This is a genomic window from Bacillus sp. JZ105 (assembly GCF_053903125.1).
On sequence record NZ_CP096387.1, the window covers coordinates 2187963 to 2301124 of the forward strand.

The 113162-nt window shown below is 42.0% G+C and carries 127 protein-coding genes, 2 riboswitches and 1 other annotated feature (1 of these 130 only partly in view); of the genes, 24 read left to right on the forward strand and 103 right to left on the reverse strand.

The annotated features are described in order from the left end of the window. Positions 1 to 5: 5 nt before the first annotated feature. The 14 genes from spoIIAB to M1D81_RS11160 form a co-directional block, all read right to left on the reverse strand. Complete coding sequence (gene spoIIAB, locus M1D81_RS11095; protein ID WP_024422865.1) at positions 6 to 446, reverse strand: anti-sigma F factor; 441 nt, start codon at positions 444 to 446, stop codon at positions 6 to 8. Continuing rightward, positions 443 to 796 (reverse strand): anti-sigma F factor antagonist, encoded by a 354-nt coding sequence (spoIIAA, locus tag M1D81_RS11100; RefSeq protein WP_024422866.1) that lies wholly within the window; start codon positions 794 to 796, stop codon positions 443 to 445. The genes spoIIAB and spoIIAA overlap by 4 nt, the downstream gene beginning before the upstream one ends. Before the next feature lie 161 nt (positions 797 to 957). Then, positions 958 to 2112 carry a D-alanyl-D-alanine carboxypeptidase family protein gene (locus M1D81_RS11105; protein WP_456267128.1) on the reverse strand — a complete coding sequence of 385 codons (1155 nt, stop codon included), beginning with the start codon at positions 2110 to 2112 and terminating at the stop codon, positions 958 to 960. Positions 2113 to 2270: 158 nt separating this feature from the next. Further along, positions 2271 to 3083 carry a purine-nucleoside phosphorylase gene (locus M1D81_RS11110; RefSeq protein WP_056767204.1) on the reverse strand — a complete coding sequence of 271 codons (813 nt, stop codon included), beginning with the start codon at positions 3081 to 3083 and terminating at the stop codon, positions 2271 to 2273. Positions 3084 to 3095: 12 nt separating this feature from the next. Next, positions 3096 to 4280 carry a phosphopentomutase gene (gene deoB, locus M1D81_RS11115; protein ID WP_456266890.1) on the reverse strand — a complete coding sequence of 395 codons (1185 nt, stop codon included), beginning with the start codon at positions 4278 to 4280 and terminating at the stop codon, positions 3096 to 3098. Between the two features lie 153 nt (positions 4281 to 4433). Beyond that, complete coding sequence (gene xerD, locus M1D81_RS11120; RefSeq protein ID WP_024422870.1) at positions 4434 to 5324, reverse strand: site-specific tyrosine recombinase XerD; 891 nt, start codon at positions 5322 to 5324, stop codon at positions 4434 to 4436. 6 nt (positions 5325 to 5330) lie between these two features. Next, positions 5331 to 5558, reverse strand: a complete 228-nt coding sequence (locus tag M1D81_RS11125; protein ID WP_024428058.1) for a YqzK family protein — start codon at positions 5556 to 5558, stop codon at positions 5331 to 5333. A 117-nt stretch (positions 5559 to 5675) separates the two neighbouring features. Further along, positions 5676 to 6128 carry a ferric iron uptake transcriptional regulator gene (fur, locus tag M1D81_RS11130; protein WP_024422872.1) on the reverse strand — a complete coding sequence of 151 codons (453 nt, stop codon included), beginning with the start codon at positions 6126 to 6128 and terminating at the stop codon, positions 5676 to 5678. Positions 6129 to 6238: 110 nt separating this feature from the next. Then, entirely contained in the window at positions 6239 to 6883 is a 645-nt protein-coding gene (gene spoIIM, locus M1D81_RS11135) for a stage II sporulation protein M (RefSeq protein WP_024422873.1), read from the reverse strand. Positions 6884 to 6999: 116 nt separating this feature from the next. Beyond that, positions 7000 to 8130, reverse strand: a complete 1131-nt coding sequence (locus M1D81_RS11140; RefSeq protein WP_456266889.1) for a S8 family peptidase — start codon at positions 8128 to 8130, stop codon at positions 7000 to 7002. 111 nt (positions 8131 to 8241) lie between these two features. Next, positions 8242 to 8463 carry a hypothetical protein gene (locus M1D81_RS11145; RefSeq protein ID WP_024428056.1) on the reverse strand — a complete coding sequence of 74 codons (222 nt, stop codon included), beginning with the start codon at positions 8461 to 8463 and terminating at the stop codon, positions 8242 to 8244. A gap of 268 nt (positions 8464 to 8731) precedes the next feature. Continuing rightward, a complete protein-coding gene (locus tag M1D81_RS11150; protein ID WP_456266888.1) occupies positions 8732 to 9184 on the reverse strand; it encodes a GNAT family N-acetyltransferase in 453 nt (150 codons plus the stop codon). Then, positions 9171 to 10352: a TIGR00375 family protein gene (locus tag M1D81_RS11155; protein ID WP_456266887.1), complete on the reverse strand. Its 1182-nt coding sequence runs from the start codon at positions 10350 to 10352 to the stop codon at positions 9171 to 9173. The genes M1D81_RS11150 and M1D81_RS11155 overlap by 14 nt, the downstream gene beginning before the upstream one ends. Next, positions 10349 to 10906 carry an NUDIX hydrolase gene (locus M1D81_RS11160; RefSeq protein WP_456266886.1) on the reverse strand — a complete coding sequence of 186 codons (558 nt, stop codon included), beginning with the start codon at positions 10904 to 10906 and terminating at the stop codon, positions 10349 to 10351. Before M1D81_RS11160 ends, M1D81_RS11155 begins: the two co-directional genes overlap by 4 nt. Before the next feature lie 168 nt (positions 10907 to 11074). On the opposite strand from M1D81_RS11160, the gene M1D81_RS11165 reads away from it, so the two are divergent. Further along, positions 11075 to 11998, forward strand: a complete 924-nt coding sequence (locus M1D81_RS11165) for an aldo/keto reductase (RefSeq protein ID WP_456266885.1) — start codon at positions 11075 to 11077, stop codon at positions 11996 to 11998. Positions 11999 to 12271: 273 nt separating this feature from the next. Here M1D81_RS11165 and M1D81_RS11170 read toward each other — a convergent pair whose 3' ends face one another. Together M1D81_RS11170 and M1D81_RS11175 are read right to left on the reverse strand one after the other, a co-directional pair. Beyond that, positions 12272 to 12676 (reverse strand): antimicrobial peptide LCI, encoded by a 405-nt coding sequence (locus M1D81_RS11170; protein WP_239500388.1) that lies wholly within the window; start codon positions 12674 to 12676, stop codon positions 12272 to 12274. 190 nt (positions 12677 to 12866) lie between these two features. Then, entirely contained in the window at positions 12867 to 13091 is a 225-nt protein-coding gene (locus M1D81_RS11175) for a YqkE family protein (protein WP_456266884.1), read from the reverse strand. A 122-nt stretch (positions 13092 to 13213) separates the two neighbouring features. Here M1D81_RS11175 and M1D81_RS11180 point away from each other — a divergent pair, with 122 nt between their 5' ends. Then, complete coding sequence (locus tag M1D81_RS11180; protein WP_456266883.1) at positions 13214 to 14140, forward strand: alpha/beta hydrolase; 927 nt, start codon at positions 13214 to 13216, stop codon at positions 14138 to 14140. 26 nt (positions 14141 to 14166) lie between these two features. Here the strand turns inward: M1D81_RS11180 and M1D81_RS11185 are convergent, their stop codons facing one another. The 5 genes from M1D81_RS11185 to M1D81_RS11205 all read right to left on the reverse strand — a co-directional run bounded on the left by M1D81_RS11185 (position 14167) and on the right by M1D81_RS11205 (position 17837). Continuing rightward, a complete protein-coding gene (locus M1D81_RS11185) occupies positions 14167 to 15429 on the reverse strand; it encodes a response regulator aspartate phosphatase (protein ID WP_142945931.1) in 1263 nt (420 codons plus the stop codon). 302 nt (positions 15430 to 15731) lie between these two features. Further along, complete coding sequence (locus M1D81_RS11190) at positions 15732 to 15971, reverse strand: DUF2552 family protein (RefSeq protein WP_087977133.1); 240 nt, start codon at positions 15969 to 15971, stop codon at positions 15732 to 15734. Between the two features lie 12 nt (positions 15972 to 15983). Continuing rightward, positions 15984 to 16310 carry an iron-sulfur cluster biosynthesis family protein gene (locus M1D81_RS11195; protein ID WP_456266882.1) on the reverse strand — a complete coding sequence of 109 codons (327 nt, stop codon included), beginning with the start codon at positions 16308 to 16310 and terminating at the stop codon, positions 15984 to 15986. Positions 16311 to 16389: 79 nt separating this feature from the next. Next, the gene (locus tag M1D81_RS11200; protein WP_456266881.1) at positions 16390 to 17361 is read right to left on the reverse strand and encodes a GNAT family N-acetyltransferase; all 972 of its coding nucleotides are present in this window, start codon (positions 17359 to 17361) and stop codon (positions 16390 to 16392) included. After that, positions 17358 to 17837, reverse strand: a complete 480-nt coding sequence (locus M1D81_RS11205; RefSeq protein WP_024428048.1) for a GNAT family N-acetyltransferase — start codon at positions 17835 to 17837, stop codon at positions 17358 to 17360. Before M1D81_RS11205 ends, M1D81_RS11200 begins: the two co-directional genes overlap by 4 nt. Positions 17838 to 18115: 278 nt before the next feature. Between M1D81_RS11205 and M1D81_RS11210 the strand changes: the two genes are divergently transcribed. The 4 genes from M1D81_RS11210 to M1D81_RS11225 all read left to right on the forward strand — a co-directional run bounded on the left by M1D81_RS11210 (position 18116) and on the right by M1D81_RS11225 (position 21732). After that, positions 18116 to 18565: a YfmQ family protein gene (locus M1D81_RS11210; RefSeq protein ID WP_456266880.1), complete on the forward strand. Its 450-nt coding sequence runs from the start codon at positions 18116 to 18118 to the stop codon at positions 18563 to 18565. Positions 18566 to 18718: 153 nt separating this feature from the next. Continuing rightward, positions 18719 to 19951 (forward strand): DNA polymerase IV, encoded by a 1233-nt coding sequence (locus tag M1D81_RS11215; protein WP_456266879.1) that lies wholly within the window; start codon positions 18719 to 18721, stop codon positions 19949 to 19951. Between the two features lie 15 nt (positions 19952 to 19966). Continuing rightward, positions 19967 to 20311 (forward strand): YolD-like family protein, encoded by a 345-nt coding sequence (locus tag M1D81_RS11220; protein WP_034280328.1) that lies wholly within the window; start codon positions 19967 to 19969, stop codon positions 20309 to 20311. 200 nt (positions 20312 to 20511) lie between these two features. Further along, positions 20512 to 21732 carry an MDR family MFS transporter gene (locus M1D81_RS11225; RefSeq protein WP_456266878.1) on the forward strand — a complete coding sequence of 407 codons (1221 nt, stop codon included), beginning with the start codon at positions 20512 to 20514 and terminating at the stop codon, positions 21730 to 21732. A gap of 48 nt (positions 21733 to 21780) precedes the next feature. On the opposite strand, the gene coaA is transcribed toward M1D81_RS11225, so the two are convergent. Further along, a complete protein-coding gene (coaA, locus tag M1D81_RS11230; protein WP_024428044.1) occupies positions 21781 to 22740 on the reverse strand; it encodes a type I pantothenate kinase in 960 nt (319 codons plus the stop codon). 188 nt (positions 22741 to 22928) lie between these two features. Here coaA and M1D81_RS11235 point away from each other — a divergent pair, with 188 nt between their 5' ends. Then, complete coding sequence (locus tag M1D81_RS11235) at positions 22929 to 24257, forward strand: CoA-disulfide reductase (RefSeq protein ID WP_456266877.1); 1329 nt, start codon at positions 22929 to 22931, stop codon at positions 24255 to 24257. Positions 24258 to 24320: 63 nt separating this feature from the next. Here M1D81_RS11235 and M1D81_RS11240 read toward each other — a convergent pair whose 3' ends face one another. Next, positions 24321 to 25097, reverse strand: a complete 777-nt coding sequence (locus tag M1D81_RS11240) for an SDR family NAD(P)-dependent oxidoreductase (RefSeq protein ID WP_456266876.1) — start codon at positions 25095 to 25097, stop codon at positions 24321 to 24323. Positions 25098 to 25109: 12 nt separating this feature from the next. Continuing rightward, positions 25110 to 26060 carry an MBL fold metallo-hydrolase gene (locus tag M1D81_RS11245; RefSeq protein ID WP_456266875.1) on the reverse strand — a complete coding sequence of 317 codons (951 nt, stop codon included), beginning with the start codon at positions 26058 to 26060 and terminating at the stop codon, positions 25110 to 25112. Positions 26061 to 26229: 169 nt separating this feature from the next. Next, positions 26230 to 26441: a binding site (T-box leader), on the forward strand. A 42-nt stretch (positions 26442 to 26483) separates the two neighbouring features. Between M1D81_RS11245 and proC the strand changes: the two genes are divergently transcribed. Beyond that, positions 26484 to 27311, forward strand: a complete 828-nt coding sequence (gene proC / locus M1D81_RS11250) for a pyrroline-5-carboxylate reductase (RefSeq protein ID WP_456266874.1) — start codon at positions 26484 to 26486, stop codon at positions 27309 to 27311. 34 nt (positions 27312 to 27345) lie between these two features. Here the strand turns inward: proC and M1D81_RS11255 are convergent, their stop codons facing one another. Together M1D81_RS11255 and M1D81_RS11260 are read right to left on the reverse strand one after the other, a co-directional pair. Next, positions 27346 to 27825 (reverse strand): DinB family protein, encoded by a 480-nt coding sequence (locus tag M1D81_RS11255; RefSeq protein ID WP_125587264.1) that lies wholly within the window; start codon positions 27823 to 27825, stop codon positions 27346 to 27348. Between the two features lie 107 nt (positions 27826 to 27932). Next, complete coding sequence (locus tag M1D81_RS11260) at positions 27933 to 29546, reverse strand: M20/M25/M40 family metallo-hydrolase (RefSeq protein WP_456266873.1); 1614 nt, start codon at positions 29544 to 29546, stop codon at positions 27933 to 27935. 140 nt (positions 29547 to 29686) lie between these two features. On the opposite strand from M1D81_RS11260, the gene namA reads away from it, so the two are divergent. Then, positions 29687 to 30703: an NADPH dehydrogenase NamA gene (gene namA, locus M1D81_RS11265; protein WP_456266872.1), complete on the forward strand. Its 1017-nt coding sequence runs from the start codon at positions 29687 to 29689 to the stop codon at positions 30701 to 30703. A gap of 120 nt (positions 30704 to 30823) precedes the next feature. After that, positions 30824 to 31588 (forward strand): alpha/beta fold hydrolase, encoded by a 765-nt coding sequence (locus tag M1D81_RS11270; protein ID WP_456266871.1) that lies wholly within the window; start codon positions 30824 to 30826, stop codon positions 31586 to 31588. A 46-nt stretch (positions 31589 to 31634) separates the two neighbouring features. Here the strand turns inward: M1D81_RS11270 and M1D81_RS11275 are convergent, their stop codons facing one another. After that, entirely contained in the window at positions 31635 to 32942 is a 1308-nt protein-coding gene (locus tag M1D81_RS11275; protein ID WP_456266870.1) for an aminotransferase class I/II-fold pyridoxal phosphate-dependent enzyme, read from the reverse strand. 139 nt (positions 32943 to 33081) lie between these two features. Further along, positions 33082 to 34011 carry a ribonuclease Z gene (gene rnz / locus M1D81_RS11280; RefSeq protein WP_456266869.1) on the reverse strand — a complete coding sequence of 310 codons (930 nt, stop codon included), beginning with the start codon at positions 34009 to 34011 and terminating at the stop codon, positions 33082 to 33084. 221 nt (positions 34012 to 34232) lie between these two features. Between rnz and zwf the strand changes: the two genes are divergently transcribed. Next, positions 34233 to 35708 (forward strand): glucose-6-phosphate dehydrogenase, encoded by a 1476-nt coding sequence (gene zwf, locus M1D81_RS11285; RefSeq protein WP_456266868.1) that lies wholly within the window; start codon positions 34233 to 34235, stop codon positions 35706 to 35708. Positions 35709 to 35755: 47 nt separating this feature from the next. On the opposite strand, the gene M1D81_RS11290 is transcribed toward zwf, so the two are convergent. The 10 genes from M1D81_RS11290 to M1D81_RS11335 form a co-directional block, all read right to left on the reverse strand. Next, positions 35756 to 36478, reverse strand: a complete 723-nt coding sequence (locus M1D81_RS11290) for a GntR family transcriptional regulator (RefSeq protein WP_024422902.1) — start codon at positions 36476 to 36478, stop codon at positions 35756 to 35758. Positions 36479 to 36667: 189 nt separating this feature from the next. Continuing rightward, positions 36668 to 38074 (reverse strand): glycoside hydrolase family 1 protein, encoded by a 1407-nt coding sequence (locus tag M1D81_RS11295; RefSeq protein ID WP_041109727.1) that lies wholly within the window; start codon positions 38072 to 38074, stop codon positions 36668 to 36670. Further along, positions 38058 to 39404: a PTS cellobiose transporter subunit IIC gene (celB, locus tag M1D81_RS11300; RefSeq protein ID WP_456266867.1), complete on the reverse strand. Its 1347-nt coding sequence runs from the start codon at positions 39402 to 39404 to the stop codon at positions 38058 to 38060. The genes M1D81_RS11295 and celB overlap by 17 nt, the downstream gene beginning before the upstream one ends. A gap of 25 nt (positions 39405 to 39429) precedes the next feature. Then, complete coding sequence (locus M1D81_RS11305; protein ID WP_456266866.1) at positions 39430 to 39762, reverse strand: PTS lactose/cellobiose transporter subunit IIA; 333 nt, start codon at positions 39760 to 39762, stop codon at positions 39430 to 39432. A 3-nt stretch (positions 39763 to 39765) separates the two neighbouring features. Next, positions 39766 to 40077 carry a PTS sugar transporter subunit IIB gene (locus M1D81_RS11310; protein ID WP_456266865.1) on the reverse strand — a complete coding sequence of 104 codons (312 nt, stop codon included), beginning with the start codon at positions 40075 to 40077 and terminating at the stop codon, positions 39766 to 39768. Between the two features lie 140 nt (positions 40078 to 40217). Next, positions 40218 to 41003, reverse strand: coding sequence for an SDR family oxidoreductase (locus tag M1D81_RS11315; RefSeq protein WP_456266864.1), 786 nt, complete (start codon positions 41001 to 41003; stop codon positions 40218 to 40220). A gap of 12 nt (positions 41004 to 41015) precedes the next feature. Next, positions 41016 to 41864: a GRP family sugar transporter gene (locus tag M1D81_RS11320; RefSeq protein ID WP_024428029.1), complete on the reverse strand. Its 849-nt coding sequence runs from the start codon at positions 41862 to 41864 to the stop codon at positions 41016 to 41018. 177 nt (positions 41865 to 42041) lie between these two features. Continuing rightward, positions 42042 to 43397: an IS1182-like element ISBpu1 family transposase gene (locus M1D81_RS11325; protein WP_456265168.1), complete on the reverse strand. Its 1356-nt coding sequence runs from the start codon at positions 43395 to 43397 to the stop codon at positions 42042 to 42044. A gap of 108 nt (positions 43398 to 43505) precedes the next feature. Next, positions 43506 to 44915, reverse strand: a complete 1410-nt coding sequence (gene gndA, locus M1D81_RS11330; RefSeq protein ID WP_456266863.1) for an NADP-dependent phosphogluconate dehydrogenase — start codon at positions 44913 to 44915, stop codon at positions 43506 to 43508. Between the two features lie 98 nt (positions 44916 to 45013). Then, on the reverse strand, positions 45014 to 46270 hold the full coding sequence (locus tag M1D81_RS11335; protein WP_456266862.1) for a DNA polymerase IV: 1257 nt from the start codon (positions 46268 to 46270) through the stop codon (positions 45014 to 45016). Positions 46271 to 46376: 106 nt separating this feature from the next. Here M1D81_RS11335 and M1D81_RS11340 point away from each other — a divergent pair, with 106 nt between their 5' ends. Next, entirely contained in the window at positions 46377 to 46658 is a 282-nt protein-coding gene (locus tag M1D81_RS11340; protein WP_456266861.1) for a hypothetical protein, read from the forward strand. 28 nt (positions 46659 to 46686) lie between these two features. Then, positions 46687 to 47505: a membrane protein insertase YidC gene (locus tag M1D81_RS11345; RefSeq protein WP_456266860.1), complete on the forward strand. Its 819-nt coding sequence runs from the start codon at positions 46687 to 46689 to the stop codon at positions 47503 to 47505. A 224-nt stretch (positions 47506 to 47729) separates the two neighbouring features. Here M1D81_RS11345 and M1D81_RS11350 read toward each other — a convergent pair whose 3' ends face one another. Genes M1D81_RS11350 through mce form a run of 4 tightly spaced genes read right to left on the reverse strand, consistent with a single transcriptional unit; the run spans position 47730 to position 51225 of the window. Next, positions 47730 to 48194, reverse strand: coding sequence for a chemotaxis protein CheW (locus M1D81_RS11350; RefSeq protein WP_024422912.1), 465 nt, complete (start codon positions 48192 to 48194; stop codon positions 47730 to 47732). Between the two features lie 14 nt (positions 48195 to 48208). Continuing rightward, positions 48209 to 49330, reverse strand: a complete 1122-nt coding sequence (locus tag M1D81_RS11355; protein WP_456266859.1) for a tripeptidase T — start codon at positions 49328 to 49330, stop codon at positions 48209 to 48211. Between the two features lie 16 nt (positions 49331 to 49346). Beyond that, positions 49347 to 50810 carry an acyl-CoA carboxylase subunit beta gene (locus M1D81_RS11360; protein ID WP_456266858.1) on the reverse strand — a complete coding sequence of 488 codons (1464 nt, stop codon included), beginning with the start codon at positions 50808 to 50810 and terminating at the stop codon, positions 49347 to 49349. Next, complete coding sequence (mce, locus tag M1D81_RS11365) at positions 50803 to 51225, reverse strand: methylmalonyl-CoA epimerase (protein WP_456266857.1); 423 nt, start codon at positions 51223 to 51225, stop codon at positions 50803 to 50805. The genes M1D81_RS11360 and mce overlap by 8 nt, the downstream gene beginning before the upstream one ends. 101 nt (positions 51226 to 51326) lie before the next feature. On the opposite strand from mce, the gene prli42 reads away from it, so the two are divergent. Further along, positions 51327 to 51419: a stressosome-associated protein Prli42 gene (prli42, locus tag M1D81_RS11370; RefSeq protein WP_149126490.1), complete on the forward strand. Its 93-nt coding sequence runs from the start codon at positions 51327 to 51329 to the stop codon at positions 51417 to 51419. A gap of 38 nt (positions 51420 to 51457) precedes the next feature. Here the strand turns inward: prli42 and M1D81_RS11375 are convergent, their stop codons facing one another. From M1D81_RS11375 to M1D81_RS11400, 6 genes are all read right to left on the reverse strand, one after another. Beyond that, the gene (locus tag M1D81_RS11375) at positions 51458 to 51967 is read right to left on the reverse strand and encodes a L,D-transpeptidase (protein ID WP_456266856.1); all 510 of its coding nucleotides are present in this window, start codon (positions 51965 to 51967) and stop codon (positions 51458 to 51460) included. A gap of 52 nt (positions 51968 to 52019) precedes the next feature. Next, positions 52020 to 52973, reverse strand: coding sequence for an aromatic acid exporter family protein (locus tag M1D81_RS11380; RefSeq protein WP_456266855.1), 954 nt, complete (start codon positions 52971 to 52973; stop codon positions 52020 to 52022). 105 nt (positions 52974 to 53078) lie between these two features. Beyond that, complete coding sequence (locus M1D81_RS11385) at positions 53079 to 53801, reverse strand: amino acid ABC transporter ATP-binding protein (RefSeq protein ID WP_456266854.1); 723 nt, start codon at positions 53799 to 53801, stop codon at positions 53079 to 53081. Further along, positions 53794 to 54450 (reverse strand): amino acid ABC transporter permease, encoded by a 657-nt coding sequence (locus M1D81_RS11390; protein WP_041086093.1) that lies wholly within the window; start codon positions 54448 to 54450, stop codon positions 53794 to 53796. The genes M1D81_RS11385 and M1D81_RS11390 overlap by 8 nt, the downstream gene beginning before the upstream one ends. A 113-nt stretch (positions 54451 to 54563) precedes the next feature. Further along, on the reverse strand, positions 54564 to 55328 hold the full coding sequence (locus M1D81_RS11395; protein WP_456266853.1) for a transporter substrate-binding domain-containing protein: 765 nt from the start codon (positions 55326 to 55328) through the stop codon (positions 54564 to 54566). Positions 55329 to 55523: 195 nt separating this feature from the next. Further along, positions 55524 to 55961, reverse strand: coding sequence for a BrxA/BrxB family bacilliredoxin (locus M1D81_RS11400; RefSeq protein WP_456266852.1), 438 nt, complete (start codon positions 55959 to 55961; stop codon positions 55524 to 55526). Between the two features lie 169 nt (positions 55962 to 56130). On the opposite strand from M1D81_RS11400, the gene M1D81_RS11405 reads away from it, so the two are divergent. Then, positions 56131 to 57024 (forward strand): YegS/Rv2252/BmrU family lipid kinase, encoded by an 894-nt coding sequence (locus M1D81_RS11405; RefSeq protein WP_456266851.1) that lies wholly within the window; start codon positions 56131 to 56133, stop codon positions 57022 to 57024. Between the two features lie 13 nt (positions 57025 to 57037). Here the strand turns inward: M1D81_RS11405 and M1D81_RS11410 are convergent, their stop codons facing one another. From M1D81_RS11410 to M1D81_RS11450, 9 genes are all read right to left on the reverse strand, one after another. Then, on the reverse strand, positions 57038 to 57331 hold the full coding sequence (locus tag M1D81_RS11410; protein ID WP_456266850.1) for a YesK family protein: 294 nt from the start codon (positions 57329 to 57331) through the stop codon (positions 57038 to 57040). A 66-nt stretch (positions 57332 to 57397) separates the two neighbouring features. Then, positions 57398 to 58654: a dihydrolipoamide acetyltransferase family protein gene (locus M1D81_RS11415; RefSeq protein ID WP_456266849.1), complete on the reverse strand. Its 1257-nt coding sequence runs from the start codon at positions 58652 to 58654 to the stop codon at positions 57398 to 57400. A 19-nt stretch (positions 58655 to 58673) separates the two neighbouring features. Beyond that, positions 58674 to 59657: an alpha-ketoacid dehydrogenase subunit beta gene (locus M1D81_RS11420; protein ID WP_024422925.1), complete on the reverse strand. Its 984-nt coding sequence runs from the start codon at positions 59655 to 59657 to the stop codon at positions 58674 to 58676. 12 nt (positions 59658 to 59669) lie between these two features. Beyond that, complete coding sequence (locus M1D81_RS11425) at positions 59670 to 60662, reverse strand: thiamine pyrophosphate-dependent dehydrogenase E1 component subunit alpha (protein ID WP_456266848.1); 993 nt, start codon at positions 60660 to 60662, stop codon at positions 59670 to 59672. A 17-nt stretch (positions 60663 to 60679) separates the two neighbouring features. Continuing rightward, positions 60680 to 62104 (reverse strand): dihydrolipoyl dehydrogenase, encoded by a 1425-nt coding sequence (lpdA, locus tag M1D81_RS11430; RefSeq protein ID WP_456266847.1) that lies wholly within the window; start codon positions 62102 to 62104, stop codon positions 60680 to 60682. Next, entirely contained in the window at positions 62094 to 63215 is a 1122-nt protein-coding gene (gene buk / locus M1D81_RS11435) for a butyrate kinase (protein WP_024428016.1), read from the reverse strand. Before buk ends, lpdA begins: the two co-directional genes overlap by 11 nt. Before the next feature lie 33 nt (positions 63216 to 63248). Then, entirely contained in the window at positions 63249 to 64343 is a 1095-nt protein-coding gene (bcd, locus tag M1D81_RS11440) for a branched-chain amino acid dehydrogenase (RefSeq protein WP_456266846.1), read from the reverse strand. A 26-nt stretch (positions 64344 to 64369) separates the two neighbouring features. Further along, entirely contained in the window at positions 64370 to 65263 is an 894-nt protein-coding gene (gene yqiS / locus M1D81_RS11445; protein ID WP_456266845.1) for a phosphate butyryltransferase, read from the reverse strand. 124 nt (positions 65264 to 65387) lie between these two features. Then, a complete protein-coding gene (locus M1D81_RS11450) occupies positions 65388 to 67460 on the reverse strand; it encodes a sigma 54-interacting transcriptional regulator (protein WP_456266844.1) in 2073 nt (690 codons plus the stop codon). Between the two features lie 149 nt (positions 67461 to 67609). Here M1D81_RS11450 and M1D81_RS11455 point away from each other — a divergent pair, with 149 nt between their 5' ends. After that, positions 67610 to 67846 (forward strand): DUF2627 domain-containing protein, encoded by a 237-nt coding sequence (locus M1D81_RS11455; protein WP_024422931.1) that lies wholly within the window; start codon positions 67610 to 67612, stop codon positions 67844 to 67846. A 36-nt stretch (positions 67847 to 67882) separates the two neighbouring features. Here M1D81_RS11455 and M1D81_RS11460 read toward each other — a convergent pair whose 3' ends face one another. The 29 genes from M1D81_RS11460 to M1D81_RS11600 form a co-directional block, all read right to left on the reverse strand. Next, positions 67883 to 68620 (reverse strand): glycerophosphodiester phosphodiesterase, encoded by a 738-nt coding sequence (locus M1D81_RS11460; protein WP_456266843.1) that lies wholly within the window; start codon positions 68618 to 68620, stop codon positions 67883 to 67885. Between the two features lie 228 nt (positions 68621 to 68848). Beyond that, positions 68849 to 69949, reverse strand: a complete 1101-nt coding sequence (locus M1D81_RS11465; RefSeq protein WP_456266842.1) for a response regulator aspartate phosphatase — start codon at positions 69947 to 69949, stop codon at positions 68849 to 68851. Positions 69950 to 70404: 455 nt separating this feature from the next. Then, the gene (gene spo0A, locus M1D81_RS11470) at positions 70405 to 71208 is read right to left on the reverse strand and encodes a sporulation transcription factor Spo0A (protein WP_024422935.1); all 804 of its coding nucleotides are present in this window, start codon (positions 71206 to 71208) and stop codon (positions 70405 to 70407) included. A 286-nt stretch (positions 71209 to 71494) separates the two neighbouring features. Continuing rightward, on the reverse strand, positions 71495 to 72772 hold the full coding sequence (spoIVB, locus tag M1D81_RS11475) for a SpoIVB peptidase (RefSeq protein WP_087978346.1): 1278 nt from the start codon (positions 72770 to 72772) through the stop codon (positions 71495 to 71497). Between the two features lie 199 nt (positions 72773 to 72971). Next, positions 72972 to 74705 carry a DNA repair protein RecN gene (gene recN / locus M1D81_RS11480; RefSeq protein ID WP_456266841.1) on the reverse strand — a complete coding sequence of 578 codons (1734 nt, stop codon included), beginning with the start codon at positions 74703 to 74705 and terminating at the stop codon, positions 72972 to 72974. 33 nt (positions 74706 to 74738) lie between these two features. Further along, complete coding sequence (gene ahrC, locus M1D81_RS11485; RefSeq protein WP_024422938.1) at positions 74739 to 75188, reverse strand: transcriptional regulator AhrC/ArgR; 450 nt, start codon at positions 75186 to 75188, stop codon at positions 74739 to 74741. Between the two features lie 163 nt (positions 75189 to 75351). Continuing rightward, positions 75352 to 76206 (reverse strand): TlyA family RNA methyltransferase, encoded by an 855-nt coding sequence (locus tag M1D81_RS11490; protein ID WP_025092991.1) that lies wholly within the window; start codon positions 76204 to 76206, stop codon positions 75352 to 75354. Next, positions 76203 to 78104 (reverse strand): 1-deoxy-D-xylulose-5-phosphate synthase, encoded by a 1902-nt coding sequence (gene dxs, locus M1D81_RS11495; RefSeq protein WP_456266840.1) that lies wholly within the window; start codon positions 78102 to 78104, stop codon positions 76203 to 76205. Before dxs ends, M1D81_RS11490 begins: the two co-directional genes overlap by 4 nt. A gap of 150 nt (positions 78105 to 78254) precedes the next feature. Next, positions 78255 to 79151 carry a polyprenyl synthetase family protein gene (locus M1D81_RS11500; RefSeq protein WP_417894401.1) on the reverse strand — a complete coding sequence of 299 codons (897 nt, stop codon included), beginning with the start codon at positions 79149 to 79151 and terminating at the stop codon, positions 78255 to 78257. Then, on the reverse strand, positions 79135 to 79395 hold the full coding sequence (locus M1D81_RS11505; RefSeq protein WP_003215880.1) for an exodeoxyribonuclease VII small subunit: 261 nt from the start codon (positions 79393 to 79395) through the stop codon (positions 79135 to 79137). Before M1D81_RS11505 ends, M1D81_RS11500 begins: the two co-directional genes overlap by 17 nt. Next, positions 79392 to 80738, reverse strand: a complete 1347-nt coding sequence (gene xseA, locus M1D81_RS11510) for an exodeoxyribonuclease VII large subunit (RefSeq protein WP_456266839.1) — start codon at positions 80736 to 80738, stop codon at positions 79392 to 79394. Before xseA ends, M1D81_RS11505 begins: the two co-directional genes overlap by 4 nt. A gap of 70 nt (positions 80739 to 80808) precedes the next feature. Next, positions 80809 to 81660: a bifunctional methylenetetrahydrofolate dehydrogenase/methenyltetrahydrofolate cyclohydrolase FolD gene (gene folD, locus M1D81_RS11515; RefSeq protein ID WP_456266838.1), complete on the reverse strand. Its 852-nt coding sequence runs from the start codon at positions 81658 to 81660 to the stop codon at positions 80809 to 80811. Between the two features lie 11 nt (positions 81661 to 81671). Then, positions 81672 to 82067, reverse strand: a complete 396-nt coding sequence (nusB, locus tag M1D81_RS11520) for a transcription antitermination factor NusB (protein WP_012010530.1) — start codon at positions 82065 to 82067, stop codon at positions 81672 to 81674. A gap of 210 nt (positions 82068 to 82277) precedes the next feature. Beyond that, the gene (locus tag M1D81_RS11525) at positions 82278 to 82685 is read right to left on the reverse strand and encodes an Asp23/Gls24 family envelope stress response protein (RefSeq protein WP_034280262.1); all 408 of its coding nucleotides are present in this window, start codon (positions 82683 to 82685) and stop codon (positions 82278 to 82280) included. Positions 82686 to 82710: 25 nt separating this feature from the next. Continuing rightward, a complete protein-coding gene (gene accC, locus M1D81_RS11530; RefSeq protein WP_024422945.1) occupies positions 82711 to 84060 on the reverse strand; it encodes an acetyl-CoA carboxylase biotin carboxylase subunit in 1350 nt (449 codons plus the stop codon). Positions 84061 to 84071: 11 nt separating this feature from the next. Then, positions 84072 to 84554 (reverse strand): acetyl-CoA carboxylase biotin carboxyl carrier protein, encoded by a 483-nt coding sequence (gene accB, locus M1D81_RS11535; RefSeq protein WP_456266837.1) that lies wholly within the window; start codon positions 84552 to 84554, stop codon positions 84072 to 84074. A 194-nt stretch (positions 84555 to 84748) separates the two neighbouring features. Then, complete coding sequence (locus tag M1D81_RS11540) at positions 84749 to 85381, reverse strand: SpoIIIAH-like family protein (RefSeq protein ID WP_024428006.1); 633 nt, start codon at positions 85379 to 85381, stop codon at positions 84749 to 84751. After that, on the reverse strand, positions 85381 to 86052 hold the full coding sequence (gene spoIIIAG, locus M1D81_RS11545; protein ID WP_456266836.1) for a stage III sporulation protein AG: 672 nt from the start codon (positions 86050 to 86052) through the stop codon (positions 85381 to 85383). Before spoIIIAG ends, M1D81_RS11540 begins: the two co-directional genes overlap by 1 nt. After that, complete coding sequence (gene spoIIIAF / locus M1D81_RS11550) at positions 86045 to 86677, reverse strand: stage III sporulation protein AF (RefSeq protein ID WP_456266835.1); 633 nt, start codon at positions 86675 to 86677, stop codon at positions 86045 to 86047. The genes spoIIIAG and spoIIIAF overlap by 8 nt, the downstream gene beginning before the upstream one ends. A 14-nt stretch (positions 86678 to 86691) precedes the next feature. Further along, on the reverse strand, positions 86692 to 87882 hold the full coding sequence (spoIIIAE, locus tag M1D81_RS11555) for a stage III sporulation protein AE (protein WP_456270876.1): 1191 nt from the start codon (positions 87880 to 87882) through the stop codon (positions 86692 to 86694). Positions 87883 to 87901: 19 nt separating this feature from the next. Then, complete coding sequence (gene spoIIIAD / locus M1D81_RS11560; RefSeq protein ID WP_087978339.1) at positions 87902 to 88315, reverse strand: stage III sporulation protein AD; 414 nt, start codon at positions 88313 to 88315, stop codon at positions 87902 to 87904. Continuing rightward, the gene (gene spoIIIAC / locus M1D81_RS11565; RefSeq protein ID WP_003153142.1) at positions 88312 to 88518 is read right to left on the reverse strand and encodes a stage III sporulation protein AC; all 207 of its coding nucleotides are present in this window, start codon (positions 88516 to 88518) and stop codon (positions 88312 to 88314) included. Before spoIIIAC ends, spoIIIAD begins: the two co-directional genes overlap by 4 nt. A gap of 19 nt (positions 88519 to 88537) precedes the next feature. Then, a complete protein-coding gene (gene spoIIIAB, locus M1D81_RS11570; protein WP_024428003.1) occupies positions 88538 to 89053 on the reverse strand; it encodes a stage III sporulation protein SpoIIIAB in 516 nt (171 codons plus the stop codon). Beyond that, positions 89047 to 89970: a stage III sporulation protein AA gene (gene spoIIIAA, locus M1D81_RS11575; protein WP_024428002.1), complete on the reverse strand. Its 924-nt coding sequence runs from the start codon at positions 89968 to 89970 to the stop codon at positions 89047 to 89049. Before spoIIIAA ends, spoIIIAB begins: the two co-directional genes overlap by 7 nt. 66 nt (positions 89971 to 90036) lie before the next feature. Then, on the reverse strand, positions 90037 to 90318 hold the full coding sequence (locus M1D81_RS11580) for a YqhV family protein (RefSeq protein ID WP_024422953.1): 282 nt from the start codon (positions 90316 to 90318) through the stop codon (positions 90037 to 90039). Between the two features lie 170 nt (positions 90319 to 90488). After that, a complete protein-coding gene (gene efp, locus M1D81_RS11585; protein ID WP_024422954.1) occupies positions 90489 to 91046 on the reverse strand; it encodes an elongation factor P in 558 nt (185 codons plus the stop codon). 25 nt (positions 91047 to 91071) lie between these two features. After that, entirely contained in the window at positions 91072 to 92133 is a 1062-nt protein-coding gene (locus M1D81_RS11590; protein ID WP_456266834.1) for a M24 family metallopeptidase, read from the reverse strand. After that, positions 92130 to 92573: a type II 3-dehydroquinate dehydratase gene (gene aroQ, locus M1D81_RS11595; protein WP_456266833.1), complete on the reverse strand. Its 444-nt coding sequence runs from the start codon at positions 92571 to 92573 to the stop codon at positions 92130 to 92132. Before aroQ ends, M1D81_RS11590 begins: the two co-directional genes overlap by 4 nt. Before the next feature lie 108 nt (positions 92574 to 92681). Further along, positions 92682 to 93209 carry a YqhR family membrane protein gene (locus M1D81_RS11600; RefSeq protein WP_456266832.1) on the reverse strand — a complete coding sequence of 176 codons (528 nt, stop codon included), beginning with the start codon at positions 93207 to 93209 and terminating at the stop codon, positions 92682 to 92684. A gap of 223 nt (positions 93210 to 93432) precedes the next feature. On the opposite strand from M1D81_RS11600, the gene M1D81_RS11605 reads away from it, so the two are divergent. After that, the gene (locus M1D81_RS11605) at positions 93433 to 94389 is read left to right on the forward strand and encodes a DUF1385 domain-containing protein (protein WP_456266831.1); all 957 of its coding nucleotides are present in this window, start codon (positions 93433 to 93435) and stop codon (positions 94387 to 94389) included. A gap of 38 nt (positions 94390 to 94427) precedes the next feature. Continuing rightward, entirely contained in the window at positions 94428 to 94823 is a 396-nt protein-coding gene (locus tag M1D81_RS11610; protein ID WP_039179905.1) for an SA1362 family protein, read from the forward strand. Here the strand turns inward: M1D81_RS11610 and M1D81_RS11615 are convergent. From M1D81_RS11615 to M1D81_RS11625, 3 genes are all read right to left on the reverse strand, one after another. Beyond that, on the reverse strand, positions 94820 to 95695 hold the full coding sequence (locus tag M1D81_RS11615) for a patatin-like phospholipase family protein (protein WP_024422960.1): 876 nt from the start codon (positions 95693 to 95695) through the stop codon (positions 94820 to 94822). The two genes, M1D81_RS11610 and M1D81_RS11615, sit on opposite strands and share 4 nt — an antisense overlap. 104 nt (positions 95696 to 95799) lie before the next feature. Continuing rightward, the gene (mntR, locus tag M1D81_RS11620; protein WP_024422961.1) at positions 95800 to 96234 is read right to left on the reverse strand and encodes a transcriptional regulator MntR; all 435 of its coding nucleotides are present in this window, start codon (positions 96232 to 96234) and stop codon (positions 95800 to 95802) included. A gap of 85 nt (positions 96235 to 96319) precedes the next feature. Beyond that, on the reverse strand, positions 96320 to 97156 hold the full coding sequence (locus tag M1D81_RS11625; RefSeq protein WP_024422962.1) for a lipoate--protein ligase family protein: 837 nt from the start codon (positions 97154 to 97156) through the stop codon (positions 96320 to 96322). Between the two features lie 219 nt (positions 97157 to 97375). On the opposite strand from M1D81_RS11625, the gene M1D81_RS11630 reads away from it, so the two are divergent. Further along, complete coding sequence (locus M1D81_RS11630; RefSeq protein ID WP_456267126.1) at positions 97376 to 97756, forward strand: rhodanese-like domain-containing protein; 381 nt, start codon at positions 97376 to 97378, stop codon at positions 97754 to 97756. Positions 97757 to 97800: 44 nt separating this feature from the next. On the opposite strand, the gene gcvPB is transcribed toward M1D81_RS11630, so the two are convergent. From gcvPB to gcvT, 3 genes are read right to left on the reverse strand one after another with little or no spacing between them, the layout of a single operon-like run. Then, positions 97801 to 99261, reverse strand: coding sequence for an aminomethyl-transferring glycine dehydrogenase subunit GcvPB (gene gcvPB, locus M1D81_RS11635; RefSeq protein WP_456266830.1), 1461 nt, complete (start codon positions 99259 to 99261; stop codon positions 97801 to 97803). Next, on the reverse strand, positions 99254 to 100600 hold the full coding sequence (gene gcvPA, locus M1D81_RS11640) for an aminomethyl-transferring glycine dehydrogenase subunit GcvPA (RefSeq protein WP_456266829.1): 1347 nt from the start codon (positions 100598 to 100600) through the stop codon (positions 99254 to 99256). Before gcvPA ends, gcvPB begins: the two co-directional genes overlap by 8 nt. A 16-nt stretch (positions 100601 to 100616) precedes the next feature. Further along, positions 100617 to 101714: a glycine cleavage system aminomethyltransferase GcvT gene (gene gcvT, locus M1D81_RS11645; protein ID WP_456266828.1), complete on the reverse strand. Its 1098-nt coding sequence runs from the start codon at positions 101712 to 101714 to the stop codon at positions 100617 to 100619. A 103-nt stretch (positions 101715 to 101817) separates the two neighbouring features. Further along, positions 101818 to 101912: riboswitch (glycine riboswitch) on the reverse strand. A 3-nt stretch (positions 101913 to 101915) separates the two neighbouring features. Next, positions 101916 to 102022: riboswitch (glycine riboswitch) on the reverse strand. 252 nt (positions 102023 to 102274) lie between these two features. On the opposite strand from gcvT, the gene M1D81_RS11650 reads away from it, so the two are divergent. From M1D81_RS11650 to sinR, 4 genes are all read left to right on the forward strand, one after another. Then, entirely contained in the window at positions 102275 to 103945 is a 1671-nt protein-coding gene (locus M1D81_RS11650) for a DEAD/DEAH box helicase (protein ID WP_456266827.1), read from the forward strand. Between the two features lie 14 nt (positions 103946 to 103959). Then, on the forward strand, positions 103960 to 104757 hold the full coding sequence (locus M1D81_RS11655) for a YqhG family protein (protein WP_456266826.1): 798 nt from the start codon (positions 103960 to 103962) through the stop codon (positions 104755 to 104757). Positions 104758 to 104939: 182 nt separating this feature from the next. After that, entirely contained in the window at positions 104940 to 105104 is a 165-nt protein-coding gene (locus tag M1D81_RS11660) for an anti-repressor SinI family protein (RefSeq protein ID WP_073206269.1), read from the forward strand. Positions 105105 to 105137: 33 nt separating this feature from the next. After that, entirely contained in the window at positions 105138 to 105473 is a 336-nt protein-coding gene (sinR, locus tag M1D81_RS11665; RefSeq protein WP_024422969.1) for a transcriptional regulator SinR, read from the forward strand. Positions 105474 to 105540: 67 nt separating this feature from the next. On the opposite strand, the gene tasA is transcribed toward sinR, so the two are convergent. From tasA to tapA, 3 genes are read right to left on the reverse strand one after another with little or no spacing between them, the layout of a single operon-like run. Beyond that, positions 105541 to 106341 (reverse strand): biofilm matrix protein TasA, encoded by an 801-nt coding sequence (tasA, locus tag M1D81_RS11670; protein ID WP_456266825.1) that lies wholly within the window; start codon positions 106339 to 106341, stop codon positions 105541 to 105543. 60 nt (positions 106342 to 106401) lie between these two features. Then, positions 106402 to 106974, reverse strand: a complete 573-nt coding sequence (gene sipW / locus M1D81_RS11675; protein WP_456266824.1) for a signal peptidase I SipW — start codon at positions 106972 to 106974, stop codon at positions 106402 to 106404. A gap of 52 nt (positions 106975 to 107026) precedes the next feature. Further along, positions 107027 to 107566, reverse strand: a complete 540-nt coding sequence (gene tapA, locus M1D81_RS11680) for an amyloid fiber anchoring/assembly protein TapA (protein ID WP_456270877.1) — start codon at positions 107564 to 107566, stop codon at positions 107027 to 107029. 287 nt (positions 107567 to 107853) lie between these two features. Between tapA and M1D81_RS11685 the strand changes: the two genes are divergently transcribed. After that, entirely contained in the window at positions 107854 to 108132 is a 279-nt protein-coding gene (locus M1D81_RS11685; RefSeq protein ID WP_456267125.1) for a DUF3889 domain-containing protein, read from the forward strand. Between the two features lie 33 nt (positions 108133 to 108165). Here M1D81_RS11685 and M1D81_RS11690 read toward each other — a convergent pair whose 3' ends face one another. The 8 genes from M1D81_RS11690 to M1D81_RS11725 form a co-directional block, all read right to left on the reverse strand. Next, positions 108166 to 108360, reverse strand: coding sequence for a YqzE family protein (locus M1D81_RS11690; protein WP_024422974.1), 195 nt, complete (start codon positions 108358 to 108360; stop codon positions 108166 to 108168). 59 nt (positions 108361 to 108419) lie between these two features. After that, positions 108420 to 108803 (reverse strand): competence type IV pilus minor pilin ComGG, encoded by a 384-nt coding sequence (locus M1D81_RS11695; protein ID WP_103131951.1) that lies wholly within the window; start codon positions 108801 to 108803, stop codon positions 108420 to 108422. After that, positions 108800 to 109552 carry a competence type IV pilus minor pilin ComGF gene (gene comGF / locus M1D81_RS11700; protein ID WP_456266822.1) on the reverse strand — a complete coding sequence of 251 codons (753 nt, stop codon included), beginning with the start codon at positions 109550 to 109552 and terminating at the stop codon, positions 108800 to 108802. Before comGF ends, M1D81_RS11695 begins: the two co-directional genes overlap by 4 nt. Next, complete coding sequence (gene comGD, locus M1D81_RS11705) at positions 109536 to 109982, reverse strand: competence type IV pilus minor pilin ComGD (RefSeq protein ID WP_456266821.1); 447 nt, start codon at positions 109980 to 109982, stop codon at positions 109536 to 109538. The genes comGF and comGD overlap by 17 nt, the downstream gene beginning before the upstream one ends. After that, positions 109975 to 110268 carry a competence type IV pilus major pilin ComGC gene (gene comGC / locus M1D81_RS11710; RefSeq protein WP_456266820.1) on the reverse strand — a complete coding sequence of 98 codons (294 nt, stop codon included), beginning with the start codon at positions 110266 to 110268 and terminating at the stop codon, positions 109975 to 109977. The genes comGD and comGC overlap by 8 nt, the downstream gene beginning before the upstream one ends. A 16-nt stretch (positions 110269 to 110284) precedes the next feature. Next, on the reverse strand, positions 110285 to 111325 hold the full coding sequence (gene comGB / locus M1D81_RS11715) for a competence type IV pilus assembly protein ComGB (protein ID WP_456266819.1): 1041 nt from the start codon (positions 111323 to 111325) through the stop codon (positions 110285 to 110287). After that, entirely contained in the window at positions 111306 to 112376 is a 1071-nt protein-coding gene (gene comGA, locus M1D81_RS11720; RefSeq protein ID WP_087975807.1) for a competence type IV pilus ATPase ComGA, read from the reverse strand. The genes comGB and comGA overlap by 20 nt, the downstream gene beginning before the upstream one ends. A 178-nt stretch (positions 112377 to 112554) precedes the next feature. Then, positions 112555 to 113162, reverse strand: partial view of an STAS domain-containing protein gene (locus tag M1D81_RS11725; RefSeq protein WP_456266818.1) — the 3' portion only. The gene runs 268 nt beyond the window's last position; 608 of the gene's 876 nt are visible here — the last part of the coding sequence; the start codon falls outside the window, past its right edge — the gene reads right to left on this strand; the stop codon is at positions 112555 to 112557.

A 113162-nucleotide genomic window follows, 5' to 3' on the forward strand; every position in this document is an offset into this window, starting at 1 on the left:
CTCCTTTAATTACAAAGCGCTTTGCTTTTTGATAGATGCTTTGTTAAACGGATGGTCGTGCCCATTTCTGGAGATGAGTCCACCATGACATCATCCATAAAATTCTCCATGATGGTAAAGCCCATTCCAGAGCGCTCTAAGTCTGGTTTTGTGGTGAAAAGCGGCTGTCTTGCTTCCTCAAGATCGGTAATACCCATACCTTCATCACGGATGGTGAGGTAAACGACGTGATCATCTAATGTGACATGGATATGCACCTTGCCATCTGGATTTCCATCATAGCCATGGATGATGGAGTTTGTCACTGCCTCAGATACGACGGTCTTGATTTCTGTCAGCTCATCTAAAGTCGGATCAAGCTGGGCGATAAATGCCGCAACTGTCACCCTCGCAAACGATTCATTTTGGCTTAATGCCGAAAAAGTCAGGTTCATTTCATTTCTCATGATGCCACCCCCAATGTTTGCAAAGCCGTTTGCTCAGAAGGCTCCATCCGAATGATTTTAAACAAGCCGGACATATCAAATAACCGGTTCACTGCTGGCGAGATGGCACAGACGACCATTTCCCCGCCAAGCTGCTTAATTTCCTTATATCTTCCTAAAATCACTCCGAGTCCAGAGCTGTCCATAAACGATAAATCAGCCAGATTCAGCACAATGTGGCGAATGTCTTCTGTTTCCAAATAATTCGTCACCTTTTGTCTCAATGTTTCTGCGGAGTGATGATCGAGCTCTCCTGTTAATCGAATGCAAAGTACGCTCTCTTTTACTTGAAAATCAATACCAAGGCTCATTTTTTATTCCTCCTTGCTCTAATTTCGGATAATGAGTGTTTCTCTTTTATATGAACTAAATCCTTCACCATGACAAAACTAGTGACCATTCGTCACATTTAGATGTTCTTTTCTTTTTCCTCATAGCAAAAAGACTGCCAATTACAGCAGCCTTTCGCCTTTTATTTCCACTTTACAAAATCAGCCATCGCCCGTTTGAAGAAAGTCCAAATGCCTGCCTTTTCCATTCCTTCTTTTGCTTCTACAGGACTTTCATGCAGCACTTTTCCATCTTTTTTCAAGACGATCGTACCAAGTTCCGTACCTTTTGAAAATGGAGCCTTGACATCATGAGACAATTTGATTTCTTTTTTGATCTGATCCACATTTTCACCTTTTTTCGTTAAAAGGGAGATCGGTTCAGAAGTAACGAGCTGAATGCTTTTCTTTTTCCCTTTGCTCACTTTAACCTCCGCTACATCTTGCCCTCTTTTGTAAAGCGGATGAGTCGTATATTGACTAAATGCGTAGTCTAACATTTTGACTACCTGAGCGTTTCTGTCTTTCGGAGTGCTTGCGCCGAAGACAACCGCAATGACGCGCATGTTGCCTTTTTTAGCAGATGCAGTTAAACAGTATTTCGCTTCACCTGTAAAACCTGTTTTTACCCCATCGACCCCTGGATAAAATTTAATCAGACGGTTTGTGTTGACAAGCCAGAATTTTTTATCTGTGTTTTGCCGTAAATAGTCTTCGTAGACACCTGTGAATTTGGTGATTTGTTCGTATTTCAACAGCTCTTTTGCCATTATTGCCATATCGTGAGCTGTGCTGTAATGGTCTTTTTCAGGAAGTCCTGTTGGGTTTTGAAAGACTGTTGAGGTGAGGCCAAGCTCTTTCGCCCTTTTGTTCATCTGCTCAACGAACTGTTCTTCAGATCCTGCAATATGCTCTGCCATGGCAACTGAAGCATCATTTCCTGACGCAATCGCAATGCCTTTCAGCATTTCTTTCACGGTCATTTCTTCTCCTGGTTCAAGGAAGATTTGTGAGCCTCCCATGGACGCTGCATAGTCGCTCGTTCTGACCTTGTCTGTCATTTTCAGTTTACCCTGATCAATGGCTTCCATGATGAGAAGCATCGTCATGATTTTGGTCATACTTGCGGGTGCAAGCTTTTCATCGCTGTTTTTGTTGTAAAGCACCTTTCCCGTGTCACGTTCTATTAAGATCGCTGATTTGGCTTCGTGTGCCAATTCTGATGTTTGTTTTTCTCCTGGTTTTTCAATCTTTTCTTTTGCTATCGCTGATGGTGAAACCATTGAGATAAGGATCATTAAAATAAACAATGCACATATATGACGTTTCAAGTGGCAGACCTCCATTATCGTAATCCTTTCTATTTTTTCCTCATACAGGCTGTTTTATTCAGAGATCGTATGATTACAAATAAAAAAGCCTTCTGCTTGGGTAGCAGAAGGCTTCTGGACACATGCTATGAAAGTTGTTTGACAATGTCTTTTACTAAATCAAGAAAACTTGCTTTCACTTTTTCCGTTACTTCGATCACTTCATCATGAGACAGCGGCTGATCCAAAATACCAGATGCCGCATTGGAAATGCATGAAATGCCAAGCACTTTCATTCCTGCATGACGCGCAACAATAACTTCTGGAACTGTCGACATGCCAACAGCATCTGCTCCAAGTGTTCTTAAGAAACGAACTTCAGCAGGTGTTTCATATGAAGGGCCTGTCATCCCTGCATAAACCCCTTGCTGTACAGATATGCCTAAACGCTGGGCTGTTTCTTCTGCAAGTGCCAGCAATTCTTTATCGTACGGCGCAGACATATCAGGGAAACGAACGCCTTGACTGTCATTTGGGCCAATTAATGGATTGGTTCCCATCATATTGATATGATCTGTGATCAGCATGAGATCTCCTGGACGGAATGACGTATTCACACCGCCGGCTGCATTTGTGACAATGCATGTGTCAATGCCAATTTCTTTCATCACACGGACAGGAAACGTCACTTGCTTCATATCATATCCTTCATAGAAATGAAAACGTCCTTGCATCGCGCAAACGACAGTGCCTTTCAGCGTTCCGATCACGAGCTGCCCTGCATGTCCCTCTACTGTTGAAACAGGGAATCCGGGAATATCTTCATATTTTATTTTGATTGGATTTTCTATCTCATCTGCTAAAATGCCAAGCCCTGATCCTAAAATCAATCCAACTGTTGGTACATATGTCGATGCTTGTTTAATGTATGCCGCCGCTTCTGAAAACTGTGCTCCCACGAGATTTCCCCCCTATTTGAGTTTAGATAAAAAGCTTGTTCCGTATTTTGGCATCGCTATCTTGAAATTATCTGCAACGGTTGCCCCAAGATCAGCAAACGTTTTTGCCGCCGGCAGTTCATTTGCTTCCTGATGCTTTTTGCTGTAAGCAATGAGCGGAACATATTCTCTTGTATGATCTGTTCCGTGATGAACTGGGTCATTTCCATGATCTGCTGTGATCACAAGAAGATCATCCTCTTTCAACAGGTCAAACACTTCAGGAAGACGTGCGTCAAATTCCTCTAATGCTTTTCCATAACCCTCTGGATCTCTTCTATGTCCGTAAAGAGCGTCAAAATCAACAAGGTTTAAAAAGCTGAGTCCTGTAAAGTCTGTTTTAAGTGTATCGATCAGCTTGTCCATTCCATCCATGTTCGATTTTGTTCTAAGAGATGATGTGATCCCCTCGCCGTCATAAATATCAGAGATTTTTCCGATCGCAATAACATCGAGTCCATCATCTTTCAGTTCATTCATGACTGTACGGTCAAATGGTTTTAACGCATAGTCATGACGGTTTGGCGTTCTAACAAATGCGCCAGGCCCTCCGACAAACGGACGAGCGATAATCCGTCCAACCATATATTTTTCATCTAATGTGAGTTCACGAGCAATTTCACAAATACGATAAAGCTCATCTAGTGGCACAACTTCTTCGTGCGCAGCAATTTGCAGCACAGAATCCGCAGATGTATAAACGATTAAATCACCTGTTTTCATGTGCTCTTCGCCAAGCTCATCTAAAATTTCCGTACCAGACGCAGGTTTATTGCCAATAATACCCCGGCCAGTTTTTTCTTTTAGTTCATTTAATAGTTCATCTGGGAATCCGTCTGGAAAGACTTTGAACGGTGTGTCTATGTAAAGACCCATGATTTCCCAGTGTCCTGTCATTGTGTCTTTACCGTTTGATGCTTCTTGCATTTTTCCATAGTACGCAAGCGGTTTTTCATCCGCTGGAATTCCTTTGATTTCTTTAATATGACTCAGCCCAAGCTTCGCCATATTCGGCATATGAAGCCCGTTCATTTTTTCAGCAATATGTCCAAGTGTATCTGCACCTACATCATTAAATTCAGCAGCATCTGGTGCTTCCCCAATCCCTACTGAATCCATGACGACGAGGAAAATGCGTTTATACTGATAATCAGGCATTAAAAAGCGCCTCCTTCAATATTCTTGTCTTTTGACCTTACAAACAGTGAGAGGTCAGACATCTCAAGTATAAACCGTTTACAAGCCAGTTGACAACCATAAACGGTGTAAACATGAAAAAGCATGACACCCGTTCACTGTGTCATGCTTTACTTATGCCCTTGGATGGAATTTGTGATACACATCTTTCAGTCTTGTTTTCGTCACATGTGTATAAATTTGTGTTGTCGAGATATCGGCATGTCCGAGCATCTCCTGTACAGCTCTTAAGTCCGCACCGTTTTCAAGCAGGTGTGTAGCAAATGAATGTCTGAGCGTATGAGGCGTCAGTTCCTTTTGAATCCCTGCTTCGATGGCTCGTTTTTTCAAGTTCTTCCAGAATCCCTGCCGAGACATTTTTTTCCCGTGATGATTGAGAAATAGGGCATCGGACGGCTGTTTTTTTAACAGCTTGCTTCTTCCCTTTTCGAGATATTCTTCAATCGCGCTTGCAGCAGCTTCACCGATTGGCACAATACGCTCTTTTCTTCCTTTTCCAAAACAACGGACAAAGCCCATTGTGAGGTGTACATCGGCAAGGGTCAGATCCAGCATTTCACTGACGCGAATGCCTGTTGCATATAAGAGCTCAAGCATCGCTTTGTCTCGGTAGTCAAAGGGAGTGTGCTGATTTGGTGTATCAAGCAGCTTTTCGACCTCTCCTAATGATAGAACTTTCGGTAAAGTCCGCTCTGTTTTTTGCGTTTCAATGTTCCATGACGGGTCATCCGTTGTCACTTTTTCCCGAAGCAGAAATTGATGAAAGGAACGAATCGATGATAGATGCCGTACAGACGTTTTACTCGATTTCCCTTCCTCTTTTAGCTGCTTTAAATAATGAATGATATGCAGACGCGTGACATCGCGAATATCCGTCAGCTGTTCATGTGTCATTAAAAAAGACAAGTAGTTTTGTAAATCTCTTTTATAAGAAACAATAGTATTTTCAGAGAGTCCTCTCTCTACGGTCATAAAATGAATAAAGTCGGATAATTGATCGTTCAATGATTTCTACTCCCCGTTTTGATAAAAATAAATCAATCGATCTTGCCAATTGTCTTGATTCGGCTGATCCATTTCCATCACTTTAATTGCTGCACCCTCTGGTTTATCATAACGATGGTAGCTTTCATATTCTGAATTTATCCATATCATAGCATAATAGAACAGGACGGTAAAACCAGTGAACAAGATAAATACTTTGATCACTTCACCTGTTGTTTTGAGCCATTTTCGCATGATCTTCAAGTCCTTTCTCACCTTCTCATTACTTCAGCATATGCCAGGTGGGACAAGGAATATACAGCGAAAATGCAAAAAACCTCTTCATCTTAAATGAAAAGGTTCCAATTCGGATTATTTGCCGGATTCATCATCATGACACCGGTGGCAAATACCATGAAATGTCAATCTATGATCCTTAATTTTAAATTTCCAGTCACGTTCAATAATCTCTTCGACATCTTCTAATAAATCTTCTTCTATCTCATCGACTGTTCCGCATTCCATGCAGACAAGATGATGATGGAAGTGAGCGGCTCCTTCTTTGCGAAGATCATATCGCGAAACGCCGTCTCCAAAGTTAATTTTATCAACAACTTTCAGTTCAGTGAGCAATTCTAACGTCCGATAAACAGTAGCAAGACCAATTTCAGGAGACTTCTCTTTTACGAGGAGGTATACATCTTCTGCACTTAAATGGTCTTCTTCATTCTCAAGCAGTACTCTTACTGTGGCTTCACGCTGTGGCGTGAGCTTGTAGCTGGAAGAATGAAGCTGTTTCTTAATTCGATCAATCCTATTTTCCATTGACTTTCCCTCCTACGCCACATTACTTGATCATTATATCAAATGATGTGCTGAGAGCCAACTATAATCATTTTAAATTGATAAATAAATTGATTATTAATTAATAACAATTATAAAAGAACACCTGCCAGCTTTTTCATCAGCATGAATGATATGTACGATTCAAAAAAAGACGAAAGTGCAGCAAGCGCTAAAATCATCAGCAGAACAGATGCATACCGGCCAAACCACTGGACAGGGGCTTGACTGATGGTTTTTTTCATGAAGAGCTGTCCAATGAGACGGATAGAAAACGCAATCGCACAAGTGCCAATCACTAAATAGGCTGGAATGAGCAAAATGTTTTGCGGAAGCACCGATACGAACGAGAGAAAAAATCCACTCAGCCCCATTTGATTCACGAGAAAACCAACAGTAAACCCCACAACAATTCCTTTTAAAAAGATCATAAGAAAGATAAGCGGCAGACCAACGATGGAGATTCCCAGAATCCACATAAGGCCTAAATATTTCATATGATGCAGGAAGCTTTGTAAAAACATTTCTTTTGATTCTGCTGCTTTCTCATTTGTCAGCTGACCAAAAAATTGATTTAAATAATAGAATAAATCCTCTTTCTGGCTGAATGTCATGCTATTGACAATGATGGCCCCGAAGATCACACCCATTAAAAAGAGTACAGAGACAAATAAATAAATCGAGAGATGATCTTTTACGTGCTGAAGAAGATGCTCCTTCCAAGACTTTTTCCGCATGTGTCTTCCTCCCAAATAGTAAGGTTACTAGATTCTATGAGAGAGATTACGAAACATGACAGTTTTATCGAAAGAAAAAAGAGAAAGCAGCCTGCTCACTGCTTTCTCTTTTTCCTTTATCGTGCGGCTTTTTGTACATTCACAAGCCCGGCACCATAATAAAAAGGTTCTCCAAGCTTTGTCGCCGTTTTTGACAATCTCTCGCGTACTTCATCGTTTGTCAGATTCGGATGTTTTGATAGAATGACAGCCGCAGCGCCCGCTACATGCGGTGATGCCATTGACGTTCCGCTCATGTAGCCGTATTCGTTATGAGGAATGGTGCTCAGCGTTGAAACGCCTGGTGCTGAGACTTCGATTTCCTCGCCAACAGATGAATCAAAGGCTCTTTGCTTTTTTTGGTCAACAGAGGCAACCGCCATCACTGAGCTGTATTTAGCCGGATAGTCAATCGTATTGAGAGAGCCATAGCTTCCTTCATTCCCTGCAGAAGCCACAATGAGAATCCCTTTATCATACGCTCGATCTACCGCTTCTTTCAGCGCCTCAGATTCACTTGCTCCCCCCATACTAATATTGATGACATCCATGTCATTCTCAATGGCCCATTCAATCCCTTTTATGATCCAGCTATAGTAGCCGTCACCATTTTCATCTGCCACCTTGACAGCATAGATAGACGCTTTTGGCGCAACACCAACGACACCTACCTTATTATCTAATGCGGCAATTGTGCCTGCCACATGTGTTCCATGTTCATGCGGATCAACAAGCGGATCAGACTCTGCCGGTACAAAGCTCACCCCGCCGGTGACGTGTAAATCCTCATGTTTACCGTCGATGCCGCTGTCAAGAACGGCTACTTTGACATTCTGTCCTGCGTATCCTTGTTTAGGTACCTTTTGTGCTTTGATGCTTTTGATGCCGTATGGAACAGTTTGACCGCTCGTTTTTGCTTTTTGGTCTTCCTCGATGAAGGTCACTTCTTTTGCTTTATTCAGTTTCTTTTTCGAAGTCTCATTCAACGACACTTTCATCATATCTATTTGCTCTATGGATTCTTTCACATGCCCGCCAGCTTCTTCTACAAGCTGTTTTTGGGTTTTGTCTTGAACGGAAGAAGAAAAGCCGATCATGTACTCTTTTTTTGCTTGCTCCTTTGCAGAAATATCTGACGCGCCAAACATGACCGATGCCACAAGCACACTTGCCATACAAAGCCCTGCTCCAAATGACTTGACGTTCACGATACTCACTCTCCCTTTCATTTCTTTTTGTCATTTAACTACATTTTTAGACAAAAAGAAACGACCGTTTGTCCTATTTTTTAAAATTTTTCCATTTATTTGATCTAGTTGTCACAAAAAAGCAAAATAAAAATGCTTATGATCCTCTTGATAGTGATCATAAGCATTTCGTCCTTTATGTTTCTTCATCATGTGCTGCAAGGCTTCTTGTTTTGTTTTTGTCTTCCTTTCGTGTGTGCTAAAATGCGGCATGTTTCCTCTCGACAGTTCTGGATTTCGGCTGTGCTGCCTTTGGATATGCTCTCGTTTTTTCTTTGCTTTGCTTTTTCCCATTTGGCAAAACCCCTTTCGTTAGACGTTATGATACACGATGTTTCATAAAAAAGATAGACGTAAAAACGTCTATCTCAGATTGTTGACAAAGGGCTAAAATGATCTTGATTTTAGCCCTTTGTCTTCTTTTCAGCGTGATAGAAAACCTTTGAAGTCTAGGAAGGACGAGTACTGGCGCGGAGCGAATTTGACATTCGTGAGCACCAGCACGCAGGACTGACAAAGAATGCGAGGGTTTGTCTACACGCTGAGATAGACGTAAATACGTCTATCTTTCTGTTTTCACCATATCAAGATGCGGAATCCCATCTTCATCATAAACATCTGAGACGGCCTTGAAACCAAATGATTCGTAAAATGACTTCAGGTAGGCTTGCGCCTGTATTTTGACACTTGTTTCACCTAATTCACTAAGCTTTTCCAAAGCCTTGAGGAGCAGCAGCTTTCCATAGCCTTTTTTCCGGCCGGCCTGCGTCACAAGCACGCGGCCGATGGACGCCTCTTTGTACATGATCCCGTTTTGGAAAATTCGGCAATACGCCACAATGACGCCGTTCTCTTTTGCGATGAGATGAAGCGCCTCTTGGTCCCTGTGATCAATTTCAGGGTAAGGGCATATTTGTTCTACAACAAACACGTTGACTCTTTCCATGAGAATCAAGTAAAGATCCTCTTTTGACAATTGTTCAAATGTGTGACATGTCCATTTAATGTGACTCATGATTGATATCCACCTTACCGTACACTCCGCCTCCACCAGCGATGAGTCCGACTTCGCCCTTCCTTGCTTTGATGATGTAGCCCGCTGTCTTTTCTGGCAGAACGGCTTTTAGTTCTTGTTCTGTTGCTTGATGTAAAATATTCATCTCTGTGTGAAACACGGCTTTTAGCTTCTCCAGTGTTTTAGGTCCAACTCCCGGAATAAACTGAAGCGGAAGCTGGTGAACATAAGGAGGTCTCGTTCTTTTTTCACTTTCTTGGTCAGCAAGCTCTTCTAAACGTTCACTTACTCCTTTTGTCATCCGTGTATGTCCGCATACATGGCACTCTTTTTGATCTGGCGTGTGAGGTCTAACGCCGCATTTTTCGCAGGTCGTATGATAATACTTCCCAAGCCGCGGAGCAAGTCCATAATTTCCTGTGACAGCTCTGCCATCTTTTTCTTCAAGGGCAAGCTTGAATTCGGCAAAAGAGGCATGATCCATTTTGATTTTTGTATATTCCCGCGCGATTTTCCCTAAAGAATGAGCATCTGAATTCGTTAAAAAGGGATACCGGTTCAGCTCACTCAACTGGGATGCCATTGACGTATCACAGCTAAGACCAAGCTCAACAGCATCAATAAGGTCAGGATCAAATACTTCCGTTAAAGAAGTGTTGACCCCTTTGCCGTATAGACTTTTATGCGGCGTAAAAATATGAGCAGGAATAAACAAACCTCCCAGCTCCTTAACCTTGCGCTGAAGTGTTTTCCCATCAACATAGAGGCGCTGTGAACTCAAATGCACATTTTTCATATGAAGCGAAAGCCATGCGGAAAACTCAGACATTTTGTGTAGTGTGGGCATAAATGCCAGCACATGAATCGGTCCCTTTGAATGGTCATCATTGATTTCTAATTCACTGCCTAAAAGCAGCACTGTCTCTCCAAATGATAGACCGCCGTCATTTAGTTCAGTGTACCTGCCTTCCTCTACACCTTCTATTAATTCTTCTAGGACTTCTGGAGATTGTGCATCAATCACACCAATCATCCCCATCCCTTTACTTTCTGCTGCTTCAATAAGAATTTGGTCAATTGTCAGTGACCTTGCACCTGTAATTTTGACAGCTCTGCCTGTTCTTGTTCTGCCAATATGGATATGGATGTCTGCAAAAAATTCCTTCATTTTGTTGACTCAAGTACCTCTTGCAGTTGTAAGTACTGAATGGCATAGGCTGTTTTTGCATCATAAATATGCTGCTCTTCAATGAGGTGCAAGGCTTCTTCTAAAGAAACTTCCATTACTTCGACAAATTCATCTTCGTCCAGCTCTCTTTTTTCTTCAAGCGGAACTAGCTGATCTGCTAGATAGATGTGAACAATTTCATCTGCAAAACCAGGTGATGTATAAAAGGCCGTCAGCTTTTGAAGCTGCTGAGTTGTATATCCTGTTTCTTCTTCTAATTCTCTTAATGCTGTATGTGCCGGCTCTTCCCCTTTTTCTAGTTTTCCGGCCGGAATTTCGACGATAACTCTCTCTAGTGCTTTACGGTATTGTTTGACCAAGATGATTTTATTTTCGTCTGTACGTGCAATGACGGCTACTGCACCAGGATGTTTAATGATTTCGCGTTTGCCTTGTTTTCCATTAGGCAATTCTACATCTTCAAGAACCAAATCAATGATTTTTCCGTTGTATAATTCTTTCGACGATAATGTTTTTTCTTCAAAGTCCTTCAATTTTGTCAGCTCCTCGTTCTACTTTCACTTTTTACTTCATTTATTTTAACATAGATGATTTAAGAGAAGCGAAAAGCGAAACGCTTGCTTCAATGCGCCATTTGAAATCACCTAGCTTGAATTCCTGATTTTTTTCACTTAATGTGAAAGGATAGGAGTGTGATGGAATTGAAAAAAAGACGAATTGGCACCTCAGATCTCTTAGTGAGCGAAGCGGCACTAGGATGCATGTCTCTTGGGACGGAAAAAGAAAAAGCGCTCTCTTTATTAGATGAGGCCATTGATCTCGGAATTAACTATTTGGATACAGCCGATTTATATGATTTTGGGTCAAATGAGGAAATTGTCGGGGAAGCCATTAAAAACAGACGGCAGGATTTGATTTTGGCGACAAAAGGCGGCAACCGCTTTGAAAAAGGCAAACCGGGCTGGGACTGGGACCCTTCAAAAGCGTACATAAAGGAAGCAGTAAAACAAAGCCTCAAACGGCTTCAAACAGATTATATTGATTTATATCAATTGCACGGAGGCACGATTGCTGACCCCATTGATGAAACGATTGAGGCTTTTGAAGAATTAGTAGAGGAAGGCGTTATTCGCTATTATGGCATTTCATCTATCCGTCCAAATGTCATTAAAGAATATGCCAAAAAGTCCAATATCGTAAGCGTGATGATGCAATATAGTTTACTCGACCGCCGCCCAGAAGAATGGTTCTCTCTTCTTGAAGAACAAAGCATTAGTGTCGTCGCAAGAGGTCCTTTAGCGAAAGGATTATTAACTGAAAAGCCACTTTCTCAAGCAAGTGCATCGATTCAAAAAAACGGCTATCTTCAATATTCATTTGAAGAGCTTCAGCAGATCATTCCTTCTTTAAAGAAAGTCGCTTATGACCTATCACTCACTGAACTGTCCATTCAGTATATACTGAAACATTCTGCGGTCAGTTCCGTTGTATTTGGCGCGAGCTCGGTGGATCAGTTAAAAGAAAATATAGCAGCAGCAAATGCACGTTCTTTAAGTGACCAAGAAGTCAAAGCAGTCACTTACTATACAAAACCATCTGTGTATGAAACGCACCGGTCCAAATAACAAAAAAAGATCACATGGTGTGATCTCAGATTGTTGACAAAGGGCTAAAATGATCTTTATTTTAGCTCTTTGTCTTCCTTTCAGCGTGATAGAAAACCTTTGCAGTCTAGGAAGGACGGCTACTTTTGCGGAGCGAATTTGACATTCGTGAGCACCAGCGCGCAGGACTGACAAAGAATGCGAGGGTTTGTCTACATTTTTTTTATTTTAGCGTATGTATGATGCTAGTGTTTCTCTATTAAAAATGAGGAGGGGCTAAAAGCCCCGTTGTCCTTATCTTGCACTTTCATAATATGCATAATTTCCAGATTTGCCTTTAAGATAAAATGTAGTACCAAAGCGACTGAAACTATTTGCAAAAGAACCATTATCTGAATACATACATAGTCGATTACTTGCGCCTTTAAAAGGGGTTACAGAACAATCTACAATTGAAGTAGCCTTTGTACTCAAATCAGCATTCGTTAATTCATTTGTAGCAAGAGCTTGTCCAGAAACAGGTAAAAGCAATCCTAAAGATAAAGCGACTCCAGCCATTGTTTTTCTCAATTTCATGTGAATCATCTCCATTCCCAAATTTTGTAATACACCTTCATTATAAGGAGAATGATCCTCTATCAAAAGAGTCTTAATGACCATATTTTCAATAAAAAGGAATTTAAATAATTCAATACTCACCTTTTTACTTCTATCTTAAACATAAGTTACGGGATTTCGTTTGACTGTAAATATCATACTGTCACAATTCTGAAATGAAGTGATGTGAAGGGGGAAGAAGTGCTTTTCTCTTTAAGCACTTCTATGTTTCTGCTGTGGATCTATCTTAAAATGATGGTATGAAAAAAAGAGAGCATCATCGCCCTCTTTTTTAGCTTTTATACTTTCTCCAGTCTAAATGGCTTTCTTCTAGCAGCTCTGAAAAGCTTTTGTTTTTTTCTTTTTCTTTCTGCTGCCGAAGGAGGTCTTGTCGCTTTTGTTCTTCTCTTTTTTCTGTCTCGACGGCAAGGTTCTGTTTCATTTGAAGAAGCTGCTGTTTGACATCATCGTTTATGCCGTCCTTTAATTTCGCTTGATCTTGATTGGTCTTTTTCATTGTGCCTCTCTCCTTTTGACTTAGTGTATCATCCGTTTTATTTTCTGAGCAAGAGGCACGACAATCTCCCAAGATGTGGTATGATCGTCATAGAAAAACCTTGGAAAGGAAGAATCGGCTAGATGAAGAAATGGATCGCTATCTTTGCCTTCATATTATGTCCACTCGCTGCAATCGGCATTTTTTTCACCAATAAAATGATGTATATTCGAAAATTAACGGATGAAGAGCTCATCAAACGAGAATCAGATGGAGGCCATTATCATCACGAGGAATTTCAACAGCTTAAAAAAGAGAAAGTGTGTATTCCTTCGGCATTTGGTTATGATCTCCATGGCTATTTTGTGCCGTATCCACATACAACACGCACAATCGTCCTTTGCCACGGTGTTACAGTCAGTTTGATTAACTCCGTTAAGTATATGAAATTATTCCAAAAGCTTGGATGGAATGTGATGCTTTATGATCATAGAAGACATGGAATGAGCGGCGGGAAAACCACGAGTTATGGATATTATGAAAAAGAAGATCTAGCAGAGATCGTTAAGTGGCTCAGACAAAAACTCGGAGAAAATGCCATCATTGGGATACACGGAGAATCAATGGGTGCAGTCACAACCTTGTTATATGCCGCAAAGCCGGAAGCAAACGCCAATTTTTACATAGCAGACTGCCCTTTTGCTTCTTTTAAGGACCAGCTTCTATATCGATTAAAAACAGATTTTCGCCTTTCAGGAGAGTGGATTCTTCCACTAAGTGATCAAGTGTTAAAGTGGCGGGACGGATACCGCATCCGGCAAGTCTCCCCTCTTGATGTGATCGATCAGGTGAAAGAACCTGTACTTTTTATTCATAGCCGCCATGACGACTATATCCCCTGTGAGCAAAGTCAGCAGTTATATACACGAAAAAAGGGTGACAAACAGTTATTTATTGCGCCACACGGTGCGCATGCAATGTCTTTTAGTGAAAATAAGGAAGCTTATGAGCAAGAAATTCAAGCATTTCTTCAAAGATTTGAATTGAATGAAAATAAAAGAGGAGAATGAACAGCAGTTCGTCCCCTCTTTTTGAGCTAACTTATGCGATAGTCACCACTGTTGTATGGTGTCTGCCCGCAAGCTCCATATGGCTCTCTTCCGATTGCTGCTGACTCATGACCGATAATCCTGCAGTTGCTGCCAATAAAAGAACTATCAAACTCGTTTTCATATAAATGACCCCCATTTTGAATTTTTGATATGGCTTGAATTTTCCTTTCGTAAAACCGGGTAGATACTTCAAACAGTCCAAGCTCATTGTAATAATGAGCCGCATCAAGTGCCAATTCCTCAATATCTGGGTATAAGCGCTTGTCCTCGAGCAGGTCTAATGTATCGTCTATGATTGTTATGTCTGCATCAACGTATAATGCTTTTAAGAACTGAAATTTGCAGATGTAAATTTCATCTTCTAATTCACAGGCCTTTATAATACCTTGTTGATAGAGGGTTAACGACTCTTCTATTTGTTTTTGTTTAAACAGGATTTGTGTCAGCATAAATAGTGGGTCTAGAGAGCGATTAAGATGGGTTAAATTCTCCTTTTCAAACACTTCAATAGAGTCTTTCAGATAACGGCTTGCTTCCGCAAGATCGTTCATTTGATAATAACAGTTACCTAAGTTGAAAAGGGCCGAACCTATGACTCGAGGGTTTCCAATTGAGCGTGCTCGCTTTAGAGCATTTTTAAAGTAGGGCAATGCATGTTCATAGCATTTCAAATCATCATAGTTTGCTCCAATGACAAATTCACAGTGGATGATTCTCAGCGTGTACGTTCTGTAGGCAGAATACGTATCTAACGCTTGCAAGGCATAGTGCATCGAAAAGTGGGTTTGTTTCATGTGGTAGTAAATTTCTGCTAATTTAAAGTAAAATTCTGCTCTTTCTATATCATCTGATATGAGATTGAGCTTTTTTTCTGCTGAGCGGTAATAAGCAATGGCACTTAAATAGTTTCTCTGTTCAAATTCAAACATTCCTGTGAAAAAATGAACATAGTATTCAAGCATATCCGTTAATTTCGTTTGTGAATGTTCAATCGTTTCTAGCAAATTCTTAATCTCTTCATCATTCGAGGCTTTCTTTGCCGGTTCAAAATATTCAAGCATCACCTTGTGGCGAAAATCCATCAGCTGGTAAAACAATAATAAGTTTTGATCCTGCTCCATCTCCAGGATTTCCTGCTCGATCTCCGCCTTCAGCTTCTCTGCTTTCATCACATGAAATCCGCAAATCTGCCTATACCATTCGTTTATTTTGATTCCAACCTGAGGCGATGACAGCTTGAGCTTCAATTCACTTTAGCACCTCCCTTCTCATATACGATACATGTTGTATTCTATCACATTTCCCCGAATGGAAGAAATATGAAATGTCATTTTTCGCAAAGTTTGCGGTATCCCGCAATAAACGCTTTAAATGCCTATTTTTCGGCATTTAAAGCTACTATTTTTTTATTTCCAGCTTGCTCATTTTGTCGAATTGTGTGTTGAAAAACGGCCTTTTTCGTTTCAAAAGATCATTTTCCAGATTAGACAGCCATGCGGTTTGATGAGATGATGTACGCACAAAAAAAACCCTTTCGAAAAAAGGGCTTTTATAATACATCAGTTACTTGATCCATATTCTCTTTGATCCAATTGACAGCTAATTCGAGCGTTGAAAATTCTTCTGTTTCAAATGTGACTTCATCTTGAAGAAGCCATACGTCCTTTTTCACCGAATCCATTCCACCTATTGACCAGTGTAAAAGACTATAGGGATGATTGTTATTTAAAAACGACACCCATGTTTTATTTTGTGCCGTATTTTGTATCACTTTTAGCTTTTGATCCACTACATTTCCACCTTACTTTACAAGTATACCCATTCTCGGGCTGAGTATTTGTTGAGGACTTTTCAACATGAGTGTGTTGGCTTTTCCGTTAAAATCAATCGTCATTTCCTCGTCAAAAAAGACCTTTTGTGATGTGTGTATGTACAACTTAAAGAGCTGATTATGCTTGAGTTCTTCCCATTCGCCTGTTCTTTCACCTGTGAGCCAAATCATTGGGACACCGCTTACCGCACAGCCGCACCCATCTGAATCATATCGAAGGAGCAGTTCTTTTGTTTTATGCCCTGCTTGTTGTTTTGTAAGGAACGCTGCTGCTGGTTCTGTTATATGAATATACATGCCGAACATCCTTTTTTCGTTGATTGTTACATTGTAACATATCAGTCATCAATTAAACATGTTCACGCCCTGTCAGCTCTTATGTCTGATCATTTGTCTTTAGGTCTGACCAATTGTACGCTTCTTGTTCAATTTCTTTAATGAGCTCATCTTTTCCTTTGATATAACTTGCCATATCTTCAGGATAGGCTTTTGCCAATTGACGCTTTTTATCTGCATAGGCTTTGGCACGATCAGGTGCAGCTTTTAAATAATCTCGGAACACCAAATGCCTTTTTACATCATCATGGCCGGCTTCATAGGCGTGAACGTGATGTGTTCGGTTCAAGCCGCCTTTTCTAAAAAAACGTCTTCCCTTAAGTCCATGTTCTCCGAGCGGTTCATATCCAAGCTGGCGAAACAGGTGGTTACACTCATCTAAGGTGCTGATATGCTTCACCTCTAGCAAGATATCAATCATTGGCTTAGCCGCCATTCCTATGACTGACGTACTGCCAATATGGTGGCCATATACCCAGTTGTCGCCAACTATCTTTTTCAGCTTGTCATGCTCATCTTGAAATTGTTTTGGCCAGCTCGATTGGTATTCAATCACTTCCACCTTTCGAAGCATCAAACGTTCCATCTTTGTTAACATCAGCTTGTTTTCCACCTGCAAACGGGCCTTCTGTTTAAATCCTAGTTTTTCATAAAGCTTGATTGCTGGTGTATTTGCCTCTGCTGTTGTGAGCTCGATTGTTTTTTGATGCTGGATAATGGATTGCAGGAGCGCTGTCCCGATTCCTTGATTGACATGATGTGGGTGTACAGCTAACCGGCTGAGGATGATCCGATCGTCATGCATTTCATATGAAGCGATCCCTAACAAATGCCCCTCTTTTTCAAATCCTATGAAAATCTCATCTGTTTCCATTATGTCTTGAATCGTTTCTTTTAAGGGCGGTAAATCTTGATAGCCAATTTGTTCTGCCTCCCGCTGATATGCAGCCAATTGGATATGTAACAGCTCTTTTGCTTGTTCTTTATTTTTTTGATCCAGTCTGATGATCATGCTTTCGCCTCCAGCTTTTTCACAAATAGCACCCGGTCTTCATGAATGCCGTCGTAATCTGAAAAAACTGAAATTCCATCCACTGTTTTATCTCCCTTTTCTATCTGAAAACCGAGCTTTGTATGGTAAGCAATCGAGACTTTATTGACAGGAGCTGTAATGGCCTTAATCGTTGTTCTTCCTTCCTTTTCAGCCGCTTCATAAAACGCTTGATAGAGAATTTTGCCAATCTTCAATTTCCGATGGTCTGGATGTACCCCAACAAAGTGAATATACGCTTCATCTGAATGCGATTGCGATAAAAAACCGACTAAAAAGCCGATCAGTTCACCTTTTTCAACAACGACAAAACTTGTTTGCTGAAAATGTTCGAAAAATAGCTTTGGCAATTTTGCGCGCAAATCTCTGCCTCCCCACCAGCTTTGAATGACGGATGTGACCGCATAAAAATCTGACGGCTTCACTTGACGTATCATGGTGGCCTCGCCCCTTTTCATTTTTAGTTGTACCGCTCTTTTTTCACAAAAAAACAACTATTTCAATAGTCTACCTGTCTGATCAATTGTTTGTAAAGATGATGGATCAGCCTTTTTCCTTTCAGCTTTGTTGGTTCTTCGTTCTTTCGCTGTCATCTCCTTTTAAATCTTCACACTTATTTCAAAAAGTTCACTTTTTGTGCGAAAGTATTATTCTTTTGTTATGTTAAGATGGTTCATATAGGAAATGGAACAAATGTTTATTGGAGATGATGATATTGGTTTGGATGGTTACTTCACTTGTTGTGTTTAGTCTTTTAAAGCTGCTTGTCACTTCGCTGCCTTCGGGTGTTGTTGAACGCCTTTTTAGTCGTTATGCGGTGCATGCAAAAGTAACAAGTGATCAAACAACGATGACGTTTCAAGGACGTCCACTCGATGATCAGCAAACATCCGAAATTATTCAACATTTTAATGATGCGATCTTTATTGAACGCTATTATATTTATCCTGGTGACGAAGAGCGTTTTCTTCATCCGCAGGAAGGGCCGGCACCGCTTACTATGCAAACAAAGCTTGGCAAGCATGATGTAACCCTTTATCTATATCATTACGTTGACCACGTGGATGTGGTGCGGCAGTTTACCCATAAGCCTAAGAAAAAACTAACGGCCTATCGTTTGCGTTCTGAGCCGCTCCAAACATCCAACAACTTGGCACATGCTTAAAATGACTTATTTTACCCAGATGAGACGAAGTGGAGACACTTCGTCTTTTTTTGTATGGCTTTACACTCTTCTCTTTGAATGATTTACCAGTATCAATTTCACCTCCTGACGGTTAAAATGTATACAGAACATACGTTCTAAGAGGTGAAAATCATGAATGAACGAGCCATTCTGCTTGTGGATATGCAGTCGTTTTATGCGTCAGTCGAAAAAGTGGAGGCTCCCCATTTGAAGGATGTGCCGCTCATCGTCTCAGGAGATCCCGAGCGGCGAAGCGGGGTCGTACTTGCAGCCTGCCCGCTCGCTAAAAAACGGGGCGTACAAAATGCATCAAGATTATGGGAAGCACAGGAGAAATGCCCTGAAGCCGTCGTCGTACGTCCACGTATGCAACGCTACCTTGATGTCTCTGTCATGATGACAGAACTGCTTGAACAATACACAGATCTTGTCGAACCCTATTCAATTGATGAACAGTTTCTCGATATTACGGGAAGTGTGACACTACTCGGTTCGCCCCGCGAGATCGCTCAAAATATACAAACGACCATTATGAACCAGACAGGCATTTACGCACGTGTTGGCATTGGTCCTAATAAAGTGCTCGCTAAAATGGCCTGTGACCATTTTGCTAAAAAAAACAAATCTGGCATCTATGAACTTCGTGCAGACCGGGTGGCGGCTGATTTATGGCCGCTTCCGATTGGAAAATTATTTGGTGTCGGCAAACGGATGGAGCACCATTTAAAACGAATGGGTATCAGTACCATCGGGACGCTTGCTGCTTATCCGTTAGACCGGCTAAAAAAACGCTGGGGAATCAACGGGGAGCTTCTGCAGCGAACAGCTTTAGGACACGATCCCTCCCCGGTCACTCTTCACACACATGATCAGCAAAAAGCGGTTGGGCATCATATGACCCTTCCCCATGATTATGCGTCCTTTGAGGACATCAAAGTCGCCCTTCTTGAATTGAGTGAAGAAGTCGCAAGACGTGCGCGCTTTAAGCATTATGTTGGGCAAACGGTGTCTGTTGGCGTAAGAGGCGCTGATTTTTCTCATCCGACTGGATTTCATAGACAAATCAAGCTCCATTCCCCCACACAGTACGGGAGAGATATTGCAGACGCAGCCATTCAGCTATGCCAGCAGCACTGGGACGGCCAGCCCATTCGCAGTGTAGGCATTACTCTCTCGCAGCTGCAGCCTGACAGCCAATATCAGCTGAGTTTATTTGATCACCATTTAAAAAAAGACCGGCTCAGCAAAGTATTTGATGCGCTCCATATGAAGTATGGGCCTGCTGCACTCTTGCACGCCTCGTCACTAACAAGCGCAGGGCAGGCGTATCACCGCGCCGAAAAAATTGGTGGACATTACAAATAACGGAGGCGAACAGCCATGAATCCCAATAAATTAACACCTGGATACAACATCATGTGGGAATCAAGCCGAATGATGCTCCCAGAGCACCGTGAACAGCTGCTTGCTCAAAAACGGAAGAAAAAAGAATACACGCCTCCTCCGCTGAGCACTGATCAGCTAGAGGAAATGAATTTTTTGATCACACAGTCGATTACAGAGGACCAAGCGATTTGCGTAACATATGCTGCAGCAGGTATGAAACAGCAGTTTTGGGGCTGGGTGAAAGCCATTCATTATGAAACCCGGCGCATAAAAATCGTCAATGATGAAGATGTTCTCCATCTGTCCTTGCAGCAAATTGTCGCGATTGATCTTGATTAAATTGTCTTTAAATGACCATACGCATCAGAAGTTTTAAAAGACATAGAAGCATCGGCAGAAAAAAACATGCGCTCCAAATTTGCGAGCTATTCGGGGCGCCTCTGTCATATGGCGGATGTCTCCTCCATCAAATTGTGTATTTAATTTGCACAATTTTTCATGTATGATTGGAACATCTTAACACTCAGGGGAGAAGCATCATGAAAAATAACTTACGTACTTTACATCCACTTAGTTGGACGATCATCATCGGCACCATATTCGGCCGAATGGCGACGTCCATGAGCATTCCTTTTTTGGCCGTTTATTTGACACAAGTCAAAGGGGCTTCAGCTTCTGCAGCTGGGTTAATCATTGCCGTCAGCTCCCTTATTGGGATCGTGGCGAGTTTTTACGGCGGCTATGTCTCTGACCGAATCGGCAGAAAAAAGGTCATGCTTCTATCCATCTTTGGCTGGACACTTGTCTTTGTCGGCTTTGCGTTTGCAGATGCCATTTGGGTCTTCTTTCTCATGAACGCTTTAAATGGACTGTGCCGGGCACTGTTTGAACCGACGTCTAAGGCACTCTTATCTGATGTCACCCCATCAAGTATTCGGTTGTTTGTTTTTAATTTACGGTATACGGCCATTAATATTGGTGTGATTTTCGGCCCGCTGCTTGGCTTATATCTCGGATCATCGAAAACAACATTTCCATTTCTTGTCGCTGCCTTTATTTATTTGTTATATGGATTAACACTGGCCTGGCAATTTCAGAAGCATCCAGTTGCTGCTCCAGAAAGTACGAAACAAATCAGCGTCAAAAAAGCCCTTTCCATTATCCAAAAAGATACGGTCTTTAGCATCATCCTCATCGGCGTTACCTTATGTTCATTCGGGTATTCGCATTTAAGCTCAACACTGCCTCAATACTTATCAGCGTCACCTATGATTGAGGATGGTCCTAAACTGTTTGGATATCTTTTATCTTTAAATGCAGTGGTTGTCATTGTCGTACAATATCCGCTCATCATGATTGCGAAGCGCTACTCCACCATTTTGTCGCTGACCACCGGGAATATTCTTCTTGCCGGCAGTTTGTTTGCCATTGCTTTTTCACAAAGTCTTGGCATGCTTGCTTTCATCATTGTCGTGTTTACGATTGGGGAGGTTCTGCTGTTTGCGATGATGGATCTTTTTGTAGACAATATTGCAAAGCCTGAAGTCAAGGGATCGTACTTTGGGGCGATGGGATTTTCTCAGCTCGGCAGCGTCATCGGACCATTTGTCGGCGGACTTTGCATTGACTATTTTGGCGCAGCCCATCCCCTCTCCATTTTTACAGTCTTGTCAGTGATCACCATCGCAGGCGTTCCCTTCTTACTCATTGGATATTACCGTCTAAAAAAGCGATCGGCAGCAGCCATAGCTGTTAAGTAAGTGGAGATCATTAGAAAAAACCGCTCTCTCGTTTGAGCGGTTTTTTCTTTATACACGGCGGATGGCGATCTCTTCCACCTTGTGCTGATCCCCTTTTTTCAAAATGAGATCAGCTCGATATTTTGTCGGTAAAATATTTTGGTATAAATTTGGGCGGTTCACGGTATTCCAAATGGTGCTTGCCATTTGATCTGCCTCTTCATCCGTCAAATCTTTATATTGATGAAAGAAGGATTCAGGGTCTTGGAAGGCTGTTTCCCTTAGCAAACGAAATCGTTCTTTATACCATGATTGAATTTGCGTTTCAGCGGCGTCTACATAAATCGAAAAATCAAAGAAATCTGATACAAACACACGCGGTTCATCCTTCAGATCATCCAGCGCTGGTGATTGGAGTACATTGATTCCTTCAATAATGACAATATCCGCATCCTCTACTGTTTCATACACCCCTTCAAGCCGGTCATAGGTCAGATGAGAATATACCGGGGCATGCACAGTTTGTTTACCTGATTTTAATTCATTTAAAAAAGACAGCAGGGCTTTGACATCATAGCTTTCCGGAAAGCCTTTCTTTTCCATCAGACCTCGATCCTTTAATTCTTTTTGAGGATATAAAAAGCCATCTGTTGTTACAAGACTTACTTTCAGCCCATCTCCAAGCCTCGATAAAAGCGTTTCAATGATACGAGCGGTTGTGCTTTTCCCGACAGCTACACTTCCAGCAATCCCAATTAAAAAGGGAATTTTGGCATGATGCGGGTAGTTTAAAAAGGCATTCACATGCTGGTTTTTTTGTTTTTCTGCAAAGACATGTAACGTCAGAAAACGAATAAGCGGTATGTAAATATCTCGAACTTCTTCAAGCGATAAATAATCATTTAACCCTTGCAGCGCTCTCGCTTCCTCTTCTGAAACAGATACCGGCATATATTCTCCAAGAGCTGCCCAGGCCTCTCTCGTATGGCGCGTGTATAGCGTATTAAAATCTAGTCGCGTGTCACTCAAAGTCTTTCCCACCAATCTTCACTAAACTCGTAACCCAAAAAGACGATAATCCGATTGTAGCTTAAAATGAAGGCGCTGTCTTTATTTTTCAACGAAAGTTTGCTTCTTTCACGAAAAAAAGCATTAAAAAAAGGAAAATGAGGGTAAATAAGAGTATTCAGTACGATAGATAGAAGGGAGCACACTAAATGAAATATGTGATGATTGGCGGAGATGCAGCTGGAATGAGCTGCGCTATGCAAATATATAGAGAGGATCCAAATGCATACATTGTTGCTTTTGAAAAAGGAGAGATTTTCTCATATGGACAGTGCGGACTCCCCTACTTGATCGGCGGTCTCATTGATGATCACAGAAAGCTGATCGCACGCAGTGCTGAAACCTTTCGTGGGAAATATGGAATTGACGCCAGATGCTTACACGAAGTGACCTCCATTGACCCAGAGCAAAAAACAGTGTCGGGTCATCATACGAAAACAAAAGAACCCTTTACAGAAAGCTACGACCGCCTCTTAATTGCGACAGGAGCAATCCCTGTCACACTGGATTTAGACAGCCAGCCATTAGAAGGCGTACACGTATTAAAAACCATCCCGCATGCGCTGTCCATTTTAGACCATTTAGAAAAGGACATCACACATGTCACGATCATTGGCGGTGGATATATCGGCCTTGAAATGGCTGAAAATTTAAAAGGGCTTGGAAAAAACGTACATATCATTCAGCGGGGAGCAGCACTCGGCCCGGGCTTTGACTCCGATATGGCAAAATACCTTAAAGAAGAGGCTGACGCCAAGGGCATTCACGTATCGCTTGGAGAAACGGTACAGCAATTAGAAGGCAAGTCACATGTCACAGCTGTTATCACAGACAAACAGACCATTCAAACAGATATGGTCATCATGGCCATCGGCGTCACTCCGCAAACCTCCTTTTTACATAATACCGGCATCAAGCGTCTTCAAAATGGCGCTATTGCAGTAAATCAATACATGCAAACCAATATAAAAGACATTTATGCTGCCGGTGATTGCGCGGCGACCTATCACCGCATCAAAAAATCACTGGATTATATTCCGCTTGGCACAACTGCGAATAAACAAGGGAGAATCGCAGGCTTTCATATGACAGGGACAAACCGGGCGTTTCAAGGCGTGACTGGAACAGCCGTCATGAAATTTATGGACGTGACAGCGGGACGAACAGGCTTATCAGAAAAAGAAGCAAAAGAGGCAGACATTCCTTTCTCCGTCATCACCATTGATAGTACAGATCACGCGAAATATTACCCAAAAGCGCAGAAAATGAAAGTGAAACTGATTTACAGAAGCGATGACCATACCTTGCTTGGTGCCCAAATCATCGGCAGAAACGGTGTGGATAAACGGATCGATATCGTGGCGGCTGCCCTTTACCAAGAGCTGACCATCACAGATCTTGAAGATTTAGATATTAGCTATGCACCGCCGTTTAACAGTGTATGGGACCCGCTTCAGCAAGCAGCAAGACGGATATAGAAAGTGTCACAATGAAACCTTACCTCAAAAAAAGAAACCAGTTCAAAACCGGTTTCTTTTTTGTTACTTTTTCATCATCGCTTTTCGTGCTGCTTTTTCAAATAAAAATGGGAATAACTGATACAATTTGCTGCCAGCGTTCATCCAGCCGGGCAGATTAATCTCTCTCTTTTTCGTCATCATGGCAGATACGACCTTCCCTGCCACCTTGTCCGCACTCAGTATCATAAAATCAACGTTCTTCACATATTCACCGCTGCGGTCAGCGATGGTAAAAAAGTCTGTGGCAATCGGTCCTGGGTTGACCGTCGTCACGTGAATGCCTGAGTCTGCCAGCTCCATTCTGAGGCTGTTTGAAAATCCAAGAACGGCATGCTTTGATGCGGAATAAATCGCTGATTTGGGTGTCGCAATCTTTCCTGCCTGGGATGCGATATTGATAATATGTCCCTGCCCTCTTTGCTTCATCTCAGGGATGACCTTTTTCGTGCAGGCGATTAAGCCAAGCACATTCACCTCAAACATCGACACCATTTCCTCTATGGAGGCATCTTCGACGAGATCGAATACGCCAAAGCCGGCATTGTTGACCAAAATATCGACCGGTCCCACTTCTTCATACGCGCGATCAATGTCCTCAAGCTGGCTGACATCAAGCTGAGCGATGTGACACACACCGCCAGCACTCATAATTTTTTCTTTCACACCAGTAAGCTTTTCCACTCGTCTTGCTGAAATAATGACCTCTGCTCCTTCTTCTGCTGCCAAGTACGCCATTTTTTCACCAATGCCTCCAGATGCGCCTGTAATCCAAATTCTTTTTCCTGTCAATCGCCCCATGCGTTTCACTCCTTAGTTTGCCCTATAATAGACGATTCCGTCTTTTTGCACTTCTTCTATTTGCCCAGCCGCTAAGAGCACATCCAGCTGTCCGACTGTCTCTGACATCGTTAAAAACAAGGCCTCTTCATACATTACTGGAAATAGCTTGCGGCAAAGATGAAAGGCCGTCATTTCTTTTTGTTTAAGCAGCTGATATATCGTATTTGCCCGTTTCTCTTGTTTCTTAAATCTTTCTCCAATCAATTCCTGGTGGGACGTGATGAGCTGACCATGTCCTGGATAAATCGTCTTGATTGGCAGACGCAATAACCGATTGAGTGATGCTTTATATTGAAGCAGTGATTTTTGACGTTCCTCGCCCTCATACGGTGCTTCCATTAACGGATTTGAAGAAATGGTCGTCAAAAGCAGGTCGCCGCCAATAAAATTCCCCGTTGTTTCATCTAAAAAGGAAAGATGAGACTGTGCGTGTCCGGGTGTTTCCATCACAAAGAAGTGTTCATGCCCGCTTAAACGATCACCTTCTTTTATGATCTCATCTACATGTGAAGTACAAGAATATGTATAAGATTGCTTCACCATTTTTTCACACTCATTTTGCCGAAGCGGGACACCTAACTGCTGAAAAAAAGGAACCATAAAGTCCACTTGGCGCTGCTTAAACACTGGATCCTGACTAATATACGGTTCATTCAGCTGGTGTCCGATCACACGGACATGAGGTTTCATCAGATTTAAAAGACCGACATGATCTGCATGATGATGGGTCAGCACCACCTGATCAATATCGTCTATCGATAAACGATGTTCCTTTAATTGCGTGACAAAAGCATGCTCTGCCTCTTCTGTCATCGGCCCGCAATCTACTAAGGTTACGGCCTCTCCTTTTAATACATATGCATGCACATCCCCAACGGCAAACGGCGTCGGGATGGATAATTGAATGATGTCTTCTTTCACTTTTATACGTCATCTCCTGCTTTTTGACTCATGATTGTGGGTACTTAAGCCTTCTTACTTCATTGTATCTTGCAAAAGGCAGACTGTCATGCGGTTTAGACGGGCAATTTTTTTAACTGCCCCTATTGACATAAACTTGTCCATCGTTGCATAATGAACAACAAATATATGATGCGCGATGACAAGGATTAGTAAGCAAAATAATGATGCAAGAGAGTGAGGTCCGCCGGCTGAAAGACTTCACCATCCTCTTATTTGCTGAACCTGCCCTTTGAGCTGTTAGGCAAACCTAAACGTTTCCCGCGTTAAGGGACTAGAGCTGAGTATGCATGTTTGCATGCTAATTGAGGGTGGTACCGCGAAAAACCTTTCGTCCTTTTCAGGCGAGAGGTTTTTTTATTTTCTACAAGGAGGAGGCAGCTTATGAGTAAAATTGGATTTATCGGTGCAGGCTCAATGGCAGAGTCTATGATCAAAGGTTTATTAAAAAGCGGCATGATGTCGAATGAAGATATCATTGTCACAAACAAAACGAATGAAAAACGATTAGAGGAATTACAGGCGCGTTATGGGGTCAAAACGGATTTCGCCCGGTCCTTTATTTATAAAGAAGCGGATATTCTCGTTTTTGCCTTAAAACCGAAGGATGCAGAAAGCGGAATTTCTGAAGTCCGCCCTCATTTACATGGACAACTGATCATTTCTATTTTAGCGGGTATTTCTATTGAAACGATTCAACACTATGCTGGCGGAAAGAGTGCAGTCGTTCGTGCGATGCCAAATACATCAGCGGCGATTCAGCAGTCAGCAACAGGTATTGCCGTAAGTCATGAAGTGACAGAGGAGCAAAAGAAAAAGGCCGTCGAGCTGTTTGAAACAATCGGGCATGTCACAGTATTAGATGAATCGCAGCTAAATGCTGTGACAGCCATCGCAGGCAGCGGCCCTGCCTTAATTTATCATTTGATTGAAGGAATGGAGCGAGGTGCTTCGGAACTTGGAATGGACCAAGCAACTGCGAAATTACTCATTTGCCAAATGATTGCGGGCGCCGCTAATATGCTTCAAGACAGCGGAAAAGAGCCGGCCGAACTGCGCAAAGAAATCACAAGTGAAGGCGGAACAACAGAAGCCGGCCTGAACACACTGGCTGCCTATCAATTTGAAGAGGCCGTTGTCGATTGTGTCAAAACAGCCACTAAACGCGCAGCAGAATTAAACGAAATGTTTTCAGCAAGTACGTATAAATGAAATTGAAAAGCACCTGTTTTAATACAGGTGCTTTTCACTGCCTCATTGACATGATGGCTTTGATTTGATCCAGATGATGTTGTTCATGTAAAGCGATGGTTTCAGCTAATACTTGGACGGTCATCACTCCTTCTTCCGGATGCAGACCTGATTGTTCCCATATATCTTTTTCTAATAGCCGAAGCGTGTTGTTTCTTCTCTCTTTCATCCGTTTGATCAATGCTTTGATCTCCTCTGCGTTATACCATTCATACGCTCTTTCTTGCACATACATTTCAGGATCATATGATTGAAAGGGCTTGTGATGATCTGATATCGCCTGCTCTATCCGCTCTGACCAGACTTCTTCTGTGTCATACAAATGCCCGGTGAGCTGCTTAATTGACCATTTATCCTCCCCTAAAGATCGATCCAGTGTATAATCATCACAAGCCTCCACTAGCTTCTCTAGTTCACTCATACTTTCCTGAAGCGATGTGATGATGTCTGTTTTTGTTAATTTCCCAGTTTCCATTTAATTTTCTTACCCCCCTTCAAATAAATGTAAGTCTTCTTTAATATCATTTTCTATTTATTAAATAGAAGCCCTATCATCAAGATAGAGCTCTTCATTACACCTACTTATTTTTTCTCTAATAAAGCATGAATCGTTGATTCTAGCAATTCTGGCAAAATGCCAAAAGAGAACGGGACGTGCAGCCGCTCTGTCCATTTGTGCGGGTCCTTTCCTAGTGGACCTACGTTGATGACTGGAACATAAAGGGCTTCCTTTTCTCCTTGCGGTAAAGAATAGCCTTTTTGGTAAAGCGGCATATTGGTTGTATAATGACCTACTTCCTGCTTTTCGAGCTGTAAGTAGCTTAAATCAGACAATCCTGGGAAATATTTCACTTCCTCTACTTCAAGCCCATACACCTCTTTTGCCTCTTTTTGAATCTTCTTGAATGTCTTCTGAATATGAGGATCTTCTGTTGAGGACACCGAAGGGTAAAATGGCGGACTATAAAATAGCACAATGAGCGGTCCTTCTTCCTTACATAACGCCGTCAGCTCCGAGACAATTTTCGTTGAAAAATCACGATCTCCAAGTTCACCTCGGTTGGCGAATGCATAATTGACAATGCGCTCGACTTCCTGTTCACCAGAGCGTTCTGCGGCTTTTTGATACAGCTCGTGATACGTAAGAACCGTCACCTGAGTGTCAATTGGAGTAAAGTGTTTAAAGCGCTGAAAGTCCGCTGTTTTTTGCTGAAGATTGGCCTCGATTTGGTCTGCTGCTTGTTTCGCAGTTTCATAGAGAAGGCCGTGCAGTTCTTCACTTGAACGTTTCATCATGAGCACATTAAATAAAGATACGGCTGTGTGAGGTGTTTGAACGGAATAGGCTTCTTTCAAGTCCTTTTGCATTAAGTTCGTTGGAGGCGGTGTTACTTCACCATCTACTTCCTCACAATAATCACTATTGAGCTCTAACAGCCTGTTTAGTTCAGATACCATATAATTCGCATTTAAGCCTGAGAAAGGCTCTCCCACATGTGTTTCAATCCCTTTACAGAAAAATCCGGCTAATACCTTTCCTATACTGCCTGTATACATATAATGATGTTCATCCCCTGGATACTTTTCAAACATCGGCTCACTGTTTAAACACGCGGTATAGTCAAGATCATGTTTTTCTCTAAGCTCTTTTAGTTTCGGCACAGCCTCAAGCATTCCTTGTGAATTCACTTCTTCATCAGGAACTGTGACGAGCAGGACATTTCCATCAAATGTTTCTGTCATCGCTCTTTCCAGCATAGAAAGCTGCACGGTGAGACCTGCTTTCATATCCATGGCCCCTCTACCAAACAACCAGTCGCCTGAAGCAAGGTCCTCTCTTGCCCTCTTTGGAAGAAGCGCACTTTTTTGTGAAAAGGAAGCCATTAACTCTTCAGGCTTGCATGCCATGTTTTGAAATTCGCCGTAATCTTCTGTATCGACTACATCAAAGTGACTAAGAAGCAGCACGGTACGCCGCAGCGTACTGCGCTTCACAAGTGCCGTTAAATAATACCGGCCATCTTTCATCGGATGCAAAGCCAAATGATCAGGATTCTCTTCAAAATAAGGCCGCTCTCTCAGCAAATAATATAAATATTCTGCTAACGCGACTTCTCCTGTTGTTCCTGATATGCTTTCATACTGCATAAGAGCTGTCAGGAGCTCCCTTAGTTCACTCTCTGTTTGCCATTTCATCCGTTCTCCCCCTTTGATGTCTCTATCTCTCCATTATACAAAAACGTTTATAAAAGCTATATTCTTTGAGCACCTTTTATGACGAAAGTTTGAATGGCTGTTATAATCGGCTATACAATTCCATGAGGAGGCGAAGGTACTTGGAAACAAAACTCTTTTCACCTTGGACATTAAAAGGTGTTACACTGAAAAACCGCATCGTGATGTCCCCGATGTGTATGTATTCATCCTATGACCGTGATGGGAAATTACAGCCTTTCCACTTCACACATTATATTTCCCGTGCACAAGGTCAGGCTGGTCTCATCATGGTGGAAGCAAGCGCTGTATCTCCTGAGGGAAGAATTAGTGATCAAGACCTCGGTATTTGGAGCGATGAGCACATTGAAGGATTCGCTTCATTAAACGAACAAATCAAAGCATACGGAACGAAGACAGCCATCCAGCTAGCCCATGCAGGACGTAAAGCTGAACTTGATGGAGACATTCTTGCACCATCCAGCATCCCATTTGATGAAACATCTAAAACCCCTGTCGAGATGTCTGTTGATCAAATCAAAGATACCGTTCAGGCGTTTCAGGATGCAGCTGTACGGGCAAAAAAAGCGGGCTTTGACATCATTGAAATTCATGGTGCACATGGCTATTTGATCAATGAATTTCTTTCACCGCTGGCGAACCACCGAACAGACGACTATGGCGGTTCACCAGAGAACCGTTATCGCTTCTTAAGAGAAGTGGTAGACGCAGTCAACGCTGTATGGGACGGACCTTTATTTGTCCGTGTATCGGCTTCTGATTACACAACAAAAGGACTTGATATTGCAGACTATATTGGGATTGCCACTTGGCTCAAAGAGCAAGGTGTCGACTTAATTGATGTCAGCTCAGGTGCTGTCGTACAGGCGAAAATCAATACATTCCCCGGCTATCAAGTAACATTCGCAGAGAAAATAAAAGAAGGTGCCGGCATTCAAACAGCTGCTGTCGGTCTCATCACATCTGGTGTACAGGCAGAGGAGATTTTACAAAATCAGCGTGCGGATTTGATCTTTATTGGCAGAGAATTTTTACGGAATCCATACTTCCCAAAAACAGCTGCTCAAGAGCTCCGTACATCCATCGAAAGCCCGCGTCAATATGATCTCGCTTGGTAAAAGCTCTTAGGAAAAAAGGTGTCTATTTTTCGAAATAGGCATCTTTTTTGTTTTTAAGAGAAACAAATCTGCCTTTTGTGCCGTCTTTTAGCTAAAGAACCACTTAGAGGAGATGGAAGAATGAATTCGGCAATGATTGAAAAAATGTATCATATAGATGGACACCACTTTTATACAAAACATCGTCAAGGCAAAAGGCAAGCCACGATTATCTTTGAAGCAGGCTACGGCATTTCTAGTGATACGTGGTTGAATATGGCACGTGATATTGACCCAGAGCTTGGGGTTTTCTTATACGACCGTTTAGGAAATGGAAAGAGCAGTGAGAGCGGTGAAGGAAGAACTTTGCATGACCTCGCTGATGATTTAGATGCACTGCTGAAAGAAGCCAATATTCAGCCGCCATTTCTTATTGTTGCTCACTCATTTGGCTCACTTGTCAGCCGGCTATGGGCAAGCCGCAGAGGAGATGATGTCATTGGCATGGTGCTGTTAGACCCAGCAAGTGAGGAGCAAGAGCAGGTGATCCTGCCGCTTTTATCAAAGGAAGAACACACTTCATATATGGCGCAGTTTACAGCAGAATGTACGCATGAGGACTTTCAGCAAATGCTAAGCACAATCAAAGAGGAGCAAACCCATTATGGAATGATGCCGCTTCTTGTCATTTCATCAGGTAAGAGCCGATTGTTTCACCCAGCTCATGAAGCTTGGCTCAGACTTCATAAACGCTTACTGTCTTTGTCATCCCAAAGCGGATGGATTCAGGCGCAAAACAGCTCGCACTATATTCATCATGATGAACCGCATATTGTGCAGCTTGCTATCTATGATGTATGGTGCGCAGCCAAACAACCTGTCTCCTATTATCAAACTGCTAATTAAAATAAAAAACTCCTTGACCCATTATGAGTCAAGGAGTTTCTTTTATTTATGCCGTTGGTGCAGATTGACTTTTTTCTGAAAGCAGCTTTTCAATGCTGACAAGCTGAACACATACTGTAAAGATATCAATCGCTTGCTCTAGTTCTTCAAGAGCCGGGAATGTTGGTGCAATGCGAATGTTACGATCAAGCGGATCTTTTCCATATGGGTATGTTGCACCTGCACCTGTCATGGTGACACCTGCTTCTTTTGCTTTTTGCACAACAGCTTTTGCACAATGATCAATTGTATTTAAACTAATGAAATATCCGCCATTTGGTTTGTGCCATTCAGCGATGCCCTTCCCGCCAAGTTTTTCGTCAAGAATGGAAAGAACGAGATCAAATTTTGGCTTAATGATCGCCGCATGCTTTTTCATATGTTCCTTCAAACCTTCTGGATTTTGGAAGAAACGAAGATGTCTTAGTTGATTAATTTTGTCTGGTCCGATCGTTTGAATCGATAATTGCTTTTGAGTGAAGCTTACATTGTCAGGGCTAGACGCCATCAGTGCAACACCTGAGCCTGGGAATGTAATTTTAGACGTAGACGCAAACATAAACACACGGTTCGGGTATCCTGCCTCTTCAATTGCTTGAAAAATATCTTTTAACGTATCAGGTGTATCCGTTAGATGGTGGACTGCATATGCATCATCCCAAAAGATGCGGAAGTCGTCTGCTTTTGTTTTCATTGAAGCTAGGCGGTCAACGACTTCATCTGAATACGTAATGCCGTCTGGATTGCTATATTTCGGTACACACCAAATGCCTTTAATCGCTTCATCTTCTGCGACCAATTTTTCTACCTGATCCATATCAGGTCCATCAGCCTTCATATCGACCGTGATCATCTCTATGTTAAATAGCTCACAAATGGCAAAATGACGGTCATACCCTGGGCTTGGTGCAAGGAATTTGACCTTTGGCAGCTCTCCCCAAGGTGTTTTGCTGTCACATACGCCGTGAGTCATCGCACGTGCAATGGTATCATGCATCATATTCAGGCTTGAATTACCGCCGATGATGATTTGTTCTGGTTTTAAATTGAGTACATCTGCAAAAAATTTCTTCGTTTCAGGAAGGCCTGTCAAGCCGCCATAGTTTCGCACATCTGTGCCATCTTCAGCTGTCATTGCATCCTTTGATGTCACAACATCAAGCATGCCCATAGACAAATCGAGCTGTTTTGGTGAAGGCTTCCCTCTAGACATGTCTAAGTGCAAGTTTTTACTTTTGTAAGTTTCATACTCATTTTGTAGTGCCACATATAGGTCATTCAATTCTGCTTCACTTAATGCTGTAAAACCGCTCATCTTTGATTGTGCCTCCCGTATTCTTCATAGTTTAATTCGTCATTTGTTTTTTCTTCACCATTTTACCACTACCTGAAAAAGAGCGTCATCATAAATATCAAAAAAATCACACAACTTTTTTTGACGATTCATCCAATTTTTACAGGCTGCGTTCAATGGGGAAAGAAGAGAAATCATGTGCAGCTTCTGTCAGCGGGAATATATCGCGGGCTTCTTTCAACAGTTGTTTCAGTGCCTCTTCTCCTTGGTAACGTGCACTTATATGGGTCAAAATGAGCCTTTTTGCGCCTGCTTCCTGTGCTGTTTTCGCTGCTTGTTCTGTTGTACTGTGATAATAATTGTAGGCTAAATCTGCATCTTCTTTACCAAATGTTGCTTCATGGACTAACACATCCGCATTTTTGGCAAGCCTTGTTATATTCTCGCACAAACGGGTATCTCCTGAAAATGCAACGATTCTCCCTTTTTTAGGGGGTTCCAAATAATCGGTTCCATCAATGGTTCTTCCATCTTCGAGTGTCACGGTTTCCCCATTTTTCAACTTCTGATACAAAGGTCCAGGTTTTACACCGATTTCTTTTAGGTCTTCCGCTTTTAATGAACCAGGCATATCTTTTTCCACAACCCGATAGCCGTAAGCTGGAATCCCGTGAGAGACTCTTCTTGCTTCTACTTGAAAGGTATCATCTTCAAACACGATCCCTTCATCTATTTCTATGATATGCAGCGGATATGTCAAATGCGTTTGCGAGGCTGAAAGTGCTGCGTTCACAAAGGCTTTGATGCCCTTTGGTCCATAGATCGTCAATTCATCCTCCCCGCCTTGAAAGGATCTGCTGCCAAGGAGTCCGGGAAGTCCATATACATGATCACCATGCATATGTGTGATAAATATTTTCTCGATCTTTCTCGGTTTAATCGTTGTATGTAAGATTTGGTGCTGCGTCGCTTCTCCGCAATCAAAAAGCCACACTGCATTTCTTTCTTCTAAAAGCTTTAGTGCTGTGCAAGTGACGTTTCTTGTTTTTGCAGGAATGCCTGCACCTGTTCCTAAAAAGAGCAGTTCCATTACTTTTCCTCCTAAAGCCGGTATACAATATCTTCATTCATATAGAATACATGAAGACAAGGTAAATGTGAATTCAGCGGAATTTTTGAAAAAAGTGAAACGAGAGCAGAAAAAGTCGAATCAAATGTTTGCTTTACGAACAATGAACCTTTAAAATAAAGAAAATGTACATACATTCTCGGTTTTTACAACAATGCTACGAATAAAGTGAGGTACTTCTCGTGAATACAGAAACTAACAACCCAAAAGCAGTCATTGTCATTTTTGGCGCAACAGGAGACCTTGCCAAACGCAAGCTCTACCCTTCTATACATAGACTTTATCATAGCGGAAAGCTAGGTGATCAATTCGCTGTTGTCGGAGTTGGACGCCGTCCATGGTCTCATGAGGACCTCAGAGCTGTGGTAAAAGAATCTGTTTCTTCTGATGATGCAGAAGCGAAAACAGAGGAATTCATTTCACATTTCTATTATCACGATTTTGACGTATCAAGCCCTGCTTCCTATCAATCGCTTAACACGCTTTTAACAGGCCTTGAAGATACGTACAGTATCCCAAATAACCGTATGTTCTATTTAGCTATGGCACCGGAATTCTTCGGAACGATTGCGAAGTTCCTAAAGAGTGAGGGCGTATCAGAAACAACCGGCTGGTCACGACTTGTCATTGAAAAGCCATTTGGGCATGATCTGCCAAGTGCCAAAACTTTAAATGAAGAAATTCGTGATGCATTCACAGAAGATCAAATTTATCGTATTGACCACTACCTTGGTAAACAAATGGTTCAAAACATTGAGGTCATCCGCTTTGCGAATGCCATCTTTGAACCGCTTTGGACAAACCGCTATATCTCAAACATTCAAATTACATCCAGTGAATCATTAGGGGTTGAAGACCGGGCTCGATATTACGAAAATTCTGGTGCACTAAGAGATATGGTTCAAAACCATATGCTTCAAATGGTTGCCCTTTTAGCAATGGAGCCGCCAATTAAACTCAATACAGAGGAAATCCGCAGCGAAAAACGGAAAGTATTGCGCGCTCTTCGTCCTTTTTCTAAAGATGAGGTCGATCAATTCTTTGTCCGCGGACAGTATGATACTGGTACGATTGATGGCAGCGAGGTTCCTTCTTATTTGGAAGAGCAAAATGTTGACCCGAACTCAAACACAGAAACATTTGTGGCAGGGAAACTGCTGATTGATAACTTTAGATGGGCCGGGGTGCCATTTTACATTCGGACAGGAAAACGTTTAGAAAAGAAATCTACTCAAATCGTGGTTCAATTTAAAGACATTCCAATGAACCTGTACTATGGTAACGGGAATGCCATGCATCCAAACTTACTCGTCATTCATATTCAGCCAGATGAAGGCATCACCCTTCACCTGAATGCTCGAAAGCTCGATGGCGGCACGTATGCGAAACCGATTAAGCTCGACTACCAAACAAACTATAACGACATCATGAATACACCAGAAGCCTATGAAAAGCTGATTCATGACTGTTTGCTAGGCGATGCAACAAACTTTGCTCACTGGGACGAGGTGGCACTTTCTTGGAACTTCGTTGATCCGATTTCTGAGAAATGGGCAGAAAGCAAAACATTAAAACCAAACTATCCTGCTGGTTCTATGGGACCGAAAGAAGCTGATGAACTTCTAGAAAAAGATGGATACCATTGGTGGAATATATAAAATCATATGAAAAAAGAGCAGTCTCCCTTGGGGGTTCTGCTCTTTTTTTAACGTCCTGTTTTCGTGATTTCAACCGTTGAAAAGTCAAATTTATCATAGCGATGATGACTAAATGAATATTCAAACGGCTGCCCTGCGTTTAAATAAGCAACCTGCTCGACTTCAAGTACAGGATCTGTTGGGTCACACCCTAAATACTGCTGATCCAGCTGATCTGATTTAGCCGCTCTAATTTTCTTGTGCGCTCCTGCTATTTTTAAATGAAGCTGATTTGAAATGTAACCATAGATAGAACCTAGTAGAACTTCTTCATCTATGCCCTTAATGAGATTGACAGGCATAAACGTTTTTTCTAAAACATAAGGCTCTTCATCCACAAGACGAAGCCGGATGATATCATAAACAGGTGTGGTCGAGTCAATAGATAGATGGGCTGCCACCTCTTCGCTTGGAAAATGGACATCAAAATGAATGATTTGAGTCGTGACGTTTTTATCTGCCATGACTTTTGTGAACCCTTTATTTTCATGGCCTGATACATTGATTGCCCCTTGATTGAGCGCTGCCTTTACAATAAATGTACCGTGGCCTCTTTTTCTAAAGAGCAGACCTTCTGCAACGAGAAGATCAAGCGCACGTTTCATTGTCATTCTGCTGCATTGAAATTCGGCGGCAAGCGAGTTTTCATCTGGAATGGGTTGATCTTCTGGATAATAGGCTGTTCCTATTCGTTTTCTGATTTCTTCTGAAATGAGTTCGTACTTCTTCATCTCACACCACCAACTGACTTGTTTTTTCATAGCGCTTTATTCTAGAAGGAAATATGGCGTTTTTTAGCCTTCCTCTCATTTTACACTAAGGGATGTGAGCTTAAAAGGTGCCAGCCATTTTTGTTTCATCCACTTACCGTCACATAAGAAAAATACTTGCTCTTTTCAAGGAAAGAGCAAGTATTTTGATTAAAAACCGTTATTTTTTGAAACGGATTGAAACCAGTATCCGCTTTTCTTAATCGTTCGTTTTCCGTCTTTTTGAAGATCAACTGAGACAAATCCATAACGATTTTTATATGCATTCGACCAGGACCAGTTGTCCATAAAGGTCCACAGATGATAGCCTTTCACATTGCTTCCTTCTTGAATGGCTTGATGCACCCATTTGAGATGCTCAGAAATAAAGTCAATGCGGTAATCATCATGAATCATTCCTTCTTCATCCTTAAACCGCTCTTCTCCTTCGACACCCATGCCATTTTCAGAAATAAAGCATTCAATATTATCATAGTCTGTTTGAACTTTTTTCAATATGTCGTAAATGCCCTTTTCATAGATTTCCCAGCCTCGATACACATTCATTTTTCTTCCCGGCATCTCAAAAGAATCAAAATAATGGTTCGGCATAAATGGTGCTTGAGGATGCGGCATATGCTCTTTCGCTTTCACTCTTCTTGGCTGATAATAGTTGATACCTAGAAGATCAATCGTATTCTCTCGAATGAGCTCAAGGTCCCCTTCTTCCATACTTGGCATAAAGCCTTCTTTCTTTAAAACTTCTACTAGCTTTTCCGGGAAATGCCCCTTCACCGCAGGATCTAAGAAGGAACGGTTAAAGAAAGCATCGGCCATTTCTGCTGCTTCTACATCGCGCGGATGCTGGCTTCGCGGGTACGAAGGAGTCAGGTTTAGGATGATGCCAATCTTACCGCCTTGCTGCAGCTTTTTATAAGCCGCAATCGCCTTCGCATTTGATAAAAGTTCATGAAAACCGACCTGTACAGCCTTTTGGAAATCGACTTCGTTTGGATAATGAAAGCTATACATATATCCGCCTTCTACAGGAACAATCGGTTCGTTATGGGTAAACCATTTTTTCACCCGGTCGCCAAATAATTGGAAGCATAATGTTGCATAGCTCACATAATCGTCGACCACCTGTCTGTTCACCCAGCCGCCTTTCTCCTGCAGCGCCATTGGCATATCGAAATGGTATAGGTTCACAAATGGCTCGATATCATGGGCAATCAGTTCATTGATCACATCATTATAAAAAGACACTGCTTCTTCATTCACAGCACCTGTTCCTTCAGGTAAAAGGCGTGACCATGAAATCGACAGTCGAAATGAATTGTGGCCAATTTCTTTCATGAGACGGATATCCTCTTTATATTTTCGATAAAATTGAGATGTTACGTTGGGCCCTACGCCATCAAAAAAACGAGTCGGTTCTTGTTCAAACCAATGATCCCAAATGTTCGGTCCCTTTCCATCGCCGGGTACGCTGCCTTCTGTTTGCGTCGCAGAAGCAGAAGATCCCCACCAGAAACCTTCTGGGAATGTATATGATTGCTTGTTAGTTTCCATCGACATGTATTGAGTCTCCTTCACCTTTGATATTTGCTGCCTTTGTTTTTTCTGTTGTCGTTATTTTTTCATTTTTCACATTCATACGGTCAATAAATTTCAGGAACGGGAACCAAATGACAAACACAATCATCAAGTTAAACAACTGAAGCAGACCGCCCGCAATTGAATTTGTTGCCATCATTCCGCTTATAAAGATCGGCACTGTCCATGGGATATTCACGCCTGTCGGCGGCGGTACAATGCCTGATGCCATCGCAAAATAAGTAATACAAGTAATGACCATTGGCGCCAAAATCCACGGAATGAGAATAAGCGGATTCATGACAATCGGTAAACCGAAGATAATCGGTTCATTGACGTTAAATAATCCTGGCCCTAAGCCAAGCTTGGCTACTTGTTTTAATTGCTTACTTTTCAGGAAAATTAAAATCGTAAACACAACAGCAAGCGTCATACCGGTTCCACCCATTCCAACCGTATAGATTTCAATAAACTGCTTGCTGATGATATTAGGAACCTCTCCTGTTTTTGTGTAGCTCTCTAGGTTTTGAATGGACAAAGTATTCCAAATCGGATCCATGACAGAGTTGATAATAATTTGGCCATGAAGCCCAAAGAACCACAGAATTTGTATAAAGAAAACAGCGATCAACGTCGGAATAATACCGCTTCCAAGACCAACAAGCGGCGCCTGAATGGCATGATAAATCAAATCATGCATATTTGTTTTAAAACCTTGTGTAATGATGATATTAATGAGCAAAAAGGTTGTAAGTGTCAAAGTAGCCGGGATCAGTGCAGCAAAAGACTTGGAAACAGCTGGCGGAACCCCTTGCGGCATATTGATCACAAATTTCTTTTGGACAAAATAACGATAAATTTCAGCAGACAAAAAGCCTGTGATCATTCCTAGGAACATTCCCTTTGCACCTAAACGATCAACTGGGATAACGCCTGCAATCGTTGCACCGCCTTCTTGTTCTAGTAAAAACGGAGTTAGAAGCAAGAAAGAGGCTAAAGCAATCACGCCGCCAAAGACAGCTTCTACATCATAGCTTTTTGATAAATAGTAGCCAATCCCAAATACAACAAACACACTCATAATGCTGATGGTCGCACTCGGTGCGATATTCAGTGCAGACTGGACGCCTTCCAGTACGGTTTGACTCATGATTTTATCTAAAAATGGCAAATTCATCAGTACAACCATAATGGAACCAAAGATAGTGAGCGGGAACGCAAGCATAAAGGCATCCCGTAATACGCCTAAATAGCGGTTGTTGTTCAATCTCCCAGCAATCGGAACCAAAATGGTGCTTATTTTATCAAACATTGGTTTCCCCCCTTGTTTACACCCTTTATTGTTTAAGTGATTGGAATATCGGCAGGAGCTCTCCCACTAGCTCCTTGATGGTAATGGTCGACATTAAGTGATCTTCAGCGTGCATGAGCAGTAAGGAAAAGGATGTTGTTTCTCCGCCTGCCTCTTTCTGCACGAGTTGAAAATGGATGTCATGTGCAAGCCGTAAATCTTCTTCCGCTTCTTTCATAAGACCAAAAGCCTCTTCTTCTAGACCTTCTCGATATTGTTTCAGAGCCTGAAGCAATTTGCTGCGTGCATTCCCGCTGTGTAAGATCAATTGAAAGCTCACTTGTTCCTCCGTGAGCCCTTCGAGTGTTTTCTTTTCCATCCTTTAAGATTCCCCCATCAATGTAAGTGCCTGTTCATACGCTTTTTGTCCATCGGCAAGCCCGTATGCCTGCATATCAATGACATCTACCTCAATCCCGTATTTTGTTGCTTCTTTTTGAAGGTCTCCTTTTAAAAAGCTCATTTGCGGTCCGATTAACACAACATCCGCATTCGCCATTTCTTTTTTTGCTTGATCTTGCCCCACTGCCCAAATTTCTGCTTTGTCCCCAATTGAATCGGCGTGTGCTTTCATCTTTGTCACTAGTAAACTCGTAGACATTCCCGAACTGCATGCTAATAAAATACGTTTCATTTCTCTCACCCCATTGTTGTAATAAAAGCGCTTCCAATTAATATTATATATTTTTATTTTTAAATGTCTAGACATTTAATTTTATTTGTCTGCATTTAATGTAAAAAAGAGCGTATTGCACGCTCTTTTTCTTCATTGTCTTATCCTTTTCCTGCCTGGAACCCAGGATACTTTGTCATGCCGCCGTCTACATATAACGTCAGGCCTGTGACATAGCTCGCCTCTTTTGATGCCAGCCAGACAGCACATGCTGCCACTTCTTCTGGTTTTCCAATATAGCCGATTGGAATCAGCTCAATCACGCCTTTTTTCAATGCTGGATCATCGAATTTCTCCGCATTAATCGGAGTATCAATAGCGCCTGGTGCAATGCTGTTTACACGGATTTTTTTAGGGGCATATTCAAGCGCCAATGTTTCTGTCAAAAGCTTGGCGCCTCCTTTACTAGCTGCATAATGCACGAAATGAGGCCAAGGAATTTGCTGATGAACCGACGACATATTAATGATCGAGCCTTCTATCCCATGATCTGTCATATACTTCAGTGCATCACGGCATCCTAGAAACATGCCTGTTAAATTGGTAGACATCACTTTGTTCCAATTCTCCAGCGTCATTTCTGTAGAAGGTACTTCATTTTCAATGCCTGCGTTATTGATCATCACATCAAGACTGCCGAATGTATCAACGGCTTTATCAATCATCGCCTGCATATCCTCTTCCTTTGATACGTCTCCCTTGATTTTCACAGCCTGTCCGCCATGTTTTTGAATTTCTGCAATGGTGTCATCCGGATTTTCTTTATCAGAGAAGTAATTGATCACCACATTGGCTTTTTCTTGTCCGAATCGGCGGGCCATCGCTTGACCAATCCCTGTACCTGCGCCTGTAATCAGAACTGTTTTTCCTTCTAAATCTGGATACATTCGTGTAACCTCCTATTTTGTAAAGCCTAGCAGCACACCGCCTGCAATGATCATCAAGCAGCCTGCAATGACAAAGCTTTTTCTAGATGCTTTCTCTTTTAATAAGTAAATGCCGCCTAGTGTTGAGATGACAATCCCTGTTTGTGACATCGAAAAGCTTACAGCTACGCCGATTAATGGAATGGCCAAAAGCAGACCAAGATTTCCTGTTGACCAAACAAGACCGGCAATGATATTTCTAAACGTATATTTACTAAATGGGTCCTGTTTTAAACTAATCGCTAAGGATGAAAGCAGCATACCGACGGATTGCGGGACAAGTGCAGACCAGCCATCAATATCAAACCATCTTAAAATGACGACATATCCGACGTAGCCAACGGTTGAGATGAGCAGAATAATGATCCCTTTTTTAAAATTGCCTCTGCCATTCCCGCCGCCATTCTTTTTTTGACCGAGCGATGTCATCACAACACCTGCAATGATCAGTAAAATGGCGCAAGAACCAATGAGTATGACCGTCATCGTCTGCCATTCTTTGAAGACCATGACGCCAAATAGCGTTGTGCTCACAAGCTGCATGCCCGTTGATAAAGGAACCGCTTTAGACACACCGAGAAAAGCAACACTTGAAAGCTGATTCATTTGTCCAATACTCCAGAAGATGCCTGAAATGACGGAAACCGCAAAAATAAGCGGTGTCAGCTCTGGCATTTTGATAAAAAAAGCGGCAATCGAAAATAAAAATGCGCCGAGCGTAATGCCGAGGGTTTGCTGATACGCATTCCCGCCTAGTTTGACACTGATGAGAACAATACTTCCCCAAAATATCGCTGGGAGAAGTGCATATAAGATGCCCACTTCTATCCCTACTTTCTTGTCTTTTTTACATAGCATCCCTCTTTTTCGCATTTTTAGCCGAAAAGATGCAAACAAAAAAAACCTTACCAAAGGTAAGGTTCAGACCGTAGACAAACCCCACTTTTACTTCAATTAAAAGTGGGGTTTTCACATTTTTTGATAAAAATATCATGTGTTTTACGCTGGACATGGTCCTTTCCATGTCCAGTTTGCTAGCTTTTTAAGGTTCATGGCAGCGAAAGTAAGCATCGCTTGCATTGAAACTTTTTTTAGTCCACGAAGTTTCGTCCAACGCATACCATGCTTTTCTTTGGCATCCGCAAAAACGCGTTCAATTGTTTCTTTCCGTTTTGCATAGATGCTCTTATTTATTTCAGTGAGTCTTAGGTTGTCTGCTTCATCTAGGTAATCCTGCCAAATATGCCGATGAATTTGTTTGGTATGATTTTGACTTTGTGTACAGTTATCTAAAAACGAGCAGGACTTACATACTTCTGAGTCGGACGCATATTGCTTATAGCCTTCTCTAGTTGTTGTACGATAGGAGAGAATTTGCCCGTTGGGGCAAATGTAACAATCAAAATATGCATCATACACGTATTCATTCTTTTTCAAATAACCAGCTTTTGTTTTTGGACGAGTGTAAGGCATGACTGGTCTTATCTCTTGATCCATTAAAAACTTAGCGATGTAAGGTGTTTTATATCCAGCATCTACTGCGACTACATTTGGTTTTCCGATTTTCTCTGTCACCTTTGATACGAGTGAATCTAACATACGACTATCATGAACATTGCCACCTGTGACCAGTGATCCTAGAATAAATCCTTTTGAATCACAAGCTGTATGAAATGAATAAGCAAATGACTTTTCACGTTCATCCTTTACATAGTAGCCACTCTCTGGGTCAGTTGTACTGACCTTGATTTCTTTTATTTCTTCTTTATTCTGAAGGGGTAAAGGCTTTTTTCCATGTTCTTCACGATCAATATTAATTTCCTCATGAAGCTGATTTTGATAACTTCTCGTCTCAACTCGAACGATTTTCTTTTCAAGTTTTTTCTTATTGGCATTCGCTTTGACATGTGTTGAATCAATGAAGGCGACAGAAGGGTCAACGAGGCCTTTTTTCATCGCTTCTCTTAAGATTCGATAAAAAATTTGTTCGAATAAATCTGTATCGTGGAAACGTCTCACGTAGTTTTTACCGAAGGTAGAAAAGTGCGGAATTTTCTCCGAAAATCCATACCCAATAAACCAACGATAAGCCACATTGGTTTCAATTTCTTTAATCGTTTGACGCATGGAGCGAATGCCAAATAGATATTGGATCAAAACCATTTTAATGAGAACAACGGGGTCCACACTTGGTCTGCCATTGTCGGAACTATAATGATCTTTGACAAGATCATAAACGAAGTCAAAATCGATTGCTTGATCTATTTTCCGTACAAGATGATCTTCAGGCACTAATTCATCTAATGCCACTACTTCTAATTGATTTCTTCTTTCTTCTTCACGTTTCGATAACATGTTCATCCCCCACAGAAATGTTAATACCCTTATTATACAAAAAAGCTTGTAGACTTTGTCTACAAGCTGAAACCTTACCAAAGGTAAGGTTTTTCAGTCGTTCTCAGTTTATTTCATCCATTCAGTATGGAATACGCCTTCTTTATCTGTGCGCTCATACGTATGTGCACCGAAATAGTCACGCTGTGCTTGAATTAAATTCGCTGGAAGGACAGCTGTGCGATAGCTATCAAAGTAAGCAAGTGCACTTGAGAATGAAGGAACAGGAACTCCTTGTTCCACTGCAAGTGAAATGACTTTACGAAGTGATGATTGATAGTTTTGAGCAATATCCTTAAAGTATGGATCAAGCAATAGGTTTTTCAGTTCAGGATTACGGTCATATGCTTCTTTAATTTGTTGTAAGAAGGCTGCACGAATGATACATCCGCCGCGGAAGATCATCGCAATTTCACCGTATTTTAAATCCCAGTTATATTCATCAGACGCTGCTTTCATTTGCGCAAAGCCTTGTGCGTAAGAGCAGATTTTACTCATGAATAGGGCTTTTCTAACGGCTTCGATCAGCTCTTGTTTATTCTCAGCTGATTGCGCCGGTTCTGGACCTTTGATTAATTGACTTGCTTCCACACGCTCATCTTTCATTGCAGAAATGTAGCGCGCAAAAACAGACTCAGTAATGATTGGAAGCGGGACACCTAGATCAAGTGAACTTTGGCTTGTCCATTTTCCAGTTCCTTTTTGACCAGCTTTATCTAAGATCACATCCACAAGCGGCTGGTTTGTTTCCTCATCCACTTTTGTGAAAATATCAGCTGTAATTTCGATTAAATAGCTGTCAAGCTCGCCTTTATTCCACTCTGAGAATACTTCATGAAGCTCCCCTGCTGACAATCCAGCAACATGCTTCAAGATAAAGTATGATTCAGAGATCAATTGCATATCTCCGTACTCGATACCGTTATGAACCATTTTGACATAATGTCCTGCTCCATCTGGACCGATATACGTTGTACAAGGCTCGCCATCTACTTTCGCAGAGATCGCTTCTAAAATTGGCTTCACTAGCTCATGCGCCTCTTTTTGACCGCCTGGCATGATGGAAGGACCTTTTAGCGCGCCTTCTTCACCGCCGGAAACACCTGTACCAATGAAGTGAATACCACTTTCTGCAAGCTCTTGGTTACGTCTTTGTGTATCCTTGTAATATGTATTTCCACCATCAATTAAAATGTCACCTTTCTCTAGGTGAGGAAGTAATGATTGAATGGTTGCATCTGTTGCTGCACCAGCTTTTACCATTAAAAGAATTTTACGCGGTGTTTCAAGCGACTGAACAAATTCTTCGATGCTGTATGTGCCAACAACGTTTTTTCCTTCTGCTTCTTGAAGAAACTCTTCTGTTTTGCTGCTAGATCTGTTATAAACGGATACGGAGAAACCGCGGCTTTCAATATTGAGGGCAAGGTTTTTCCCCATAACGGCTAGTCCAACCACACCGATTTGTTGTTTTGACATAATTCTGACGTCCCTTCTAACACACTATATTGATTACTGCTGAAATGATGTACCCTTTGAAATTACCACAACATCACCTCTTTTATCAAGTTTTCAGGCTAGTCATTTCCTCTTTCGTCCTGAAAAAAATCTTTATTAAAACTTGTCCCGCTTGTTTTGCTCTCTTTTTCCTTGATGGTGATCCCTCTTTGCACCAATGACTTTCCATATTTTTCTTTCAGTCCATCTAAAATGGTTTGGAGAGGCTCTTCTTTTGCATCTTCTGTATATGAAAATAAATCAAGCTGTTTAACAGCTGCTTTTCGTTCGACAAGGTCTGTCCCCGTCACACCTAAGAGCCTCACTGGCTGGTCATTCCAATGTTTAAGGAATAACTGCTTTGCCGCTTCAAATATGTCTTCCTTTCGATCCGTTGGATTTGTGAGCATGACACTCCGCGTGATATTTTTCCAGCTTGCATACCGAATCATGATGAGCAGCCGGTTCGCCATCACTTCTTTTCTTCTTAACCTTGCACTCACAGATTGTGACAGCTTATCAATTAACGTGACAAGTTCATCTGAGTCATCCGAATCATGAGGCAGTGTGGATGAATTGCCGACGGATTTAAATTCGTATATTCTTTCGGGGTCTACGATGCCGTCATGTTCACCATTCGCCTTTTGCTTTAATCTCGGTCCATTAATGCCAAGTAATTCTTTTAGCGTATACTCATTCGCTTTCGCTAAGTCTTCAATGGTATGAATGCCGATCTTTTTCAATTTATCTGCCGTTTTTTGTCCAACCCCGTGCATATCACCAGCAGGGAGCGGCCAGAGCATGTTCGGAACATCTCGTTTACGCAATATGGTGATGCCCATTGGCTTTTTCCAATTAGACGCCATTTTTGCTAAAAATTTATTCGGTGCAATGCCGATACTTGAAGGAAGCATCAGCTCCTCTACAAGCCTTGTTTGAATATCATGAGCCGTTTTTACTGCATGCTCGGCATATGGCGTATGCGTTAAATCAATATAGCCCTCATCAATCGATACAGGTTCGACTAAATCACTGTATTCTCTTAGTATTGTAAACATCTCTTGTGAGGAACTGCGGTACCTGTCAAAGTTCGGTGTGCGGACAATGAGTTCCGGACATAGCCGCTTCGCCTCCCACAAGGGCATTGGGGGCTTCACACCTAGTGCTCTTGCCTCATAGCTGCACGTCACGACGATCCCTTTTCGCTCTTTTGCATTTCCGCTGATGGCTAAAGGTTTCCCTCTCAAAGAAGGATCATACGCCATTTCGACCGATGCATAAAAACTATTCATATCAATATGAAAAATAATTCGACCCTTTCTTTGAGAATCAACCATTTGCCTGCCTCCTACATTTATTGACTTTGGTTACTTCATGCTTGTTCCAATAGACATTTCATATCGTGTATAGTACACTGTGAGTAATGAAATGGATGTGATAATCATGATTATTGATACATTCAATGAAGTCTTTTTCCTTGTTGAATTCTTTTCGATTATTCTTCCAGCGCTGACGGCCATCGGCATTGCGTTTTTACTAAAAGACTGCCGTATGAACGAACACCTTGGTGGACATCGTTTGGAAGAGTTGGACGCATCTTGCTTGAATCGAACAGACTTTCTGTTTATCATATATGATCGCATTACAACATGGATTAGTAAAGTCATTCGAATGAAAAGATCATCTAATGATGATGAAGACCATTCGCTTCCTCTCACTAATTAAATTTTTTTAATCATGAGGAGGAAACGAATTGAAACGTTTATTGACTGTTTGTACGACTTTATGTTTGATGATGATTGCGTCACCTGCATTTGCAGCGAGTGCGCAAACGAATACAAGCTCTGATGGGTTTTTCCATCATTATTTTGTTCAGCCTTTTTCTGAGCTGATCATTTGGCTTGCGAACTTTTTCCATGATGATTATGGTTTATCCATTATGTTCGTCACCTTGATTGTCCGCCTGCTGATTTTCCCGCTTTTTGCGAACCAATTTAAAAAACAAAGAATCATGCAGGAAAAAATGGCACTGGTGAAACCTCAGATTGACCAAATACAAAGTAAATTGAAGAAAACGAAAGATCCTGAAAAACAAAAAGAACTGCAAATGGAAATGATGAAAGTATATCAAGAAAACAATGTGAACCCGCTGGCAATGGGCTGTCTGCCTATGCTGATTCAAATTCCAATTGTTCTTGGCTTTTACTCTGCGATCCGCTCAACACCTGAGATCGCAACTCACACGTTCTTATGGTTTAACTTAGGACAAACCGATTTATTGGTGGCGGTCTTTGCAGGAGCTATGTATTTCTTGCAATTTTATGTCACTCAGAAATATGCGAAGCAGTCAGACACCCAGACAGAGGATGCGCTGAAACAGTCGAAAATAATGGGCATGATTTTCCCAATCATGATGCTGTTTCTCTCAATCAATACACCCGCTGCTCTTCCTTTATACTGGATGACAAGCGGATTCTTGCTCACGATTCAAACGATCGTTTTAAATGTCATGTATCAAAAATCAAAAACGAAAGCTGCGGCTAACGAACAAGCCAAACCAGCTGCTGAATAAAAACCCCCCTTATCTCTAGATAAGGGGGTTTCAAATTGTTGACAAATGGCTAAAATGATTTTTATTTTAGCCATTTGTCTTCTTTCAGCTTGATAGAAAACCTTTGCAGTCTAGAAAGGAGCGGAGCGAATGTGACATTCGTAAGCACCGGCACGCAGACCTGACACGAATGCGAGGGTTTGTCTACACGCTGAGCCCCTTATCATTAGATAAGGGGCTTTTCATCATGCCAATTCTTCTTTCAACCGGTCTGGCAATTGATCGAGGTCCTCAATTTTCCCAAGGAACTTATTTGGGTCCACTTGTAAAATCATTTTGTTTTCTCTCTCCACAACGCCGAAGAAATATTCAGAGGCCTTCGTGTTCATATGAAATGGCTTGATCTCGCTTTGCTCGATATCGATGATATCTTTTGCATCTGAGACAAGACAGCCAATCATTTGATCGTTTACTTCAAATAGCAGCACCTTGGACTGCTCGTTCACATCAAGAGGCTTTCCGTGAAGCATCACGCCTGTATCACTGACAGGAATGACCTCTCCTCTTAATGACATCAGCCCTTTAATTTCTTTTGGAAGGTTCGATACTTCTTGTAAGTAAGGGACCTTCTCAATCGAACGAATATGCTCTACACTGATGCCAAACTCCTCTTGCCCCACCTGAAAAATAATAATCTTTTGCGTGCTCACAGAGTCTCCTGCCTTTACGATGGATTTGTCGTTTCTTCGATAATGGCGAGAACCATTTCAGCTGTTTTGACTAATTCTTCAATCGGCATTTTCTCATTTTTCGTATGAATATCTTCATATCCAACAGCTAGGTTGACAGTTGGGACGCCGTTGCCTGCAATGACGTTTGCATCACTGCCTCCGCCGCTCGTCTGCAGTTCTGAAGGACGGCCAATTTTTGCTGCCGCTTTTTTCGCCACTTCTACGACTTGATCGCCGTGTGAGAATTTGAAGCCTGGATACATGATGTCAATTTGTACATCGGCACTTCCGCCCATTTCTTTAGCGGTTTTTTCAAAGGCTTCTTTCATCTTCGCTACTTGAGCTTCCATTTTTGCTGGTTCTAAAGAGCGTGCTTCCGCCAAAATATCGACTTGATCGCACACAATATTCGTTTGTGTTCCGCCTTCAAAACGGCCGATATTCGCCGTTGTTTCTTCATCAATCCGGCCAAGCGGCATGCTGGCAATTGCTTTTGATGCAATGGTAATCGCAGACACACCTTTTTCTGGCGCGACACCTGCGTGAGCGGTTTTTCCATAAATCGTTGCGCGTACTTTTGCCTGTGTTGGTGCAGCTACAATAATCGTACCAACCTTGCCATCTGAATCAAGGGCATAGCCGTATTTCGCTGTCATCAAATTCGGATCTAACGCTTTTGCTCCAACAAGTCCTGATTCCTCGCCTGCTGTGATCACAAATTCAATTGTTCCATGCGGTAAATTTTTCTCTTTCAGCACGCGGATCGCCTCAAACATAGCAGCAAGTCCTGTTTTATCGTCAGCACCAAGAATCGTTGTTCCATCTGTTTTCACATAGCCGTCCTCAATGACTGGTTTTACACCATTCCCTGGTACAACTGTATCCATATGAGAAGTGAAATAAATTGTATCTGCCTCTTGATTCCCTTCTAATGTGCAGACAAGATTGCCTGCACCGTGGCCTGTTGCCGCTTTTGAATCGTCTTCAACCACTTTTAGACCAAGCTGCGAGAATTTTTCTTTTAATACTTTAACAATTTTCTCTTCGTGTTTTGTTTCTGAATCAACCTGAACTAATTCTAAAAATTCGTCTAGTAAGCGTTTTTCATTGATCATGATGATGCTCCTCCTCTTATAGCGGCATGTTGCCATGCTTTTTTAACGGTCTATCTTCTTCCTTACTGCGAAGCACATCAAATGAGCGGATCAATCGCTCTCTCGTTTCTGCTGGCATAAAAATATCATCTATCAGACCTGCCTGAGCCGCTTTTAACACACTTGGCTCTGTCTCAACCTCGCGCGAAGCAGGATGAACGATTTCGTCTGCGAACGTTTTCCCCATGACATCAATTTCGGCTTCTGGCCATGCATAAACAAAGTCAGCTCCTAAGCCCTTACTATTCATCGCGACATATGCACCGCCAAACGCCTTTCTTAAAATCACAGTGATTTTCGGAACGGTTGCTTCAGCGTACGCATATAAAAGCTTTGCCCCATGGCGGATAATGCCCGCATGCTCGGCTTTTTCTCCTGGTAAAAAACCAGGAACGTCCACAAAGGTTAAGATCGGAATATGAAACGCATCGCAAAATCGAATAAACCTGGCCGCTTTATCGGCAGCATCAAGATCAAGGCTGCCTGCCAGCACCTTCGGCTGATTGGCAACAACACCAATGGAGGCTCCTTGTAATCTGGCAAAACCTGTGACAATATTTTTTGAGAAACAAGGCTGCGTTTCAAAGAATGAGTCTGGATCGGTTATCGCTGTCACCACTTGTTTGACATCATAAGTTCGTGAGGGATCCTTTGGCAAGATGCTGCCTGGATCGGCGGTATCATGCTTTCGCGTCCCAGCGCGTGTGACAGCCTGCTGTTTCGTTTGTATGTACGTTAAAAGAGTTCGAACCGCTTCTAACACGTCCTTCTCATCTTTCCCAGTATAGTGCACATTCCCGCTCGTCTGATGCTGAACACTTGCACCGCCAAGACGGTCAGGACAGACCGTTTCTCCTGTTGCCTTTTCTATTACTTTCGGACCAGTTAAAAACATATGAGCTGTTTGCTCTGTCATGAAGACAAAATCAGTCAATGCAGGAGAATAAACTGCACCTCCAGCACATGAACCTAAAATAACTGATATTTGCGGGATTCGACCAGAGTACAGCACATTCCGTTTAAAAATCTGTCCGTATCCTTCTAATGATACCACACCCTCTTGAATTCTCGCACCACCTGAGTCTTTTAGACCGATGACCGGCATCTGATTTTTAGCTGCCAGATCCATCAAAGAGGCAATTTTTTTCGCATGCATTTCGCCTAATGAGCCCCCATATACAGTTGCATCTTGTGCATAAACACAGACAGGCTTACCGTGAATGAGTCCCGTTCCAATGACGACGCCGTCACCAACATGCTCTGACAGACCGCCTGTTGCAAATGACTGAATTTCCATCAAGCTGCCCTCGTCAAGAAGTTCATGCAGCCGCTCTCGAACCGTCAGCTTTCCTTTGTTTCTGTGAGCCGCTGCTCGTTTTTCGCCGCCGCCCATTAACGCTTTATTCCGCCATTCAGACAAGTCATTGAACGATTCATTCATCGCAATATTTCTCTCCTTTCAAGGACCCGCATAATTCAAATAACACACCTGACGTTTCTTTAGGTGAAATAAAGGCAATCTGCTTTCCGCTGGCGCCCATCTGTGCTGTTTTTTGGAGAAGATGCACGCCAAGGTGATCGAGACGGCTAAGATCCGTTTGAATGTCATCTGACTTTAACGCAATATGATGAAGCCCCTCTCCTCTTTTTGTTAAAAAGGTATGTAGTTTACTGCGGGCTGAAATGGGCTCAATTAATTCAATGTGCAGATCATCAAGTGAAGCGAAGGACGCTTTAATCTCCTGCTCAGGAATCTCTTGTATGTCTGAAAAATGCCAGTTAAACAGCTGATGAAGCGTTCGAGATGTTTCTTTAATAGAAAAGACGGCAATGGCAATATGATCGATTTGGTTCATCCGTTCACTTCCTTTGCTGATCACTTGTCGCATATGAGAAAACCAGATAAAATAAAGACAAGTGCGCTTGTCGCAAAAATCTTCGGTTATAGGGGTGCGATATGTCTCAAAAATTCATGAAATTTATGGTATTGCTTATGATTAGTCTGCTGTTAGTTTCTTCACTTTTAGCAGGAGCAGCAGCCTTTTTATAAGGTTTGAATAAAAGCAGACAAGCAGGTGATTCGCGATATCAACGAATGGCCTGTTTGTCTTTGGCAAGCTTTTCAAAGGAATCGCTTGATGTTGTAATCCATACCTTGGTGCCAATTGGAAGCTGATCAAACAATAGCTCTACATCTTGATTATGAAGCCTTACACAGCCTGCCGTGATAAATTTCCCAATCGAAGTTTCGTCACTCGTTCCGTGAATTCCGTAGGTTCTGCCATCTGTTCCTCGTGCATCAAATCCAATCCATCTTCGCCCAAGAGGATTATTCTTGGCACCGCCTTCAATATTCTTTCTTCTGTAATAGGGATCTTTCGCTTTGATCATAATCGTAAATTCACCTTCTGGCGTTAAATCCGCTGTTTTTCCTGTTGAAGCAGGATATACTTTTTGGATTCTTCCTTGATCGATAAAAGCAAGTTCATTCGTTTGTTTATTAATAATGACAAACGGGTCACCTGGAAGCGGGTTTTGTCCGAGCGGCCAGATAGGTGAAAGGGACATGGTCAGTACGGTATACAATAAAAGACGCATAGGCTCCTCCTTTTTCATTAGATTGACCAATGAAGGAGGAACTCATGCGTCTCTATTCTTTCATCCCTTTAAAATAGCTTTTCAGTACTAAATATTGTTCCATTTCACCGAGGAAATGAAAGAGTGCCGCTCTTGCCTCAAATTCTTCTCTTGTTTGCGGGAGCGGAAGTGCATCGAACTCTTCTTTCATTTCAATGAGACGTCTTAAAAACTTATGCGCTGTGTTCCCTGGGTGAATATGTTCGCGTAAGTCTCTAACGTATTCTGCAATGATTTGTCCATGCTCCGTTGTGACGGAAATCGACGTAATTTTGGGCAGCACACGCTCAATGATTTCAAATTGCTTTTGTCTCATGTTGAAATAATGGTAATACAGGTTTTCATGTCTTAATACATGGTTTTCAACATCACGATATGCAAGAGCTTTCGCTTCTTTGATCAATTGATGTGTCTCTGGTATTTCTTTTCCTGTCCAGTCTTGTTTCCCTGTCATTAAGTATTGCTCGATTTCCTCAAAGATTTTAGCAAAGTTGGCTTCAATCTGTTCGCTGTAGCGTTTGAGTTTTTTATCAACACTCGGCATATAGAGGTTCATAATCAGCGCTACCCCAACACCAATGGTAATCAGCAGCAGTTCATTCCAGATGAGATGCAGGGTAATCCCGCCAGACATGTATAAATGGAGGATAATGACTGAACTTGTGACAATCCCTTCTTTAATTCGAAGCAAAACCGTTGTCGGAATAAAGACAAGCAGCATCAAACCGATCACAAAAGGATGATACCCAATCAGATCGAAAAATAAATAAGAAAATAAAACAGCGAGACTGCATGCTGCAAAGCGGGCTCCCGATGCTAAGAGGGATCTTTTCTTTGTCACCTGAATACACAGGATCGTAATAATCCCGGCAGCTGAATAATTTTGCAAGCCAAGCAATTGTGCTATATAAATAGCGATCGCTGTTCCTAATGCTGTTTTCAGCGTTCGGTAGCCGATTTTAAACATGATGTGATTCACTCTTTTCTGTTTTGTTTCCATTCACTTTTGTGAAATGATGAACTTTTTTACTTTCCCCATTATAATCAAAAAGAGTCTCCTTCTCTTATTTCTTTATAATATTTTTTGTAAGAAGTCTTTTGCGCGCTGTGAAGACGGTGATTCAAAAAATTGCACAGGGTTTGCATCCTCTACAATTTTCCCATCATCCATAAAGATCACGCGGTCAGCCACTTCTTTTGCAAAGCCCATTTCATGTGTGACGATGACGAGTGTCATTCCAGATTGAGCCAGCTCTTTCATGACCTCTAATACTTCCTTGACCATTTCTGGATCTAGGGCAGACGTTGGTTCGTCAAACAGCATAATGTCTGGTGTCATCGCAAGCGCACGCGCAATCGCTACACGCTGCTTTTGACCGCCTGACAGACGGTTCGGGAAATCATCTTTTTTCTCTAAAAGCCCTACCTTTTTGAGCATGTCTTCAGCTTGTTTGATGCTGTCTTCCTTCGATTGATTCTTCACATTCATTGGCGCATACGTGATATTTTCCAGCACCGTTTTATGCGGGAAGAGATGGAAATGCTGAAACACCATTCCGATGTTCTCACGCACTTTTAGTGCATTCGTTTTTGGATTGGTGATTTCGGTGTCCTTAATCGTAATGACACCAGAAGTCGGCTTTTCAAGTAAATTCATGCAGCGGAGGAACGTCGATTTTCCTGAACCAGATGGTCCAATAACCGCAACAACTTCCCCTTCTTTAATGGTGGTGTCGATCCCCTTTAAAACTTCGTTTTTACCAAAAGATTTTGTGAGTTTCTCTATTTTAATCATTTGATTTTAACTTCCTTTCCACCGATTTGCCGACAAAGGTGAGAACAAGCACGATGACATAATAGATAAGACCCGCAAAAATAAGCGGTTCAAGATAATTATACGTGACGGCCCCTGCTTGATAGGCTCGTCTCATGACATCACCCAGTCCGATGACTGTTACAATCGCTGATTCTTTTGTCAGTGTAATCGTCTCATTCACAAGTGCAGGTGAAATATTTTTAAACGCCTGCGGAAGCAATAAGTCCTTCATCATTTTAGCATAAGGGATGCCTAAAGCAACGGCTGCTTCTTTTTGACCTTTATCAATCGCATTAATACCCGCACGAATAATTTCAGATACGTATGCCGCCGAGTTGAGTGAAAATGCCGCTACAGCAGCCCAGTATTGATCGATTTGGAACCCAAGAAGCTGGGGCAGACCAAAATAAATAATGAGCAATTGAAGCACAAGCGGTGTGCCCCGGAAAATTGACGTATAAAAGTCTGCAAGCCAAATGAGCGGTTTAAACACACTAATTTTACAAAGCGTTAATAAAATTCCTAAGATAAATCCAAGGAAAAGGGATACCACTACAATAGAAAGCGTGACCTTAAGCCCTTCTAGAATAAAGGGCATCTGAGGTATTACATCTTTAAAATCAAACATGACATTCTCCTTTTTTCTGCCTTCATACAAAACAGGAAAAAAGTTCAACATGAGTTGAACTTTTCAGCGCTTTCTACTTGATTTTCATGTATGACGCTGATCCTTTTCCTGACTTACTTTTCATCAGCAAACCATTTTTTAATTAAATTATCAAGTTCGCCATTATCTTTCATTTCTTTTAATGATTGATTAAATTTCGCTGTTAAGTCGCTGTTTTTCTTGAATGCAATGGCTGAACCTTCGTTTGAGCTGTTCAACCCAAATGCTTGGAAGTCTTTTTCTTTTTCCAAGTAACCAGCAGCTACTTTATCTTCAATAATTGCTGCATCAAAACGGCCTGCTTTGATCTCTTGAATGATATCAGAAATTTTATTACGGTCTTCAACTGTTAGGTTATATTTCTTTTGCAGTCCATTTGCTTCATCCTGTTGAATAGAACCTAATTGAACGCCGACTGTTTTGTCTTTTAAATCTTTCTCTGCCTTAATACCGCTAGATTTCTTTGATACAACCAAGTTTTTAGCATTGTAATAAACATCAGAGAAATCAACTTGCTTTTTACGTTTTTCTGTAGGTGTCATTCCTGCAAGGACAATATCAGCTTTGTTTGTTTTAAGAGCTGATACAAGGCTAGCAAAGTCCATATCTTGAATTTCTAGTTTGTAGCCGTTCTTTTTCGCTAATGCTGTTGCAAGATCTACATCAAAACCGACAATTTTATCTCCGTCTTTTGATTCAAATGGCGGATAATCTGCTGATGTCGCCATAACGAGTGTTTTGTCATCTCCTGATGCGTTTGAATTATTAGAAGAAGTTCCGCATGCTGCGAGTGCAGCTGCAAGACCAGCTGTCATAAGTAATAATAACCACTTTTTCATATGATGATGCCTCCCAGTATTTAAAATCATGTGTTGATTTGAATATTTATTCACTATAATGTATTTTAAACACTTTCTTTTTAAGATGCAATAGTATTTTGCTAAAATTATTTTGATTCTAATGTCTTATAAAACAAAAAGCAGACCGATCTAAAGACCGGACTGCTTTATATTTATTCATTCAAAAGTCACATATTAGATTTCTTCGCAATGCTCATCAAAAGCGGCTTGTAGTTTTGCCACGACTTCCATTGGCTCGTGCCCTTCAATTTCATGACGCTCGACCATTTTAATAATTTTTCCATCTTTTAATAAGGCAAAAGATGGTGAAGATGGCGGGAAGCCTTCAAAGTATTCACGGGCTCTTGCCGTTGCCTCTTTGTCCTGTCCAGCAAACACTGTCAGCAATTGATCTGGACGCTTATCGTAATGAACAGAATAGCCGGCAGCTGGTCTTGCAATACCGCCTGCACAGCCGCATACTGAATTCACCATAACAAGTGCCGTTCCTTTTTTAGTCAGTGCTTCGTCTACTTCTTCAGCTGACGTGAGCTCAGTGTAGCCTGCCTGCTTAATTTCTTCTCTCGCTTGTTTCACAATATCATTCATAAATAAATTAAAATCAATATTCATGTCCGTCCACTCCTTTTGCGTACCAAAACCATTTTAACTCCATCATATCAAGGAAAACGCCTGCGGGCAAATGTGTTGTCTTTTCCGTCGTCTCTTTTTCCGAACATCGTTTATGAGCTGTCAAATTGGGGAAAAGTGATGAGAAAAAGACGAAAGGGAGAACTGCGTGATGGCACAATTCAAAAAAGCGATGCTCATTTATAATGGAAATGCCGGACAAAAAAACATGGAAAAAACACTCGGTCAAACAGTGCCTCTTCTTTCTTTACATATTGATGAACTCATTTTGAAACCAACAAAGCAGCCAAATGATGCTTATGATTTCTGCCGTTATATTGATGAAACGGTGGAATTGCTCATCATATTAGGCGGAGACGGTACTGTGCATGAATGCATGAACGGCATTGGCGGTTTAGAAAAAAGGCCCGCTGTAGCGATATTGCCAGGCGGGACATGCAATGATTTTTCTAGAACATTAGGTATTCCTCAACAAATGCAAAAAGCCGCTCAAATGATTGTAGACGGCAAAGAGAAAAAGGTCGACTTAATCAAAGCAGAAGATCGATACGTGTTAAACTTTTGGGGAATTGGGCTGATCGCAGAGACGTCCAACAATATTAACGACAAGGAAAAAGCTGTACTCGGCAAAATCAGCTACTTCACAAGTGCGCTGCGCACCCTGCAGCAAACAGATCCTTTTCACGTACGTATTGAGACAGAAGAGGAAAGCTGGGAAGAGGAAGCCGTCATCGTTCTTGTCATGAATGGACATTTTATCGGTACAAATAAAATTGATTTGCCTCATGCAGCCATCGATGATGGAAAAGCAGAAATCTTAATTTGCAGAAACACGAGCTTCTCTGCTTTAAAAGAAATCTTCTCAATGAACCGGGAAGAGCTGGAGGACTTCACCGGTGATCTGTCTCTCATTCAAGCGTCCAGTATTCATATCCACACACAAGAGGAAATGGATGCTGATACAGATGGTGAGGTTTATATGACAGCCCCTTCTTCTTTAGAAGTGTTAAAACAGCATTTGACCTTTATTGTTCCAGCAGAATAAAAAATGCCCGATATCATTTTGATTCGGGCGTTTTATTGATATAGCGTCTGTATAAATATTCAAGTGCATATCCGAGAAGTGTCCCGGTGAGAAATGATATTCCTAAAAAGCTATTGGCTGCTCCTTTAAACCCGCCGATAATCAGCAGACAGTACACGATTTGAATGATGGAAACGATTGCTATGATAAGCAGTAAACGTTCAGGATGATTGCGTGATTTAGAAATGTACCGCAGAAAAGCGAACGCAATCGCTGTGAGAAACATGAGACCAATCGTGAGAAAAGCAAAAAAATCTAGTGCAGACATATCATTGCTCCTTTCTCCTAGATGTGGAAATCCCCCTCTCATGCCGGGAGGGGGGAAAATATTGTTTTAATAAACAGATGTCTGCTCATCGATGCCTTCAAGGATTTGTTTAATTCGTTGAAGGAATCTGCCGCATACAAGACCATCTAGTACTCTGTGATCCAATGAGAGACAAAGATTAACCATGTCCCTTGCCGCAATCATTCCGTTTACAATCATTGGACGCTTCACGATCGATTCTACTTGTAAAATCGCCGCTTGCGGATAATTAATGATTCCCATTGATTGTACCGAACCAAATGATCCCGTGTTGTTGACAGTGAAGGTACCGCCTTCCATATCACTTTGCTTGAGCGTTCCTTGTCTCACCTTAGACGCCAGCTCATGAATTTCTTTGGCAATGCCCTTAATGGTCTTTTCATCCGCATCCTTAATGACTGGAACAAATAGAGCGTCATCTGTAGCGACAGCAATCGAAACATTGATTGCTTTCTTTTGCACAATTTTATCTCCGGCCCACATGCTGTTCATTTCAGGGAATTCCTTTAAGGCCTGAGCCACTGCTTTGACAAAGAACGCAAAGAACGTCAAATTAAAGCCTTCTTTTGCTTTAAACTGATCCTTCAGCTGATTTCTTCTTGTCACAAGATTTGTCACATCGACTTCCATCATCGTCCATGCATGCGGAATTTCATGTTTGCTTCTCAGCATATTGGCCGCAATTGCCTGGCGGACCGGCGTGACTGGCAGTTCAACATCACCAGGCATAGAAGGGACGGCTGGTGCCGCTTTTGCTTGTGATGGCTGCGCAGACTCTGGTTGAACGGCACGTTCATCAACCGGTGCTGTTTTCTCTTTGACGCCGCCGTTTTCAATGAGCTGCAGCAAATCTTTTCTAGTGATTCGGCCGCCTGCTCCCGTACCTTGAACAGCTGCTAAATCAATGCCATGCTCATCTGCTAAACGAAGGACGGCTGGAGAGTATCGTTTCTTTTGACTTTGATTCTTATTTGTTTGATCTGCTTCAGGCGCTTCGCTTTGCTCAGGTGCTGCTTCTTCTTTCACGCTCTGCTGCTCGCTTCCTTCGACATCTATTTCACAGAACACTTCTCCTACTTGCAGCGTTTCGCCTTCCTCAGCCGATAGCTTTGTAATCGTTCCTGTAAAAGATGACGGGACTTCTGCGTTCACTTTATCCGTCATGACTTCCGCAACCGGATCGTATTTATTCACATGATCGCCAGGTGAAACGAGCCATTTGCTAATGGTTCCTTCTGTTACACTTTCACCCAGCTGAGGCATTTTCATTTGTTCAATTGCCACTTTGAAACCCTCCTCTTTCTTAAAACGCTGCCAGCTCTCTCATTTCAGCTTCTACCTTATCCGGGTTGACCATGAAGAATTTCTCCATTGTCGGTGCATAAGGCATTGCCGGAATATCTGGTCCAGCCAGGCGTTTGATTGGTGCGTCTAAATCAAATAAGCAATGCTCCGAAATGATCGCCGCAACCTCACTCATGATGCTGCCTTCTTTTGTATCTTCCGTTAATAGAAGCACTTTACCTGTTTTAGAAGCCGCTTCTATTATCGCTTCCTGATCAAGCGGGTACACTGTTCTCAAATCGAGAATATGAGCGGAAATGCCGTCTTTTGCAAGGCGGTCTGCTGCTTGCAGCGCAAAATGGACACAAAGGCCATATGTAATGACCGTGATATCATCGCCTTCACGCTTCACATCTGCTTTTCCAATCGGAAGAGTGTAATCCTCTTCAGGCACTTCTCCTTTAATAAGGCGGTATGCCCGTTTATGTTCAAAGAACAATACAGGATCTGGATCACGCACTGCAGCCTTTAAAAGACCTTTGACATCATAAGGTGTAGAAGGCATCACAATCTTCAAACCAGGCTGGTTAGCAAAAATAGCTTCGACCGATTGTGAATGATAAAGTGCCCCGTGTACTCCGCCCCCGTAAGGTGCGCGGATGACCATTGGACAGCTCCAATCATTATTTGAGCGGTATCTAATTTTTGCAGCCTCTGAAATGATTTGGTTGATTGCAGGCATAATGAAATCCGCAAATTGCATTTCTGCAATTGGGCGCATTCCATACATCGCTGCCCCAATACCTACACCCGCAATGGCTGATTCTGCAAGAGGTGTATCCATGACGCGCGCTTCTCCAAATTGCTCGTAAAGACCCGCTGTCGCTTTAAATACGCCGCCTTTTTTCCCGACATCCTCTCCGAGCACAAACACTTTCGGATCTCGCTCCATTTCTTCTTTCATCGCCAGTGTAATGGCGTCTATATATGACATAACAGGCATTTTTCTTCCCCCTTACTCCGCATACACGTAACGAAGTGCGCTTTCTGCCTCAGCATAAGCTGCGTTTTCCGCTTCATCAGTAGCTTCGTTTACGATTTGCATGATTTCTTTTGTCATCTGTTCTTTCATTTCAGAAGTCATGACGTTTCCTTCGATTAAATACGTTTCATATTGGATGAGCGGATCTTTCTTTCTTGCTTCGAGCACTTCTTCTTTTTCTCGATAGCTTGAATCATCGTCATCACTTGAGTGCGCAGTTAAACGGTAAGAGATTGCTTCAATCAATGTCGGGCCTTCGCCTCTAGCCGCACGGTCTCTCGCTTCTTTGACAGCGGCATATACTTCAAGCGGATCATTTCCATCTACAGTGACCCCAGGCATCCCATATCCAACCGCACGATCTGAAATGCGCTCACAGGCTACTTGTTTGTCATATGGCACGGAAATCGCATACTTATTGTTTTCACACATGAAAATAACAGGCAGTTTATGCACAGCAGCGAAGTTAGCGCCTTCGTGAAAATCACCTTGGTTTGATGAGCCTTCACCGAACGTGACAAAACTGACAAAGTTTTTCTGCTCTAATCGTCCAGCAAGGGCAATCCCCACCGCGTGAGGAACCTGCGTTGTTACAGGTGACGACCCGGTCACAATTCGATTTGCTCTTTGCCCAAAATGCCCCGGCATTTGTCTTCCGCCTGAGTTTGGATCGTCTTGTTTTGCAAAACCAGACATCATTAAATCTTTCGCTGTCATCCCAAAAGCAAGGACAACCCCCATATCACGATAGTAAGGTAAGACGTAATCTTCTTCTCTATTAAGAGCAAATGCAGCGCCGACTTGCTGCGCTTCCTGCCCTTGACAAGAAATGACGAATGGAATTTTCCCGGAACGGTTTAAAAGCCACATCCGTTCATCGATTTTTCTTGCAAGAAGCATTGTTCTGTATATATCAATTGCTTGTTCATCTGATAATCCTAATTCCTGATGACGCATATTACTCATCATGTTTCCCTCCTTGATTAAAAATGGATCGCCTTCCCGTCAACAGCAAGGGCTGCCTCGCCGATCGCCTCTGATAAGGTCGGATGCGGGTGTATCGTCTGCCCCACTTCCCACGGGGTTGCATCAAGTACTTTGGCTAATCCAGCTTCAGATATCATATCTGTTACATGAGGACCAATCATATGAATTCCTAAAATATCATCTGTCTTTTGATCGGCAATGATTTTGACGAATCCATCAGACTCCCCGTACACAAGCGCTTTTCCAATCGCCATAAATGGAAATTTTCCTATTTTGACTTCAAAGCCCTGCTCTTTTGCCGCCTGTTCAGTGAGTCCAACACTAGCGGTTTCTGGGTGAGAGTAAACACATTTAGATACGAGCGTTTCATCGAGCGGCTTTGGATCTTTCCCAGCCATATGTTCTACAGCAATCATCCCTTCATGAGAAGCGACATGTGCCAGCTGAAGCCCGCCAATGACATCTCCTATTGCGTAAATATGCGATTCTTTCGTTTGATAATGTTCATTCACGACAATGCCTTGTTTTTCGGTTTGGATGTCCGTGTTTTCAAGACCTATGCCTTCGATATTAGGTACTCTGCCGACTGAAAGAAGGAGTTTTTCCGCTTCAAACGTCTGAATGTCTCCATCCTTTTCTGCTTGAATTGTCACGAGATTTTCCTGCTTTTCTACGCTGTCTGGCAGTACCTTCGCATTTGTCACAAAAGTGATGCCTTTTTTAGATAATAGCTTTTCCATTTCTTTAGAAATATCATGATCCTCTGTTGGCAAAATGCGGTCTGCGAACTCAATCACAGTGACGTTCACACCAAAATCATTGAGCATGGAAGCCCACTCAATTCCGATCACTCCGCCTCCGACAATCAGCATTGACTGCGGAAGCTCTGGCAGTTCAAGCGCATCATCTGATGTGAGGATATGTGTTCCATCTGCTTCAAGCCCTGGCAACACACGCGGTCTTGATCCTGTCGCGATGATGACCTGCTTTGGAATGAGCATTTCATTTTCTTCTCCATTTGCCATTTCTACGGAGACCGTTCCTGGCATTGGCGAAAAGATAGATGGGCCAAGAATACGGCCAATCCCTTCATATACATCAATTTTTCCTTGTTTCATTAAATGTTTGACGCCGCCTGCTAGTTTTTCGACGATCTCTGTTTTTCTTTTCTGTACATTGGCAAATTGCAAGGCAGCGCCGCCTGCCTCAACACCAAAATCAGCTGCGCGTTTGACGGTTTGATAAACTTCTGCACTTCTGAGCAGCGCTTTAGACGGGATACAGCCTTTATGAAGACATGTTCCGCCAAGCTTTGATTTTTCTACAACTGCTGTTTTCAATCCAAGCTGTGAGGCACGGATGGCTGCTACATAGCCGCCTGTGCCTCCACCAAGAATGACGAGGTCATATTCAGTTGCCATGACTTGTCACTCCTTTCTTTTCCTGTTGATCATTTGGGTATTCTTTCGGTGATTCTTCTTCTTTTAAAATACGAAGCGCACCTTCTGCTAACGATTGCAGTTCATTTTCACCAGGAAACACGACAACATCTGAAATCCAGTCAATATAGCCGCGAATACTTGACGTTATTTGTTTGCTGTACGCAAGTCCGCCTGTTAATACAATGACGTCAACTGCTCCTTTTAAAACAGCGCTAGCCGCACCAATTTCCTTGGCAATCTGATAGCACATTGCTTCATAAATGAGCGCCGCCCGCTCATCACCCGCTTCAATCATGCGTTCCACTTTCACAGCGTCTGTTGTGCCAAGATAGCCCGCAAGTCCGCCTTCACCAATAATGCGTTTGAGCATTTCTTCTTGGGTATACTCACCCGAAAAACAAAGATTCACAAGATCACCTGTCGGCAGGGTTCCCGCACGCTCTGGGCTGAAAGGACCTTCGCCATGCAGACCGTTATTGACATCGATGACTTTTCCTTTTTCATGAACACCAATGGTGATACCGCCGCCCATATGAGTAATAATCATGTTCAAATCTTCGTAACTTTTTCCAAAAGAAGCCGCTGTTTTTCTTGCGACTGCTTTTTGATTTAATGCATGAAAGATGCTTTTTCTTTCGATCGTTGGCAGCCCTGAAATACGAGCAATTGGTTTTAGTTCATCCACCACAACTGGATCGACAATAAAAGCTGGGATATTCAGGCCAAGTGCAATTTCTCTCGCGATGATTCCGCCGAGATTGGATGCGTGCTGGCCGGCATATCCTTCTTTTAAGTCTTCCACCATTTGCTCATTGACTTCATATGTGCCTCCTTCAATCGGACGAAGGAGACCTCCGCGCGCGCAAACTGCATCAAACTTTGAGATATTCATCCCCTGTTCATGCAGTGTTTTCAAAATGGTTTCTTTACGGAATGAGAATTGATCAATAATATGAGGAAACTGCTTTAATTCCTCATCTGTATGTCTAAGTGTCGTTTCAAAAATAGAACGTTCATTGTGAAACACACCAATTTTTGTTGAAGTAGAGCCAGGATTAATCGTGAGAATACGCCATTCTTTTGTCAGCAAAAACAAAACCTCCGTTTCAACTCATTCTTCAAATTAGCGACGGCTTAAAATATGTTGACCATTTTGCAAGAATTGACTTCTTGATTTGCGCATTCTTTCAATTCGCTCTTCAGCCAATCGGTCTGCCGCTTTATAAGTTGGAATGGCATCACGGTTTGAAATTTCAATCACACGTTCAATATTTTGATAAATGCCTTCGACTTTTTTCATCGCACGATCTGCATTATAGCCATAAAGCTCATCAGCAACGTTAATCACACCGCCTGCATTGATCACATAGTCAGGAGCATATACAATCCCCATCTCATGGATAAGGTCTCCGTGATGCGTTTCTCTTAGCTGGTTATTTGCAGCACCTGCAATCACCTTTGCTTTTAACTTAGGAATGGTCACATCGTTAATGGTTGCACCAAGTGCGCACGGTGCATAAATATCACATGCTTGATCATAAATATCGTCAGGGTCGACTGCTTTTGCGCCGAAGTCTTCAACAGCTCGCTTGACAGAGTCTTTGTTGATATCTGTGACAATGAGCTGCGCGCCTTCTTCATGCAGATGTTTACACAGGTTGTAAGCGACATTTCCAACGCCTTGGACGGCAATTGTTTTTCCTTCTAATGAATCAGTCCCAAATGCAGCTTTGGCAGCGGCTATCATCCCTTTGTATACACCGTAAGCAGTGACCGGAGAAGGATTTCCAGAAGAACCAAATGCAGGAGAGATCCCTGTGACAAAATCTGTTTCTTCATGAATGAGATCCATGTCTTCTACCGTTGTACCGACATCTTCTGCTGTAATATAGCGGCCATTCAGCCCTTGAATGTAACGTCCAAATGCACGGAACATTTCTTCATTTTTGTCTTTTCTCGGATCACCGATAATGACCGTTTTTCCGCCGCCAAGATTAAGTCCTGCTGCCGCGTTTTTATAAGTCATTCCTCTTGCTAGACGCAGTGCATCCTCAATGGCTGCTTCTTCGTTTTCATACGTCCACATTCTCGTTCCGCCTAGTGCCGGCCCAAGTGTTGTATCATGAATCGCAATAATGGCTTTTAAGCCAGACTGCTCATCCTGACAAAATACAAGCTGTTCATAATCGTATCGTTCCATATATTTAAAAAGTTCCATTGTGTTATTCCTCCTATTACTTCCGCTTAATTTGATGTACAGATGGCAAGCGCAATTGAATAAAGCTTACTTTCGGCTGAATCAGACCGGCTTGTTAAAGCAATCGGCGCCTTCGCTCCTGCCACCACAGCTCCCACCTTCGCATGTGCAAAGTAGATGAGAGATTTATAAAGAATATTTCCTGCCTCAATTGTTGGCACAAGCAAAATATCTGCATGGCCGGCGACATCACTCGTAATATTTTTATGAGAAGCTGCCGTTTGAGAAATGGCATTATCTAAAGCAAGAGGCCCATCAATCAGGCATCCAGAAATCTGCCCCCGCCGATTCATTTGCGCAAGACTTGCCGCAGTCAAAGTTGAATCCATTGCCGGATTCACGACCTCGACCGCAGAGAGCACTGCAACCTTTGGCATGTCGTTTCCGACAGCTTGTGCTACTTGAACAGAGTTGATCGTAATCTCTTTCAGCATATTTAAATCGGGCGCGATGTTCATCGCAGAATCCGTCACATAAATAAAGCGGTCAAAGCCCGGTACTTCAAATGCCGCGACATGTGATAGGACACTTGCCGTCCTGAGCCCATATTCTTTATTCAGTACCGCTTTTAAAAGAACGGCTGTCGGGACATGCCCCTTCATCAAAATATCTGCATGTTTCTCGCTCACTGCCTGAACGGCAATTTTGGCAGATTCGTCGGGAGAATCTGAATGAATAATATCTATCCAGTCCTCATTGATTTCATGCTGCTTCACTAGCTCCTTCAGGTTGCGTTTGTTCCCAACCAGGAGAAAGCGAGCGACCTTTCGCTTAATTGCCATCTTGACGGCATGAAGCACTTCTTCGTCTTCTGCATGAGCCACAGCCGCCGTTTTATTCTGCAGCTGGGCGGCTTTCATAATCAGATCGTCAAGCTTCATATATGCCCACCTTTCCTTGTGCTCGGTTCATGTTTTATATGCAAGTTCCGTGCCAGTTTGAAATGCAGTGAATATGAGGCAATTCTCATGACATTCGTGCAATCTTTTGCAGGTTACATGCATTTTATTGCATGCTATCTTTTGCAAGTTGATATTTGTCCATTTTATAGTAAAGGTTCCGAATGCTGATCCCTAACGTTTTCGCTGTTTTCGTGCGATTGAATTGATGCTTTTCAAGGGTTTGTTTAATCAGCTGCGCTTCAAATGCCTCAACAGCATCCGAAAGCGTCTCTCCCTCAAATTGACTGACAGCCAGTTCCTGCTGCTCTTTTTCTTCCTGATCTTCTGACTCCATGAAAGAAATATGCCCTTCATCAATCCATTCTTCTTGCGGGTTCAAAAAGATCATGGCTCGTCCAAGTACATTTTCAAGCTCTCTTACGTTTCCAGGCCACTTATATGATCGCAGTCTATTAAGTGCCTGTTCCGTTAACCCGCGCACGTTTCGTCCATAGTCTAAATTGATCTTTTGGATGAGACGTTTGCTTAACGAGTCAATATCCTCAAGGCGCTGCCTGAGCGGCGGGATGGAGATCGGGTATCTGTTCATTCGATAATATAAATCTTCTCTGAACTTTCCTTCCGCCATCGCTTTTTCAATATTGACATTTGTCGCCGTGATCACACGAACATCGACCGGTATGGCCTTTGTTCCGCCTACTCTTACAATTTCTTTCTCCTGCATCACACGAAGCAGCTTTGCCTGTGTACTTGGTGTCATTTCTCCAATTTCATCTAAAAAAATGCTGCCTTGATTCGCCTCTTCAAACAGCCCTTTTTTCCCGCCGCGCCTTGCACCAGAAAACGCTCCTTCTTCATAGCCAAAAAGCTCTGACTCTAAAAGGGTCTCAGATAAGGCTGCACAGTTGACCCGTACAAAGCGATTATATTTCCGGTCACTTTCATTATGAATGGCATGCGCAAACAGCTCTTTTCCAGTACCTGATTCTCCCCGGAGTAAAATGGTGGCTGGTGTTTTTGCGCCAAGCTTTGCCTGCTCTAGCGCCACAAGCATTTGCTCACTCTCTCCAATGATGTCTTCAAATGTATACTTTGCTTCAAGAGTCCGGATAAGCTGCCTTGCTTTATTTAATTCATTCGTGAGTGATTGAATTTCTGATACGTCATGAATAACCCCGACACTGCCTTTTAAAATACCATCAACAATGACTGGCGCTACGTTGACAATCACTTCTTTTTTATTCGGTCCTACTTTCATTCTGACGCCTCGAACGGGTCTCCTTGTTTCAAGTACCTTCAAATGCATGCTTTCTCCTTCAGAAATATCTGCACCTGCTGGTTTCCCCACAACTTCTTTATCTGTTAGTCCAGTCATTTTCGTATAAGCCCGGTTGATTAAAATCCCCTTTCCCTGCTCATCAACAACTGATATGGCTTCATCCGATGATTGAATGATCGCCTCCAGCATCGTTCGTACTTCTTTAAGATTGGTTACTTCCTCCGCAAGCTCAACGGCATCTGTAATATCTTTAAAGATGGATAAAGCACCTAGCATTCTCCCCGCGTCATCAATAATAGGCAAACGCGTTGTAACAATTTGTATTTGCTGATTCAGAAATTGTTTTTGATTAAATTCTGGCTCTCTCGATCTTAAAATGTCGGGAAGCTTTGTATTTGGAATCACTTCTCGTATATGACGGCCAATCGCATCTTTTTGCGAACATCCAACCATTTTGGCCGCTGATCGATTAAACAGGACGACTTCTTCATCCATGTTAATAAAAATCATCCCGTCGTTCGTTGCATTAAAAATGCGGTCATGCTTATAGGTTTGTTCCTTTAATATTTGAATCAACTGTTGTTTTTCTGACATTAATTCTGATATGACATAAGCCATTGAACTCGGAACAATGACTGCGTGCTCTGGCTTTTTTTCAATCAGTTCTTTCAGCACTGCTGAACTGCCTGTTGTTTCAATGATGATATCAATGTCATCTTTTATGTATTCTTTCCAATCCGTTGTCGTATCAATTCCATTCTTTTTCGCTTCTACCATCCCCGGTGCCTCAAGATCAAGGTCGGCGATCGCAATGATTTGAATCATATTTGTTTTCAGCAATGTTTCCAGCAATGCTGATCCACCCTGTCCTGCACCGACAATCAAGACTCTCTGCATCCCGTTACCCCTTTATATGAAAAAATTTGCACACCATATTTTTCCGTTGCAAAAAATTGCACAACTCTTATATTACCACGTTTTCCTTTCTTGACAAAATATTTTTTGAATTAGACAATGGAAGTAAATGACGTTTAAGGGGACATTTGATGGGGAGAATACTTGCACTAGTGATTATTTTAATACCTGGCGCGCTTGCAGCACTTGGGATTAAGCTGCTGCGTGACACTGTTTTCGGCATCATCATTGCACCATTTCCATATTTATGGCTGCAAGGAATTGCAGGGTTGTTATTTTTAGGGGGAGGTCTTTATGTAGTGGCTGGCTTTATTTTATATAGAGACCGAAAACGCAATAAAGTGACTGCTCGCTTTAAGCAGAGATAAAACGTGAAAAAAGACCCGCTGATTTAAAGCAGGTCTTTATTTCATTTCTTCTCTTATTTTCACGGCTCGGTCAGGAAAATCAGTGAAAATGCCATCGACACCTAAGGAAAACATGTTTTTCATTTGCTTTTCACTATTTACTGTAAACGGCCTGATCACTTGCTGAGATGCATGGAGAGCTGACACAACTTCTTTGGTCACGCCGGCACCCTTGATATTCGGATGGTAGCCCCTTGCTGGTACTGTTTTTATATACATCTCCGGCTGATGAATCACATCCATTGTGAGTACAGCTAGTTCAACATCCGGCATCAGTTTGTGAAAAAGAGCTAAACTGCCGTGATGAAACGATGAAACAAGTACACGATCTTCTATTTGAAAATGCTCGATTTGTTTTTTTACTTTCTCTTCGATACCCGGATAACGATAAATGGAGTTTTTCAGTTCAATATTGATGATCAATGATGATTGCTGCGTCACTAGCTCTAATACTTCCTCTAAAAGAGGAATGGACACAGCACCGGTTTCTTCGTAGAAAGAATGACTCGCATCTCCCGCTTTTAATTCTTCATATGTATGGTCTTTCACTAAACCTTTCATATTCGTTGTTCTGTTCAGTTTCTCATCGTGAATGACAGCAAGTCTGCCGTCTTTCGTCAGCTGAACATCCAGCTCAATTCCGTCAGCTCCCGAATGGAGTGCATGCTCGAAGGCTATCATGGTGTTTTCAGGATAAATGCCTTTAAAGCCTCTGTGTGCAAAAATTTTCGTCATAGGTCACCTCTAAATATGATGCTTCCTTTCATTATGACGTGTCTTTTTTCGTTTTTCCAGTTTTGAGCACATAAAAAAAACCTCTTCTGATTCGCATGAAGAGGTTGACAGATAAATTCGATCACGTAATCGCTCTGATGGCTTGCTCTGTCGTCTCTGCGTCAAGAGCAAAAAGGGAAGAAACAACTGCGACTGCTGTAACAATGGTTACACCTAACAACAACTTTTTCATAAAATAACCTCCACTTTCTTTTGAAGTATTTGTGCATCGAATTTCTTTTCAAGAAAACGAATGGCATTTTGATAATCATTTCGTTCCTTGAAGTATTTCGATATTTGTTCAGACAAATCCTCAAGCTCCACATATAATCTATTTTTTTCTATGTAGTCTAATTTTTCAGAGAATACGTCTGCTGCCCCACTATTCTCGCACATCAAATCCAAAATTTCAAATTTTACTATATATTCATTATTTTGGATATCACAACTATACAGAATACCCTCTTTAATATATACCCTCGCCTCTTGATCTCCTAGATGAACCAAGGCATTCGCCAGAACATATAAAGATTGGATGTAATAATGGCTATTGTCACGGTGAATTTGAATGCCCATCCCTTTTTTGGCATAAAGTGCGCTTTTTTCATAATCATGCTTTGCATAATAAAGAACCGCTAAATTGTGATAGCATTTCCCAATCAGCACTTCATTGTTAATGCGCTTACTTTTCTCAAGTGCTTCTTTATACTTTTTCTCTGCTTCATCGAATTGGAACAAATCAATGCAATTACTTGCATGTAAAATTAAGCTGTCAATCGCCTGCGCTGTGTACTCTTCATGCGCTTTGAATGTATCGATGGCTTTTTTAATATGATTAATGGATATGAAATTTTGTTTCAGTTCGTAATAGACCGAAGCAACCTTATGGTGAAAAGTTCCTACTTCCAGGTCTTCATTCACTCGTTTTAGCCGCTGTTCTGCAATTTTGTAAAAGCTAATGGCTTCATCATACTTTTTCACATATGCAGCATATTGGCCTTTGTAAAAGTAAAAATAAAAATTAATAATGTCATCTGCTTTCTCATCGAGCGTTCCGACACTTTTCATAATTTGATTGGCTTTTTCAATATTTCCAAGTAACATTTCATGTCTGCCGTCAACAAGCTGATAATAAAGGAGAACTTCACGGTCTTCATCTGTATTTTTTAGCAAATTCTGAATTTTCTCTTTATAGACAGCAGATTTTTCTAAGTCATTCTGAGAAATGACCCTCGTCCACTTGCTAATTTCGTTCGCTACCTCAGCAGAGTGGATTTTCAGCTTTCCCATAACCTCACCCTCTTCTTTTCATTATTATAGCATAGTAAAAGAATGTGAAAATTATTAAATTCGACAATGGGAATATTCAGTTCAAATGGCACAATCTCTAAGAAGCCAGTGACTTTAAAACGCCAATCAATCAGGTCAATAGAAATAGAACTTTCGATCTCGTTTGCTTTAATTACCAAATCCATGAGACCTTTTCCTCTCATCCTTTTTCTTACGAATGAACGTTTTCTTTTTCTATTTTGAAGACTAATGATCGTTTGGCGCAGCTGATTACCACTACTTTATGTCTTTTTTATTTTTTTCATGCTTTATTTTTCATTTTATTCTGAAAATAAAGCAGCCCGTTTGTCCAATTTAAACATTAAGATGATTTTATCAACCCAACCAATTTTTGACAACATGTTTCAAAATAAAAAAACGTCTCAATGAAGAAACGTTTTTTTATGAACAATAAACTAGCTAGCTCTATGCTCTAATCGCAGACGATCAGCTACCATGGCAATAAATTCTGAATTGGTTGGTTTCGCTTTTGACATGCTGACAGTATAACCAAAGAGTGAGGAAATGGAATCAATGTTTCCTCTGCTCCAAGCGACCTCAATGGCATGACGAATCGCTCGTTCTACCCTGCTGGCAGTCGTGTTAAATTTCTTTGCAATGTCTGGGTACAACACTTTAGTAATGCTTCCGAGAAGCTCAATGTCATTGTACACCATAGAAATCGCTTCTCTTAAGTATAAATAGCCTTTAATATGAGCGGGCACGCCAATCTCATGAATAATGGTCGTAATGCTCGCATCTAAGTTTTTACGTTTCGGTTCAGGTTTGTTACGAAGAACACTGTTTTGGATTGATGAAGAGCGATGGGTAACTTGTGTGCCGTTTCCACTGACTTGACGAATATGACCTACTAGGTTTTCCATATCAAATGGCTTTAAAATGAAATAGGATGCGCCTAAATCAACTGCTTTTTTCGTGACATCTTCTTGTCCAAATGCCGTTAGCATAATCACACTTGGCTGTTTTGTCATTTCATTGTTTTCACGGAGGCGTTCTAGTACAGCAAGACCGTCTAAATGAGGCATAATAATGTCTAAGAGGAGAACGTCGGGCTCTTTATCTTTAAATAATGTCAAGCATTCCTGACCATTATACGCCACGCCAAGTACTTCCATATCTTCCTGTCCCTCAATATACTCTGTCAAAAGGCCAACAAGCTCTCGATTGTCATCAGCTACACACACTTTAATTTTCTCCACGTTCTTTCCTCCCCAATGTCGATTCCTTTAGTCTTTTGCATTTCTCTTCTGAGTGTTCAATTCGACAAAACCATGCTATCCCCTTTAAAAAACTTTAATTTTCCGAATAATAGAGCATTATCTAGCTTTTTCTACGTTTTTCTTAACGAATCGACGATTATTGCAATTTGACAACATGCTTTTTTCCATTTTGTCGAAAAATCTCTTTTTCCTTATTTTATAACATGATGGAAGAGAAAGAAAGGGTAGAAAAAAACTGCCGGAAGATTCGCGGCAGTTTGATTGATCAGCTTGCTTTTTTGTTTTTTTGATAAAGGTCGATTCCTGCTTCTGACAGCATCCATTCAATGTGTACACCGTACCCGCTAGTCGGATCATTGACGAATACGTGTGTGACAGCTCCAATGACTTTGCCATTTTGGATGATAGGGCTTCCGCTCATTCCTTGGACGATTCCGCCCGTTTTGCTTAAGAGCCGCTCATCTGTCACTTTCAATACCATTCCTTTAGTTGCTGGGAATTTCTGCGGTGTTGTGCTCACGATTTTAATATCAAACTTCTCCACTTTATCATGATCCACAACGGTTAAAATTTCTGCTGGGCCTTCTTTTACTTCATTTGATAAAGCGACTGGAAGTGGTTTATCTGCTACATGATTTTCAAGCTTTTCGGTTAACGTACCAAAGATACCAAAAGGGCTGTTGCGGGAGATATCTCCTATTGTTTTTCTTTCGGAAGAGAATCTCGCCAATTTTTCTCCAGGATTACCTCCTGTGCCTTTTTCAATCGATGTCACGGTTGATCTAACAATTTCACCATTGTCGACAACAATTGGTTTTTTTGTATCCATGTCAGAAATCACATGCCCAAGGGCACCATATTTTTTAGATGAAGGTTCAAAAAAGGTCATCGTGCCGATTCCTGCTGCAGAATCACGAATGTAAAGACCAATTCGATAGATGCCTTCACTTGCATCTTTTGCGGGTGTTAATGTTGTTTGAAAGGTTTTATGATCTCTCTTTATGAGCAAACGAAGCGTTTCACCCGTTTTCCCTGCTTTCTGAATAAATGGGGTGAGGTCATTCATTTTCTCCATTTTTTGACCATTGATTTCAATGATCATATCCCCTGATTGAATGCCTGCGGCTTCACCTGGTGATTTTTTGCCGTCTGCTGTTGTGATTTGATGAAAACCTACAACGAGAACTCCTACAGAGTGGAGCTTGACGCCAATGGATTGACCTCCAGGAATGACTTTTAATTCAGGGAGAACGTCAACTTTTGTTTTCTTAATAGGAAATCCTTTAAAATCATAAACAATTTCGGCTTTTCCCGCCTTTTGTCCTGTAATATCCAGCTGATTCTTTTTCTCTGAAAGGCGAAAGGCTGGTGAAGAAGCATTGGCTGACGCTTCAATCGATGTGTCAATTGAGTGCTTCTGTTTTTCAAATACAGCAACATTTGTTGGAATGCTGATGTATTCCTTCACTATGCTCATAAACCCTGTACTTATTAAAGAAACAAGGAGAATCACACCAATGGCTTTTCTCATCTTTTCGGGCATTCATTTTTCACTCTCCTCGCTCCTTACCCACACCAGAACACTCATGTTTTGGCTACATCTTTACTTTTGCCTTCTTCGAGAGGATTTATAACCGGCAGCTTTAGAAAATGATTGGATAAATTGATAAAAGAAAAAGACGATTTTATGGGTATATACGCCGGCTTTTACACAACATAAAAAAAGGCAGCTGATGATTCAGCTACCCTGTTGTTTTGACATCATTTGCTTGGTGCAATAGTTCTTTTGCATGCTGTTTTGTCAGCTCAGTCACTTCCACACCGGCAATCATCCGGCCAATTTCACTCACTTTTTCTTCATGACTTAATGGTTTGACACTCGTCAGTGTTCTGCCCGCTTTCGAGCGTTTCGAAATGAAGAGATGTGTGTCAGCCATTGCGGCTACTTGAGGCAGGTGTGTAATGCAGAGCACTTGTGATCCAGATGCTACTTTGTAAATTTTTTCAGCAATGGCTTGTGCCACTCTGCCGCTGACGCCTGTATCAACTTCATCGAAAATAATGGATGTGACGTCTTGTTTAGCTGAGAAAATACTCTTCACAGCGAGCATGACACGTGAAATTTCTCCACCTGAGGCTACTTTCGATAAAGATTTCATCGGTTCGCCTGTATTTGTAGAAATGACAAATTGTGCTTGGTCGATTCCATTTTTCCCCATCTGGACAGGTTTTCCGTCTAATAGCGGACAATCGGTGCTGCCAAATGGCGCATATCGAACAGAAAAAGCTGTGTCAAATGATGACTTCTCCATATACAAATCCTTGAGCTCTGTTTGAATTTGCTTCGCTAGCTTTTTGGCCCATTTTTTACGCAGCTCCGAAACATTAAGTGCTTCCAGCAGGGCATCACGGCTCATCGCATCTAATTTATTTTTGAGTGTCTGCAGATGGCTGTCTCGATTTTGGATTTGATCTATTTCTTCTTCAATCTTCGCCGCATACTCCAAAATTTCCTCAACAGTTGTGCCGTATTTTCGTTTTAGCTGCTTCATTTCATTCAGCCTGGATTCAATAAAATCAAGACGAGCTGGATCGAATTCTAATTGATCCAGCATGCTTCGCATTTGGAAGGTTGAATCCTCTAATAAGTAGTAGGAGTTTGACACTTGTTCAGATAGCTTTTTCAAATCATCATTGATCTCAGACACCTGCTCAAGCTCGCTTGAGGACATACCAACCCAATCTAGTCCTCCTTGTTCATTACGTAAAGCGTTATACGCGTTTTGGAGTGAGGAATAGATTTTTTCGTAGTTGCTGATTTGATGTCGCTCTTCCTGAAGCCTCTCATCTTCTCCCGGCTCTAATTGTGCCGCCTCAATCTCCTCTAGCTGAAATTGCAGTAAATCTAAGCGGTGCACCATTTCCTGCTCATTCTCGGACAGCTGCTTTAGTTTTTGAGCCGTCTTCATATATTGATCATATGCTTCTTGATACTGCACGAGAGCCGGTGCAATGTCTTCTGCTCCAAATTGATCAAGCAAATGCAGATGATTTTCATCTTCCATGAGCAGCTGGTTATCGTGCTGTCCATGTATATCAAGCAAAAGCCGTCCTACTTCCCGTAAAAGTGAAATGGTGACAAGCTTTCCATTAATCCGGCAAATGCTTTTCCCGCTGCTATTAATATCACGGCGGAGGATCATCATTTCATCTGATGCGTCAATTCCCTGCTCTTCGCATAGAGCAAATACAGGGTGATCGGCTGGTACAAGAAAAAGCCCTTCCAGCTCTGCCTTTTTTTCACCGTAGCGGACAAATTCAGAGGATCCTCTTCCTCCCACGAGAAGTGAGACAGCGTCAATCATGATGGATTTTCCGGCACCTGTTTCCCCCGTTAGAACCGTGAGTCCTTTTTCAAATGAAACCGTTAACTCTTCAATGATTGCAAAGTTTTTAATGGTTAGTTCTGCTAACACTCATTTGACACCTCTTTTAGTAAACCTGATTCTTTATAGAAGCTCTAAAATTTTGCTCGAAACTGTCTCTGTATCATCTGGGGTGCGGCAAATGATTAAAATGGTGTCATCCCCGCAAATCGTTCCCATAATTTCTTCCCAATCTAAATTATCCATTAAAGCACCAATCGCCTGAGCATTACCCGGCATTGTTTTCAGAACAATCAAATGACTGGCAGCATCCATTTTAATAAATGCATCCATTAGGGACCGCTTCAGCTTTGACAGCGGATTAAACCGCTGATCCGCAGGAAGACTGTATTTATATGTTCCATTGTTCGTAGGAACTTTCACTAAATGTAATTCTTTAATATCTCTAGAAACGGTCGCTTGTGTGATGTTATATCCATCGGCTTTCAAAATATCGACCAATTCATCTTGTGTTTCGATTTCTTGGCTTGCAATGATTTCTCTTATTTTAATATGCCTTTGACCTTTATTCATATTTGACCCCCCTAGGCGTTTCATTCTCAGTTTGTCTTTACGTTCTATGTTATATGATGCACACTTTAAAAAACAAGCATTACGTGAGATACGGCCAATTCTTGTCTTTTGACCATGTAAAAAGGAATAATAGCGAGCTATTATTCCTTTTGTATCAATCATCTCATGTGTCAGCCGGCTCAGGGCTGTTTTTCTTTTCTTTCAATACAGAATGGGCTTCCTTGACGACCTTCTCAAGTTCTGAAGCAGGAAGTGCCGCATTTTCTTCTTGATCAGGATGAAGCACTAAATGAAGCAGAAATTCAATATTTCCATCTCCGCCAGTGATAGGCGAAAATGATACATCCTTTACATCATAGCCTTCTTTTGCAGCAAATTGATTCATCTCTTCTAGTACACCAAGGTGGACTGATGGCTCACGTACGATGCCTTTTTTCCCTACAAGCTCTCTGCCTGCTTCAAATTGAGGCTTGACGAGTGCAATACAGTCACCACCCGGAACAAGAATATGCTTTAAAGCCGGCAGAATGAGTTTAAGTGAGATAAAAGATACATCAATCGATGCCACTTCTGGCAATCCTTCAGTAAAATCAGCTGGAACGGAATGACGGAAATTGGTGCGCTCCATGACGATGACTCTGTCATCCTGCCTTAATTTCCACGCAAGCTGATTGTAGCCAACGTCTACAGCATATGATTTGACTGCTCCATTTTGAAGAGCACAATCTGTAAATCCGCCTGTTGATGAGCCAATATCAATCAGCAACTTCCCTTCAACTGTCAGGTCAAATTCTTTGAGCGCTTTTTCGAGCTTTAACCCGCCGCGGCTTACGTATTTGAGAGGGTTCCCCTTCACTGTAAGCGGCGTATCACGAGCAATTTTCTCACCTGGTTTATCCAAACGGGTTTCATTTGAGTAAACGATCCCTGCCATGATGGCACGTTTTGCTTTCTCTCTTGTTTCCATTAGTCCTTGTTCGACTAATAAAACGTCAAGTCGTTCTTTCTTTGATGTCATGATCCGATTCCTTTTCTTGGTGCTGCTGGAAGCAGGTCACGTAAAGTCTCAGCAACCTGTGCTTTCGTCAGTCCAATTTCTTCAAGCAGGGCATCAACACTTCCATGCTCAATAAATTGATCTGGGATACCCATACGTTCTACTTTGATATGTGATGCTTTCTTGTCGTGTAGATATTCTAATACGCTGCTGCCAAACCCGCCTTGGAGCACAGCTTCTTCAATCGTTAAAATCGGAATTCCTTCAGAAAGAATGTCATGCAGCATCGCTTCATCAAGCGGCTTAATAAACCGAGCGTTGACGACACGAATTGATTTCCCTTCTTTTTGAAGCTCCTCAGCTGCTTGCAGCGCCATTTTAATCGTCGTACCGAATGTTAAGATGACGGCATCCTTCCCTGGACGAAGAACCTCCCAAGACCCAATCGGAATGGTTTTGAGCTGTTCATCCATTTTCACGCCAAGACCATTTCCACGCGGGAAACGCATGGCAATAGGACCGTCATCATACTGAATGGCTGTATTGACCATGTGCTGGCCTTCATTTTCATCCTTCGGCATCATGAGCACCATATTCGGCATATGACGCATGAAGGCAATATCAAACACACCTTGATGCGTTTCTCCATCTGCACCGACAAGACCCGCACGGTCAATCCCGATAAATACATTGAGGTTTTGACGGCAAATATCATGCAGCACTTGATCATAAGCTCTTTGCAGGAATGTTGAATAAATCGCTAAAAATGGCTTCATATCCTGCGTCGCAAGCCCAGCTGCCATTGTGGCTGCATGCTGCTCAGCAATTCCTACATCAAACATTCGCTCTGGAAATTCCTTTGCAAAGCCTTCAAGTTTTGAGCCAACAGGCATCGCAGGCGTGATGGCTACAATTCGCTCATCTTTCCGCGCAAGCTTTCTGACTGTTTCACTGACAAGACCACTCCATGACGGTGCAGCAGCTGCTGGTTTGACAAAATCACCTGTATCAATTTTGTATGGACCTGTGCCGTGCCATGTCCCAATTTTATCGGATTCTGCCGGCTGATAGCCTTTTCCTTTTTTCGTGATGACATGCAGCAGGACAGGACCTTTTGTTTTCTTTGCATATTCAAGGTTTTCAAAAAGGTCTTCATAAGAATGTCCATCAACAGGACCTAAGTAAGTGAACCCCATTTCCTCAAAAAACATGCCAGAAACAAGTAAATACTTGAGGCTGTCTTTAATTCGCTCTGCTGTGGCAGCAAGCTTTCCGCCTACAGCTGGGATCCGCTTGAATAAATATTCGAGCTCGTCCTTTACCCATTGGTACTTGCCTGCTGTGCGCAGTCTGCCAAGCATGGTGTGAATCGCACCGACGTTTGGTGCAATACTCATTTCATTATCGTTTAAGATGACGATCATATCTTTCTTTTCATCACCGATATGATTCAGAGCTTCAAGCGCCATACCTCCGGTTAATGCACCATCTCCGATAATCGGCAGAATATATTCATCTGTCCCTTTAATATCCCGCGCCGCCGCCATTCCCATTGCGCCAGATAATGACGTTGAGCTGTGGCCTGTTTCCCAAACATCATGCTCACTTTCATTTCGTTTAGGAAAACCGCAAAGTCCTTTATATTGACGAAGTGTATCAAACTCCGCCCCTCTTCCAGTTAACAGCTTGTGAACATAAGACTGATGTCCAACATCCCAAAGGAATTTGTCTTTCGGGCTGTCAAATACTTTATGAAGGGCAACCGTGAGTTCAACGACACCCAGGTTCGGACCGATATGCCCGCCAGAGTTAGCCAAGGACTCAATTAAAAACATGCGGATGTCAGCACTAAGCTCCTCTAATTCTGCATTTGACATTCCTTTTAGAAACGCTGGATTTTTTATTGATAAAAGATCCAATCAGGATCAACTCGCTTTCAACAAAATTTCTATCTACATATATAATGCCTTATTCCTAAGAAAACCAAGCGGGAATAAGAGTTGTCTTATCATGATAAACTGTTTACAGTTTACCACAATTGCTCGAAGACCCTCAAATCTAGGCTGTTTTTAATGATCTCTTGAGGCGATCAGATCACATAATTCATGCAGCAATTGCTGCTCTAATTCAAGGTTTGAGACAATTTCTTTTGCACGTGTGATGTGTTCATGCAGCTTTTCTTTTGCTCCTGTAAGCGTTAATAAAGAAGGATATGTCGACTTTTCATTCGCTGTATCAGAGCCGACTCGTTTTCCTATTTTTTCTTCGCTTCCTTCGAGGTCTAAAATGTCATCACGGATTTGAAAAGCAATGCCAATATGATAGCTGAATTCTCTTAGTTTTTCGATATCGTCATCTGATGCTCCTGCCAGCATTGCACCTGCTGTGACGCTGAATGTGAGAAGCTTTCCTGTTTTCCGGGCATGAATGGATTCTAGTTCAGCAAGCGGGACTTGTTTTTGCTCTGCTTCCATGTCATCAAATTGACCGCCAACCATTCCTAGTGCACCTGCTGACCGCACCAGCTCATCTACGATTCTGAGCTTTTGGTCAGAAGTGACGCTGCTAGATAGCTGCGATGTAATGAGGCGGAAGCTTTCCGTTAAAAGTGCATCACCAGCGAGAACCGCTGTTGCTTCCCCGTATACTTTATGGTTAGTCGGCTTTCCTCTGCGAAGGTCATCATCGTCCATGCAAGGAAGGTCGTCATGTATCAAAGAATACGTATGAATCATTTCTACAGCACAGCCAACCGGTATGCCATCTTCTTCGTTTTTTCCGTAAGCATGTAATAAAGCAAGAACGAGAACAGGGCGAAGTCTTTTCCCTCCAGCTTCAAGAGAGTAAAGCATCGAAGATTTTAGTTCTTCTGGAATCTTCAATTCCTGAACATATGTAAATAAATAATCTTCAATGGCCTGTTTTCGTGTTGTTAAGAAATCCTGCAAATTACTTGTCACCAGCATCTGCCTCCTTTACCGAGAAAGGAGCCAGTTCACCGTCCTCTTTTAAAATGAAATCCATCTGCTTTTCAACGTGCTGTAATTTTTCATGACAAAGCTTTGAAAGTGTCATGCCTTCTTGGAAATAATGAATGGCTTGCTCAAGTGGTACATCTCCTTCTTCGAGCTTCCCAACGATCTCCTCAAGACCTTTCATCGCTTCTTCAAATGTCATTTGTTCTTCTTTTTGTTTATTTGATTCTGTCATGATGATTGCCCCTCCTTCTCAATAACCTCACAAATCAGACGTCCATCCTTCATGGTGATAGCCAATTGATCCTTCGTATCGACTTGGTTCACACTTTTAATCAGTTCATTGTCTTTATAGGCTAAACTGTAGCCTCTTTCCATCACTTGAAGTGGATTTAATGCATTTAGTTTACCAAGAACAGATTGGAACTGCGAATGAATTGTTTTCATTTGCACATTCATGCTGCGGATGAGCTGTTCTGTTTCATTGGCATGGCGTTTTTTCGCCTGAAGCAGCTGCTCTTTTGGATGAAGCGGCTTCAGCCTGTATGTCTGGCGGTCTAGTTGACTGCGTTTTTGTTCAATTTGTCTCGTCAGCTGTTTTTGAAAACGGTCAAATACCAAATCGAATTGCTGCTCTTTTTGCTCCTGCAATCGTTTTGGAAAACGGAAGGCATAAGAGGATTGCAGCGCCACAAGACGGTCTTTCGCTTGTGATGTTCGGTTCTTCACGGCCCTTGTAAGCCGAATGTCGATGGATTTGATTCGTTCTATTAAATCGGCTGTGCTTGGAACAGCGAGCTCGGCTGCTCCTGTTGGTGTGGGTGCTCTCATGTCTGCAGTGAAATCACTGATCGTAAAGTCCGTTTCGTGCCCCACTGCAGAAATGATTGGAATGTCTGATGCGAAGATCGCTCTTGCGACAGCTTCTTCATTAAAGGCCCAAAGTTCTTCGATCGAACCGCCTCCTCTTCCGACAATCAAGACATCACAGAGCTGTTTTTCATTTGCTTCTTTGATCCGCTCTACGATTGAACGGATGGCGTTTTCACCTTGGACAAGCGCCGGAAGCACAATGATTTTCGCCTGCTGATAGCGCCGGTTAATCGTTGTGATGACATCTCGAACAGCCGCTCCTGTTGGGGATGTAATGACACCAACAACCTCTGGATATTCAGGAATTGGTTTTTTATAGCGCGCATCAAATAAGCCTTCACTTGCCAGCTTTTTCTTCAGCTCTTCATAAGCGAGATGAAGAGCACCAACACCATCAGGCTGCATTTCTTTTGCATATAATTGATAGTTGCCGCTTGGTTCATATACTTGAATCCCGCCGCGTACAAACACTTTCATTCCGCTTTTTGGTGAAAAAGGCAGCTTTGCTGCGGAGCGCTGGAACATGACGGCCTGCATGCGTGCGTTTTCGTCTTTTAAGGTGAAGTACACATGACCTCTTGAATGAATCTTCACATTGGATAACTCACCTTTGATCCAAATATCTTCTAAATGCGGATCAACATCAAATTTTCTTTTTATGTATTTTGTAAGGGCTGTGACCGTCACAAAGGCTTTTTCACTCATGACGTATTCCTCCTCTTCAAAAACGCACATTCATCCACCGGCAGCATGCAGGTGGATGAATGGATAAAGCTTATGCTAATGTACGTTTTGCTGATTTAACCGTATTGTGTGCAAGCATCGTAATCGTCATTGGACCGACTCCGCCAGGAACCGGTGTGATGTAAGAAGCTTTTTCTTTCGCTTCTTCAAAATCAACATCCCCAACAAGCTTCCCAGTTTCCAAACGATTGACTCCTACATCGATGACAATTGCGCCTTCTTTGATTTGGTCAGCTTTTATAAAGTTTGCTCGACCGACGGCAACAACTAAAATGTCCGCTTTTAACGTATGTTCTGAAATATTCGCCGTTCTTGAATGGCAGTAAGTCACCGTTGCGTTTTCGTTTAACAGCAATTGTCCCACTGGTTTACCGACAATATTGCTGCGTCCCACAACAACCACTTCTTTTCCAGAAAGGCTGACACCTGTTTTATTCAGTAATTCAACAATGCCTGCTGGTGTACAAGGAAGGTATGTATCTTCTCCAAGCAGCATTTTCCCGATATTTAATGGATGGAAACCATCTACATCTTTCTCAGGTGAAATACGTTCAATGACGGCTTTTTCAGAAATATGCTTTGGCAGTGGAAGTTGAACAAGAATCCCGTGGAATTGATCGTTCGCATTGTACTGATCAATCAGCTGCAGCAATTCTTCTTCTGTTAAAGAAGCATCTAAATGATCAAGCTGAAAATGCATGCCCATTGCTTCTGCTGCTTTTTTCTTCCCGCGTACGTAAGAAAGTGAAGCCGGATCATCACCGATTAGAATAACGGCAAGACCAGGTGTGACTCCTTTTTGTTTTAGCTCTTCTACTTCTTTTGCTAATTGTTCACGCTTTTCTTTTGCTGTTTCTTTCCCATCGATGATTGTTGCTGTCATGTCGAATCCTCCTATTGCTGCTTTAGGTCGTTTTTAATGTTCGAAAGTACACCATTTACAAATTTCGGTGCTTTATCATCGCCGAATAATTTGGCGAGTTCAATCGCTTCATTCATTGAGACACTAACTGGGATGTCTTCTTGATACACCATCTCGTACACAGACAGCCTTAAAATGGCTCTGTCTACGTTTGCAATACGATCGAGTTTCCAATTCACTAGATGCTGTGAGATCATGTCATCAAGCTTGTCCTTTTGTTCAAGCACACCGAAAACCAGTTCCTCGAAAAAAGGATCTGATTCTTGTTCATCCAGCGCATGTGTAATGGCCTCTTTCGGATCAATATTGCTCACATCAATTTGAAATAATGTTTGTAGCGCCTTTTCTCTTGCAGTTCTTCTTTTCATTATTTACTCCTTTAACCACTTTATCCGCTTGTCGTTAAGCCATACAGAGATCATAACATATTTTGACCGTGGTCGCACCAAGATCCATGCGAGCTGTGACGAAAAACGAATCAATCCACGCGTGACGTTATCAATATTCGGAAATTACTCAAAAATGGGCTTTAAAAAACCAAAGAGGCAATGCCTCCTTGGTTTCACTTGAACCCTTTTTTACATTTCTTGATCTACTTCAGCCTCAGGTGCTTTAGTATCAAATTGAATGCCAACGACATGAATGTTAATTTCATTAATCGTTAAGGCAGTCATGTTCAAAAGAGTTTGACGGATATTTTCTTGTACAGCAGTGGATACCTTTGGAATGGATAGGCCAAATTCAACCACACAATACACATCGATTGTGATGCCTTCATCAGAGACATCTACTTTTACACCTTTACGGTGATTTTTCTTACCAAAGCGTTCTGCTACATCAGCAGCGAAATTGCCGCGCATTTCGGCAATGCCTTCGACTTCTGAAGCGGCGATCCCAGCAATGACTTCAATCACTTCTGGTGCAATTTGCACTTTTCCCAATTGATCTTCATCAAGGTTCATTTCAAGCAAATTGTTTTCTGACACGATCATTCACCTCCGAAAGCTGTGATTATTTCATGATTTGGTATGTTTCTAAAAACTTCGTATTAAAGTTACCGCTCACAAATGTTTCATGCTCGAGCAATCTAAGGTGGAATGGAATCGTTGTATAGACTCCTTCAATGACGAATTCTTGAAGCGCACGTTTCATTTTCGCAATCGCTTCTTCTCTTGTCTTACCATATGTGATCACTTTTGCAATCATGCTGTCATAATATGGCGGAATCACATAGCCCGGATAAGCGGCAGAATCAACACGTACACCTAAACCGCCTGGCGGAAGATACATTTTAATTTCACCGGCTGAAGGCATGAAGTTTTTCTCTGGGTTCTCTGCATTGATGCGGCATTCGATCGCCCAGCCTTCATATACGACATCCTCTTGTGTAAGAGAAAGCTTCTCACCTGATGCAACCTTGATCTGTTCTTTGATCAAGTCTACACCTGTGACCATTTCTGTCACAGGATGCTCTACTTGAATACGAGTATTCATTTCCATGAAGTAAAACTTCTCTTCATTATAATCATAAATGAATTCGACTGTTCCAGCACCTGTGTATTCAACAGCTTCTGCTGCTTTTACAGCTGCTTCACCCATTTGCTCACGGATGTCTGCATTGAGTGCTGGTGATGGCGTTTCTTCAAGCAGCTTTTGCATTCTTCTTTGGATCGAGCAATCACGCTCTCCTAAATGAATCGTATTGCCATGCTGATCTGCAAGCACTTGGATTTCCACATGTCTAAAGTCTTCAATGAACTTTTCTAAATAGACACCAGGGTTCCCAAAGTTTTGCGCCGCTTCCTGCTGCGTGATGGTGACTCCGTTAATAAGCTCTTCTTCTGTACGAGCCACACGGATCCCTTTACCGCCTCCGCCTGCAGTTGCTTTAATAATCACAGGATACCCAATACTAGCTGCTGTTGAAACAGCATCATCAAGATCTTTTACAATTCCTTGAGAACCAGGGACGATCGGAACGCCTGCATTCTTCATTGTTTCTCGCGCGACATCTTTCGTTCCCATTTTGGAAATCGCTGACGCAGTTGGTCCAACAAAGATTACATTACATTCCTCGCAAAGCTCTGCAAAGTCTGCATTTTCTGCTAAAAAGCCGTATCCTGGATGGATGGCATCTGTCCCTGTTAATTTTGCTACGCTGACAATATTCGTGACATTTAAATAACTATCTTTAGAAGCAGTCGGTCCGATGCAATATGCTTCATCAGCCATTTGTACATGCAGCGCATCGCGATCCGCTTCAGAAAATACCGCAACAGTTTCAATTCCAAGCTCTTTACAAGCGCGGATAATTCTAACTGCGATTTCTCCTCTGTTTGCAATTAATAGCTTTTTAATCATGATCGTACTCCTTACTCTGCTTTCACTAGAAAGAGGGGTTGTCCGAATTCTACAAGCTGACCGTTTTCAGCTAATACTTCGACGATTTCACCTTTTACTTCTGCTTCGATTTCATTAAACAGTTTCATCGCTTCCACGATACATACAACAGTGTTTTCCTTCACCTTAGAACCTGTTGTCACGTATGGATCTGCTTCTGGTGAAGAGGAAGCATAAAATGTGCCAACCATTGGGGATGTGATTTTATGCAGATTTTCAGACGCAGCTGCCTCTTGTGCAGGGGCTTCGGTCTGAGCTGGAGCTTGTGCTTTAGGAGCTTGTTGAGCTGGAGCTGCTTGGACAGGAGCCGCTGGTGCTTGTGCCGCAACTTGCTGAACGACTTCTTTATTTTTCTTCAGTTTGATTTTTGCACCTTCGTTTTCGTACGTAAACTCATCGATAGTAGAGTCGTCAATTAATTTAATCAGTTCATGAATTTCTTCGATTTTTAACATGGATTTGCACCCCTATGTATGGATTTATCTTTTTATTATAGGCTAGTACTAAAAGTACATACTATAACCATCTTACAGGAGGATTTCGATGAATTCAACTACTATTGTGGTGAAGCGCCTCGCGTAAGCACCTTGGAGAGGGCGTCAAGCCGCATCAAAAAACGCCCTTTTCCGCAAAGGGCGCCAGTTCATTTTTATTGATTAGTGGGCTCAAAAGTGACAGCTACGTTATCAAGACCTCTCATTTCTTTTGTGACCATATCAATAATATCGGCCGCTTGAGATTTTGATTTTTTATCAGAACGAACCGTGATGCTCACTTTATCCCCTTCAGCACTTACGAGCGCATCTTTATAGCCTTTTGTTTTGATCAATGTCTCAAGCTGACGCTCAGTTCCTTCTGCTTCACTGAGCGCTGTCATTTGATCGTATGCTTCACTTTTTTCTTGTGCTGTTGCATCGTCACTGGAGACAATTTCGTTGTATTCTTCGCGCTGCTTGCTTCGTTTATCTTCAAGCTCTAGTCTGTATGTTGTAAAAAGCTCATCGTCTGTTTGCTCTGACACAGCCTTTCCTTCTTCACCGCTTGTTTCGATATCCTCTTGTTTGCCGTTTGTTTCTTTGTCAGTGGATTTCTTATCAGCGCCTTTTTCCATGCCTTTGTCCGTCCCTTTTTCTGTTTCAACCTTTTTCTCTTCAGTGCCTTTTGATTTCGTATCTTCTACTGTCACTGCATTTTCACCCTGTGGAGACATGATATAGTACACACTTAATACGACAACTAAACTTAGCATCGTTAATAGCCAAACCGTTTGTTTTTTTAACATCATTCCGAATCCTCCTTGATTTTTTTAGGGGCAACAGCCACTCTATGGCTCGGTACATCAAGCACTCGTGTAACCGCTTCAATGATGGTTTTCTTTATTTGAACGTTGTCTACTCCTTGAGCAACAACGAGGACACCTCGGATTTCTGGTTTTTTCGTTTGAACAACGACGGGTGTTTCTTCATTGCCATTTTTGATGATGACGACTTCTTCTTCTTTTGTTTGATCGGTGACACTTCGCACGCCGCCTTCTTTATCTGTTTCCTCGGTCGTTGTACTTTTATTGGATTTGTTTTTTTCAAACACTTTTAAAGACGTTGCATCTACATTGACCACAATGGATACATCCTCAACGCCGATGATGGTTTCTAAAATTTCCTTCAGCTGATTTTCGTATTCTTGCTCCACGTCCTCAATTGAATTTTTTGGTTTACCTGAGGACGCCGGTTTGAATACCTCCTGCTCTTCTGAGGATGTTTTTTTAGAAGCAGGAACCGCAGCTTGTTGTTTGCTTGATGGCGGTGACAAGATCTGACTGACTAACATGAAAGATACGCCGATAATGAATACAAGCAGCAAGTAATGGTGCTTCGTTAATTTGGATTTCCCTTCACCTTTTTCAGGCGGCTGGAAAAATGATTTCAGCTTTTGTTTCCAGTCCTTGTTATTCATGATCTGCTGCGTCACCTCCCTCAATGTTCAGCGCGATGTGCTCAGGACTCGTATTCCAAACATCAGCAAGTGTCTCTTTCACCCTCGTGATCTCTTTGCTAGAAGATCCAGCGCTTTCCTCCTTTTGCTTGGAGAGATCAATGTCCACCTTTGCCACCGTTTCTACAGCATCACCTGTGAGCGGGGAAAGAACTGCTTTGATGCGAAATTGATCCGCCTCCATATTCTGATCCAGATGCTCCTCATCAGCCAGCACTTCTACGTGTTTCATTACATAGCTCTCCTTCTCCAGTGGCTCCTTTGCGCTTTTTTCTAGTTGGACAGCCATTTGCTTTAAAATATATGCACGCTGAGAGGCTTGTATTTCTTTTTTTTCTAAATTCATCTGATTTTTTATTTCTTCTGACTGCACTTCTTCCTTCCCTTTCATCAATTCTGAAAAAATTTGATCAGGATCTGCTCGAAATAAAGCAAAAATCGGATTGAGCATGACCACAATTAGCAGCAGGCTGACGACCATTTTTGCATACTTTTGCATGCTCGAATTGGGAAGCAGAAGATCAATGACAATCGCAAATAAGATAAAAAGAATAATACTTGTGATCCATTCCGTGAGAAAACTCAAAAGGTGCCCCCTCCTTACTTCATCATCATGGTCAGGTTCCCCGCAGTGATGATGACGGTAATGCTTAAAAAGAACATGAGCGACACAACAGCAAGTGCAGCAAATATATACAGCACACTTTTTGAAATGACATCAAGACAGCTGATGATGGGTCCGCCCCCTAACGGCTGAAGGATAGCAGCAGCAAGCTTATAGATAAGGGCTAACGAAAGTACTTTAATCGCCGGGAAAGCGGCAATTGAAATTAAAATGGCGACCCCAACTAGCCCGACTGTGTTTTTGAGTAAAACAGAGGCGCTGATCACGGTATCAGTTGCATCTGTAAACATTCTGCCTAGAACAGGGATGAAGTTTCCGGTAATGAATTTGGCTGTACGAAGAGCGATTCCATCCGTAACGGCCGCAGATGCACCCTGAACGGAAATGACGCCGAGAAAAACGGTTAAAAAAACGGCAAGCCCGCCAATTGCCACATTTCTTAACAGCTGGGCAAGCTGGGTGACCTTGTATTGTTCGGTCAGCGTACTGATAATGCTCAATATTGCTGATAAAAAGATGAGCGGGAGAACGACATACTGAATGAAAACACCGCTCGTGTTCATTAAAAATAAAATAACGGGATGAAAGAATCCGGCTGAAACAAGTCCGCCTGATGAAGCAATAAGCGCTAGTAAAAGAGGAATAAGAGCAAGAATAAAACTGGTCATCGTTTGAATGGCTTCTGTGGCATAGGAAATCGCCACATGAAAGCTGTTAAGTGCAATAATAATCAGCACCATATAAACAAGAGCATATGCGACTTTGCTGACGGTGCTTTGTTCAAAGGCATTTTGCAAAAGCTGCAAAAGCGAACAAAAGATAGTGAGTAAAATCAGAGTACCTAGGAGCTTTCCGTTTGCAATAATTTCGTGAAATAGATAATGTACCAAGGCTTTCAGCCATGTTTGGGGAGACAGCTCTTTATCGCCGTCAATCATTTCCTTCACTGTGCCCTTTTGGCTTTCTGGCAAAAAGCCGCCATACTCGTCCAAAATGGTTTCCCAAAAGTCACTGATGGAATGAAGTTCAAGTGCATCAGCCTGTCCATTCGCCACTTCCTGTGCTGCTGGCTGTTCATTAGAAGGTTCTTTTTCTTCTGCCCATGCATGCGGAGCAATCAGCCAAAAGAAAAGCATCAATCCCATTACAGCGGTCACCCGTTTCATTGTCATCACCTCTTTTCATTTACGTCATGGACGGGATCATTCCTAAGATCGTCTCAATGATGACTGTTAAAATCGGGACTGCCATCACCAAGATGAGAATCTTGCCGCCTAGCTCTATTTTGGATGCAATGGCGCCTTGTCCAGCATCCTTCGTCAGCTGAGCGCCAAATTCCGCAATATAGGCAATGCCAATGATCTTCAATATGGTTTCAACATACTTCATATTGACGCCGGCACTTGCTGCAATTTTTTCAATCATCGAGATAATGGCATAGATTTGATCAATTAAATAAAGAAAAATGACACATCCGGTAAAAACAACAAGCATAAAGGCGAAGGTTGGCTTTTGTTCTTTGACGATTAATGCTAAAAAAGTAGCGATTAAACCAAGTCCAACAATTTGTATGATTTCGATTTGTAAGCCCTCCCCTATCCTTGAAATAGAAATACGGCTTTAATCTTTTTAAACAAATCGTCTACAATGGTTGCCACCATAAACAAAATGTAGATAAACCCAAGCAGCGTCACCCACTGAGCGTACTCTTTCTTCCCCATTTGGTCTAAAATCGTATGGAGAAAGGCCACGACGATGCCTACTCCGGCAATTTGAAAAATGACGTTTACATCAACGCCCATGCTCTCGACTCCCTTCCTCTCACATCAATAAAAGAATCAGTAGTAATCCGCTTAAAAATCCGAGGCTTCTGACCATTTTTTCATTTTTCGCTTGGGCGATTTCAGCTTCTTTCTCCTCTGATTCCAAATGACCTAAAGCAAGCTTGATATACTTTTGCTGAGAAGTGACATCATGCTGACCAAGTGTTTCTCCAAAGTGCTTCAGCGCCTCATATTCGCCTTTTTTCAATACGGTTTTTTTCCAAACATCCTCAAGACTTTCGTTCCATGCATGGCGTGCAGAAAAAGTCCCCACTTTCAGTTTTTCTGCAAATTGTTCAAACAGCTGATTCACAGGAGGACCTACCTGCGCTGCAATTTGCTCTGCCGCCCGCGCTAAAGGGGTTTGACCATACATAATTTCAGCTTCAAGAGACTGGAGAGCAAACCGCAGCTGCCGAATTTGTTTAGGTCTGTCGCTATATCGTTTGGCAAACTCGAATCCTCCCCAAGTCGTGGCCGCGACAATGAAAATAGCACCAATGAGCTTTAACATACGTCCACTCCCCGCCTCCATTTCATCTCTTGGCCGTCCCCGCCGTACATCCGCCCGATCGTGCCAGGCCCATTGTTTCGATTTAATTCAACATATCGTTCAAATACACGAAGCTCCCATAACGGCTTAAATGAAGGACGTTTATATACATCTTCAAGTGAATACCCATGAGCTGAGACGATGATGTTGACTCCGGCATGAATCGCTTCTAAAAGTGCCTCTACATCCTCACTTTTTCCGATTTCATCAACAATCATGACCTCAGGGCTCATAGACCGAATCATCATCATCAATCCTTCAGCCTTTGGACACGCATCGAGTACATCAATCCGGTGGCCAAAATGGTGCTGCGGCACTCCTCTTATACATCCGGCGATTTCAGAACGCTCATCAATAATGCCTGTTTTTCTAGGAGGAATGGTTTTTGTGCCTGTACTAGCAAGACGTGCTATATCCCGGAGCAATGTGGTTTTCCCCGTTTGCGGGGGGCCGATGATGAGTGTATTGTGCCAGTGCTCTTCATATAAATAAGGAAGAAAGGGAAGCGCAATCCCAATTTTTTCTTTGGCAATGCGGATATTAAATGAAGAGATATCTCTTAACCCTTTGACAAATCCGTTTTCAACGATCACCTTTCCAGCAAGTCCTACCCGGTGTCCGCCAGATATGGTGATATAGCCCTGTTTTAGCTCTTCCTCAAGTGTGTACATGCTGTAATTGCTCAGCCTGCCTAATAGCTGAGACGCATCTTCCCATGTTGTGTGATAAGAAAGGAAACGCGGTTTTCCTCCCTGCATCAATTCAATAGGACGATCCGTGCGAATGCGGATTTCTTCTATTTGCGCCCATTCTGCCTCTTTCAGCAGCCTGAGTTCTTGTCCAATCGAGTGCGGGAGAATATCCAGCAAACTCCGCAACGAATTCCCCTCCTTTTTTTCTTCTCTAAAATGTATGATGTGAGCCGTTAATTATGCCAAGCCGTTTCACTTATAGATCCCAACAAGAATAAACACGACACCAATGAAAATGAACACGAGCTTTGCATAGGATAGCTGCCCGGCAATTTGATAGATTCCAATCGTCATCGTGATAATAAAAATGAGCGGTCCAATGATCGCCAATATACTATTGATGACTACCGCTTTCCGTACATCATTTGTGATTAAAATAAGGATGGCTGCCGTCAGTTCAATGGCAGCAGATAAGAACCTCATGCCTGCCATTGCAGCAACTGACGGGTGTAGACCTGGGAGAAATTGTTTCATATAGAACCTCCAGCTTTTTTTACACTATATGCTTGACCAGCTGGAAGTAGTCTTGTTTTTCAGGAAGAAAGAGAGATGAATGAGAGAATTGAGAGAAGGACTGCCTTGAGGAGTCATTTTTCCAATAAAAAAAGACTGTAAACACGAGGTTTACAGTCTTTTTTCGTTCATTACGCTCTTGAAACGTATGAGCCGTCTGATGTATTAATCACTAGTTTATCTCCTTGGTTCACAAAGAAAGGAACGTTGACGATTAAACCAGTTTCAGTTTTTGCAGGTTTTGAGCCGCCTGATGTTGTGTCACCTTTAATACCAGGCTCTGTTTCTACTACTTCTAGTTCTACTGTGTTTGGAAGTTCTACTCCAAGTGTTTCCGCACCGTACATCACGATTTGAACAGACATATTTTCAAGCAAATATTTCAGCTCATCTTTAATTTGTGCTTCACTTAGTTCAAGCTGCTCATAAGAACTTGTATCCATGAAGACATGCTGATCGCCATTTGCATATAAGTATTGCATTGTTTTTGTTTCGATTTGAGCTTTCGCTACTTTTTCGCCTGCGCGGAATGTTTTTTCTTGAATAGCACCTGTACGCAGGTTACGCAGTTTTGAACGAACAAACGCTGCGCCTTTCCCTGGTTTTACGTGCTGAAAATCCACTACTCGCCAAATACCGCCGTCCACTTCAATTGTCAGGCCGGTACGAAAATCGTTTACTGAAATCATTTTGTCATCCTCCTACATTTCACCATCATAATATGATAAGTTCTTTCGGTGAGTGGGTCAATCGTTTATTGCCGTCAGCTGTCAGGACAATATCATCCTCAATTCTCACGCCGCCGACATCTGGCAAGTAAATCCCCGGCTCAACTGTGACGACCATTCCCTCTTCTAAGACGACCTCTGATCGTGAGGAAAGGCCTGGCGCTTCATGTACTTCCATACCTAGCCCGTGCCCGGTTGAATGCCCGAAGTATTGACCATAGCCATACTTTTCAATGATGTCTCGTGTGATGCGATCAGCTTCTTTTCCTGTTAAGCCTGGCTTGATTCTATCCACACCAGCGTTTTCTGCTTCTAATACGATATGATAAATTTCCTTTAGCTTGTCGCTTGGTGTTCCGACAGCAATCGTTCTTGTCATATCAGAACAATAGCCTTTATAGTAAGCACCGAAATCGAGTGTCACTAAATCACCAGATTCAATCACCTTTTCACTCGCTCTTCCGTGAGGCAGGCTTGATCGAACACCTGAGGCAACTATCATATCGAATGAAGATCCTTCAGCACCTTCTTTTCTCATGAAAAATTCAAGCTCGTTCATGACAGCAATTTCCGTCAGGCCCGGCTTGATGTAAGTGAGAATATGATCAAAGGCGTGATCTGCAATCTTCGCAGCTTCCTCTAATATCTTAATCTCTTCACTAGACTTAATCAAGCGCAACTTTTCAACTGATTCAGAGACGGGAACAAGCTCTATACCGCCTGCTTTGGCTGCGTACTGCTGATACGCAGCAAATGTCATATGGTTTTGTTCGAACCCAAGGCGTTTCACTCCAAATTCCTTTGCCGTTTGGGCAGCCGTTTCCACAATGTTTCCTTTATGTTCAATGATGTCATAGCCTTTGACTTGGTCTTTCGCCTGCTCTGTATAGCGGAAGTCCGTGATAAAAGCTGCCCGGTCCTTTGAAACGACAGCAAGACCGGCTGATCCGGTAAAGCTGGTCATATACTGTAAATTAAAACTGCTCGTAATGACAAGGCCATCGATCTCTAATTCACTTAAAAGTGTTCTTAGTTTTTCAAGTTTCATGATGCTGCTCCCCCTTCACTGACTAAATAACGAATCGCCAATTTATACCCTTCTAAGCCAAGCCCAACGATTTGTCCTTGGCATACTGGAGCAAGTACAGAATGATGGCGGAATTCCTCTCTCTTATGAACATTTGTGATATGTACTTCAATAACTGATAAAGAAATACTTGCAATGGCATCTCTCAGCGCATAGCTGTAGTGGGTAAATGCACCCGGATTAAACACGATACCATCGTACTGATCTTCTGCTTCGTGAAGCGCATCAATCAAATCCCCTTCGTGATTTGATTGAAAGAATGTTAATTGGATGTTTGCTCGTTCTGCGAACTGGAACAAATCCGTCTCTAAATCTGTCAGCGTCTTACTTCCATAAACAGCAGGCTCTCTTTTGCCAAGCCTATTTAAATTGGGTCCATTCAGTACAAGAAAATGAGGCATATGACCACTCCTTCACCCTAATTCAATCTATATCGAGATCTGTTTCTTTTTCCTTAGAAACCTTTCGTTTCCAAAAATATTTTATCATATGAATAGGCGATTTACACTTTATTCTGTCTTTTTCCCGAGTGCCCTCGCAAGCTTTTGACTCGTCAATTCATTATATTCAAACGAAATGCTGTACCCGACAAACATGCCATATAAAATATATAGGCAAAATGTCGTGACAATGGTGCTTTGCTGCAACTCTTGTACTTGCTTTACATCTGGGAAAATGGGATTAAATACGTAAAAAACGAGCAGCCATAAAAGCCCGCCATATACTAAACCCATCCAAAAGCCTTTGATCCTTTTTAAAAGCCCAAAATAAATAAAGGCGGCTCCAATCGATAAAATTCCTAACAGCACAATACTGATAAAAGTACCAAGTCCTCCCTTTTTCCATTCTCCAAGCACAAATGGCTGAAGCAGCATATTGGGACTCACCTCTGAAAAATGAAACATATGGGTCAGAAACCCGATAAAGCCCCAAAAAACACCGCCGACAAAGCCTATAGCAGCGGCTCTTGCCACAAGTGATGTCGTTTGCACGGACTGATTTTTTTCTTCTTGGTTTTTCTTTTCATCACGTTTCATTTGTGAACACCTCCAGCAAGTAGTATGTCCAGAATGTCGTGAAAAAAAAGGATTTCCATGCGTGAGTGTAAAAATTTTAAAACAGGGTATACTGGCTAAAAAGAGGTAGATAGAATTCTAGTAGATTATCGACCTGTGAGCTAGTGATTTCCCCTCATTTCCTGTACAATAAAGGTATAAGGAAATGCATGTAAATTACAGGAAACAGGCAGGTTGATGAAATATGTCCAATCAAACAAAACCTCCAGCTTATGGAGGGCAGGCAGTTGTCGAAGGTGTCATGTTCGGAGGTAAGAAGAACTATGTGACCGCGATTCGGCGAAAGGACCAGTCCATTGAGTTTTTGAAGCTTCCCCGGACCTCCAATAAACGAACCGCCTTTCTCAAGAAAATCCCCTTTGTCAGGGGTGTTGCTGCACTTGTTGAAGCAAGCGCAAACGGCAGTAAGCACTTAAACTTCTCCAGTGAGCGATATGACTTAGATCCTTCTGAAGATCATACTCTTGAAAAAGAACAAAAAGGCTCGAAATTATCCATGATCTTCGGCATTGCTGTGATCGGAGTTCTCTCTCTACTCTTTAGTAAATTTGTCTTTACCCTGGTACCTGTCTTTTTAGCAGAGCTTGTGCGTCCCATCTTTTCAGGGAATTTCGCACAAATCGCAGTGGAAACATTCTTCAAATTGGTCCTTTTATTAGGCTATATTTACTTTATTTCCATGACCCCTTTAATTAAAAGAGTATTTCAATATCATGGGGCAGAACATAAAGTCATAAACTGCTATGAACAGAACCTTGACATCACAGTGGAAAATGTCCAAAAGCAATCCCGTCTGCATTATCGATGCGGCAGCAGCTTTATTTTATTCACTGTCATTGTCGGGATGTTCGTCTATTTACTCGTACCGACAGATCCTTTATGGGTGAGAGTTCTGAACCGCTTGGCCCTTATTCCGGTTGTTCTGGGCATTTCATTTGAAGTGCTTCAATTCACGAACAAACTCCGAGAAGTGCCTGTGCTTAAAGTGCTTGGCTATCCTGGCCTTTGGCTGCAATTGCTCACAACAAAAGAGCCCTCTGACGATCAAGTTGAGGTAGCCATTGCAAGTTTTAATGAACTTCTTCGTTTAGAGGAAGCGTCAATGAAACAAGCGTCAGATTCTGCTCATCAAGTGATCTAACTTATAAATCCGGTAAATTCCTTCGGAGGTGGACAGTTATGAATCGCCGAGTACATCCTGCTTTTACCATTATTTTCGCTTTAGGTGTTTTGGGATTTGTGTACTTACTCACAACGAACCCAGGCAGACTTTTTACCATGCTGCTGTCTGTTGTGATCATTGGAGCGGCCCTATTTTTCCTATTTAGATGGCTGATGAACCGAAGAACTGGAACAGAGGGCAATCTTTATCGTAAAGCAGTCAAACAATCAAAACGTCGCTACCAGCAGCCTAAACCAAAAACGAAAAGCCAGATGAAAAATCGGGTCACTCATTTGCGAAGCGTGCCGACTGACCACAAGTCTAAGCCCGTCCTTCTCAAAAAGAAAAGCCAAACACATTTGACTGTGATTGAAGGCAAGAAAAACAAAAAGAAGAATCGCGCCTTATTTTAAAATGTCCAGCTTTTTAAAAATTGCTCGGCCTTCTGTCTGCCTAGATCGACGAGCGCCTTTTTCTTTTCTGTCATGAGTTGAAAATCAGTGGCAATGACGTGTTCTACAGGAATAAAAATAATATGACGTTCGTGTTTTGTGGCGATATGTCTTTCGTCATGAGCACCACGCATCGTTTCAAAAAGAGCGCCAAACAGTTCAAACGCATTGCGGATGGAGTGTTGAGGGCGTTCTTTTTCGTTTGGCGTTAATGTGACACCGACGAACGGTCTTTTTTTCTCTTCAGCAAACAGCCAAATTGGAAAATTGCTCAGCACTCCTCCATCTACAATGGTACATATGCCTTTTGATGACTTCAGTTTGACAGGTTCGAAAAAATACGGCAGGCTGCAGCTCATTCGAATGGCCCTCGCCACGGAAAACCGCTCTGGATTTAAGCCATATGAAGGAAGGTCGTCTGGCAGCACAAGGATTTTTCCATTCGTTAAATCGGACGCAACGATTTTCAGCGAATCTTTTTTGAGGTCTCCAAACACGGTAACCCCTTTTCGTTTTAGCACATCGGTCAGCCATTTTTCCAGCCGGTCTCCTTTATAAAGACCGAGACGCCAGTAAATGGATACCCACCTGAGCATTTTAAACGGGATGAATTGACATCTCCTATCAAGCAATTGATGCTCATCCATTTCATCTAAAAGTGTGCGAATTTCCTGGCTTGTAAAACCTGCTGCGATGAGTGAAGCAATGATTGCTCCAGCACTTGTACCTGCAAGACGGACAAATTGAAATCCTCTTGCTTCAAGCGCTTCATAGGCACCTGCAAGCGCTGCCCCCTTAATGCCTCCACCTGAGAACACACCATCTATCTTCATCAAGGAGCCCCCTTTGATTTCACGCTAATAATAGTGTAGGAGCTTTTCTTTTCAATTAGAACTTTAATCAAAAAGGACACCCATGCTGAGGGTGTCCTTTTTGATTAAGATTCTTGATTTGTTTGTTCGTTTTTCTTTTGAATCGCTTTCAGCTGAACAGATCGCTCATCGTTTTCTTCAAAAAATTGAACGAGATCGCCGATGCGGTCAATACTGTTCCAGCTGAGATGATGTTCAATGCCTTCTACATCATCATAAATTTTCTCTTCATCTACACCAATGATTCTTAAAAATTGCTCTAGCAGTTCATGTCTGTATACGAGACGTTTTCCAATTTTTTTGCCTTTCGGGGTTAAAATTAGACCACGATACTTCTCATAAATGAGGTATTCATCTTTATCTAGCTTCTGAACCATTTTTGTTACAGAGGAGGGATGGACAGCGAGTGCTTCTGCAATATCAGAGACTCTGGCATATCCTTTATCTTCTATCAGCATATAAATTTGTTCAATGTAATCTTCCATACTAGGTGTAGTCATAAAACCCCTCCATAATGCACCTTTACTTAATAATCAACCCAATTCTACACCATCGTTCATTAAAAAACAAGAAGTGTCCATCGGCTTAACGCTTATAATTCCAATCATCTGAAGCATATTTCGTTTTGGCGAGATGATGGACAAACGCTAATTCTTCATCTGTCAGTTCATAAGGTTCAAGCTCAATATTTAATCCTTTTTCAAACCCTCTTTTAAACGCAGCACGCGCATCGTCTATTGTACATGTTCGGTCTGAGATTTCATTGATGGCAACCGCTTTGTTTTTAAAGCTTCGCTGCATCCGCTCTCTCACCCGGTCGTTTGGATAAAGGAACAAATCGAACAATTTGTCCTCATCAAGGTCAATTAATATAGATCCATGCTGGAGGATGACACCTTTTTGTCTCGTCTGAGCACTGCCCGCTACCTTTCTGCCTTCTACAACAAGCTCGTACCAAGAAGGGGCATCAAAGCATACAGATGATCTTGGGTTCTTTAAGCTTTCCTTTTCTTTATCTGTACGAGGAATAGCAAAATACGCATCGAGTCCCAGCTCTTTAAAGCCCTCTAAAATGCCTTCTGAAATAACGCGGTACGCCTCTGTCACCGTCGCTGGCATTTCTGGATGTTCCTCTGACACAATCACGCTGTAGGTCAGCTCCTGGTCATGAAGGACTCCCCGTCCTCCGGTTGGTCTGCGGACAAATCCAAGGCCATATCGTTTGACGGCTTCTAGGTTGATTTCTTTTTCAACGTTCTGAAAATACCCAACAGATAATGTCGCCGGATTCCATCCATAAAAGCGGATAACAGGCGGGATGAGCTTCTCACTATGCCAATAAAGCAAAGCTTCGTCCATTGCCATGTTAAAGGCGGGGTCTTGGTTTCCTGAATCAATGAAACACCATTTCTCTTTTTGCATATAAAATCCCTTCTCTTTTACGTAGTCAATGTTAGATGATGGTGGTAACCACCGGTTTTCTTTCTTCATCAGTCTATCAAATAGGGACGGAATTGAAAATAATTCTTACCATTTATGATGACAAGTTTCTTATGCTTTACTATAATAGTATTTGTCTAAAACGTACCATCAGACAGGCTACTGTGCTGATGCTCAAGAAGGAGTCGAGTTGTATTGTCAATATTCAACTATATCGTCCTCTCACTTTGTGGACTTTTCGTTCTTTATTCCATCGGCAGCTACATTTATCAGCAGCGCATTATGAAAACGCTGACGGAAGAAGAATTTATTAAAGGTTACCGCAAAGCCCAGCTCATTGATGTGAGAGAGCCAAATGAGTTTGAAGGCGGACATATTTTAGGGGCAAGAAATATCCCCCTTTCCCAACTAAAGCAGCGCAAAAATGAAATACGTCCTGATAAGCCTGTTTATCTCTATTGTCAAAATAATTTCAGAAGCGGAAAGGCAGCCCAAACTTTACGTAAAAACGGCTGCCGTGAGATTTATAATTTAAAAGGCGGCTTTAAAAAATGGGGCGGCCGCATTAAAACGAAGAAGTAACAAAAAAGACTCTGGGAGCATGCTTCCCCCTGAGTCTTTTTTCTTTATTTTCTTTCAAAAACGAGAACTGGGTTCCGTGCGGCCTTTGTTTCGTCCATACGTTTGACAACCGTTGTATGCGGCGCTTCCTGCACCACTTCAGGATTCTCTTCTGCTTCTTTCGCAATTTGAATCATTGCTTCGATGAATGCATCAAGTGTTTCTTTTGATTCTGTTTCAGTCGGTTCAATCATGATACATTCCTCTACATTGAGCGGGAAGTAAATCGTTGGCGGATGGTAGCCGAAATCAAGTAATCGTTTGGCAATATCAAGTGTCCGCACACCTAATTTTTTCTGACGTTTACCTGATAGGACAAATTCATGCTTACAGTGACGATCAAACGGCAGATCATAATGAGCACTTAAGCGGCGCATCATATAGTTCGCATTTAACACGGCATTATCGGTTACAGCCTTTAAACCGTCTGGCCCCATAGAGCGAATGTACGCATAAGCTCTGACGTTAATGCCAAAGTTGCCATAGAATGGCTTCACGCGTCCAATTGAATCCGGACGGTCATGATCAAAGTAAAAACGTCCTTCCTTCTTCATAAGCACCGGTTTTGGCAAATACGGAATCAAATCCTTTTTAACGCCCACAGGACCTGAGCCAGGACCTCCGCCTCCGTGCGGACCTGTAAAGGTTTTATGAAGATTTAAGTGGACAACGTCAAATCCCATATCTCCTGGTCTTGCTCTGCTTAAAACAGCGTTCAAGTTGGCTCCGTCATAATAAAGCTTACCACCAGCTTCGTGAACGATTTCAGCCATTTCTAAAATATTTTCTTCAAAGAGGCCTAGTGTATTCGGGTTTGTAAGCATTAAAGCAGCTGTTTCTTCATTAACAACGCGGCGTAAATCTTCTAAATCAACAAGCCCGTTTTCATCAGATGCGACAGTAATGGTTTCAAATCCAGCGACTGTCGCAGATGCCGGATTCGTTCCATGAGCAGAATCAGGCACAATGACTTTTGTACGCTGATGATCTCCCCTTGCTTCATGATACGCACGGATCATCATGAGTCCCGTCCACTCGCCATGTGCTCCTGCCGCAGGCTGTAATGTCACAGCGTCCATCCCCGTAATTTCTTCAAGATGTTCACCTAGATCGTATAGTAATTCTAATGCACCTTGCACAGTGTCTGCCTCCTGTAGCGGATGAACCTGCGAGAACCCTGCAAAGCGTGCAACCTTTTCATTAATCTTTGGATTATATTTCATCGTGCATGAGCCAAGAGGATAAAATCCGGAATCAACCCCATGATTGCGTCTTGATAATGCTGTATAATGACGCATAATATCAAGCTCAGATACTTCAGGAAGCTCAGCATCCTCATCACGGATGTACGTCTCATCAAATAAAGACGGGATCTCCTGTTCAGGTACATCTAAATCAGGCAGGCTGTACCCTACTCTTCCTTCTTTAGATAATTCAAAAATAAGCGGCTGATCTTGTTTATTCATGGCGATCCCCCAATTCCTTGATAAACGTATCAATTTCTTCTTTTGTTCTTAGCTCTGTCACGGCTACAAGCATGTGCTGCTGAAGCTCTGGGTAGTCTAGCCCCAAGTCGTAGCCGCCGATGATTCCTTTTTCAAGCAATCGTTTATTGGCTTCTTTCACAGGCTCCTGTAACTTGATCACAAATTCATTAAAATGAGCCCCTTCTATATCCGCCTGCAGTCCATATTTTTCTGCCTGCGTCTTGGCATAATGGGCTTTTTGCACGTTTTGATAGGCGATGTCTTTTATACCTGTTTTTCCTAGTGCCGTCATGGCAACAGAAGCAGCTAACGCATTTAATGCTTGGTTAGAGCAAATATTTGACGTCGCTTTGTCTCTTCGAATGTGCTGCTCACGTGCTTGAAGGGTCAGAACAAATCCACGAACACCATTTTCATCTTCTGTCTGCCCGACTAAACGACCTGGCACTTTTCGCATCAACTTTTTCGTCACGGCAAAATATCCGCAGTGCGGTCCGCCAAATGCTGCCGGGATGCCGAACGGCTGCGCATCACCAACGACAATATCTGCCCCGAGTTTTCCAGGCGGCGTCAATAGTCCGAGTGCGAGGGGATTGCTAGAGACAATGAACAGGCTTTTTCCTTTATGTGCAATGGGTTCAATGTCTTTTAAGGGCTCGACTACACCAAAAAAGTTTGGATATTGCACGAGAACTGCTGCTGTATCATCGCAGACCACCTTTTCCAATGCAGCTAGATCAGTCTGCCCTTTTTTCGCAGGCACTTCAACAACTTCAATGTTTTGTCCTTTGGCGTATGTTTTCAGCACCGCTCTTGATTCAGGGTGAACCGTTTCAGAAACAACCACCTTTTTCTTCTTTGTGTGTCCCGCAGCGAGCATCGCCGCTTCAGCTAGTGCCGTCCCGCCATCATACATCGAGGAGTTGGCAAGATCCATACCCGTCAGCTCAGCAATCATTGTTTGAAATTCAAAGATCGCTTGCAATTCACCTTGAGAAATCTCCGGCTGATAAGGTGTATACGCTGTATAAAATTCAGAGCGTGAGATGACATGATCGACAATGACAGGCTGGTAATGATCATATACACCTGCACCAAGAAACGATGCATAGGAAACTGTATCCTTATTCTTTGCAGCTAGTCGGGATAATTCCCTGACAAGTACTGTTTCAGATGCGGCTTCTTTGATGTTGTATGCTCCTTTGAATCTAACTTTCTCTGGGATATCTGAAAATAGCTCATCAATCGACTGAACGCCGATGACATCCAGCATTTCTTTTTGATCTTGCTCTGTTTGCGGCAAATACCTGTGCTTCATCCTCTGTTCCCCCTCGTTATTTGGCTCTTTTATAAAATGGCGTTGCGACGATTTTGGCTTTTAGACGTTTTTTGCGAACTTGTACTTCCACCTCTGCCCCAAGCTCCGCCACTGAGGTTTCGATCAAAGCAAGCCCGACATTTTTCTTTAATGTTGGGGATTGAGTGCCCGTTGTGACAATCCCAACCTGCTTTTCTCCTGAAAAGACTGGATAATCTGTACGCGGAATCCCTTTATCAATCATTTCAATGCCGACAAGCTTTCGCTTCAGTCCCTCTTCTTTTTGTTTTTTAAGTGCAGCTTTTCCGATAAAATCAGCTTCTTTATCCGTTTTGACAGCAAAACCAATGCCGCCTTCTAATGGAGAAATATCCTTTGTCAGCTCCTGGCCATAAAGCGGAAGTCTTGCTTCAAATCTCAAGGTGTCACGTGCACCAAGTCCGCATGGAATGAGTCCTTTTGGCTGCCCCGCTTCTAATAAAGCGGACCAAAGGTGGACCGCATCTTCTGACTGGCAGTAGATTTCAAAGCCATCTTCCCCTGTGTAGCCTGTTCTGGAAACGAGCACTTCTTTATTTGCGACCTCAGCTTTTGATAAAAACGTAAATGGCTTAAGCGATGTCACCTCTTCATCTGCCACCTGTTTGATGATGTCAGCTGCAAGAGGTCCTTGAAGCGCTAGCAAGGCGGTTTGATCAGACATATTTTTGATCAATACGTTATCCTCCCCTTGGTGCTTCAAGAGCCAATCTACATCTTTATCGATATTTGATGCATTGATGACAAGTAAATAGTGATTCTTTTCTTTTTGGTAGACGAGCAGGTCATCTACCGTTCCGCCATCTTCATAACACATGGCTGTATATAGTGCCTTACCGTCTGTCAGCTTAGACACATCATTGGTTAATAACCTTTGTAAAAATGGAAGGGCATCTTGACCTTTGACGTCCACCTCACCCATGTGAGACACATCAAAAAGCCCTGCTTTTGTTCGAACAGCTTCATGTTCTTCTTTAATGGAAGAAAATTGGACAGGTAATTCCCAGCCCCCGAAGTCAATGGTTTTTGCGCCAAACGTTTCATACGCATGAAAAAGCGGTGTTCGTTTCAACATCAATCGTTTCCCCCTTTTTTCTTACAGTGCAAATGCAAGCTGAATTTTCAGAAAAAAATCACAGCAAAAAAGGACAGAGCGCTCCCTTTTATCAAAAAGAAGTCTCTGTCCTTGCACCTGAAAGTTTACAGCACAATATCATTGTGCGTTTTCCCCTTTGGTGGTTTGCTAAAACCCTTAAGCAAACACTCTCCAGAGTTGCGTCCGGTAAGAGTACTTTTGCCTGAGAGATTCACTGAATTATTCAGCTTGCTCCTTCGGCGCCTGCCAGTGCAAAATAACCGCCAAGTCTCTCCCCATACCATCATCCGCTCATATTTTCACATTTATTGGACATACTATCAAAATGGGTGACTTATTTTCTAGATCACTTATCAACATCCTACCATTAGAAATGGATGAAGGGCAACAGAAAAATCATTAACATTTTTAAAATAACCTTTCGATATCGTTCGCTTTTATTCATATATCTTGTCTTTTAGAGACCTCTTAAAAAATGAAGCGTTTAAAACCAGAACAATTTTATCAGATCCTACTAGAAAGAAAGGCAGGCGACCACATTGAATATTCAAACGATTTTTGATCAGGAATGGGCAAATGAATTTCAGCAGCGGCTTTCAGCAGACGGTCCTTGGGCGAACTGGGATATGTATCGTTTAGCGACGCAGGTTCAAAAAGTCACAGCCATTGATTCATTCGAGGGACTGCAAGCTCCCGCGCACCTGCCTGCATTCACACCTTTAAAGCACCAGCTCGAAGTAGCCAGAAGAGTCGTAGAAGAAATGAATGGGAAAGCCATTCTAGCAGATGAAGTGGGACTTGGAAAAACCGTAGAAGCAGGACTCATTATCAAAGAATACATGATTCGAGGACTTGCCAAAAAGATCCTCATTCTCGTCCCCGCCTCCCTTGTGTCTCAGTGGGTACAGGAACTGCGGACGAAATTTTATATTGATGCTGTTGAACAAAAAAAGAGCTATGTGTGGGAGCAGTGTGACGTTGTCGTTTCTTCCATTGACACAGCCAAAAGACAGCCGCATCGAGACACGATTTTATCGATTGCCTACGATATGGTCATTATCGATGAAGCACACAAACTGAAAAACAATAAAACGAAAAACTATGAATTTGTGAGGAACCTGAATAAGAAGTTCTGCCTTCTGCTGACAGCAACACCTATTCAAAACCGGATCGGAGAAATATTTAATCTTGTTTCCCTTCTGAAGCCAGGCCACCTAGGAAATGAACATCAATTTAAAGATATCTTTGCCAAAAAGGACTTGCAGCTTGAAGACCATGACCGATTAAAACAGCTCGTCAATAAAGTGATGATTCGAAACCGAAGACAAGACACAGGCATCGAGTGGACAAAACGGCATGTCAAAACGATTTCCATTGATTTCTCTCCGACAGAACAAGCATTGTATGATGAAATCTGCAAGCTGAAAGAGAATCCGTCTTATACAAAGCATATGTTTTCCATTATGACCTTGGAACGAGAATGCTGTTCAAGCCGTGAAGCAGTTTATATGACGATTAAAAAAATGCAGGAAGAAGAAAAGCATATTCTCGGATCTTCTGCTATAACGCAAATCATGGAGAAAATCAATCAAGTGGAGCAAAACTCAAAGGCGCTTGAAGTGGTCAAACTCATTCAGCAGTTAAATGAGAAGGTCATTATTTTCACCGAATACCGCGCCACACAAATTTATTTACAATGGTTTCTACAGCAAAATGGCATCAGCTCTGTGCCATTTCGGGGCGGCTTTAAACGGGGCAAAAAAGATTGGATGAAAGATTTATTCAGAGAACGGGCGCAAGTGTTAATTGCGACAGAAGCTGGCGGCGAAGGGATCAACCTTCAGTTTTGTAACCAAATCATTAACTACGACCTCCCGTGGAACCCGATGCGTTTAGAACAGAGAATTGGACGTATTCACCGCCTTGGCCAAGAGCGGGATGTCCACATTTACAATATGGCAACAAACGGGACAGTTGAAGAGCATATTTTAAAGCTTTTATATGAGAAAATTCAGCTGTTTGAAAACGTCATAGGCGATTTAGATGATATTTTAACGAGGATTGATATTGAAGATGTCGAAACAAAGTTGCATCAAATCCTCTTCCAGCATGAACCAGGCGGAGACATGAAAAAGAAATTAACCCAGTTTGCTTCTTATTTAACTGAAGCACAAACACCACTTTTAGAAAAAAGACAGCAAGGCTCATAAAGGAGAGTTGATCAATGGAGCAGCATGACATTCACACCTTTCTTCTCCGTTTTTTCAAGACGAATCAATGCAGCATATTAGAAGAAAGTGCAGGACATATGACCGTACAGCTGACAATCGAAATGGATAAATTGATTATGAACCGTCCGTTTTATTGGCACTGGCTTGAAAAAACTGGCGGTGTACCTGAACCGCGGCAATTGACTTTCATCACAGATCAAAAAAAAGCGGGTGATACGATCAGTGGTGAATTCATCCATTTTGGCTCCCCCCGGTTATTTCAAATATTTGAGGCGGTCAAAGAGCAGGGCCGTTTTATCCGGCTATATGAACGAGTCAGCCCGCTCACGAACAACCAGATCGCCCTTGAGCCATGGCTTGGCCTCAATGTAAAAATTTCTTACCTTGCAGACCGGAAGAAGGATAAGCTTTTATCATTAGGACTTCATCTCATTCGCGGAGAAGTCATTGAACAATTTCAAGAGAAGCTGGAAGCTCGTGAGCTGTCATCTCAAATTCCCGATTATTGCTTTACGATGAGTACAATGATTAAGCCAGAAAGCGGAATCAAGCGGCTCTACAGCCTTATGGAGCGTTATGCCCATGAGGAGCCGGACGACTGGGCAGTGCGGGCCGTTCAAAAATGGAAGGAAGACTCCGAACTTTTAAACCAATTTTATGAAGGGACTTCAGACACATCTGTAGAATATGAAATAGAAAGACAAGCACTCAAAACTTTATACGAACCAAAAATCAGTCTTACGATTGAAAATGGCGGACTTTTTTACTTACAGCAAAAAAGAGGAGGTTGACTCATGGTCCCCTCCCCTTTTATGTGACATACAATTTTCGATCAGTCTAAAGCTAAGTTTGTCTGTTTGTATTGGGCGGAAACATGACGCAAGCAAACTATGAGGTCTTACCACCTAAGTCTTTCCATTTCATGCGTTAAGTGCCTGAAATACACGATTCAGTATTTTAGGAGGGTATTTGTATGGAAAAGAAAACGAACAAATTAGACAGTGAATGGGTTCAATTATTACGCGAAGCTCGCAAGGCGGGACTAACAGTTGAAGAAGTCCGTCATTTCCTCAAATCAAATGAAAAGTCCTCTGAGTCTCCCCCTCTGGTAAGAAGTCATTCTATCAAACCTTTCTGAATGTGCTATAATATCGAAAGGAAGGTGATGACATTGATTGGCCAGCGTATTAAACAATACCGCAATGAAAAAGGCTACTCACTATCAGAACTGGCCGAAAAGGCTGGGGTAGCGAAGTCTTATTTAAGCTCAATAGAAAGAAACTTGCAAACAAACCCCTCCATTCAATTTCTTGAAAAAGTCTCCGCTGTTCTGGACGTCTCGGTTCATACACTTTTAAACGAAAAAGATGAAACCGAATACGATGGTCAATTAGATAGTGAATGGGAAAAACTAGTTCGAGATGCAATGACATCAGGGGTTTCGAAAAAGCAATTTCGTGAATTTTTAGATTATCAAATCTGGAGAAAAAAGCAAGAAGAGGAGTAAAGCGCACGTTTTAGCGCATACTCCTCCAATTGCTATGCAGACCTTGATATCAGCCTAAAGACTGGCTTTATTTTTTATCTTCGCTGTGTGCTTTTTCGTTTTCTTTCACGTAGCCTTTTTCATCCGTATGCTTTTTTGGATTGATCGTTAAACCATTCCACTGAGTCGCTTCGAAGGAAAGATCAATTTGAATCGCATCGCCTTGGTATTTATTTTGGATATAGTGACCAGCTTTATCCTTCGTCTGGTCATTGATAAATTCAATGATCATTTCCACTTTATCGTAATCAAACGGATTCTTTGGAATGCCGTCATACTCTGGAGCCGCTGTTCCATCAACAGTTGCTACATTAATTTTCCCACTTTCATGTAAAAACTTCTCATCGATGGCATGACGAAGCTTTTCAAATGCGGTCTGATCTTGTTTTGACGTTAATTGATGCAAGTCAAGCAGGTTTGCATGGTCTAAAATAATGTTTTTCGGATAACCATTTCCACCTTCGGCTCCAACCGTAAGAACACTCACCTGAAACTGGCTGAGAAATTCTTCAGCTGTATTTTTACCGCCATTCTTCGCGGAAGATCCATCTTTAAACTGGCTATAATCAAGACTCATCAGCACTTGGTTTATCGCTAATGATCCCTTATTTTCAAAATGAAATTCTTTCTTGATCCGATCACCAGGTTTTAAGTTCGCAAGGTTGATGGCGCCGGAGTTCTCTTTAGCAGATAAATCCAGCTCTCCTGTCGAGTAGACCGCATGTGCCTTTTCAATATCATTAAACGCCGCCCATGTTCCCCCGCCAATTAATGCAAGACCTAAAGCCCCTGATAATACACCTAAACGAATTGATTTCTTCATTGCCATGAATAATAAACCCCCTAATAAATTGTTTTATTGAAACCTGATTAGGTTACAAACAAAAATTTAAGCTTGTTCCTCTTTCATATGTACCTCAGCCGTGTGTCTACGATGTTTCGCTGCGCCCACAAAATGAATAGTTGAATAAACGAGCAGCATGACACCTGGTATGATAAGAAGCAAAGCAGTTCCAGCTGATGTCCCTGCAAACGAAAGAAGTTTTCCTGTATAAGGAATGTTCACTCCCATATACTGCGCAGTCACCTGATCCGCTTTTACCAGCGTGCCGTCCTGATACATATTATTGTCACCCTTCGTCTCAAACGCTTTATTTGCACCCTTTCCCTTCACCCCAACAATTCGATGGGTCACAAAGGACTGATCCTGCTTTGTTTGAAACGTAATAATATCTCCCTTTTTGAGTGTCTCAGGTGAGGCGACCTGTTTTACGACAATCAGTGACCCAGCTGAAAATTCTGGTTCCATTGAACCTGATAATACTTGCTTCAATTGATAACCGAAGATCTGAGGTTCTCCTCCTGTTGTTCTTGATGACAACACGACAATAATAGAGGCTATCATCACCGTGAACACCATCACATAAAGAATACTCCCAGACATCTTCATCCATTTTTTCATTACCCCTTCTCCCCTTCGCCTATCATTTTTTCACTTTAAAAGACAGCTCCATTTAGGACGCCTTTTCTTGACACTTTGAGAGCACCATCGGTTTAGACCAAAAGTACGCCTGATCAGATGCGCCAAACCCTTTAGGATAATAGATTTTAAATGCATAGCTTCCATTTGTTTTTGCTTTATCTGTCGTGACAGTTGCTGTTTCTTGCGACAACAGGGACTTTATGGAGCCCTTTTCAAGAATATGACCATCTTGTAATGGTTTCTGACCATTTTCCATTTTATGTAATTCCCACTTCCATTCAGAGTACGCAATAGGCTGTCCACTATTTTTTAGTGTCATGCTCAGCTTTTGAGGTGCGCAGACTGTTCCTTCGATCATCGTTTGATCGATAAGCTCCAATTGACTTTCATCCCATTTTTTAGGCTGACAATGCTGATCTGTCTGTTCAAAATTTTCACATGTTTTCATGACAAAGTGTTTGTGCTCGACATCGTTAAAAGAAGCATTTGTTGGTGTCATGAGGGAAGACGTCAAAATCAAACAAATGGCACAAAAGAGTACAAAGAGCGACTGTTTCATTAATCCCTTCAACTCCTTGAACTTTTGTTCTTTAAAAAGAACGATTATATACAGTATAAGGAAATACCTATAAAACCCAAAACGTCAAATTAGTCCATTTTGTTCTTAAACAAGAACCATTCCGAGAAAATTCTCCCATTTTCTCATTCTTTCACCATATTCAACATTTTTTTGTGTGACATTTGTACTTCTTAAAACTTACATAAAAATGTAGAATTTGATCAGAATATGAAGAGGTGAGGTGATGTTAAGTGAAATTTGGAAAAATCATAATCATGCTCAGTTTACTGCTGAGTCCTATGATTCTAGACGTCAAACCTGTTGATGCGAGAAGTTTGACTGCCGCCGCAGATCAATGGGAAACGCGGGCAGTCAAAGAAGCAAAAAAAAGATACCCGCTAACACAAGTCTTATTTAAACAAAAAGTATGGGACCGCCACCGCGACAAGGAATCTGTGAAACAGTATCATATTACGTTAAAAGACCATACAAAGGAATTTGGGGTGTTTGTCACCATTTCCTATAACCCTTACTCAAACAAGGTGAATAAAGTGATTGTTGTGGAGGAATACAGCTAAAACGGCATAAAAAAACCGCCTGCTGGCGGCTTTTTACTTTCGTCGATGGCGTTGGCGTTTTTTAAGCATCATGGATAAGCCAAACGGCAGAACCCCAAATAAACGCTGTGAAAACGGTGGTTTCGTTTCTATTTTTTCTTGTTTGTGTTCCTTCCGTTCGTCACGTGGTGTATTCATATATTTAATGATTTCCTGCGTCATATATTTTACATAGTCATTTGTTTTCAAGCACATTCACCTCTTCTTCATTCAAGTGTTACCAAGAAGGGGATGATTTTATACTCTGGCTAATCAGGATTTGCCCATCTCATGATTTCACCGGTCTTCCAATCCAGCATCAGTTCACGCTCATCGGATAAGCCATCTTTTGTTTTCACCTTCACCAAAACAAGGACAAGTTTTTTCTTTAGATCGCATTTCATCCGCTTCAGTGTCACACGGCCTTCTTCAGTATCAATATGGGTTTTCTGTTTCGCACAAATACGTTCTACTGTGCTGGCAGCTTCACTCACACCCACCCTAAAAAGCTGCTGTTTTTTATAAAAAGAAATCGTCAGCTCTGCACTTTTCAGTTCTTTTTGAAACCCCATCGTTATCGCCCCTAAGATCAAGAGAAAAAATAAAATCGCCGCAAGTACATGCGGATAGATAAACCCTTCCTCTCTTTTCACGATTTACGAACCACTCCTTTATATGTGAAAAAAACGGCTTCATACACTTTACCAGATCCATCTGTGACTTTAAGAATAGCTCTATGCTGACTCGTGCTCACGTGAAATTGTTTCACCTTGTGCAATAAAGGAAGATGTCCAGCTTGATCCGTTCGTTTTCGAAGCATCTCTTGGTATGGCTCAATTGTTACCACTCGCCCTTGATCGGAAATATACTCTACCGCTTTTCCTCCTTTCACCGATTTCACAGCATCTGCACGACTTAATTCCTCATCTAATTGCAGGACAGTCTGTTTCCACTCCATTTGGGAAAATCCGTTGATGTCTTCAAATGGACGAGCTTTCTCAGCTGCTGAAAAGATCAGCCCACAGCCAAAAGAAAGAAATAGAAATAGCTGCAATTGCCACAAAGCTTGTAGAAGGGTAAAAGCTTGGTCATCGCTCCATATGCCGAAAGCATATGGTCTCTTTTTTTGTACTTTGTATGAAACACATCCCTTCTGTTTACGCCAATTGAAAACATATGTGATCTCGCCTCTCTTCTTTTTGATGGAAGATGTTGTCCCATTTATGAACGCTTCATTCATCTGTTCATGCAAAACCTGATAAGCTTCAAGCCTCGCTCTCACTTCCTTTTTCCCCATTATGAGTTTTTCATAGGCTGGCATGAGCACTAGGGCAGCAAATAGAAAGAGATGACAAGCAAACAGCGTTTCAAACGTACTAAACCCCCTATTGTTTTTGAACATAGATTCGCCCGCTTCCTAAATAAATCGTCAGTTTATACGATTGACTGCCAAATTCGACAATGAAAGATCCACCGCTGCTTGGATGTCCCTTTGCATTAAAATAGATACCTTGCGAGAATGTAGTCGTTTTGATACTGCCCTTTTTATGCTGATAAGAAGCAATGACTTCGTTACTCTTTTGGTCTATTACCTGATAAGATACATGAGGCGGATCGATCTCAACATGCACACGTGTTTTTTTAATAAATGCAGTATATGATGCCAATTGAAGATCTTGTTTCATGATGTTTACTTGTCTTTTGGCTTCAGCGTTTTCTATTATATTTGGGATTTTTCCTCCCATTATCGACAATACAATCGATAAAACAAGTAAGATCATCAGCTGTTCAATCAGGGTAAAACCCTTCTCATGTAAAAAGAATTTATTCATGCTTCACGTTGCCGTTTTGAATGACAATCGCTTTTCCATTAGGACAAGTTAATCCCTTTTTGACATAACCTTCTTTTTCTAATTCAGCTAAAGATGGCGTCTTCCCATCATGCTCCAATTCATATGCCATCACTTGTGTGCTGACCATTGATTTAAGCCCTTCACAGCCCTTTACCTGAATCGCTTGGTGATGACGTGTGATATTCGGTATGGTAATGAGTAAAAGAATGGATATTACGAGCATGACAATTAACATTTCTAACAGGGTAAATCCTTTATCATTCATGACTCTGTCCTCCTTCTTACACTTGCTCCATTAGTTGATACATTGGTAAAAGAATAGATAAATACACGATGAGTATAAGAAGTGCTGTCATCCCATAAATAACTGGCTGCAGCCAAGACATCCATTTTTCAATTTTCAGCTCTGCACTCTCTAATAGAAATTGGCTGTACGTGTACATTTCTCTCGCAAGCATTCCGCTGGCTTCACCATGCTTGATAATGGCTGCAAAATGTTTTTCGAAAAAAGGAGACACGCTTACTTGATGGGCCATGCTTTCTCCTTTTCTTAACTCTTCCATCATTTGTTCACCTATTTCTTGAAGAAAAGGCAGGTAGCTTTGCTGTTTAAAAGCTTGCAAACCTTCGTATATCGATAATCCAGCTTGAAGCAGTCCGCTGAGCTGAAGAGAAAAAAGGTACGTATGCATCAGCTGCATCCCTTTATATAAAAAAGGCAGCTTACTCATCACCCTCAGTTTCTCAAGGGTCGATTTTTTCCTAAAAAATACAGCATAATATCCGATAAGAAAGATACACAGACAACTGGCGATGAGCAAAAAAACATGAAGGAATTGAAATAGTCCAAACATCCCTTGAATCAGCCAAGATATGCGGGTATCCATCGATGAGTACAAAACAGAAAATTGAGGAATGATCATTTGCTGAACGAGTACCAGCACGACCAAAACCGTGAAGATGAGGAAAAGCGGATAACGTAACATGCGTTTAAACGTGTCTAACTGTTTGATTTTTTTCTCTAAAAAACGGGCGCTTTGCTCTAAAGCACGGGCTAGACTGCCATGCTTCTCAGAAAAACATAGTATGGCAATGACTTCCCGCTGAAAATGGAGTCGCTCGAGCACCACATAAAAAGGCTCGCCTTCATGCAGCCACTGAATACCTAGTTTTAATTGCTGCCGCTGTTGTTTTGATAACTGAATATTCACCATCACTAATGCCTCAATTAATGTATATCCAGCCTGAATTAATTGAGCCAGTTTTGATAGGCATTCAGCTTGGTCCTTTTTAGACCATACTTTAGAGGCTCGCTTCTTCATAAACCCAGCGGTGATATGTGTTTTTCGATAAATAGCCTAGTGCCACTCCTTTACGAATTAATTTTTGCAATGTTTCATATGACGAGTGAGCATATTCTCCTTTCGCCTCTTTCATACACTCACCAAGCTCTTTTCCGAAAAGCAATTCAAATACATTTGTTCGTCTGAAAGGCCGATTTAATTTGCAGTAAAGCTGACATGTTTCTCCGCAAAAAGGACATATGAGCTCAATTAATCGCTGGGCAGCAATCGCAACCATGGTTTGTTCGAGTTCATTCATCGTGACACCAAATTCAAGCATGCGGTAAAGGGCTCCTTTTGCATTTTTGGCATGGAGCGTACTCAATACTAAATGTCCTGTCAGTGCTGCTCTAATCGCCGTTCTGGCCGTTTCAGCATCTCTTATTTCTCCTAGCACAATCACATCTGGATCATGTCTTAAAATAGCGCGTAATCCAGCGGCATACGTGATGCCGGCTTTTTCATTCACTTGAACCTGCAGCACTTCTTCATTCCTTGTTTCGACAGGATCTTCAAGTGTAATAATATTTCGATTAAAATTCTTTTTTGCAAACTGGATCAATGAATATAGTGTTGTTGTTTTCCCTGAATTTGTTGGCCCAGTAAATAAAATGAGTCCATGCGAGTGGTTTAAAAAGGATAATAATCTGGCTGAGGCTTTCGGAAATAATGATAGATGTTTTATTTTCGGAACATGATCCTGCGGTAAAATTCTAATCACTAAGCTCTCATCATTCACTGTCGGCAAGGTAGACATCCGAATAAACACTTGACCGTTTCTTAGCATCACAGCTAGTGAGCCATTTTGCGGCCTCCTTTTTTCCCCGATATCCATAGAAGATAAAAACTTAAAATGTGCAATAAGCCGCTCTCCGCTTTTTTTATCAATCGTTCGCTGCTGGATTAAATCTGAATCAACACGAAATGACACCGAAGCTTCCTTTTCTTTTGGCACAATATGCACATCAGAAGCCCTCATGCGGCATGCTTCTTCTAGCAGCTCTTGTCTTAAATATTCAATCCCATACAAGTGGATCACTTCCTTTCTCTGATCACATTGTAGAATGGAGGAACCTGAATGACAAAAGAGCAATTTATGATTTTCATAACTAATAAATGATGAAAACCCTCAACTCACGATGCATTACATCATTTTTTAGAAAAGAGCATATAAAAAAACCTGACTTTTACAAGTGCAGGTTTTTTGGTCATGATGTGACTTCTTGCGGCTGCTCTTCAAAGATACGAAATCCTCTTTTTTCTAACGCCTTTGCAAGACTATGCTCAGTATTTACTTTTGAGAAATCAATGCCCAGTTTCACAACAGTTTGAGCAATTTCGGGGCGGATGCCTGAAATAATCGTCTCAATTCCTAGAAGCTTCGCACTATCGACCACTTTAAACAACTGATAAGCCACCATCGTATCAACAACCGGCACGCCTGAAATATCAATAAATAAGTGCGTCAGACGCAGTCTCGAAGCCTGTTCTAGTACGGATTCCAGAATGATTTTGGCCCGGTACGTATCGATCTCTCCAATCAGCGGCAAAATCCCAATTTCCTTTGATACTGGAATAACAGGGGCACTCAGTTCTTGAATCATCTCTCTTTGTGCATTCAGCTGATTGAGTGTCACGCGGTCATATTCTTCTGATAAACGCTCAATCATATCATCAAATGTGGCGTGAAAGTGCTGATTCCATTGACACACATCTTGCAGCGTTACTTCAAGCTCTGTTTCTTGGGTGAATGTCTCAATTCTCGAACAGAAAATGTGGCGGAAGATCTTAAATTGTCCAATGATTTCATATAACG

What these genes read in the sequence shown, in the direction of transcription:
- spoIIAB (WP_024422865.1), bottom strand. Translation starts at nt 446, where the DNA reads ATGAGAAATGAAATGAACCTGACTTTTTCGGCATTAAGCCAAAATGAA.
- spoIIAA (WP_024422866.1), bottom strand. Translation starts at nt 796, where the DNA reads ATGAGCCTTGGTATTGATTTTCAAGTAAAAGAGAGCGTACTTTGCATT.
- M1D81_RS11105 (WP_456267128.1), bottom strand. Translation starts at nt 2,112, where the DNA reads ATGATCCTTATCTCAATGGTTTCACCATCAGCGATAGCAAAAGAAAAG.
- deoB (WP_456266890.1), bottom strand. Translation starts at nt 4,280, where the DNA reads ATGCCTGATTATCAGTATAAACGCATTTTCCTCGTCGTCATGGATTCA.
- M1D81_RS11125 (WP_024428058.1), bottom strand. Translation starts at nt 5,558, where the DNA reads ATGCGAAAATGGCTCAAAACAACAGGTGAAGTGATCAAAGTATTTATC.
- fur (WP_024422872.1), bottom strand. Translation starts at nt 6,128, where the DNA reads ATGGAAAATAGGATTGATCGAATTAAGAAACAGCTTCATTCTTCCAGC.
- spoIIM (WP_024422873.1), bottom strand. Translation starts at nt 6,883, where the DNA reads ATGCGGAAAAAGTCTTGGAAGGAGCATCTTCTTCAGCACGTAAAAGAT.
- M1D81_RS11145 (WP_024428056.1), bottom strand. Translation starts at nt 8,463, where the DNA reads ATGGGAAAAAGCAAAGCAAAGAAAAAACGAGAGCATATCCAAAGGCAG.
- M1D81_RS11150 (WP_456266888.1), bottom strand. Translation starts at nt 9,184, where the DNA reads ATGAGTCACATTAAATGGACATGTCACACATTTGAACAATTGTCAAAA.
- M1D81_RS11155 (WP_456266887.1), bottom strand. Translation starts at nt 10,352, where the DNA reads ATGAAGGAATTTTTTGCAGACATCCATATCCATATTGGCAGAACAAGA.
- M1D81_RS11175 (WP_456266884.1), bottom strand. Translation starts at nt 13,091, where the DNA reads ATGAAAAAGACCAATCAAGATCAAGCGAAATTAAAGGACGGCATAAAC.
- M1D81_RS11180 (WP_456266883.1), top strand. Translation starts at nt 13,214, where the DNA reads ATGAAGAAATGGATCGCTATCTTTGCCTTCATATTATGTCCACTCGCT.
- M1D81_RS11195 (WP_456266882.1), bottom strand. Translation starts at nt 16,310, where the DNA reads ATGTATATTCATATAACAGAACCAGCAGCAGCGTTCCTTACAAAACAA.
- M1D81_RS11200 (WP_456266881.1), bottom strand. Translation starts at nt 17,361, where the DNA reads ATGATCATCAGACTGGATCAAAAAAATAAAGAACAAGCAAAAGAGCTG.
- M1D81_RS11205 (WP_024428048.1), bottom strand. Translation starts at nt 17,837, where the DNA reads ATGATACGTCAAGTGAAGCCGTCAGATTTTTATGCGGTCACATCCGTC.
- M1D81_RS11215 (WP_456266879.1), top strand. Translation starts at nt 18,719, where the DNA reads ATGAATGAACGAGCCATTCTGCTTGTGGATATGCAGTCGTTTTATGCG.
- M1D81_RS11220 (WP_034280328.1), top strand. Translation starts at nt 19,967, where the DNA reads ATGAATCCCAATAAATTAACACCTGGATACAACATCATGTGGGAATCA.
- M1D81_RS11225 (WP_456266878.1), top strand. Translation starts at nt 20,512, where the DNA reads ATGAAAAATAACTTACGTACTTTACATCCACTTAGTTGGACGATCATC.
- M1D81_RS11235 (WP_456266877.1), top strand. Translation starts at nt 22,929, where the DNA reads ATGAAATATGTGATGATTGGCGGAGATGCAGCTGGAATGAGCTGCGCT.
- M1D81_RS11240 (WP_456266876.1), bottom strand. Translation starts at nt 25,097, where the DNA reads ATGGGGCGATTGACAGGAAAAAGAATTTGGATTACAGGCGCATCTGGA.
- proC (WP_456266874.1), top strand. Translation starts at nt 26,484, where the DNA reads ATGAGTAAAATTGGATTTATCGGTGCAGGCTCAATGGCAGAGTCTATG.
- M1D81_RS11255 (WP_125587264.1), bottom strand. Translation starts at nt 27,825, where the DNA reads ATGGAAACTGGGAAATTAACAAAAACAGACATCATCACATCGCTTCAG.
- M1D81_RS11260 (WP_456266873.1), bottom strand. Translation starts at nt 29,546, where the DNA reads ATGAAATGGCAAACAGAGAGTGAACTAAGGGAGCTCCTGACAGCTCTT.
- M1D81_RS11270 (WP_456266871.1), top strand. Translation starts at nt 30,824, where the DNA reads ATGAATTCGGCAATGATTGAAAAAATGTATCATATAGATGGACACCAC.
- M1D81_RS11275 (WP_456266870.1), bottom strand. Translation starts at nt 32,942, where the DNA reads ATGAGCGGTTTTACAGCATTAAGTGAAGCAGAATTGAATGACCTATAT.
- rnz (WP_456266869.1), bottom strand. Translation starts at nt 34,011, where the DNA reads ATGGAACTGCTCTTTTTAGGAACAGGTGCAGGCATTCCTGCAAAAACA.
- M1D81_RS11290 (WP_024422902.1), bottom strand. Translation starts at nt 36,478, where the DNA reads ATGAAGAAGTACGAACTCATTTCAGAAGAAATCAGAAAACGAATAGGA.
- M1D81_RS11295 (WP_041109727.1), bottom strand. Translation starts at nt 38,074, where the DNA reads ATGTCGATGGAAACTAACAAGCAATCATATACATTCCCAGAAGGTTTC.
- celB (WP_456266867.1), bottom strand. Translation starts at nt 39,404, where the DNA reads ATGTTTGATAAAATAAGCACCATTTTGGTTCCGATTGCTGGGAGATTG.
- M1D81_RS11305 (WP_456266866.1), bottom strand. Translation starts at nt 39,762, where the DNA reads ATGGAAAAGAAAACACTCGAAGGGCTCACGGAGGAACAAGTGAGCTTT.
- M1D81_RS11310 (WP_456266865.1), bottom strand. Translation starts at nt 40,077, where the DNA reads ATGAAACGTATTTTATTAGCATGCAGTTCGGGAATGTCTACGAGTTTA.
- M1D81_RS11315 (WP_456266864.1), bottom strand. Translation starts at nt 41,003, where the DNA reads ATGTATCCAGATTTAGAAGGAAAAACAGTTCTGATTACAGGCGCAGGT.
- M1D81_RS11325 (WP_456265168.1), bottom strand. Translation starts at nt 43,397, where the DNA reads ATGTTATCGAAACGTGAAGAAGAAAGAAGAAATCAATTAGAAGTAGTG.
- gndA (WP_456266863.1), bottom strand. Translation starts at nt 44,915, where the DNA reads ATGTCAAAACAACAAATCGGTGTGGTTGGACTAGCCGTTATGGGGAAA.
- M1D81_RS11335 (WP_456266862.1), bottom strand. Translation starts at nt 46,270, where the DNA reads ATGGTTGATTCTCAAAGAAAGGGTCGAATTATTTTTCATATTGATATG.
- M1D81_RS11340 (WP_456266861.1), top strand. Translation starts at nt 46,377, where the DNA reads ATGATTATTGATACATTCAATGAAGTCTTTTTCCTTGTTGAATTCTTT.
- M1D81_RS11355 (WP_456266859.1), bottom strand. Translation starts at nt 49,330, where the DNA reads ATGATCAATGAAAAACGCTTACTAGACGAATTTTTAGAATTAGTTCAG.
- M1D81_RS11360 (WP_456266858.1), bottom strand. Translation starts at nt 50,810, where the DNA reads ATGAATGAATCGTTCAATGACTTGTCTGAATGGCGGAATAAAGCGTTA.
- mce (WP_456266857.1), bottom strand. Translation starts at nt 51,225, where the DNA reads ATGAACCAAATCGATCATATTGCCATTGCCGTCTTTTCTATTAAAGAA.
- prli42 (WP_149126490.1), top strand. Translation starts at nt 51,327, where the DNA reads ATGTCTCAAAAATTCATGAAATTTATGGTATTGCTTATGATTAGTCTG.
- M1D81_RS11375 (WP_456266856.1), bottom strand. Translation starts at nt 51,967, where the DNA reads ATGCGTCTTTTATTGTATACCGTACTGACCATGTCCCTTTCACCTATC.
- M1D81_RS11380 (WP_456266855.1), bottom strand. Translation starts at nt 52,973, where the DNA reads ATGTTTAAAATCGGCTACCGAACGCTGAAAACAGCATTAGGAACAGCG.
- M1D81_RS11385 (WP_456266854.1), bottom strand. Translation starts at nt 53,801, where the DNA reads ATGATTAAAATAGAGAAACTCACAAAATCTTTTGGTAAAAACGAAGTT.
- M1D81_RS11390 (WP_041086093.1), bottom strand. Translation starts at nt 54,450, where the DNA reads ATGTTTGATTTTAAAGATGTAATACCTCAGATGCCCTTTATTCTAGAA.
- M1D81_RS11395 (WP_456266853.1), bottom strand. Translation starts at nt 55,328, where the DNA reads ATGAAAAAGTGGTTATTATTACTTATGACAGCTGGTCTTGCAGCTGCA.
- M1D81_RS11400 (WP_456266852.1), bottom strand. Translation starts at nt 55,961, where the DNA reads ATGAATATTGATTTTAATTTATTTATGAATGATATTGTGAAACAAGCG.
- M1D81_RS11405 (WP_456266851.1), top strand. Translation starts at nt 56,131, where the DNA reads ATGGCACAATTCAAAAAAGCGATGCTCATTTATAATGGAAATGCCGGA.
- M1D81_RS11410 (WP_456266850.1), bottom strand. Translation starts at nt 57,331, where the DNA reads ATGTCTGCACTAGATTTTTTTGCTTTTCTCACGATTGGTCTCATGTTT.
- M1D81_RS11420 (WP_024422925.1), bottom strand. Translation starts at nt 59,657, where the DNA reads ATGCCTGTTATGTCATATATAGACGCCATTACACTGGCGATGAAAGAA.
- M1D81_RS11425 (WP_456266848.1), bottom strand. Translation starts at nt 60,662, where the DNA reads ATGAGTAATATGCGTCATCAGGAATTAGGATTATCAGATGAACAAGCA.
- lpdA (WP_456266847.1), bottom strand. Translation starts at nt 62,104, where the DNA reads ATGGCAACTGAATATGACCTCGTCATTCTTGGTGGAGGCACAGGCGGC.
- bcd (WP_456266846.1), bottom strand. Translation starts at nt 64,343, where the DNA reads ATGGAACTTTTTAAATATATGGAACGATACGATTATGAACAGCTTGTA.
- yqiS (WP_456266845.1), bottom strand. Translation starts at nt 65,263, where the DNA reads ATGAAGCTTGACGATCTGATTATGAAAGCCGCCCAGCTGCAGAATAAA.
- M1D81_RS11450 (WP_456266844.1), bottom strand. Translation starts at nt 67,460, where the DNA reads ATGCAGAGAGTCTTGATTGTCGGTGCAGGACAGGGTGGATCAGCATTG.
- M1D81_RS11455 (WP_024422931.1), top strand. Translation starts at nt 67,610, where the DNA reads ATGGGGAGAATACTTGCACTAGTGATTATTTTAATACCTGGCGCGCTT.
- M1D81_RS11460 (WP_456266843.1), bottom strand. Translation starts at nt 68,620, where the DNA reads ATGACGAAAATTTTTGCACACAGAGGCTTTAAAGGCATTTATCCTGAA.
- M1D81_RS11465 (WP_456266842.1), bottom strand. Translation starts at nt 69,949, where the DNA reads ATGGGAAAGCTGAAAATCCACTCTGCTGAGGTAGCGAACGAAATTAGC.
- spoIVB (WP_087978346.1), bottom strand. Translation starts at nt 72,772, where the DNA reads ATGCCCGAAAAGATGAGAAAAGCCATTGGTGTGATTCTCCTTGTTTCT.
- ahrC (WP_024422938.1), bottom strand. Translation starts at nt 75,188, where the DNA reads ATGAATAAAGGTCAAAGGCATATTAAAATAAGAGAAATCATTGCAAGC.
- M1D81_RS11490 (WP_025092991.1), bottom strand. Translation starts at nt 76,206, where the DNA reads ATGACATCAAAGAAAGAACGACTTGACGTTTTATTAGTCGAACAAGGA.
- M1D81_RS11500 (WP_417894401.1), bottom strand. Translation starts at nt 79,151, where the DNA reads ATGCTGGTGACAAGTAATTTGCAGGATTTCTTAACAACACGAAAACAG.
- M1D81_RS11505 (WP_003215880.1), bottom strand. Translation starts at nt 79,395, where the DNA reads ATGACAGAATCAAATAAACAAAAAGAAGAACAAATGACATTTGAAGAA.
- xseA (WP_456266839.1), bottom strand. Translation starts at nt 80,738, where the DNA reads ATGAGTGAAAAAGCCTTTGTGACGGTCACAGCCCTTACAAAATACATA.
- folD (WP_456266838.1), bottom strand. Translation starts at nt 81,660, where the DNA reads ATGACAGCAACAATCATCGATGGGAAAGAAACAGCAAAAGAAAAGCGT.
- nusB (WP_012010530.1), bottom strand. Translation starts at nt 82,067, where the DNA reads ATGAAAAGAAGAACTGCAAGAGAAAAGGCGCTACAAACATTATTTCAA.
- accC (WP_024422945.1), bottom strand. Translation starts at nt 84,060, where the DNA reads ATGATTAAAAAGCTATTAATTGCAAACAGAGGAGAAATCGCAGTTAGA.
- accB (WP_456266837.1), bottom strand. Translation starts at nt 84,554, where the DNA reads ATGTTAAAAATCGAAGAAATTCATGAACTGATTAAATTAATTGACGAC.
- M1D81_RS11540 (WP_024428006.1), bottom strand. Translation starts at nt 85,381, where the DNA reads ATGTTAAAAAAACAAACGGTTTGGCTATTAACGATGCTAAGTTTAGTT.
- spoIIIAG (WP_456266836.1), bottom strand. Translation starts at nt 86,052, where the DNA reads ATGAATAACAAGGACTGGAAACAAAAGCTGAAATCATTTTTCCAGCCG.
- spoIIIAE (WP_456270876.1), bottom strand. Translation starts at nt 87,882, where the DNA reads ATGAAACGGGTGACCGCTGTAATGGGATTGATGCTTTTCTTTTGGCTG.
- spoIIIAC (WP_003153142.1), bottom strand. Translation starts at nt 88,518, where the DNA reads ATGGGCGTTGATGTAAACGTCATTTTTCAAATTGCCGGAGTAGGCATC.
- spoIIIAB (WP_024428003.1), bottom strand. Translation starts at nt 89,053, where the DNA reads ATGTTAAAGCTCATTGGTGCTATTTTCATTGTCGCGGCCACGACTTGG.
- M1D81_RS11580 (WP_024422953.1), bottom strand. Translation starts at nt 90,318, where the DNA reads ATGAAACAATTTCTCCCAGGTCTACACCCGTCAGTTGCTGCAATGGCA.
- efp (WP_024422954.1), bottom strand. Translation starts at nt 91,046, where the DNA reads ATGATTTCAGTAAACGATTTTCGTACCGGCCTGACAATTGAAGTGGAC.
- M1D81_RS11590 (WP_456266834.1), bottom strand. Translation starts at nt 92,133, where the DNA reads ATGAAACTTGAAAAACTAAGAACACTTTTAAGTGAATTAGAGATCGAT.
- aroQ (WP_456266833.1), bottom strand. Translation starts at nt 92,573, where the DNA reads ATGCCTCATTTTCTTGTACTGAATGGACCCAATTTAAATAGGCTTGGC.
- M1D81_RS11600 (WP_456266832.1), bottom strand. Translation starts at nt 93,209, where the DNA reads ATGAAACGTGATGAAAAGAAAAACCAAGAAGAAAAAAATCAGTCCGTG.
- M1D81_RS11605 (WP_456266831.1), top strand. Translation starts at nt 93,433, where the DNA reads ATGTCCAATCAAACAAAACCTCCAGCTTATGGAGGGCAGGCAGTTGTC.
- M1D81_RS11610 (WP_039179905.1), top strand. Translation starts at nt 94,428, where the DNA reads ATGAATCGCCGAGTACATCCTGCTTTTACCATTATTTTCGCTTTAGGT.
- M1D81_RS11615 (WP_024422960.1), bottom strand. Translation starts at nt 95,695, where the DNA reads ATGAAGATAGATGGTGTGTTCTCAGGTGGAGGCATTAAGGGGGCAGCG.
- mntR (WP_024422961.1), bottom strand. Translation starts at nt 96,234, where the DNA reads ATGACTACACCTAGTATGGAAGATTACATTGAACAAATTTATATGCTG.
- M1D81_RS11625 (WP_024422962.1), bottom strand. Translation starts at nt 97,156, where the DNA reads ATGCAAAAAGAGAAATGGTGTTTCATTGATTCAGGAAACCAAGACCCC.
- gcvPB (WP_456266830.1), bottom strand. Translation starts at nt 99,261, where the DNA reads ATGAATAAACAAGATCAGCCGCTTATTTTTGAATTATCTAAAGAAGGA.
- gcvPA (WP_456266829.1), bottom strand. Translation starts at nt 100,600, where the DNA reads ATGAAGCACAGGTATTTGCCGCAAACAGAGCAAGATCAAAAAGAAATG.
- gcvT (WP_456266828.1), bottom strand. Translation starts at nt 101,714, where the DNA reads ATGTTGAAACGAACACCGCTTTTTCATGCGTATGAAACGTTTGGCGCA.
- M1D81_RS11655 (WP_456266826.1), top strand. Translation starts at nt 103,960, where the DNA reads ATGGAGCAGCATGACATTCACACCTTTCTTCTCCGTTTTTTCAAGACG.
- M1D81_RS11660 (WP_073206269.1), top strand. Translation starts at nt 104,940, where the DNA reads ATGGAAAAGAAAACGAACAAATTAGACAGTGAATGGGTTCAATTATTA.
- tasA (WP_456266825.1), bottom strand. Translation starts at nt 106,341, where the DNA reads ATGGCAATGAAGAAATCAATTCGTTTAGGTGTATTATCAGGGGCTTTA.
- sipW (WP_456266824.1), bottom strand. Translation starts at nt 106,974, where the DNA reads ATGAAAAAATGGATGAAGATGTCTGGGAGTATTCTTTATGTGATGGTG.
- M1D81_RS11685 (WP_456267125.1), top strand. Translation starts at nt 107,854, where the DNA reads ATGATTCTAGACGTCAAACCTGTTGATGCGAGAAGTTTGACTGCCGCC.
- comGF (WP_456266822.1), bottom strand. Translation starts at nt 109,552, where the DNA reads ATGTTCAAAAACAATAGGGGGTTTAGTACGTTTGAAACGCTGTTTGCT.
- comGD (WP_456266821.1), bottom strand. Translation starts at nt 109,982, where the DNA reads ATGAATAAATTCTTTTTACATGAGAAGGGTTTTACCCTGATTGAACAG.
- comGC (WP_456266820.1), bottom strand. Translation starts at nt 110,268, where the DNA reads ATGAATGATAAAGGATTTACCCTGTTAGAAATGTTAATTGTCATGCTC.
- comGB (WP_456266819.1), bottom strand. Translation starts at nt 111,325, where the DNA reads ATGAAGAAGCGAGCCTCTAAAGTATGGTCTAAAAAGGACCAAGCTGAA.